This window comes from Burkholderia sp. BDU5, from assembly GCF_001522845.1.
GTDB classification, from domain to species: domain Bacteria; phylum Pseudomonadota; class Gammaproteobacteria; order Burkholderiales; family Burkholderiaceae; genus Burkholderia; species Burkholderia mayonis.
On the sequence record NZ_LOWC01000033.1, the window covers coordinates 1 to 115343 of the forward strand.

Genomic DNA, 115343 nt, shown 5'->3' on the forward strand with positions numbered 1-115343 from the left:
CCCTGGCCGAAAACGCGCTGCGATGTGTGAGTCTGGGTCGGAAGAACTTCTTGTTCGCCGGCTCCGATAGCGGGGGCCAGAGGGCTGCAGCGATGTACAGCCTGATCGGCACGTGCAAGCTGAACGGGATCAACCCGCGCGCTTACCTCGAATACGTGCTGACCCATATCGCTGACCACCCCATTAACCGCATCGACGAATTACTACCGTGGAACGTGGCAAGTAAGCTGCCAGGCAAGCCTTGCCCGCCTGCCTCCACGGGCTGATTGCCAGCGGGCGAACCCGAACGCCCGATAACCAATCATGCCTCACGTGCGCGCCGTATTGCGAACGGCCTTCGCGAGGTGCTTACAATAAAGTCGTCAACTCAGCAGCCTAACCCCTTGCGCGACGGGCATCCCGAGTTGACGACTTTAATTCGCTCTACGCCAGCGCAGCGGCATGCGGGCACGGGTCATCGAGTATCGCCTGGAAGGCGTGCCTGACGCCGAGCCGCAGTATCGCCTGATCACTAATCTGCTGGACCCGGCGTTGGCACCTGCCGCAGAACTCGCGGCGCTGTACCACCGGCGCTGGAAAATAGAAGAGATGTTCGATGAGATCAAGACGCATCTGTGTGATGGGAAGAAGGTGCTGCGCAGTAAGACACCTGATCTGGTACGTCAGGAGTTCTATGCGTTAATGCTCACGCACGCGGCGACCCGCCGCTTGATGTACGAGGCTGCTCAGGACAGCGAGCAGCGACCTGAAGACCTGTCCTTTGTCCATGCCGTGCGTGTGCTGAACCGACGCCTGCCCGAGGCGGCGGCAATTCCCCCCTGAGCAGTGGCAAAGCTGGAAACAGCGTCTGCTGCGCGAACTCGCCAGCGGGCGTGCGGTGCAAAGCCGCGGCAAACGTAATCCCCGCGGCGTGAAACGAAAGATGTCGAATTTCCGGATCCGGCGACGATGGGAGCCGCTGAATCAACGAATAGTACCGAAAGTGATCATCAAGTGAACAGTATTGGCCCTAGGCGGGTTCCTCTGCCGGCCCATGCCCGCCATTGTGCGAGGAGACCGTCCGCCGTCGCGCGGCCCATAATCTCCCGGAACCAGACGGTAAAGTCATGAGGCCGGTGCTCCATTAGATCCAGGACTTCATCGCACAGGGACCATCGCCAGTCGGCAACCTCATCGGGATTCGCGACAGGTTCGCCCTCGAACGTACCGACGTAGATGTGGTCGTACTCGTGTTCGATCAGGCCGTTGGGCAACTGCGCCCGGTACGTCAGCGCCGATACCTTGCACAACTCGCAATCGAACCCCATCTCCTCGCGCAAACGCCGAGCCACCGCTGCACCGAGTTCTTCTCCCTGCCGTGGATGCCCGCAACAGCTGTTGCTCCACAAACCCGCCGAGTGGTATTTTCCGAGTGCGCGCCGCTGAAGCAACAGACGCTCTTGATGGTCGAATATAAATATCGAAAAAGCCCGATGCAATGCGCCACTTTGGTGAATCCGTGCCTTGGTGTCGAAACCCAAGGGAGTATCGTTTCGATCCACCAGAATGAGCATCTCGTCCATTACGACCTTATCATTAAATGTTTAAAACAATTACCAATCGACGCCATAAATCGACGCGAATATTAATCTTCCAACTTAATTTATTTTGGCAAATAAAATCCGTCGACCATATGGCGGACGATATCAATAATCTGGCCGCACGCATCCATCCCGATTCTCTCAGGCGTTGGAATGTGGCATCTACATGTTGCCCTAGCGGAAAGGCATACGTTCGAAACCAATGCGGGTCATGTCATTTCTCCACCACGCAAAATGGCCGCGAATCGCGGCTTGTTTGTCATTATGGCCTTGCACGGCAAGGCGACATCGGTGCGAAGCGAGTAAATCCGAAGCGGAAAGAATGAGAGAGCTTGGCGATCAGTAGTTCCGCAACGAACCATAACGGGATTCCAACATCAGCGCTGATTGCTTCGTTCTGGTGACTCAGTCACGCCAATTGTCGTTGTTCAAGTAAATTGCGTGATTTGAATCAATCTAGGACTTGCGAATCGACGTGTCAAGAATGATTTATCAATGCGCGCATTGAGGGCTGCTTCGGCACGCTGGTACAGATCAAAATCCGTGGCAGTCGGGGTCGCATCCCGCAGGTGAACCCCAGGTAAACAACGCGCACCAGGCGACTGATCTGACACCGTTGTCTCCGAGGTCACCACGCATGGTAGCCATCGGCGAGATGGCTCTCAATCGACAGCGCGCGGATCTGCTCAGTCGGTATCGGCAACCACATTTCTCTCGTCATGCCCGATCGTCCGGCTTGTCGCAACGAACGCTTCCGGCTTTCCAGCTTGCGCTTGGCCCGCGCTCATAGGTTTTCTTCAGATTCAGGCCGGTACACGGCCAGATGCACATTTTTTGCAATAATCTATGAAATTATTTCTTATAACATCTTCGATTTCCCACCTTGCCATCCCTCCTTGCCGCGACAAACCTTTCATGAAGCGCGCGTCACGCGTGTGCAGCAAGGTGAACGCTGCATGCTGCTTGACCACGAACTGGCGACGATTGCGCGCATTCTGGTGATCCACGATGAACAGCCTCCCGCCATTCCCTGGCATCGCTACCAAACGGCTGCGGCATTGCATCGTTGCGGGCCAGCGTTCACCGATCGCGGCCGTAGCGGGCAGGTGACCGCATCAACGGAAAGGGAACTTTTAGCAGTTTGGTGAAGATAGACCGATAACCAATATTATCTGTCCATCATCGAAATGCATCTAAACTGGTGATCATGAAAACGCGTGAGACCTCCTCTCCCGACACGGGCAAACCCAGCTTCCCTGATGAGGCCGAGCTAGCCGCACTGCGCGCCTGGTACGCCGGCCTGGACGCGCGCGCGGCCGTTGCCCGCTATCTGGGCGATCGGCGAGCCGCCGGAGGATCGTCGCGCGGCATCCTCAGTTGCATTCGCAGGCAACTCGTCGCGTTCGCGCGAACACGTCATCGCGAAGACCTGGCAGCCGCGTTTGTCGACCGCCCCTCCAAGACGTCGGCTGACGCCGTCGCGCGGGCCATCGACGCACTTCGGCACCTTCCCGTGCCGGAGCCGCACATTTCGGACGAGATCGGCACATGGTTGGCGCCACGTATCGTGGCGGCCCTGCAGGCGCACGGTATCCGGACGCTGGCAGATCTGACCGTGCGGATTCCGCGACGCCGCCGCTGGTGGTCGACGATCGATGGTCTCGGGGTCGCCGGCGCGCGACAGGTCGAAGCGTTCTTCGCTGCACATCCGGCCCTGACCGAACGGGCGCGCGCCTTGATCGTCGCGGCACCGTCCAGCACCGTCGTGCCGTGGGAGCAGATTTATGTGCCGCACGAGGTCGACGGCTCGCGCGGGCTGTTCCGGGCCCCGCAGGCGGCCTGTCTGCTAAGCGCGTCGAACGACTATGAAGCGATTCAGTCCTGGCTGTCCCTGCACGAATCGGCGGCAACCCAGCGCGCCTATCGGAAAGAGGCCGAGCGGCTGATCCTGTGGGCCATTGTCGAACGCGGTCGGGCGTTGTCGTCGCTGACGACCGACGATGCGATCGCGTACCGCGCGTTCTTGCGGCGACCGGCACCGCGCGAGCGTTGGGTCGGGCCGTCGCGGCCGCGACAGAGCATCGAATGGCGGCCATTCAGCGGCCCGCTGTCGGCACGGTCGGCGGCGTACGCACTCACGGTCCTGTCGGCGATGTTCCGCTGGCTGATTGAGCAGCGCTACGTGCTGGCGAACCCCTTTGCGGGCGTCAAGGTGCGCGGTGCCGCCGTGCGCGCGGGGATGGACGTTGCCCGTGGCTTCACCGAAGGCGAGTGGCTGTTGATCCGTGCGCTGGCCGACGGGCTGGAATGGTCGTATGGCTGGAGCGCGCCAGCCGCCCAACGCCTGCGCTTCCTGCTCGACTTCGGTTACGCGACCGGCCTGCGTGCCAGCGAGTTCGTCGGCGCGACGCTCGGCGACATCCGGCGCGACGAACAGGGCGATCACTGGCTACACGTGATTGGCAAAGGCGGCAAACCCGGCAAGGTGGCGCTGCCTGCGCTGGCGCGAACCGCATTGGATCAGTCTCTCGTACAGCGGGGACTGCCGGTCACCCCGACTCGCTGGGCCCGGGACACACCACTGGTCGCGAACCTCGAGGAGGATGGTGCCGGCATCAAGAGCACGCGGCTCTGGCGCGTGTTGCGACGCTTTTTCTTGTTGGCGGCCGACGCGATTCACGACGAACGGCCGGCGACAGCCGAAAAGCTTCGGCGCGCGAGTCCGCACTGGGTGCGCCACACGCACGCCACGCACGCGCTGGCCCGTGGTGCCGAACTGATCATGGTGCGCGACAATCTCCGTCACGCGTCGATCTCGACGACGTCGACCTACCTGCATAGCGACGAAGTTCGGCGCGCCCGGCAGTTCGACCAAGCGTTCGAGGCGCGGAAAAACTGACGCTACGGCCGAACACGCTTATGCGAGATCAGCGCTGATAAACGACATCTTAATAACCACGAGGCTTATGATAGAAAATTACGCGTACCTTGTTCGCGGGTTGCGCGCCCCGTCGAGGCCACAATGAAGTCTCCATCACACGTGAGCAAATCATCGTGGCGAAACGTGTCGCCATGGAAATGTATTTCTGGACCGCGTGCGCCCTCGATGACGATAACGGCTTCGATCGATTGATGAAGATGGCCCACATCGACGAGCTCGACAACAATCAATGGGGCGGCGTATTTCTTTGCGAGCACATCACCGCCTTGGGTTTCGGGATCGACAAGATCAAGAGTATGGTTTTCCGCAATGCGGCCCGCCTGCTATGCAACCTGTGCGCCACCCTGGATATCGCGACGACGCTGCTCGTAGGAACGCCATCAACCGAGGTGCCGAACGGCATCTATACTGCTGAGCGGTATCACGGCGTGCATTTCACTTTCGATGTGCTCGAGCCTCCCGCAGCTCCGGACTGACTACGTCCGGAAACGACGGCGTCAAGGAACATGTCGCCCTCCACTCAACTGATCCGATTGGCTCACGATGGGATACTCGCCCCGGACATTTCTGATCGCCGCGGACGACTCGATCTGCCGGCTTAGCAAGCGCTACTGGCAAATGCTTGGGCAGCCGGACAGTCACCGCCTGCCGGCCTTTGCCGGGCAGCGGGTGCGCATCGCAAACCTGCTCGTCCAGCTTGTGAACCGTGTCCCGACGCGGGTCGTGTATCGCGACTTCATGATCGTCACCTTTGATGCCGACGGCCCGCTCGACATCGAACAAATCATGGAACGCATGGCCGCGCACGGTGATGTCACTTTGTCCGGCGGCAGCCGGAACGGCCGCGACACGAAGATCGTCGATGCGACGGCGCGCTTCAAGGTACAAGGCGGTCAATGGACACCGTCGCCGGTGCTGGCAACGGCTCTGGAAGAGGCAGCACTTGGGCTACGACCGTGCCCTCGGATCTGAAGGGCCGCGTGGCCTAGTTGCCCGGCGGAATGTTGAAATTTCCCTTTTAAATCATCGAATCAAGGTGATTTTGGCGAAAATTTCACGAATCCCGGCCAACCCTCAAGCGGTCGGCGGCCAGCCTGCCCCGTTCATCCCGTCGCCGTACCTGTGATGGCTTCAGGCGCGACGCGGCAGCACCGCCGGCGGTCCCGTCTCGCGCATCCGTTAAAATCACGGCATGCGCGATCTTCCATCGCCGCCTGATCAATCATCCACCTCGACGAAACATCAAGCGAACGGCCGCGTGGCATCCGTCCCTTCATCCGGATCAAACACGCCGTGGCCGCGCAACGCACGCGTCTTCACTCGAACCAGCGAAGGCGCGCAACAGAATCCAGCGGGAGAATGACCGTGTTTACTTGTAGAAACCAAAGCTGCGGCACGCAGTGGGAGCAGTCGGACGTCGCCATCAAGGACGAAGGCCAAGGACTGCTGTTCCGCTGCCCGCTGTGCGGCGCGCGCAACTACGTCGAGCGGTTCGACGCCGACGACGGCACGATCGTCTACGAGCAACTCGAAGGCCGTCCGTTCATCCAACCCGACGCTACGACATGACGAACAAACCGACCGCCACGCCTTTCAGCGCGCTTTCGCTCGCGCCCGCCACGCTCGCCAATCTCACGCAGCTCGGCTATGTCGACATGACGCCGATCCAGGCGGCAAGCCTGCCGATTGCGCTCGCGGGGCACGACCTGATCGCGCAGGCGAAGACCGGGAGCGGCAAAACAGCGGCATTCTCGCTCCCGTTGCTCGCCCGGCTCGACGCACGCCGCTTCGACGTGCAAGCGATGGTCCTCTGTCCGACGCGTGAACTCGCCGATCAGGTCACGCAGGAAATCCGCCGCCTCGCGCGCGCAGAGGAGAACGTCAAGGTGCTGACGCTATGCGGCGGCACGCCGATGCGGCCGCAGACGGCGAGCCTCGAACATGGCGCGCATATCGTCGTCGGCACGCCGGGGCGCATCATGGACCACCTGGAGCGCGGCAGCCTCGCGCTCGGCGCATTGAATACGCTTGTGCTCGACGAAGCGGACCGGATGCTCGACATGGGCTTCTTCGACGATATCGCGACAGTGGCGCGTCAGTGTCCGAAAGAGCGTCAAACGCTGCTGTTCTCGGCGACGTACCCGGACGGCATCGCCAAGCTGAGCCAGCAATTTCTGCGCAATCCGAAGGAAGTGAAGCTCGAAGCGCGTCACGACGACAGCAAGATTCGCCAGCGCTTCTACGAAGTGACCGAAGACGAGCGGCTGCACGCAGTCGGCATGCTGCTGAATCACTATCGTCCCGTGAGCACGCTTGCATTCTGCAACACGAAACAACAATGCCGCGATCTGCTCGACGTGCTGCGCGCGCAGGGTTTTCATGCGCTCGCGCTGCACGGCGAGCTCGACCAGCGCGAACGCGACCAGGTGCTGATCCAGTTTGCGAACCGCAGTTGCTCGGTGCTCGTCGCGACCGACGTGGCCGCGCGCGGTCTCGACATCGCGCAACTCGAAGCGGTGATCAACGTCGACGTGACACCCGATCCCGAAGTGCACGTGCATCGCATCGGCCGTACGGGCCGCGCGGATCAGGACGGCTGGGCACTGAGTCTCGCGAGCATGAACGAGATGGGGCGCGTTGGCAGCATCGAGCAGGCGCAAAAGCGCGATGTCGAATGGCATCCGCTTGCCGAGCTCGAAGCCGAGAGCGATGCCCCGCTGTTGCCGCCGATGGAAACGCTGCAGATTCTCGGCGGACGCAAGGAGAAGATTCGTCCCGGCGATGTGCTTGGCGCGCTGACGGGCGAAGCGGGCTTTAGCGGCGCGCAGATCGGCAAGATCAACGTGACCGAGTTTTCGACGTACGTGGCGGTCGAGCGCAGCGTCGCGCGCGATGCGCTGCGCAAGCTCGGCGCGGGCAAGGTAAAGGGCAAGAAGGTGAAGGTTCGGCTGATGGATGAATGACGCGCGGCGCGCCGGCCGACTCGATGCATTCCGCCAGCGCCCAATGAGCAAAGGTTCATTGGGCGCCGGTCATGAAAGGCGCCGGCGCGCGCGTCAGGCGGCCTACTCTGCCAAGTTTCCCACCGCGAAATCCGCCAAACGCAGGCTGCTGCCTGCCGTTGTGTATCCAATGGAAGCCATCGCCGCATTCAAATACTGAGCCGATCATGTCGGCTCATCAGCGTTCGATCATGAACTGAACGCGGAGCGCGCCACCCTGCCTCGCCGACGACAAGCACAACAAACCGCACGGCGTCCCTCCGCCGCCACGCCTTTCGCTTTGGCTTTCATCCCCGAGCCACCGGTATGTCGAAGGATTCTTTTCAATAGATCGACCGATTGTTTCCTCTTGCCTGGATTTTGAAATTTCGCGCCATGGTCAACACAATCGAATCAAAAACCAAAACTTCCGGCATCTTTATTCACGCTATTCGGATGCCAGCCTATTTATCTATTTCTGCAATTATTAACCATTCAATCCACAAAACAACACTCCAACATAGAAATCAAAAGATAATTTTCACCAATCTTCAAATTACAGAAACTACCAATTCTCACTGTTTTTAAAAATCCTCTGCCCCTTTTATTGACATCTCCGGATATCTATCTAGACTCCTCGTGAGGCATAACAATTCGGTCATAATCCCGGCCTCGATCAAAAACCCGCAGCGATACAACTCATTCATAACAGGAGTTTTCGTCATGAGGGAAATTCTCGCGACAATTCGCAAAAAAAAGGCAGCACTCCTCGATCATCCGGTCTTTCCGCAACTCGAAGCAGTCACCCTTCCCCAAATCAAGCAAATGATGCGCGTATGGTCGCCGTTGCTGATTCATTTGGCGATGACGTTTCGCGACATCAATCGAATGTATTACCACTACGAAAAGCCGGAAAACGACTTGCAAAACGCGATCAATGATCATGTCGACGTCGACACCGAGCACTGGCACATGATGGTTTCGGATATCAAGACGCTCGGTGTAAACGGTAGAGCCGTCGATTGCGAAAGCGCAATCAGTGTGATCTGGGACGATCTCGGCGCGCCCGTGCGGAAGTACATGTATTCGCTCGTGTCTCGCGCGCGGCGGTGCGGCGACTGCCCGCTGCTGAAAATGGCATCGATGGAAGCCGGCGAAGCGACGTCGAAGGTTTTCTTCACGACATCGCGCAAGCTCGCGGCGGCCTACGAGGCGGACACGGGCAATACGCTTCGCTATCTGGGTGCGGAGCACATCGACAGCGAGCTCGATCATTCGATCAACGAATCGATCTTCCATGATCAGAGGCTGTCCGCCGACAAGCATGCGGATGCGCTGGCGATCGTCGACGATCACTTCCGCAGTTTCCTTGCCTTCCTCGATTACAAGTACGAGGTCAACAAACTCGCGCTCGCCAATTGACAAGAACCCGGGCACCGCCCGGGCATGACTCTCGCGAGACCGAAGTCCGGCTCAATCATTAAGCGATCGGAATCGAATTGCCGCGCCGGACGGCAGGATCCGCTCGTGAACATGACGTTCCCCAATACAAGGAGAAGCAAGCATGCGTCTTCCGAATCGCACTAAAGTCCTTGTCATCGGCGGCGGTCCGGCCGGTGCGACCGCTGCGGCATTTCTCGCTCGAGAAGGCATCGATGTCACGCTGGTCGACAAGGAAATATTCCCCCGCTATCACATCGGCGAATCGCTGCTGCCGTCGTGCCTCGAAATCCTCACGCTGATGGGCGCGCGCGACACGTTCGACCGGCACGGCTTCCAACGCAAACCGGGCGCCTACTTCAACTGGAAAGGCGAGACCTGGAAACTCGATTTCGGCGAGCTCGGCGGCGCCTATCACTACAGCTACCAGGTGCGCCGCGAGGAATTCGATCAATTGCTGCTGCAGCATGCGCGAACGGTCGGCGCAAAGGTGCACGAAGGCGTGAGCGTGCGCGAGATCCGGTTCGACGACGGTCGCCCTTGCGCGGCACTGTGCGTCGCGCAAGGCGCCGACGAGACGACCACCGTCGAGTTCGATCATCTCGTCGACGCGTCGGGACGCAACGGACTGATGTCGACCCGATACCTGGACAATCGCAAATTCCATGAGATCTTCCGAAACGTCGCGGCATGGGGCTACTGGGAAGGCCTCGCATGGCCCGACGACTGCGCGCCGGGGTCGATTCTCGTGAGCTCGATTCCGGACGGCTGGTGGTGGGCGATACCGCTCGCCGATCGTCCGACGAGCGTCGGCGTCGTCATGCACCGCGATGCATTCGTCGAGGCGAAGCGGTCCGGTTCGCTCGAGCAGGTCTACGAGCGCGCGCTCGCGCTGAGCCCGGTGATGACGAAGCTGACGCAGCACGCGCGCCTCGTCACGCCGCTCAAGACCGAGCAAGACTATTCGTACACCTGCGATTCGTTCGCGGGCGACGGCTATTTCCTGTCCGGCGACGCCGCGTGCTTCCTCGACCCGCTGCTGTCCACGGGCGTCCACCTCGCGATGTACAGCGGGATGCTCGCCGCCGCGTCGCTCGCCAGCATCCTGCGTGACGAAGTGTCTGAGCGGGAGGCCGCTGCATACTATCGCGACAGCTATCAGCAGGCGTACCTGCGCTTTCTCGTGTTCGTGCAGACGTTCTACGAAGCGCACGGCAAGCTCGGCTACTACAGCAAGGCCGACGAGCTGAGCCACTACACGATCGAGGCGGGCGACATCCGGCGCGCGTTCCTGAATCTCGTGTCCGGCCTCGAGGACATCGCCGACGTCGAGCAGGCCACGTCGCACCTGATGGGCGAAATGTCCCGCCGCATCGATCAGAATCTCGCGCTTCGCAAGGACAAGGGCGCGCTCGCCGCTGCGATCGGCAGTTCGGAAGTCGAGGACAACGCGCGATTCTTCGACGCGATCGAGGGCCTGCCCTGCCTGTCGCAAAACATGGCGCTCGACGGACTGTACGTGTCGACGAGGCCGCGGCTCGGCCTGCAGCGGGTCGCCGCCGCGGTATAGCCCGCGCGCGCAGCCGCCGCGCTCGCGTCGAGCGGCCGGCATGGCCGGAGCCGGCCGCCCGCGCGGGCCGGCCCGGTGCCGTCGGCGCGCGACGCGCATGCCGGCGGCGCGACCGCGCACGCACCGCCGGCACTCATCGAACGCAAGAAGGCAAGAAGGCAAGGCCGAGGAAGCGACGAAAGATGGCTGACTGGATATTGCAACTGTGCATCGTGATCGTCGTGGCATCCGTGCTCGGCGCGCTCGCACAACGGCTGCGGCAAGGCCGCGTCGTCGGCGAGCTGCTCGCCGGGCTGCTGCTCGGCCCGTCCGCATTCGGCGCGCTCGCCGTGAGCGGATTCGGTATGCGGCTCGGCCAGGATTCGGCCGCGATTCTCACGCGGCTCGGCGAACTCGGGCTCGTGTTCCTGATGTTTCAGACGGGCATGCACATTACCTGGAAGATTCCGCAAAAGCGCTCGGCCGCGCTCGTCGCGACCGTCGTCGCGGGATTCGGAATGGCGTTGCCGTTCGCGACCGGCTGCGCGATCGCGGTCGCGTCGTCCGGCGCGTTCCAGCCGCAGGCGTCGCCTCTCGCCTACGTGCTGTTCTGCGGGATCGCATTATCCGTTTCGGCGCTGCCCGTCATGATGCGCATCGTTTCCGACGCGCGCATCGCAGACCGCCCTTCGGCGACGGTGTCGATACTCGCGGCGACGTTGACCGACGCGTTCAGCTGGCTGATTCTCGCCGCCGTCGGCGCAATCGCGACATCGGGCCTGTCGCCGGTATCGACGGTGCGCGCGGTGTGTCTGCTCATCGTGTTCTTCGTCGTGTCGGTCACGCTCGTGCGCAAGATCGCCCTCTCGCTGCTCGATCGTGCGCGCCGGGCCGGAAGCGATTCCGCGACGTTGATCTGCGCGCTGTGCTACGTGCTGCTGTCGTCGTGGGCCGCGTCGCGGCTCGGCTTTCATAGCGCGTTCGGCGCGCTCGTCGCGGCCGCCAACCTGTCGGGCCGGGACGATCTGCGGCAGTTGTGGAACGCGCGCTTCGCAGGGCTGGCCGATCTCGTCCTGATCCCGCTGTTCTTCGTCAGCATGGGGCTTCAGGCTTCGTTTTCGGCGCTCGACACAGGCGCGACGTGGGGCTGGCTCGTCGTCTTCCTGATCGGCGGCATCGCGGCGAAGTTCGGCGGCTGCTACGCCGGCGCGCGACTGTGCGGCATCGATCGCGCGGAGGCGACGTTGATCGGCGTGCTGATGAACTGCCGCGGGACCGTCGAGCTGATGGTCCTCGCGATCGGTCTGCAGTTGCGGATCATCCCGGCTTCGCTGTACACGGTATTGCTGATCGCGACGCTGACGATGACGTGGCTGAGCGCGATGTCGACCCATCGGCTCGCGAAGCGGCATCGGCCGCAAGCGCCGCGCATGACCGTCGACGATTCGCCTGTGGAATTTCCAGCGCCGCAGGCCCGCGCCGCCCGCCAAGACCCCAACGAGGATACGCATCTGCCGGGATTGCCGGAGGCATCGCGACCATCGCGATGAACGCCCATGGATACCGTCGTTCCGCTTTTTTCCGATTCCACGGCGCGCTGGCTGCCGCTCGCGCTGTCCGAGCAGGTGACCGGCAAGGCGCCGCTCGGCGTCGTCTGCATGGGGCAGCCGCTCGTGCTGTATCGCGACGCATCGGACGCCGTGCGCGCGATGGAGGATCGTTGCGTGCATCGCCGCGCGCCGCTGTCGCTCGGACGCATAACGCCTGACGGCCGGCTGCAGTGCGGCTATCACGGCTGGATCTACGACGGCGCGACGGGCGCATGCGTCGCGATTCCCAATCTGTCGGAGCACGAACGGGTGCCGGCGCACTACGTTGCGCGCGCATACGAGACGCTCGAGCGCGACGGCTTCGTGTGGGGACGTGCGACGCACGGCGTCGACGCGAGTGAGCCGGCCGACGCGACCTCGCCCCCATCGCGTTGCACGCAGCGATTCGCAGGCTCGGCGACGGTAGCCGTCGCGTGCGACGAATACGTCGCCGCGCTGGCCGACGGTCCGCATTTGCTGATGCGCATCGCGGGCCTGCGAATCACGGACTACGTGATCGCGGATCCGGAGCCGCACGACGGCCGGGTCGGCATGGAGCGCGGCGTCACGTGGGCAACGCGCCGGCGTAATCATCGGTTCGGCGCGCGTTATCCGTGGACACTTCGGCTCACGTCGCCGCAGGACGGCGCGCTCGCGTCGGTCGCGCTTGACATGCGCGACGGCGCGCCGATGCTGTGGGCGTCGATCGCCATCGTGCCCGCGGCCCGCGGCACGACGAACGTCTTGTGGCGCGGCGGCGTCGCCGCGGATACGGGCGGGGCCGGCGCGGCATTGTTTCGCCTGTGGGCCCGCCTGCGCCGTTCGCCGTTCGCGATGCTCGAACACATCGACGGCCGCGCACTGTCGAAGCTCGACGTGTCGTGCTCGCGCGCCTGGCCACGCCCGCAAACGGCGTGCGCGAGCTCGGTGGGCGTCGATCGATCACCTTGTGCGAGGAACTGATGATGCCGACCATCGACGACGAAGACACCGGTACGGCAAGCCGCCGGAACGAAGACGATTGGCTGCCCAACCGGATTCGGCTGCGCAATGCGTGGTTTCCGCTCGCTCACACATTCGAGGTCGGCGAGCGCGCATCGCGCTGGCAGATTCATTCGCAGCCTTGCTATCTGTGGCGCGCCGGCAGCCGCGTCCACGCGTCGCGATGGCACCCCGGCCTGCCGGCCCCGACACGCCCCGCTCCCGATTCGCCGATCAATGCCGCCGGACGCTATCCGGTGCTCGAACGGTACGGTTACGTATGGATCTGGTACGGCGATCCCGAAGACGCGAGCGACGCGCTCGTGCCCGACGTGCCGTTCCTGCCGCGCGACGGCGGACTGCCGACGTACATGCAGGGCAACGTCCGTCTCGACTGCTGCTCGCCGCTGCTCGTCGAAAACCTGCTTGATCTGACGCACGCGGACTTCCTGCATGCGAACGTGCTCGGCAACGAGCAATCCGACGAGGACCGGATCGACGTGCAGTTCACGTCCGAGACCGTGACGATGATCCGGCGCTGCACGAACAAATCGGTCGCGCCGATCATGCGCTGGTTCGGCGGCGTGCGCGCGAAGCATCAGGATGTTCACGCCGTGATCCACGTGCACGTGCGCAGCTCGGTCGCGCTCGCGTACGGACGTTACACGCCGGGCACCGACCTGCCGTTGTTCCATCCGTGCCTGCCGGAGTCGCGCGACCGCTGCCGGCTCAGCTTCGCGTTGAACGCGACGTCCGCGCCCTGGCCGCTGCGCGTGCTGATGCCGTTGACGCCATATGTCGTCGCGCCGCAGGACAACCGCATGGTCGGCCCGCAGAGCGGTCGCTATCAGGACGCCGGCGAGCGACGCGATCTGTTTTCACGCTTCGACCGCGCGGGCCTGCGCTATCGGGTCCTGTTGCAGCAACTCGCCAAACGACAGCGCGACGGCGATTTCTCGTACGCCGCCGACGCGCTCCCCGGCCAGGACGCGCGAGGCATTCTCGGCATGCCGTCCTGCTAGCGCGCGCGTCGCGCCCTGACTCCGTCGCCTGCGAAGCCCAGGCCGTCGATGCGGCGCGGGTGAGCGACGAGTGGCGCGGCCGCATAGAAATTCGAACGCTCGGTTGCCGTCCCGAGCGAGGCGAACGTCCCGGTTCGGATATCGATGACGCGCCTGCCGGCCCCACCAACAACGGCCGCTCCGCCGTCGGTCAAGCGGATTCGCCCGCGCGCCACTCACGCAAGCGGCGGATTCGCGGGCGGCGAACGGCCCGCCGGATCCGGCATCGCGCTATCTGCCGGAAAACGTCGCGCTCTACGACAACCTGACCGTGCTCGAAACGCTGCGTTTCGTCGCGCGGCTGAAAGGCGTCGACGCGACCGCCGGTGCGCCGCTCCTCGAACAGGTCGGCATCGTGAAGGAAACAGTGCTGCCGCAGGCGAGGCTGCTGCCGTCGAATACGCGCTATGCGTGGCAGGCGCTCGTCGAGCGCAGCGCGATCGCGCACCTGACGATCCGGCCAGCCGACGTCGACGCGCCGGACACGACGCGCCTTATCTCGATCTCTACTACGGCTACCTGAATGTGAATGCGCCTGCGATCGGCAAGAGCATCCTCAGCGACTACGAGTACGCGCAGCTGATGAGCCGGCTGCAGTCCGGCGAGCACGCGCTTTTCATCGTGCGCGGCACGAAGTTCAGCGCCGCGTATCCATGGAAGTTCGCGTTCCTCGGCCATCGCTCCGACAAGCAAACCGGCGCGAAGACCTTCTCCACGGTCGCGTCGCCGTACGGGCTGCCGGGCGAGGTTCTCGCGGGCGGGCCGTCCGCACGTCGACGAAGACGCGCCCGCGTGGCTGGCGCAAGGCGTGGACGGGCAAGCGCGTCGAAATCGCCGTCTTCGTCCGTCTTCGTCGGGCGGACGCTCGCCGTCGTGCTGTTCTTCGCGACGCGAGCGCTGGGTGCGCCGCGCGAAGCGCGCCGACAAGCGCTGGGTGTCCTGGCCGAAGACCGTGAGCTGGCTGATCGCGATCGGCTTCGCCGGCGGTTACTAGATGGCGCAGCCATCGATCACGCAGGTGCTGACGCTCGTTCATTTGCTTGCGAGCGGCTGAAACTGGGCGCTGTTCCTGTCCGATCCGCTCATCTTCGTCTTCTGGATCGTGATCGCCGCGACGGTGATCGTCTGGGGCCGCGGTCTCTTCTGCGGCTCGATGTGCCCGTTCGGTTTGCTCTCCGAGCTCATCTACAAGATCGCGCATGCGACGGGCCTGCAGAAGTGGCAGCACAAGCTGCCCGCGCCGTGGCACAACCGACTGCGCAAGCTCAAGTCCGTGGTGTTCGCCACGCTGCTCGTCGTGTCGTTCTTTGCGATGCCGTGGGCCGAGAAGCTCGCCAAAATCGAGCCGTTCAAGACGACCTTCGTCGTCGGCGCTCTCAACCGCGCCTGGCCGTTCGTGCCGTTCTGGACCTTCGTCGTCGGCGCATCGATCTTCGTCGAGCGGCCGTTCTGCAAGTATCGGTGCCTGCTCGGCGCGAGCCTCGCGCTGCCCGGGCGCTTGCGGATCTTCAAGCTGCGCGGCAAGCCGGAATGCACGACCTGCCATGCGTGCGCGGTCGGCTGCGGGTCGCAAGCGATCGATCCCGCCGGCCGGATCGATCCGATGAGTGCCTGCTGTGCCTCGATTGCATGGTCATGTACTACGACGAGCAAAGCTGCCCGCCGCTGTCGAAGGAAAGAAAGCACCGCGAGAGGGCCGGCTTGCCGCTCTCTCCCGTCGGCAAGGACGGACGGTACATTCCGATCGAGCAGATTTGACGCGCACGTGACCGCCGATGCTGCGCGCCGCTCCGGCGCGCAGCATGCACGGCGCGATGCCCTTCAACTGTTTCGTTTTCCTTTCAGTTGTTTCGGTTTGTCGTCGGCAATACGCAAGCCGAAAAACCGTGGCAATCTACAGCGCATCCCGGTTGTCCGTTCGCGCAACCGATCTGTAAGGTTTCCCGATGGTCCGTCATCCGAAATTCGCGCGATGTGTCGCGCTCGCCTTCCTATTGCATCTGCTCTGCGCCGTGCTGCCCGCGGCGGCGGCCGTCGACCTCGCGTCCGGCGTGACCGTACCGCCCGCGCCGACGATCTCGCGCGACGAAGCAGTCGCCGAGCTCAAGCGCGTGCAGGCCGCGCTCGACCGGATCAAGCAGCAGGCGTCGACCGCGACGACGGGCAAGCAGTTGAGCGGGCTCGACGAAGCGACGCAAACGCTGACCTCCGACGTGGAGAAGCTGACGGCCGCGCTCGTGCCCGTGCGTGCACAGTTGCAGGCGCAGCTCGACGTGCTCGGGCCGCCGCCCGCGCCGGGCGCCGCGCCCGAAACGGCCGCCGTCGCGCGGCAGCGCGCGGATCTGAATACGCGCAAAACGCAGCTCGACGCCGCGCTGAAGCAGGCCGCCGACGAAAAGGACAGCCTCGCGAACCTGACCCAGCAATATTCGAAGCTGCGTCGCAGCCTGTTGCGCGATCAGCTCGCGCTGCGCTCGGGCAGCATCCTCGGCGCGCAGTTCTGGACGCCGCTCTTCCGCCCGTCGGACGATGATCGTCAGGAGCTCGACGCGTTCAGCGCGCAGATCGCGCAAGTGCTGCACGCGGCGTGGGAGCCGGGCCGGCGGATCGGCACCGCGCTCCTGCTCGCCGCCGCGCTCGCGGTATGGACGATCGGCAGACGACTCATCGAACGCGCGCTCGCGTGGTTCAGCCTGACCAAGCTGCCGGCGACCCGCGTGCGGCGCAGCGCGCTCGCGACGTCGGTCGCGCTGTCGAGCGTCGTGACGACAGGCATCGCGGTGCAGTTCGTCTATCTCGCGCTCACGCGCGACTACGCGCTGTCGAGCGCGCTGCAGGACTTCGCCGACGAACTCGCAAAGCTCGCGCTGACCTGCGCGCTGATCGCGGGGCTCGGCCGCGCGCTGTTGTGCACACGCCATCCGACATGGCGCCTGCCCGCGCTCGCCGACGAAGTCGCGCTCGCAATGCGGCCGTTTCCGGTGATTCTCGCAGCGCTCCTGCTCGTTGCGGGTGCGCTCGAGCAGTTGAACAGGACGGCCGACACGAGCCTGCAGGTCACGCTGTTCGGCCGCGGGATCGTGTCGCTCGTCGTCGCCGTGACGATCGGCGCGTCGCTGCTGCGCGCGAACCGCGTGCGCACCGCGCTCGCCGCGGCGGGCGAGCCCCCCGAGGCGCGCTCGACGCTCGCCGGGCTGATCCACGCGGGCGTCACGCTGACCGTCGTCGCGGCGTTCGTCGCGCTGCTGGTCGGCTACATCTCGGTCGCACGTTTTCTGACCTACGAGCTCGTCTGGTTCGAGATCGTGCTCGGCAGCCTGTATCTGCTGACCCGCCTCACGCGCGATCTGTGCGCGAGCGCGTTCTCCGCGAGCCTGTCGAGCGGCAAGCTGATCAAGCATCTGTTCGGGCTGAACGACAGCCATCTCGACCAGGCGAAGACCGTGCTGTCCGGCATCGGCACAAGCGTGCTGCTCCTCGTCGCCGTCGTCGCGCTGTTGACGGGCGGCTTCGGCACGACGCCCAACGACCTGCTCGTGAGCGTGATCTCGATGTTCGGCGGCGACAGGCTGCAGCGCCTGAACATCGTGCCCGACCGGATACTGAACGCGGCGCTCGCGCTCGGGATCGGCATCTATCTGCTACGCTCGATACGCCGCTGGCTCGACAACGAGCTGCTGCCCTCGACCGGCATGGACCCGGGCATGCGCGCGTCGCTCATCACGCTGTTCAGCAATCTCGGCTACGTCGCGATCGTGCTGCTCACGCTGTCGCTCCTCGGCGTCAAATGGGACAACCTCGCGTGGATCGTGAGCGCGCTGTCCGTCGGCATCGGCTTCGGCCTGCAGGAGATCGTGAAGAACTTCGTGTCCGGGCTGATCCTCCTGACCGAGCGGCCCGTGAAGGTCGGCGACATGATCAGCATCTCGGGCGTCGAAGGCGACATCCGCCGGATCAACGTGCGCGCGACCGAGATCCAGCTCTCCGACCGCTCGACGGTGATCGTGCCGAACTCGCAGTTGATCTCGCAGAACCTGCGCAATGTGACGATGGGCAACAGCACGCAAGGCGTCGCAACGCTGATGCTCACGTTCCCGCTCAACACCGATCCCGAGCAAGTGCGCGACCTGCTGCTCGGCGCGTACCGCGAGCATGCGTCGATCCTCGACAAGCCCGCGCCGTCCGTCACGTTCAGCCAGCTGACGCCGGACGGAATCACGCTCAGCGTGACGGGCTACGTCGGCAGTCCGCGGATCGCCGGAACGACGAAGAGCGATCTGCTGTTCGAGATCCTGAAGCGGCTGCGCGCGGCGGGCATTCCTCTGTCGAATCCGCAGACGCTGATGGTGCAGAACCTGCCGCCGCCGAACGAGTGATGCGGGTGCGCCCGATCGCGTCGCGTCATGCGGCGTCATGCGTTGTGTATGGCGCGGCGCGATCGGGCGGCGACATGGCTGATCGTTGTCGTGAAAACACGGCTGGCGGGAACTGTACGAACGGCACGTCCCGAAATCGTTCGTCCACGGATCGGCTCGACGAACGGCCGCATGGCCTCCCGCGACGCGCCCGGCAGCGGGCATGCGCGGCTGCCGTCATATACGGTTGCAATCCATTACACGCCGACGCTCGCCGGCTTTCTATTATTCGGGATACGAACCGACTTCAAAGGACTGCATGGCGATGAAAAAACTGATCTTACTGCCGTTCTTGGCGAGCGCGATGCTTGCGGGATGTGCTGTCTATCCGTCAGAGCCTGCCGTCGGTGTCGGTGTCGGCGTCGATGTCGGCATCGGCTGGCACGGGGACCGCTATTGGGACGGCCACCGCTACTGGGACCGCGGCGAATGGGAGCATGCGCATCCGCAGCAACAATACGATCGGCGCGACGATGACCGGCGCGATAATCGCGGCGGCTACCGAGGCGACGATCGGCGCGACGGCGACCGCCGCGGCGACGACAATCGCCCATACTGAGGACACCGCCTGATCCGCTGCGTCCGGCCGCATGCGTCGATCCGCGGCCGGCTCGTTTACTTCGTCGCGCGATGCTCGGGCTTGGAAAGCCCGGCGCCCCGCGCGATTGTCAAAGATCATTCGACGCAGGCAAACGGAAAGGTACGCGCGCCGCAGTCGCGCTATGCGGGGTCCCCTTGATTTCGATGTCGTTTACCGGGTTAGGCCGGCCTAGCTCCGACAACGGTCAGCGGTCTGCCCCTTAAATAATATTCCATCCAATCAAGCACTTCCTGACTGGTCTTTTGGCGTCGCGCGAAGACCTTCCCCATACGAGTCTAACGTTAGAAAACCGTATTTGTACAGTTCATAGACTCATGATCCACGATAACTAACATTATCGCGGTAAAGCGGCTCCCGAGGGGCCATCGGGAACCGCAGTCCGCACGGCAATCCCGGGCAAGGAGGTCTTCACGCTAGGCAAAAAGACCAGTCAGGAAGTGCTTGATTTGACGGGATATTATTTAAGGGGCAGACGGATAGGCCTTGTCGGGCCTAGGCCGGTCTACCCCGGTAAACGACATCAAAATCAAGGTGACCCCGTGTAGTGGTCATCCGGACACTGATTTAGGCGAGAATGCGCGTCATAAAGAGGTGTCTGATGACCGACTAGCGGCAGCAACTCCGAAAACTACAGGGCTCGAATGTAGTTCGCCGTTGAGCATTGTCCACCGCCTGTCATCGGCGAGGCTCGGCGAGAAGATATATGCTTCAAGATGGAAAGACTAATCAGGAAGTGGCTGATTCGATTGATAATTATTTTAGGGTCCGACCGATAAGCCTTGTCACGCCTAGATCGGTCTACCGGGCAAAACGCACCGAGATCAAGGGGAGGCTTGCCGCGTAAGCCATCTGGCCGCCGTTTGTCCGGTGCCGGGTGCATCGATCACTGTGATGAAACGGATAACGATGACGACGCGCGAGCCGGCGCGGCGGCACGCCGCGCATCATGCAATGGGCAGACGCACCGTAGCCGCGAGCCCGCCGCTGTCGCGCAGCGACAGATCGAGCCGGCCGCCGTGCTGACGGGCGATGCGTTCGGCGATCGCGAGCCCAAGGCCCGTGCCGCCCGATGGACGATCGGGCCGCTCGACGCGCCGAAACGGTTGCGTGAGAAGCGGCAGCGCGTCTTCCGGCACGCCGGGCCCGGCATCCTCGACGCGGATCACGACCCGCCCATCCTCCACCGAGGTGCGCACCGACAGCCCGACCCGCCCGTGTATCGCCGCGTTGTGCATCAGGTTCATCAGCAGGCGCTGCATGCCGACCGGACGAAACCGCATCGCCGGCAGCGGCGCGAGCCGCATGCCGAACCGATATCCGAGGCCGGTGTAGTCCGCGACGAGTTGCTCGATCAGCGCATTCAGGTCGCCCGGCAACACCGCTTCGCCGTCCCCGCTGCGCGCGAAATCGATGAACTGCTCGACGATCGCGTCGATCTCCGCGACGAAGCGCTCGGCACTCTCTCGCGGCGAATCGAATGCCTCCGGCGCGGCGATCGCCATCCGCAGCTTCGTGAGCGGCGTGCGGATGTCGTGCGAGATACCCGCCAGCATCTCGGCGCGAGTCGTCTCCATGACGGCGAGCGACGCGACCATCCGGTTGAATGCATCGGCGACCATCGCCAGCTCGGCGGGCCCCGTGACGGGCACGGCGTCGGGCCACTCACCGCGTTCGATCGTCGCCGCAGCACGCGACAGGCGTCGCAGCGGCACCGTCGTATCGCGCTGGATCATCCAAGCGCCGAATACCGGAAATGTCGCGAACACCAGCAACAGGCACGCGACACTCCACGGCAGCGCATTTCCGATATACGTCGTGACGGGCAGCGCGACCCAGTAGTTGTCGCGGTCGATCGCGAGCCTGACCCAGAATCGGTGCTGCGGGCCGCCCTCCCACAGCACCAACGTACCCGGCGTGAGCCGCGCGGCGAGCTGTGTCACGAAGCGGCGGATCTGGTAACCGCGCGGCACGGCGGTCAGGTCCCGCTCGGGCGGGCTCTGCAGGCCACCGTTCATCGCGATGACTTCGCGTCGCCGCTCCGGCTCCGGCCGCGTGGCCAGCAGCCGTTCGACGGTTTTCGTCTGCGAAGCGACCACCGACGCGATCTCGTCGACCCTCGGCCGCTGGATCAGCACGAAATAGATCACGACCGTCGTCACTTGACTCGCGACGACGATGCAGACCAGCAACAACAGATTGCGCCCGAGCAGCGTGCGCGGCCGCGGCACTTTCATGATTCCAGCTCCGCGACGAGCATGTAGCCGGTACCCCATACCGTCCGGATATGGCGCGGCGCCGACGCGTCGGCTTCGATGATCTGTCGCAGGCGCAGTACCTGCACGTCGACGCTGCGCGTGTTCGCATCGTAGTTTGGCCCGCGCGCCCGCTCGATCAGGTTCGCACGGCTCACGGGCCGGTTCGGTGTTTGCGCGAGCGCGCACAGGAGACGCATCTCGGCCGACCCGACCTCGACCGCGGCGCCGTTGGGGCCGCCCAGTTCCTGGCGTCCGGTGTCGAGTTGATAACCGCCGAAACGCAGTATCGCCCCCCCGCTTTCCTGCAGCACGCCATCGCGCAGATCGCGCTGACGCAGCGTGACTTGCTGACGACGCAGCATCGCGCGAACGCGGGCCAGCAACTCGCGCGGCAGGAACGGTTTCGCCAGATAGTCGTCCGCGCCCAGTTCGAGCCCGACGACACGATCGACCGGATCGCCGCGCGCCGTCAGCATGAGGATCGGGATCGTCTGTCCCCGCGCGCGCAGCCGTCGGCAGACGGCCAGCCCGTCCTCGCCGGGCATCATGATGTCGAGAATCAGCAGATCGTATGGCTGACGCTCGAGAAAGACGTCGAGCTGGGTGCTGTTCCTCGCCGACCGAACATCGAAGCCGTGCGACGCCAGAAAGCGCTGCAGTATGTTTCGGATCTCCGCTTCGTCGTCCAGGACGATGATGCGGCCCGACGGGATGTCATTCGGGCAAGAGGTGGCGTTCGGCATCACGATCGGGCGATTTCCTGTGCTGAAAAGATGAACGGGCGCCGTCACGCCCGATCAACGCTGGTTGCGCGCGGCGAACTGCTTGAGATCGGCGAGCGTGATGTAGCCCTTGTGCGCCGTGTCGATCTGGTCGAAATGCTGTGCGACGCGAGGCATTCCGGCCTGCGCTTCCGAGCGTGTCAGCTTGCCGTCGTGATTGACGTCAGCCGCTGCGAATCGCGCCTCAAGCTTCTGCTGCATTGCGTCATCCTGCTGCGCCATCGCGTTCGACACGAGGACGAAAGACGCGCCGAGAGCGGCTACGAGCATCAGACTAAAACGGTTCATTCTGTTCTCCTTGGTAAAGATGACAAAAAAAGTCGCTTTTCGCCAGTGGCGAATTGCAGAACGCTAAAGTAAGCAAAGATTTCGGTCTGTTACAACTCGATGTCAAGTCATGTCACGGTACGCCGCGACGAACTTATCAGAAGCGGTAAGCGACACCCATCGAGCCGAACACGCTTGCCCGCCGCTCGACGATCGGGCTGTCGGCCGCGTCGCCCACGAGCGTGCCCGCGCCCACGCCCACGCGTGCCGACCAGTGCGCGTCGAGCCTGTGCTCGAGCGTCACTCGCAGATCCGTGCGCTCGAATCCCGACGACGGCGCATAAGTCGGCAGATGGGCGGTACTGGCCGCCGCCTGCGCATCGTCGATTCCGAATTCGGTTTGCGCGGCCGAGCGGTTGGCCCAGACCGTGCTAAGTGACGCGGTCACACGATCACGCGGCCCGTCGAAGATCCGATATGCGAGCACTAACGTTACGTGATTGCCGTAACCTGAATGGGCCGACTGCAGGAAGCGCACGTTGGCGCTCGCCGGGCCCGCTTTCCAGCGAACGAATGCGCCGTAGAGAAAGCTGTCTGCGATGTTGCCGGTGCCGTTCAGGATCGCCGCGTCGTCCTCCTTGCGACCAAGCCCCAGGCCGATGAGCGGACCGATCGAGAGGTTCGGCGTGACCGACCACGCGGCGCCGGCCTCGAGACCGCTCGCGAAGACATGCCAGTCTGACGCGGAATGGCCGGCCAACGCCACCACCGGCAGTGGCAGCACGTGATAGCTGCTTGCGCCCGCGTAGCGCGGCACCGCTGCCAGGTCCAGGCCGACGCTGCCTGTCGCGGAAGACTGGGCGAATGCGTGAGTATTGCCGACGAAGGCCTGAAGCGCGAGCGCGGCCGCGACGGCGCCGCAACGCGCGGCGACGTGCGCCGGCCCGTCGAATCGAGTCGTACGAGTCAACATCGAATGGTGTTCCTTGCAAGGGGTCAGGATGGCTTGCCAGCGGTGTCGCGCATGCCCGGGCTCGGACGCGCACCGTATTCGGCGGTAGTAAAGAATGCGGCGCGACGCTGCCGTGACGGTCCGGGAACGTCAGCCTGCCGCGCCGATCGGATCGGCCGATCCGATGCTCAGGACCAGTGTCCCGTGACCCAGACGCCACCGACCCAATGTTCGGGCACCCAGACGCGCGGACGGACGACGACAGCAGGCGCCGGGGGCGGCACAACTGCAACCGCGGCGGGCGCCGCGACCACGGCGGGCGCGACGACGGCGACAGGGGGCGGTGGCGCGACGACGGCGACGCGCGGGGCGCCCGCGACCACCACACCACCCGTCGCCACTGTCCCGCCGCGCGGTCCCGTCACGCTGCTCGTCGTCGTCACGACGCCGGGGGCGACTCGCGTCGTCGTGTCCGTCCAGCTGACGGAATGGCCGTCGGAGCCGGTGACACTCGCCGAATGCGTACACCCGCCGCCAGCGCAACTCGTGCTGGCCGTACGCGTATAGGTGCCGTTCGGCCCCGTGACCGTATCGGTCGACGAATAGTGACCGGGCGACGACCGCGTGACGCTGCCGGCCGTGTCGATCGTCTGCCCGTGTGGCGTGGTCACGCTGCCGTCGTGCGTGCAAGTGCCGCCGCTGCAGGTCGTTGTCCCGCTGTGCTCATAGCGGCCGCCGCGTGGACCGACGGTTGTTCCCGTGTTGGCGAACTGCCCCGGCCCCGTACGCGTGACCGTGCCGTGATTCGTCGTCAGGCCGCCGCGCGGGCCGACGGACGCGCCACCGTGCGTGCAGCTGCCGCCGCCGCAGGATGCGCCCCGGACCGACGCCTCGCGACCGTATCCGAATGCCCCGGCGAGGGCCGGCTCGATGCCGAGCGCGATCAGCAGCGACGCGCAAGCGGCCAGATGGATCTTCTTCATGTGGACTCTCCCGAGACGGATTGGGTGATTCGATGCCTCGCAATGTAGAGAATCCGGTCCGAAAAAACTGTTAGCAATTCATGTCAGACGATGTCGTGAATCCGTTGAAACGAGATGACATGGTTTCCCAACAGATTTTCATCGGCATTGCTTCTAATGTGGCGATGTCGTCCTGGCCGCGGCCAGCCGATCCCTTTCTGATCAAGGAACTGCCATGAAACTGCATGCATCGTTTGCCGCCGCAAGTGGTGTCGCGCTCGCGCTGATTGCCCCCTCCTCATTCGCCGGCGTTGCCGTCGGCATCACCGTGCCGGTCGCTGTGCCGGTCGTCGCGGCGGCGCCTGCGGTGCCCGTCTACGCCGTGCCGGCCGTGATCGCGCCACCGCCCGTCGTCGTCCCGCCGCCGGCTGTCGTGGTGACGCCCGCGTACGTCGCGCCCGTGCGGCCGGTGGTCGCGGGTCCCGTCGTCACGGTCCATACAGGATATTGGGTGCACGGCCCGGTCGTCGTACGCTAGAGATTTGCGTGCGGCGTTCCTCCCGGCTCCCCTCAGCGCAGTACCGTATGCCGCGCTGCCGGACGTTGCCGCGCTCGCGCAACGAGACGGCTGCACAATATTCCTCGACGCGTTCGGCGATCCGTCGGCGCAACTGCACGATCCGAGGTTGACGAAAGCGTTGCCATCGAACTCGTGTGCTATTCGCATTGAGTGGTAGCGAACCCCAATCGACGCCGCCCCGCCAGTTCGATTTTTTCCGACTGCGGGGCTTTTCTTGGGTTGTTGCGCGGGCTGTCCATGACCGTGACGAAACCTCGGCGCCGCCCCCGCAGAGGACAGATTTCAGACCGGCAGTTCGACACCAGCCGTCTCGGCTTGCCCAAGCCGGTCCCACGGCGGAATCGGCATGAAATAGTCGGTCAGTTCTTCGACAACTGCCCGCACCTTCGGCGAAGGTTCGCGCGCGACCGGCCACAGCACGTGAATGGGCATGCAGCCGCCGGCGAAATCGGGTAGCGCGATGTCGAGCCTGCCCGCGCGCAGATCGTCGGCAACGAGCCACGTCGGCAAGTACGCGAGCCCGGTGCCCGACAACACCGCGTCGCGCAGCGCATCGCCCTGGCCGATCGTATGCTTCGCCCGGATGTCCGCCGTCACCGCCCCGTTCCGTACGTCAGAAAATACCCAAGGTATCGCCCGTCCGTCGCGCGCGAACACGATGCAATCGTGACCGGTCAATTCGTCGATCGTCTCGGGACGCCCTCGCACCGCGAGATACGCGGGCGACGCACACAACACCGACCGCTGAATCCCGAGCGGGCGACGAGCCGTGTTCGCGCTGTCGTGAAGCTCGCCGAGCCGCACGACCACATCGATGCCTTCGTCGATCAGATCGACGAACCGATCCGTGAACGACACGTCGAGTTGCAGCAACGGATGCCGTTCGGCCAAATCGATCAGGACCGGCAACACCCAACGCCTGCCGAACGAAGTCGACAAGCTCACGCGCAGCGGCCCCGCAACCTCGTGACGCCGCTGCGCGAGCACGGCTTCGACGTGGACGAGCTGATCGAGAATGCGCAGGCAGCTTTCGTGATACAGGCGGCCTTCCGTCGTGAGCGTCAGCGCGCGCGTCGTGCGGTCCAGCAGCCGCACGCCGAGCCGCTGCTCCAGTCGCGCGACGTTCTTGCCGACGGCGGACTTGGACAGGCCCACTCGACAGGCGGCTGCGGTGAAGCTGCCTGCCCCGACCGCGTGCACGAACGCCACCATCGCTTGAAGATGAGTCACTTTGATTCGGTTCATGAAATTGGCGACGAAATGGCGCAGATATGAGGAGCAGATATCGCCACTGCCGAGCGCCGCGCGCTCGTAAAATGAATGACAGGAATTCGCGATGGCGCGGGTTCGTTCTCGGACGGGGCGACAGATGGCGCAGACGATGAAGATCTGGGAACTCGACGCATTCGGCATTGACCGCCTCGCACTGGCGCAACGACCCGTGCCGAAACCCGGCGCCGGGGAATTGCTCGTGCGCGTGGCGGCCGTGTCATTGAATTATCGAGACAAGCTCGTGATCGAAGGTCGGTTGATGTCGACGCAGCCTGCGATGCCCTTCACGCCCGTCTCCGACATGTGCGGCGAAGTCGTCGAGACGGGCGCCAACGTCGAGCGCTTCAAATCGGGCGACCGCGTGATGGGCAATTTCTGGACGCCATGGATCGGCGCCACGCTGCCTCCCGAGATGCGTACGTCGGAACGTTCGCTCGGCGGGCCGTTGCCCGGCATGCTCGCCGAATACGTCGTGCTGCCCGAATCGGCGGCCGTCATCGCACCCGCGTCTCTGTCCGACGCCGAGGCATCGACATTGCCCGTCGCCGGCGTGACCGCTTGGGTTGCGCTCGTCGAACGCGGACAGCTCGCGCCGGGACAGGCCGTCGTCGTACAGGGCACCGGCGGCGTCGCACTCTTCGGCCTGCAGATCGCGCGCGCACTCGACGCGAAGGTCGTCGTGCTGTCCCGTCACGATGACAAGCTCGCGCGTGCGCGGACGCTCGACGCATGGGCGGGCATCAACACGACGCGCACGCCGAAATGGGAGGATGCCGTCCTCGCGCTCACCGCTGGCCGAGGTGCGAACGTCATCGTCGAGCTCATCGGCGGCGACAATGTGATGCATTCGGTCGGCGCGGTCGCGGATCATGGTCATATCGTCCAGGTCGGCTTTCTGGGGAGCCCGAAGGTGCACATCGATGCGATTGCGCTGATGCTGACGCGCGCGTCGATCCACGGTGTCTCGGTAGGCAGCCGGCAGTCGTTCGAAGCGTTCGTCCGCGCAATCGATCGGCACGCGATCAAACCGGTCGTCGACTCGATCTATCCGTTCTCCGACGTGCGCGCCGCATTCGAGCACCTCGATCGCGGGCCATTCGGCAAGATTGTCGTCTCCGTTCGCGGCTGACGTCGGCGGCCGCCTGAGCGTCGCGTGCGCCGTCAGGTCAACGTCGAGAACATGTCCTTGCGGTACGGAACGATCCGATCGTACTCGCCCGCCCGCACTTTCGCGGGCCACGCCGGGTCGGCCAGCAAGGCGCGGCCGAGCGCGATGCAATCCGCCCTGCCCGCCTCGACTCGCGCCACCGCGCGATCGAGATTCTCGACGCCGACCGACAGGCCTTCCGCGCCGCGCACCTGCGCCGCCGAGAATGCGTTGTCGATCCCGATGCTGCCGACCATGATCACCGGCTTGCCGGACAGCTTCCGGACGAGCGACGCGAGATCGGTGTCGCTTTCGGACGGAAACGCGGGCTCCCAGAAGCGGCGCGTGCTGACGTCGAAGATGTCGACACCTGCGGCGACGAGCGCATCGAGCATCGTCTCGAGCTCGCCCGACGATTCGACGATGCGCGCGGTGTAGTCCTGCACCTTCCATTGCGAGAATCTGAAGACGATCGGCACGCTCGCGCCGACTGCCTTTCGCACCGCCGCAGCCACTTCGGTCGACAGTCGCAGGCGGTTCTCGAGCAAGCCGCCGTATGCGTCGGCGCGCCTATTCATGCTCGCCCACAGGAATTGGTCGAACAGATAGCCGTGCGCGCCATGCAGTTCGATCGCGTCGAAGCCGGTCTCGACCGCATCGTAGGCGGCGCGCGCGAACGACGCCGCGATGTCGCGCGCGTCGGCGTCCGTCATTTTCTCGACCATGATCACGCCGTCTTCGACGATGCGCTCGGGTCCGATGCTCGGCCATTCCGGATGAGGCGGCGTGCCGCGCCGACGCACGTTGCCGAGGTGCCAGAGCTGCGCCGCGATCGCGCTTCCGGCATCGTGCACGCCTTCCACGACGCGCTTCCAGCCGTCGAGCGCTGACTGGCCGAAGCAATGCGGCACGTCGGCGAATCCGCCCGCGACCGGGTGATCGACGTACGTTCCTTCGGTGATGATGAAGCCGACGCCGCCTTCGGCGCGCTTCGCGTAATAGCGTGCGACTTCGCGGTCGGGAATGCCGTTCGGCGATTGCCGCCGGGTCATCGGCGCCATGACGATGCGGTTGGGCGCGCGCAGACTGCCCAGCGAAACCGGTTCAAAAATGATGTCGAAATTCGAGACGTTTGTCGTCGACATGGAGTCCTCGTCGGCTGACTATGTTGGGCGCACGCGACGCACGACGAACCGGCGCATCGCGTACGGCGGATGGATCGCATGGGCAATCGCGCGACCGGTGAGCCGGATCACGCGGCTTCGTCGTGCTGGAGGCTTTCGCGCGGATCGCGCCTGGCCGACAGTTTTTCCGAAACCAGGAACGCGAGCTCGAGCGCCTGCGATCCGTTCAGGCGCGGATCGCAATGCGTGTGATAGCGTTCGCACAACTGATCGTCTCGAATCTGCTGCCCGCCGCCCGTGCATTCCGTCACGTCGGTTCCCGTCATTTCGAGATGCAGGCCGCCCGCATGCGTGCGTTCCGCCTCGTGGACATCGAAGAAGCGCTCGACCTCGAGCAAAATGCTCTCGAAGCGGCGCGTCTTGTATCCGGATGCCGACTTGATCGTGTTGCCATGCATCGGATCGATCGACCAGATCACTTCGCGCCCTTCGCTCTTCGTCATTCGCACGAGGCGCGGCAGCAACTCGGGGAGCTTTTCCGCGCCCATTCTCGCGATCAGCGTGAGGCGGCCCGGTTCGTTGTCCGGATTGAGCACGTCGATCAGCCGCAACAGATCGTCGGGCTTGATCGTCGGGCCGCATTTGAGCCCGATCGGATTCGAGACGCCGCGCAGGAACTCGATGTGCGCGTCGTCGGCGCCGCGCGTGCGCTCGCCGATCCACAGCATGTGCGCGGAGCAGTCGTACCATTCCGCCGTCAGCGCATCCTGCCGAGTCAACGCCTCTTCGTAATGCAGGAGCAGTGCGTCGTGGCTCGTGTAGAGATCGGTTTCGCGCAGCGAGCGCACCGACTCCGGCGATACGCGGCACGCGTTCATGAACACGAGCGCCTGTTCGATGCGGCACGCGATCTGCCGATAACGCTGCCCCTGCGGCGCGGACGCGACGAAGCCGGCATTCCATTCCTGCACTTGACGCATGTCGGCGAATCCGCCGTGGCTCAACGCGCGCAGCAGGTTGAGCGTTGCCGCTGCCTGGGAATAGGCCTTGAGCACGCGCTCGGGGTCCGGTCGCCTCGCGGCCGCCGTGAATTCGATGCCATTGATGATGTCGCCGCGATAGCTCGGCAGCGTGACGTCGCCGACGGTTTCGTCGGGCGAACTGCGCGGCTTCGCGAACTGCCCTGCGATGCGGCCTACCTTGACGACGGGAAGCCCGGTGCTGAACGCAAGCACCGTCGACATCTGCAGGAACACGCGGAGCAAATCGCGCACCGCATTCGGATGAAACTCGGCGAACGACTCTGCGCAATCTCCCCCTTGCAGAAGGAAGGCCTTGCCGCGCGCGACGTCCGCGAGCTGCGCCTTGAGATCGCGAATTTCTGATGCGAGCACGAGCGGCGGCAACCGCCTCAGTTGCTCCTCCGACGCCGCGAGCTTCGCCGAGTCGGGATAGCTCGGCACCTGGTGGATCGGCCGATCGCGCCAGGAGGATGGGGACCAGTCAGCATGCGTCATGGCGGCCCTCTTGCGTTCCGGCCGGCTCGACATGCGAACCGCGGTCGCCGCTCGACGTGCCGGAGAAGGATCGGCGGCCCGCTTCGGCGTGCAACTCCGCCTCGGGAGATGTCCGGTTCGCGGGAAGCGTTGCGCCAATCAACACATCGAAATCGTAGTGATCCACAGTCAGGCTCCGACAAAGCAGATGATCTCCCGCAGCACATGCCCGCAGGTCCTTGCCTCACTCCAGCCTACTTAACTTATTGCGACCGCCGTCTTTCTCCGCCGGCGCGGCCGCATTATGTCGGCGCGCCGACGCCGTCATGCGCGTTGGAACGCTTGGCTGACGACTCGCGCGCCGCATTCGCCGCGCGGGACAGCCGCAATCATCGCGTCGCCGTTTCCGGAAAAATCTGATTGACCACCTGGTATGCGAGCGCCGTCCAGTATTCGCTTGCATCGTCCGCGACGAGTTTTGTTTCTTCTTCGGCAAGCCGCACCACGCCGGGATCGAGCAGGAAATCCTCGAGATCGTTGATCGACGTGAACGCGAGGATCGACACGCCGTCGATCGTGTGCCCGACCGAATGGAAGAACGGCTGCCCTTCCTGCGTCGGACCGATGTTGTGCAACTGAACGTAGCGCTTGACATAGCGGCTCGTCGCCGGCTGGGCGAGCACTTGCTTCGCGTACTGGTTCAACCACGCGTCGTGGAAATCGGCGCGAGACAGCGATGCCTTGCGACGCGCGACCTTGACGAGCAAAAACGACTCGCGCTGCGTTTCGCTCGGCACGATGATGTGCTGTCGAGCGAGCACCGGGCACAGCTCGCGGAAAATCGCCTGATCCTCGGGCAAGACCTTTGCCGCGATTTCCGGCTGACTGAATACCGCCTGCAACCCTTCGACGTTCTCGAAGCCGAGGTATGCGATGCCGTCCCACTGCGGACGGCGGTATTCGGGAATATGGCCGATTACGGTATCGAACAGCTTGCCGTTACGGTCGACGGGCGGCTCGTAAGGCAGCGGCGCGCTGCTCGATGGGCCGGCTGGCAACCGGTGAATCTGGTCGTAGCGCAGCAGATGCTGGATGCCGTTCGCTTCGGGCGGCTGAGCATAGACGAAGCGCGGCCCGTGCACCTTCCGCCAATACTCAGTCCATTTTTCGAACGCAAGGTTCGGGTTGCGCTCGAAGGCGCTCGTTTCGACGGCGGGATCCTTGATCAGCTCGCCCGTGGAGTTCAGCAGCAGGTTCGGATCTCTGCGGCGCTCGTCGAGCGGCGCGTTGTCCGCGCGGGACAGCAGCGAGCAGATGACCGTCAAAGGTTCATCGTACGAACGGTAGATTTTCAGGTAAGGCGAACGAAACTGACTTTCGGCGGAAATACTGGACACGACGGACTCCTGCTCTCCGGAATGGTTGATCGCGCTGCAAACGCTCACCCCGACGCCGTTTGCCGCATGGCCCGCGGCAAACGGCGAGAACGCGCGGGCGATGTCTCGCAACAACTTTGCATTGCTTATCGTCTAATCAACGTGCTGAGCGAAACGAGTCGGCCGCGAACGCAGTGCGCCCATGCATCACAACCGACTGCGCCGACCGAACGGCGCGCCGCATACGGCCTCTCGCTCACACCCTCGGGTTCTGGATGCGACGGAAGGATCGGCGAACCGGGCTCGAGCCGACGGCACGGGCCCGAACGACAGGGCCGGCCACTTCGCTCTGCTCGGCGGAATCGATCCGCGTGTACAATAGTCGCACGAGATTAGATCGCATGCAATCTAATTTGGTTGGTTGTCGATGCACCGAAGCGCAAGCGGTTCCGCGCGTCGGCGTGAGCCGCTCAAGCCGGTGACGCGGGGCGTGGGCGATATCGTTCCTCGTCTTCCGAATCGTCGTCCAGATCGACGCGGCTCGCCGGATGGACGACCGCTCGCGCGGCCCCGGACAGCACGGTCGTTCCATCCGGCAGCCACGCCCTGCCGCTGAAACGGACGACGTCGCCACGAAGCCCGGCATGCGGTTCGACCGCCTCCACTCTCCACGCAAGCAGGCACGTACTGCCGGGCTCGGGCGTGCGCCGGCAGTCGACTGTGAACGACAGCAGCGAACTCGCGTCGTGCTCCGCCGCGAACATGAAGAACAGCTTGGAGAACGCGGACGCGAGCGCCGCCTGATTGGAGAGGCGATGCGTCGGCACGTCGTCTTTCGGCGGCTGAACCGCGCTGTGCACGTCGTGTCGCGCGACCGGGCGCAGCGCGACCCAATCGCTGCGCGTTTCTCCAATCGAGTATCGGAACCGTGCCATTTCTTCTCCCGGAAATGAGGGGGCATCAGCCGGCGTCGCGACGCAAAATCTGCCCCATCATCCAACTTTTGCATCGCGGTGATATTAGTCGTTCGAGATGTATATTGAGGAATATAGCGGAAATCGACGAGCAATTTCGCGCTCGATGAGGTATCCGGATGGGACGCTTTTCCGTCGAACGGTTCGGCGTAGTCGGCATGGGGCTCGTGAGTGACTCGATTGCGCGCGTGGCCGGGAAACGCCACCCCGGCGTCGAGTCGATCGGGTTCGATGCGATCGACGACGTCCGGCGTTGCGCTCGAAACCGCGTCCGCCGGACGACGCGCCGGCGTTGCTCGAACAGCGGGAGCGCTTCCGGCACAGGCTCGCGGATTGGCGCGATCTGATCGCCGCGTCCCGGAAAACATGCAGGACCGGCTTGCGGGGGCGACTCAATCGGCGTGTGCGTTCGCATCGGCGAAGCATCGCCCTGGCGAAGCCGAAAACGCGTCAACTCGGTAGTTACCAGTACCGGGCCCACGCGAATGGCAATGGCACATATGCTATATTGAAAAAATTGTTCTACAAGCCGTGCGTCTGTCGCAAAGCCCGAGGGCGGCAGCATTCGTGGACGTTGCCCGGCAAGCGCGACGCACTGCGCACCCCGCTATTCGCGGCGGCCCGCATGCGCCGAATACCGTTTATTTTTAAGTTGGTCACGTTGAATGTCTTCCAGTTTGCTCTCTCTTGCCGAAGATACGTTCTGCCTGCGCCTCCAGCGAGCAGCGCGCATGTGGCGCAAGGTCGCCGACGTCGAACTTAGCAAGCTGAATCTCTCCGAAGCAACCTCCACGCCGCTGTGGCTCATCTACAAGCTCGGGGAAGGCTTGCGCCAGCGTACGCTGGCCGAGCATCTCGGCATCGAAGGCCACTCGCTCGTCCGCTTGCTCGATCAGCTCGAGGAAGCCGGACTCGTCGTGCGCCGAGACGACACGTCGGACCGCCGCGCGAAGACGCTGTATCTGACCGAAGCCGGCCGTCGGGTCGGTGAGCAGGTCGATACGATGGTCAAGCACATCAAGGGCAAGCTGTTGCACGGCGTCGCGGCCGATCAGCTCGCGCTCGTCGATTCGGTGTTGAACACCATCGCGACTTCCGCCGAAGAGTAAGGGGTGCGGCGCTGGCCGCCGGCCTCCGCCTCGTCAGAATCGCCCCGCTTCGCTCTCGCCGCTCTTCTCCCGCCTCTCCTGCGGCGCCGACGTCGGCGCCCGTATCCGTTCATCGATTTCCGTCCAGCCGTCCGCCGCCTCGCCAGTGCGACCTTGGCATCGCGTTTTCGCGCTTCCTCGCGCGAGCCGGTCGAGCCGGTTGAGCGCCGGCCGCCGCATGGATCGCACTTTTAGGCGAACAAATTATGGTGTATTGCGATTAAATCGCTCATGATTTATTCTCGCTAGCGGATTGTTCCTGTGTCCAATCCGGTTCCCATTTACCCGAGCATCGCCGTTGACTCGTTGCTGCACCGGGCGAAGTACGGCGATTGCGCCATCGAACCATGTTCAGGGCGATTCGATGAGTGATTTTTCCGGTGTAGAAGAACGTTCCCGCGAACGGCAAGCGCAAGCGGCAGAGCCCCCCGCTCACGTCCGGCGGATTCGGGAACTGCTGGACCCGGGCTCGTTTCGCGAGCTCGACGCCCTCGCCGAGCACGATTGCACCTGGTTCGGCGCGGATCGCCGAAAGCAGCGAGGCGACGGCATCGCGACGGGTCATGGCACGATCGGCCAGCGCCCCGTCCTCGTCTATGCGCACGACGGCGGCTTTCTCGGCGGCAGCTCGAGCCGCGTCCACGCGCTGAAGATCGGCAAGGTGCTGGATCTCGCGCTGCGCATCGGCGTGCCGGTCGTCGCGCTCAATCATTCGTCGGGCCTGCGCATCCATGAAGGCGTCGACGCCGACTCCCAATTCAGCCACGTGTTCTACAAGACGGTGCGCGCATCGGGCGTCGTGCCGCAGGTGTCGCTGATTCTCGGCGACTGCGTCGGCGGCGCGGCCTATACGCCCGCGCTCACCGACTTCATCGTGATGGTCGATCAGGAGTCCGCGCTGTTTCTGACGGGCCCCGCGGTGATTCGGCGCGCGACCGGCGAGGAAGTCACGAGGGAGGAAATCGGCGGCGGACATCTGCACGCGGCCGAAACCGGCCTCGCGCACTTTCTCGTCGAATCCGGCGACGAGGCGCTCGCGCTCGCGCGCGAACTGCTTTCGTATCTGCCGCAGAACAACGCGTCGCCCGTTCCGCCGACGCACGGGCCCACAACGCTGCCTCGCACGCTCGACGGCATCGCCGACATCGTTCCCGTGAGCAAGACCGAGCCGTTCGACGTGCGGGAGCTGATCGAGCTGCTGGCCGACGACCGGGCGTTCCTCGAAGTGCACCGGCTCTACGCGCGCAACATCGTGGTGGGCTTCGCGCGCATCGGCGGCCAAAGCGTCGGCATCGTCGCGAACCAGTCGGCGTGGCTTGCCGGCTGCCTCGACATCGACGCATCGGAAAAGGCCGCGCGATTCGTTCGCACCTGCGATGCGTTCGGCATTCCGATCCTCACGCTCGTCGACGTGCCGGGCTACCTGCCCGGCAAGCAGCAGGAGCGCTCGAACGTGATCGGCGCGGGCGCGAAGCTGATGCACGCGTACTGCGAAGCGGTCGTGCCGAAGGTCGCGGTGGTCTTGCGCAAGGCGTACGGCGGTGCTTATCCGACACTCGCGAACCGGTCCGCGACGGACATGATCTATGCGTTTCCGTCTGCGGAGATATCGGTGATGGGGCCCGAGGCCGCGGTCGACGTGATCTTCCGCAAGGCGCTCGCGAACGCGCCGGATGCGGTCGAGCATCGCGGCAGGTTGATCGAGGAATATCGCGACGCGCATGCGAGCGCGCGCTATTCGGCGAGCCGCACCTATATCGAGGGACTCGTCGAGCCTGCCGAGCTGCGCAACACGGTGACGTCGACCTTCGCGCTGCTTCGCGACAAGATTCCGGGCGCGCCGAGCCGCCGCCATTCGAACATTCAACTATAAAGAGAGCGCAAATGGGCATTCCGAGGGATTCGCAAAACGACTACGCCGCCGCGCAGATCGAAGCCCGCTTGCGCTGGGTCGAGAATTTGACGGGCGGGCGCTACCCGCATCTCGGCGGCGAGCCTGTCTCGCCCGAAGCCGTCAAAGGCACGTGCGAGAACTTCACCGGCTTCGTCGGCATCCCGCTCGGACTCGCGGGGCCGCTCAAGATCACCGGCGCGCATGCGAGCGGCGAATTCGTCGTGCCGCTCGCGACGACGGAAGGCGCGCTCGTCGCATCCTTTTCCCGCGGCATGAGTCTCATCTCCGACAGCGGCGGTTGCACGACGACGCTGCTCGACAACGCGCTTCCGGACAGCGAGCGGCCCGCATACCGCTTCCTCGGCGATGCGCTCACAAAAGTCTCGGCGATCGTGCTGCGCTCGGCGAACCACGCGAGCGCGTTCGACGCGTGGCTGCGCGCCCATGTCGCGCGGATCGTCGAGGCCGCGAACGCGACGAGCCGGCATGCGCGTCTGCTCGAAGTCACGCCGCTGCTGCAAGGCGATCTGGTCGGCCTCGCGTTCACATACGAAACAGGCAACGCGATGGGCCTGAACATGGCGACGAAGGCGAACGAGGCGGCCTGCCGATACATCGCCGAGCAATGTCCGCAGTTCGTCGAGGGCTACCTGAACACGCTCGGCGGCGACAAGCGCTTCGTCGGCGATCAGGCGAAGGGCCGCTACGTGTCGGCGAGCGCGCGCATTCCGGCCGAACTGGTCGAAGCGCGATTGCGCACGACGCCTGCGCGCATGCGCCGCTTCCTGCAGGCGTGCAACACGCTGCTCGCGCAGCGCGGCGCAACCGCGCCGAACATCCACGTCGCCAACGCGTTGACCGCGCTGTTCATCGCATGCGGCCAGGATCCGGCGTTCGTCACCGTGTCGTTCAAGAACGCGTGCACGACGTTCGACGTGCTCGACAACGGCGACCTGCTGGCGGCCGTCACGTTGCCGAACGTGATCGTCGGCGTCGTCGGCGGCGGCACGCGCCTGCCCGCGCAGCAGGAATGCCTGCGCATGCTCGGCTGCGAGGACGACGCGCGCAAGCTCGCGGAAATCGCGGCGGCCGTCGCGCTCGCCGGCGAGGTGTCGGTCGCGGGCGCCGTGAGCGCAGGCGAATTCACGCGTGCGCACACGGTGCTCGGCCGAGGTCTCGAGCAAGCGGCGCGCGCGCCGTCGGAGCGCACGACATGAGCATCAAGCGCGTGCTGCTGTGCTGCCGCGGCGAAATCGCGCTGCGCTTCGTCCGTACCTGCCGGCTGCTCGATATCGAGACCGTCGCGATCTACACCGACGACGATCGCAACGCCGGCTTCGTGCTCGCAGCCGATTCGTCGTTTCACATCGACGCATGGAATCCGGCGACGCTGATCGACACGGTCGTTTCGATCGCGCAGGCGGTGCGCGCGGACGCGGTCGCGCCCGGCTACGGGCCGCTTGCCGAAAACGCGGAATTCGCGGCCGCGTGCGCGGCGAAGCGGCTCGTCTTCGTCGGACCGCACGCGGAGGCAATCCGCCGCACCGGCGACAAGATCGAGGCGCGCGTCGCCGCGCAGCGGGCGGCGGTGCCTGTCGTGCCGGGCGCGATCGTGTCGAGCGACGCGCAAGCGGTCCCCGCCGCGCACGAGATCGGCTTTCCGATCCTCATCAAGGCGGCGCTCGGCGGCGGCGGTCGCGGGATCCGCGTCGTCGAGCGCGCCGAGCAGGTCGAGTCGGCGCTCGCCGAGGTTCGCCGCGAGGCCGAGCTCGCGTTCGGCAGCGACGCAATTTACCTGGAGCGCTTCCTCGGCGAGCGGATTCGCCATATCGAAGTGCAGGTGCTCGGCGATCGCCACGGCAATCTGCTGCATCTCGGCACGCGCGAATGCAGCGTGCAGCGACGGCGGCAGAAGATCGTCGAGGAGGCGCCCGCCCCCTCGCTGTCGGACGCGTTGCGCGAGCGGCTGCACGAATCCGCGCTCGCCGTCGCACGCGAGGTCGGCTATGACAGCGCGGGCACCGTCGAATTTCTCGTCGAGGGCGACGAGCGCTTCTACTTCATCGAGATGAACGCGCGGATCCAGGTCGAGCATCCGGTCAGCGAGGCCGTCACCGGCGTCGACATCGTCGAGCAGATGCTGCGCGCCGCGGCGGGCGAGCCGCTCGGGTTGTCTCAGGGCGACGTGCGCTTTCGCGGTTGCGCGATCGAGTTCCGCGTGTGCGCGGAGGACGCGCATGCGGACTTCCTGCCGACGGGCGGCGTAGTCTCGCACTACCGCGTGCCCGAAGGGCCGGGCGTTCGCATCGACTCGGGCGTCCACGCCGGCGCACGGCAGTCGACGCGCTTCGACAGCCTGTGCCTGAAGCTGATTGTCGACGGCGCGACGCGCGAGATCGCGCTGCGCCGCGCACAGGACGCGTTGAGCGAACTCGCGATCGCGGGCTTCAGCACGAACCTGCCGTTCCATCGCTGGCTGATCGATCATCCGCCTTTCCGGCTCGGGCGCTACGACCTCTCGGTGACGCGCGATTTCCCGTTCGCGCACGGCATGCCGGACGGCACGGTGCGCGTGCTGCACGCGCTCGCCGCGCTCGCCGCGCACGTCGGCACGCCGACGCTTGCGCCGAGAACGAGCGAGCCGACTAACCGTGCGTCGGTTCCTTCCGCATGGGTGATCCGGAACGACCGACGCTCGTGGCTGCCGTGACGGCGCCCGTTCGACGAGTCCTGTCAACCACGACGAGGAGCGCTCGCATGAGCATCCCCCTGCTTCGCACAACTTATACGGGCGCGTTGAGCGACGCGCCGGAAGACGAACCGCCCGTGCGGATCGACGTCCAGACCCTCGAGCCCGACGTCTATCGCGCGACGTTCGGCGACGGCTGCGCGCTGCTGCTTCGCTTGATATCCCGCGAATCGCTGCCGGACGGCGTCGTCAGGCTCGTCGCCGAAGCGGACGGCGCGCATCACGATGTGCTGCTGACGCCCGCCGCGCGAGGCGGCATGACGCTCGACTACGCCGGCATTCATCGAACCATCGGCACGCGCGGCGCACCGCGCGGCTCGAACGGAACGCGCCGCGAGCGCGGACGCGCCGCGCACGCGGCGATTACTGCGCCGATGCCCGCGCGCGTTGCCGAAATCCTGGTCGCCGAATCGGACGTCGTCGACGAAGGCGCGCCGGTCGTCCGCATCGAGGCGATGAAGATGCTGATGACGCTGGCTGCGCCGCGTCGCTGCCGAATCGAGACCGTGCACGTCGCGGCGGCGGAGAACGTCGAGGCCGGCGCGTTGCTCGTCAGCGTGGCGGACGCCGATCCCGCCTGACCGCGCTCGCCGAGCGGCCGAACCGCGCGCCATGCCGGCGCGACCGTTTCAATCGATTTCCTGACCTTCCACCATAGCGGAGTTGCCGTGAGTCTCGAATCCAACATCACGCGGTACTGCGACACCCTCACGTATTCGAAGATCGATCCCGCTGCGATCGAAATCGCGAAGCATTCGCTGATCGACATTCTCGGCGTATCGATCGCCGGATCGCGCGACGCCGAGGTCGAGCTGCTCGCCGGCGTCATCGAGCACTGGGGCGGCCTGCCCGAAGCGCGCGCGATCGGCCGCGCGCGCCGCCTGCCCGCGCCGTCCGCCGCGCTCCTGAACGGCGCGGCCGCGCGCGCGCTCGATTTCGACGACGTCGCCGATCCGCTCGGCACGCATCCGAGTGTCGCGATTCTTCCGCCGCTGCTCGCCGTCGCCGATCTGAAGGCCGACGAAATCGATCACCAGGCATTCATCGCCGCCTACGTCGCCGGGCTCGATCTGTCGATCCGGCTGTCGCGCGCGCGCCGCGAGACGCTGCTCGAGAGCGGCCGCTACGATCTGTGCAAGGTGATCGCGGCCACTGCGGCGGCGGGCATCCTGTACGGGCTGAAGGGCGATCGGCTGCGCGATGCGCTCGGGATCGCGTACACGTCGGCGCTCGGCGAGACGCAATGCATGATCGACGGCGCGCCGACCGTGTTCTACCAGCAAGGGCTCGTCGCGGCCAACGCGGTGCGCGCGGTCGTGCTCGCGTCGCACGGCTTCACGGGCGCGCGAGACTTCCTGACGGGCCGCTGGGGCTATTATTCGGCGTTCGAGCCGGGCTCGGCCGTCGAGACGGTCGACGCCGATCTCGGCAAGACGTTCGCGAACGTCGACGGCATCGCGTTCAAGCCGTTCCCGACTTGCCGCCCGAACACGTCGGCCGCCGCGCTCGCGCTCGCGCTGACGAACGGCGAGCGCTTCGACGCAACGCAGATCGAGCGCGTCGACATCCAGACCAATCAGCAGATCTACGATCTCGTCAGCGCGCCGGTGGCGCGCAAGCAGGCGCCGACGAGCGTCGTCGAGGCGCGCTTCAGCATCGCGTACAACGTCGCGACGGTCCTCGCGACCGGCGATCTGTTCATCGGCGACTTCACCGACGACGCGATCCGCCGCCCTAACGTGATCGCCGTGAGCCGCAAGATTCATCCGACCACCGATCCCGATTGCGAGCGCCGTGAGCTCGGCACGCACGGGAAGATCAAGATCGCGATCCAGCTCGTCGACGGGCGCATGCTGTCCGGCGAAGTTTCGTACGCGAAAGGCAACCCGAAGAACCCGATGACGCTCAACGAACTCGCCGCGAAATTCGACAAGTGCGTCGCCTATTCGCGTCTTCCGCATGCGCAAGCGAATCGCGCCGGCATCGTCGATTGGGTCGTCGATGCATCGAATCGGAATCCGAAGTACGCGCAACTCGCGTCGCTGCTGCACGCGCCAGCCGCTGCCTGACGCCGGCCGAAACCGCCCGGCGGGCGGGGCGGTTTCGCCGCCGCGTGCGAGCGAGCGCGAGACACGAAACCGACGCGCGAGGCCATGGCTCCCGCGCATCGGCCCCGCGCGCCCTTCAACTCATTCGACCGTCTCGGCGCCGCTCTCGTCGTGCGCCCGCACGGCGACGGATGCCGCCGCCGGCTTCGCGTGTCCGCTGAGGATCCGCTCGACGAGCTCGGTTTGCCGTTCGCGCGCCTTCACGATCGCGCCCGCCTTCACGTAGCCGTAGCCGCGAATCGCATCGGGCGTCTTCGCCCATGCGACGATGTCGGCGAGCGTGTCGCGCGTGAGCCGCGGCAGCAGGCGATCGAGCGTCTCTTCGTATTCGCGGACGAGACGGCGCTCGTCGCGACGCTCGGCCGTCCAGCCGAACAGATCGAGCGGCGTGTGCCGAAGCACGCGCCCCGCCGCGAGCACGCGGAACGCCGGGACCATCCAGCGCGAGAAGGCGCGCTTGCGCGGCGGCTGGCCGCCCTGTTTCGAGCGCGCGTCGAGCGTCGGCGGCGCGAGGTGGAAGGTCAGCTTCGCACGGCCGGCGAAATGCGCGCGCAGGCCGTCGAGAAACGCCTTCGACGTATGCAGACGTGCGACCTCGTACTCGTCCTTGCAGGCCATCAGCTTGAACAGCATGCGCGCGACCGCGTCGACGAGCGTGACGTCGCCGAGCGGCGCCGCAGCCGTGCGCACGCGCTCGACCATTCGCCGGTAGCGGGCCGCATAACGCGCGTCCTGGTATTGCGTGAGAAACGCCGTGCGGGACGCGATCAATTCGTCGATGGTTTCCTTCTTGCGCCGCACGAAGCCGACGGGACGCCACGCGCCCGGCGGCGTCGCGCCGGCCGTGCCGAGATGGTGCGCGACGAATGCCGGATTCGCCGCCCACAGCCGTCCCCACGAGAACGCGAGATATTTGGCGTCGGCCTGGCCGCCCTGCAGGCCCAGCGCGTGGCGCAGCGACGCGAGCGACACGGGCACCGCGCCGCGCTGCCATGCGTAGCCGAACAGCAGCATGTTGGCCTGCATCGGATCGAGCAGTTCGGCCGCCAGCGCCTTCGCATCGATCGCGTCGTAGCGCTCGGCGCCGACGACCTTCTCGATCAGCGACTGGATCGCGTCCGTCTCGATGCGCGCGTCGGCATCGCGCAACATCGCGCCCGTCTGTGTCTGCGCGGTATTCGCAATGACGAACGTCTTGCCGCGTTCGAGCGACGCCAGCGCGTCGTCCTCGGTGGCGACGAGCAGATCGGCGGCGAGCAGCGCGTCGGCGCCGCCGCGGTCGATCCGATACTGATGCAGCACCTCCGCCTCGCGCGCGATCCGGATGTGACTGAGCACCGCGCCGCCCTTCTGCGCGAAGCCCGTGAAGTCGAGCACGCTGACCGAGCGTCGGTCCAGATGGGCGGCGAGTCCGATCGCGTTCGCGACGGTGACGACGCCCGTTCCCCCGACGCCCACCAGCATGATCTCGAACGGCTCGTCGAGCGAGCGCGGCTTCGGTTGCGCGAGCGCGTCGGCGCGTGCGATCACGTCGGCGGGATCGGCTTTCGCGGGCCGGCGCTCGCGCGGCGTGCCCGTGACCGTCACGAAACTCGGACAAAAGCCCTTCACGCACGACAGATCGGTGTTGCACGAGTGCGCGTCGATCGTGCGCTTCAGTCCGAACGGCGTGTCGACCGGCACGACGGACAGGCAATTGGACTTCACCTGGCAATCGCCGCACCCTTCGCACACGGCCTCGTTGATCACGACCCGGGTCTGCACCGCAGGCGGCGGCTGCCGTTTCTTCCTGCGCCGCGCTTCGGTCGCGCAGGCTTGATCGAAGATGAGCACGCTCACGCCGCGCGTGTCGCGCAACTGGCGCTGCACGTCGTCGAGCGTGTCGCGATGATGGACTTCGACACCCTTCGGCACGCTGTCGTGCGCCCGGTAGCGGCCGGGATCGTCGGCCACGACGACGACGCGCCGCGCGCCCTCGCTCAGCACGAGCTCGGCCGCCTTGCGGACGGTGAGCTGGCCGTCGACCGGCTGGCCGCCCGTCATCGCGACCGCGTCGTTGTAGAGCAGCTTGTACGTGAGGGTCGCGCCCGCGGCGATCGCCTGCCGAATCGCGAGATAACCCGAATGGAAGAAGGTGCCGTCGCCGATGTTCTGGAAAATGTGCGGCGTATCGACGAAAGGCGCCTGTCCGAGCCAGTCGACGCCCTCGCCGCCCATCTGCACGCTGCCGCTCGTCGCGCGCTCGGGCATCCGCGCCGCCATCGCATGACAGCCGATGCCGAGACGCGCCTCGCTGCCCGCCGGCACGCGCGTCGACGTATTGTGCGGGCAGCCCGAGCACAGATACGGGGTGCGCCGGATCCATGCCTGCGCGCGGACTGCGGGCGCCGCGCCCCACGCGTGCGGGATGCGCAGCGGCACGTCGAACGCTTTCAGCTGTCGCGCAAGCAGCGGCGCAACGCGCGACGGGCGCAGCTCCTCCAGTTCCGAGACAAGCGGGGCGCCCTTCTCGTCGACTTTCCCGACGATCGTCGCGCGGCGGTCGTGCCGCGCGTTGTAGAGACAGTGCTTGAGCTGCTCCTCGACGACAGGCTGCTTTTCCTCGATGACGAACACCTTGCCCGCGCGATGCGCCCATGTTTCCAGCAACGGCGACAGCGGATAGACGACGTTGATCTTCAGCAGCGCGACGCCTGCCCGCTCGAGCTGGTCGAGCGACACGCCTCCTTGCCGCAGCGCCTCGCGCACGTCGCGATAGGCCTTGCCGACCGCGGCGATCACGAGCACGGGCCGCGCGGGCGTCGTGACGGCCTCGTCGAGCGGATTGGCGCGCATGAACGCGCGCGCCGCCTTGAGCTTGTATGGATGGCGCCGCTCGATCTGCATGCCCGGCAGATCGGGCCACCGCCAATGCAGTCCGTCCGGGCCGGGATCGACGGGCGGCTGCGTGAAATGCGGCGGCTCGAACGTCGGCACCGACGCCGACGCCTCGACCGTCTCGGTGATCGCCTTGAAGCCGACCCACAGGCCCGATGCGCGCGACAGCGCCCAGCCCCACAGTCCGCAGCGCTCGTAGTCGGCGAGTCCCGACGGGTGGATCACGGGCAGGCCCCACGCGATCAGCGTGCGATCCGACTGGTGCGACATCGACGACGACACGCAGCCGTGGTCGTCGCCCGTCACGACGAGCACGCCGCCGTGCGGTGACGAACCGTACGCATTGCCGTGCTTGATCGCGTCGCCCGAGCGATCGACGCCCGGCCCCTTGCCGTACCACATGCCGAATACGCCGTCGTAGCGCCTCGTCGCATCGGTTTCGACGCGCTGCGTGCCGATCAGCGCCGTCGCGGCCAGATCTTCGTTGATCGCCGGCTGGAACCGGATATGCGCGTCCTCGAGTCGCGCTTTCGCGCGCCAGAGCTCGTGGTCGACGCCGCCGAGCGGCGACCCGCGGTATCCGCTCACGAAGCCCGCAGTGTTCAGACCCGCCGCGCGGTCGGCGGCGGCCTGCGCGAGCAGCAGACGCACCAGCGTCTGCTGGCCGCTCACGAAAATGCGTCCGGGCGGATCCTCGAGTCCTTGGCGATAAATGGAGTCGCGCCGGTATTCAGTAGTCTTGAACATGGTTTCGTGCCCTCGATCGCGGAAAGCCCACATTGAAGATGGGCGGCAGCGTCGTCTCGCGCGCTCGCCCGGAAATTCGGCCTCGTGAAGCAGCGGTCGAGGCCGGGCGACGGATCAGTCGATGCCGGCGCGCGCGATCGCGATGGCGTCGCGCAACACGTCGGAGTCCGCGATGTGATGCATCAGCACGAGCACGAGCTGAGCATGGAACAGATGGCCCTGAGCGTCGTCGAGATCGCGGCACGCATCGGCCAGCATCGCAAAATAGGCATCCGGATCGGCGAGCTCCGGAACGCGCGCCCCCGTCACGGGCGTTGCAAAGCTGTCGCTCACGTTGCCGCTCATGATTGCGTCTCCTCGAACGAAAGGGGAATCGGCGTGCCGACGGCGCGATCGAGGATCGTCCACAGCGCTCTCGAATCGACGCGCTCGAACGAGCCGAGCACGTGCTGATCCGGCCGCAGCAGCACCGCGTTGCCCGGCGCGAGGCCGTAGCGCCGCGCGACGAAGCCTTCGTGATCCCACAGCGTCGAGCATCCCGGCGCATCGTGCTCGTGCGCGGGCCGTGCCGGCGACGCAACGACGATGGCGAGCAGCGCGGCGCGCGGCGCGGCGGCGAGCGCGGAGATCGCCGCGTCGTCGGGATCGCCGTAGACGAGCAGCGTGTACCCCGGCCCGCCCAGGTGCGCGAGCAGCCAGTCGGGCTCGCCGGCGCGCTTGACGGGCGCGTCGACGGCGGGCGAGCCGGGCTTCAGCACGCCGGGGTGCGCGACGGCGCCGGCGAATTGCCCGACGCCCGTCAGCACGGCCGGACGCGACAGCCGCCCGGAATTGACGAGCGCGCGGCCAAACGGCGTCGTGCGCGCGAGCGCGAGCGCCGCGCGCCGCAACACGTCGGCGGCCGGGCTCTCCGGCGAGATGAAGCGCGCGCTGCGCGTCGAGTTGAGGATATTCTCGTCGGCGGCGAATGCGCGCTCATCGCCATACGAATCGATCAGCGATGCCGGCGCGCCGTGGCGAACGATCGCGGCGAGCCGCCAGCCGAGATTGTCGATGTCCTGCAGGCCGCCGTTGCCGCCCCGTCCGCCGAACGGACTGACTTCGTGCGCGCTGTCGCCCGCGAACACGATGCGCGAATGGACGAAGCGCGCGAGGCGCCGGCAGCGAAACGTATAGACGCTCACCCAGTCGATCCGGAACGCCACTTCGTCGCCGAACATCGCGCGCAACCGTCGCTCGACGCGTTCGGGCTCCCGTTCGAGCGCCGGGTCGGCGTCGGCGCCCAGTTGGAAGTCGACGCGCCACAAGTTGTCGGGCTGCTTGTGCAGCAGCACCGACCGTTTCGGATGGAACGGCGGATCGAACCAGAAGCGGCGCTCGGCGCGAAGCGCCGCGCCCTTCATCTCGATGTCGACGATCAGGAAGCGATCGGGAAACATCTCCCCGACGAACGGCAGATCGAGTACCTTTCGCACGGTCGAGCGCGCGCCGTCGCACGCGATCAGCCAGTCGCAATCGAGCCGGTACTCGCCGTCCGGCGTTTCGACCGAGACCGTCGCGCCGTCGTCGCGACCGATCACGTCGGTGACGCGGCTGCGGCTGCGCAGATCCACGAGGCCGCTCTCGGCGCATGCTTGCGCGAGCCATGCTTCGATATAGGACTGCTGGACGTTGATGAACGGGGGCCACTCGAATCCCGGCTCCGGCTGGAAGTCGAAGCTGAACACTTCCCGGGATTGGTGATACAGGCGGCCGACCTTCCAGTTGACGCCTTGTTGGCGCAGCCGGGGGCCGAGCTTCATCCGCGCGAGGATTTCGAGACTGCGTTGTGCGAAGACGATCGCGCGCGAGCCGTCGATCGGCGCGTCGCGCGCCTCGAGCACCACGCTCGCCACGCCGCGCTGGGCGAGATCGCAAGCGAGCGCGAGGCCGATGAGTCCGGCGCCCGCGATCACGACCGGAACGCGCGCGGGCGCGTCGAGGTCGAGTTCGGCGGGCCGGGTATAGGAAAAACGAGATGGGGTATGCATCCGCAGGCACTCCCGAAATGCCGTTTTAGCAAAGAAACGACTGGATGAGTTGTTTCGATTTCAACGCGATGCTGCGCAATATTAGATCGCATACGGTCAATTCGCAACATCAATTAATTTGCCGAATGCCGGCGATTTTTTCGCCCAATTTCCCGCAATTTGGATGCCAAATCCCGAAATAAGACAAATTCGAGTCGATTCGCTTTATCGATATGTTCTTGTCGATTGAATGCGACAGCACAAAAAAATATCGCATATGATTTATTTGCATGAGATCATATTCGGCCGCCTAATTGGCGAAAGGGCCGTATCGCAATTCGGCTGGCCGAGCCGGAATCAGCGCTGCGACATTCGCCGGCAGGCGTCGGTGCGCGGCGACATCCGCGCGCCGTTCGCCCATGGGCGTTGTCCATTCATTCTTCGATGCAAGGAGCACATCTTGACGACACCTGCCGCGTTATCGATGGGTCATGAAGCGCTATCGCGACGTCTTGTCCTGCTGCTGGCAATCGGGACCGGGATCGGCGTCGCGAACGTGTACTACATCCAGCCGATACTCAGCCTCGTCCAGCGCGACTTCGACGTTCCGCCGCAGCTCATCGGCTGGGCGCCGACGCTCACGCAAATCGGCTACGCGCTCGGCATTCTGCTGCTCGCCCCGCTCGGCGACATGCTGAGCCGCCGCTCGCTGATCGTCTGCAAGGGGCTGCTGCTCGTTCTCGCGCTCGTTGCCGCGGCGCTGTCGCCGAACTATGCGGCGCTCATCCTGACGAGCGCGGCGATCGGACTCTTCAGCAGCGTCGGCCAGGATTTCATTCCGGTGGCGGCGCAGCTCGCGCCCGATGCGCATCGCGGCCGCATCGTCGGCACCGTGACGACGGGCCTGCTGACGGGCGTATTGCTGTCCCGAACGCTCGGCGGCCTCGTCGCGCAGCAATTCGGCTGGCGCGCGATTTACGCGGTCGCGGCGGCGCTCGAAAGCCTCGTCGTGCTGGCGGTCTGGCGCTTCCTGCCGCCGCTGCCCGTGAGCGCGGGCGGCCGGTATTCGCAACTGATGGCGAGCCTCGTCAAGCTCTGGCGGCAGCATGCGGCGCTGCGACGGGCGGTGTATACGCAAGGACTCCTCGCGATGTCGCTCGGCGCATTCTGGTCGACGCTCGCGCTCGTGCTTGCCGCGTCGCCCTACCATCAGGGCTCGGGCGTCGCCGGCGCGTACGGCGTCGCGGGCGCCGCGGGCGCGCTCGCCGCGCCGCTGTTCGGACGGTTCGCCGACCGCGCGGGGCCGCTGCCAGCGATCCGCCTCGGCTGCCTGCTCGTCATCGGATCGTTTGTCGGCATGTGGATTTTCTCGGGCTCGCTGATTGCGCTCGCGATCGGCGCCGTTCTGTTCGATCTCGGCGTGATGGCCGCGCTCGTGTCGCATCAGACGATCGTCAACACGATCGATCCCATCGCGCGCAGCCGCCTGAACGGCATCCTCATCACGGGCGCGATGTTCGGCGTCGCCGTCGGCGCGGAAGCCGGCAATGTCGCGCTGATCTATGCGGGCTGGCCCGGCATCTGCGCCGTCGGCGCGATCGTCGGCGGCCTGGCGCTCCTGCTGCGACTCGGCAATCGATGACCGCAACGGCGGCGCGATTCGCACCGAGCTGCGCCGCTGTTGCTCGCCGTTGCGCCGTAATCTCGCCGCAATATGGCCGTAATCACGCCGAGATCGCGCCGGCCGGCGCTCGGACGCGACGCAATCGCGCGGGTGCGTCGCGTCCCGCCGGCTTTCGCGTCCGTCGATCGCGGGCGGTCGTGTGCGGCATGCCATGGTCGCTCGTTTCTTTGTCCACCGCATCACAACCGGAACAGGTACTTCATCGTGAATCGAACCTCACTTCGCGCCGGCCGACTGATCGGCGCGCTTGCGCTCGCCGCGCTCTCCTGTGCCAGCGTCGCCCAGACCTCGAACGGTCTGGCGAGGACGAACCCATTGAAAGCGGCCGACGCGATCGAGATCCAGTACCTCATCGCGCAGTACGCGGCAACGCTCGACGCCGATACCGCCGGAGAACCGGCGCAAAGCCGCGTGGATCGATTTACGCGCCTGTTTACGTCGGACGGCGTATGGACCCAGCACGTGTGGAACGCGGGCAAGCCTGCGGACGACGGTCCGGGCTGCTTCGTGCGCGGCCAGGCCCAGCTCGCGCGATTCGCACAGGTTCTGTTCGGCAACGTGACGAACCGGCCCGCCGCGACGACTCGACACAATCTCGTGACGCCGCTCATCGACGTATCGGGGGATCGCGCGGAGGCAGCCGTCAATTGGATGCAGACGCGCGACGCGACGCTTTCCGAGGGGCGCGTCGAACTGCTCGCGACGGGCCGCTATTACCTGACGCTTCGCCGGCAGTCGTCGGGCTGGGCGATCGAAAAGCTCGATCTGATGAGCGATCATCCGCTGTACGGCACGCCGCTCGGGCCGCCGTGCACGCCGACCGGGCCGCGATAGGGGCGACTCGCGGCGCGGCCGGGCGCGCACGTCGGCGATGGTCGCGCCGCGCGACCATTCGAGCGCGCCGAGACGGCGACAACCGCTCAACTGACGAGTCCGATGTCGGCTGCCGCGATCAACCGCTCGATGTCGAGCAGAATCAGCATCCGGTCGCCGTCTTCGCCCGCGATCGAACCGAGGTCGGTGATGAACCCGGTGTCGATCGACGCGCCGAACTCGGGCGGCGGCCGCCGGTCGGCCGCCGCGAGCTGGAGCACGTCGCTCACTGCATCGACGACGACGCCCACCGTGCGCGCCGCGACGTTCAGCACGATGACCACCGTCGACGTGTTGTACTCGGCCGAATCGAGCGCGAACTTCAGCCGCAGGTCGACGATCGGCACGATCACGCCGCGCAGGTTGATCACGCCCTTGATGAACGCCGGCGCGTTCGCGATGCGCGTCGGCTCTTCGTACGAACGGATCTCCTGCACGCGCAGGATGTCGATTCCGTATTCTTCGGCGCCGAGCCGGAACGTGACGAATTCCTGCGCATCGCGCGCCGCGTCGTGTCCGCCCATGCGCGCCGCGTGCGGCGCTTCCATCGTTGCATTCATTGCCTTCTCCTCCAAGCGCGCGAGGCGCGTGTCGCCATCAGAATGTTTGCCAGTCTTCGGTCGCGGCCGCGACCGCCATGGCCGGCGCCGGCTTGCCGAACGTCGGCGCGGCGTGCATCAGATCCTTGATTTCCTTCGCCGCGCTCGACGAGCGCGGCGCGAGGCTGCGGACTTCGCTCGTGAAGCGGTCGTTCGCGTCGCCGAGCGCATGCAGCGCGAGGACTGACACGAGCAGCGCCAGCCCGCACAGTCATTGTCTGAAAATTCATTGTTTCACCTCGATTGATCCGACATCGGAACTCGCGTCGCGCCGCGCGACGCATTGTCGTCTTCTAACGGCCGCGATGAGGAATGCTTGAGATGCCGTTCGGGACGAAAATCGTTTGCATCAGGGTTTACGGCTCGGAAAAATCGCTTCGACAACCGAAGCGTCAGCCAATCGTTAACAAATCGTTAACCAATCGGTGAAAATCTGTCACATAACGGATCGCGGGCGACGATCAAACGGAGATCGATCGATTCGCACAACCGACCGAGGCGAAGAGGGCGATTGCACAGGAGCCGGGTCGCCGGGGAGTCGGCGAACGCGTCGTGACGGCATCGTTCGAGGCCAAAGTGCTCGATCGATGCGCCGCCGCGGATGACGCCGCGGGTGTCGGCGGAAGAGCGGTGCGGGCCGGTCTACCCGGACGGGAAATGCAATCCGGCGGCCAGCCGGGTGCGATCCATCGTTGAAAGCGCACCACGCTCGGGTGATATGCCGGGTTGTCGAAGCCGGATTTTCGTTTCAAATGTACCGGCAGGTACCGGCGGCTCCGACCAATCGCCAGCTTCACGCGTTTCGATGACGGTACCGTGTCAGGCACGGGAGCACTACTCTCGCGGCGCATCGCCCTGCCTTGCTGTCTGCTGTCGTTGTGGCCGTCGCTGCGTCCCGCCGCACGCTCGTGCCGACACGTTCGCTGTACGACGGAATTTCTCCACCGATCGGCAACCGCCGCGCCCGCATCCGGCGCGCCGCCGACGCTCAATGCGTCGGATTGCGCAGCGTCTCCCTCACCCGCTTCGCGACGAGAACAGCCAGATAATCACGTATCCGCGCGCCTTCGCTGTATTCGGCGAGCGTTTCTTCGTATAGCCGGGATACCGCTTCGGCGGGCATGTGGGTTTCGGACGCGATCGCCTGGACGATCTCGTCGACGCGGTTCTGGACCATGCTTGCTCTCCACCGGGTGGGAAACGGACAAAACGGCTTGCACGCGGACACCTATTGAATGACACCCAAAGCGCCGACGCAAATTGAATCCCTCTATGAGCGCTTTGTTCACGCGATCCCATCTCTATTCGGACAAATCCGGATACGAACCGAGCGGATTGGCGCGTCGCCGAACCGGCGCTGCGATGCCATGGAGGGTCGGATGCCGGTTGTCGGCGGTTCGGGGCGCGGCACGTTACACTCTCATCGCATTCGCGACGTTGCGTCCGGACGTCGCTCGAATGAACCGCGGCCACGCGCAACATCGCCCGCGTGCGGTTCGCCTCCCTTACTCGACTTTCGCAGTCCGACAGGAGTTCATCCATGGCGGTTCGCGACATCCACGACATCGAGCAGATCGAGCGCGTGCCGCTTCACGCGCGCGCGCTGCCCGCCAACACGCTGCAGATCTTCGACGAGCGCGCGGCCAAGACGCCCGACGCGCCCGCCCTCACCTTCTTTCTCGATGCCGACCGGCACGATCGGTCGCACACGTGGACCTTCGCCGAGTTGCGCGCCGACATCGTCAGGACCGCGAACGTACTCGCGAGTCTCGGCGTCGGCGCGGGCGACGTCGCCGCGTTCGTGCTGCCGAACCTGCCCGAGACGCATTTCGCGATCTGGGGCGGCGAAGCGGCCGGCATCGCGATGGCGATCAATCCGCTCCTCGACGGCGCGCAGATCGCTGAGCTCGTCGACGCGGCGCGCGCGAAGGTGCTGCTCTGCGTCGCGCCGACGCCCGGCGTCGACATCTGGCCGAAGCTCGCGCCGCATCTGGACGCGATGCCGACCGTCGAAGCCGTCGTATGGGTCGACCTGCGGCCTTACGTATCGCTGACGAAGCGCGCGGCGCTCGCGTGGATCGAGCGCCGCGAGAAGGCGCGCCCCGGCACGCGGATCCGGATCGTCAATCTGCATGCCGAAATGCGCCGGCAGCCGGGCGACCGGCTGATCAAGCCGCGCACGATCGCGCCCGACGAGCCGTCGTCGTACTTCTGCACGGGCGGCACGACGGGGCGCCCGAAGATCGCGGTGCGCACGCACGGCTGCGAGGTGTTCGACGTGTGGTCGGCAAGCGAGACGCAGGTGCGCGACGGCGACGACGCGCGAACGGTCTTCTGCGGGCTGCCGCTCTTTCACGTGAACGGCCAGCTCGTGACGGGCCTGATGGCGTGGCTGCGCGGCCATCACGTCGTGCTCGGCACGCCGCAAGGCTATCGCGGCAAGAACGTGATCGCGCGGTTCTGGGAGATCGTCGAGGCGTATCGAATCAACGCGTTCTCCGGCGTGCCGACGCTGTACGCGGCGCTCTTGCAGCAGCCGGTCGGCCGGCACGACATCGGCTCGCTCGAATACGCGGCGTGCGGCGCGGCGCCGATGCCCGTCGAGCTCGCGCGCAGCTTCGAGCGGATGACCGGCGTGAAGATCGTCGAAGGCTACGGGCTCACCGAGAGCGCGTGCGTCGCGTCGCTGAATCCGCTCGACGGCGAGCGGCGCATCGGCTCGATCGGCCTGCGCCTGCCGTATCAGCGGATGCGCGCGGTGATCGTCGACGACACGGGCCGCTACGTGCGCGATGCGCTCGCCGACGAGGTCGGACTGATCGCGCTGTCCGGGCCGAACGTGTTTCGCGGCTATCTCGATCCGGCCCACGAGCGCGGACTGTGGATCGACGTCGCGGGCGAACGCTGGCTGAACACGGGCGACCTCGGCCGCCGCGACGCGGACGGCTATTTCTGGCTCGTCGGCCGCAAGAAGGAGCTGATCATTCGCGGCGGGCACAACATCGATCCGCGCGTCATCGAGGACGCGCTCGCCGCGCACCCGGCCGTCGCGCTCGCGGCGGCGATCGGCCGGCCGGACGCGCACGCGGGCGAACTGCCCGTCGCGTATGTGCAACTGAAGACGGGCGCGAGCGCCGACGCCGACGCGCTGCTCGCGTTCGCCGCGGGCGCGATCTTCGAGCGCGCGGCGGTGCCGAAGCACGTGCGGATCCTCGATGCCGTGCCGACGACGGCCGTCGGCAAGATCTTCAAGCCGGAATTGCAGCGGCTCGAGATCGCGGACGTCGTCGCCGCATGCGCGCGCGACGCGCAGGCCGCGCTCGAGCGGATCGACGTCGTGCAGGACGCGCGGCGCGGGCTCGTCGCGAAGGTCGCCGTGCGCGGACCGCGCGATGCGCTCGCCGAGCAACTCGCCCGCTATGCGTTTCCAGTCGATTGGGTCGGCGAGCGGGCCGGCGGCGACGTGCTCGCCGCAGCCGCCTTCGACGCGGCCGGCGAGCGCGGGCGCACGTCGTGACCGCCGCCCTTTTCCGCCGCCCGTCCCATCGCCCATCCGTCAATCCGTCATGCCGGCCGAATCTTGAAGCGTTCCGATAATTTCCGCGTGACGGCGGCCGTCGTCGCGAGCGCGCTCTTCATGCAGAACCTCGACAGCACGGTCGTCGCGACCGCGCTCGTCGTGCTCGCATCGGCGCCGATGTTCGCGGCGCTGCCGGCCGATGCCGGCGAAGGGCTCGCGGGGCGGGCGCGGCGATCGCGGGAATGACGGCGGCGGGTCGCACGAACCACGGCGCGAACGCGGCAAGCCGCGGCGTCGGGCACCGGCGAATCGACGAATCGGCGAATCGGCGAATCGCTGGCGCATGCGTGCGCGGCGGCGCTTTGTCCGGCGTTCCCTGCGGATCGGATGACGGCGCTGTCTGGACGGCGCTGTCTGATGCGATGGGTATGGACGATGGTCGATCGGCGGCCGTTAATCGGCGGGCGCACTGACATCGGCTCGAATCCGAGCGGCCCGAGCGGCGATGGGCCGACGAGCGGGCCGCACGACTTCGTCGAATAGCGGTGTCCGTGCGGTCATTGAATCGGATGCCGAACGATCGACGATCGTCCGCCATTTTGGCGAATCGGCCCGCCGGATGTCGGTCAGGTAGCTCTCGTGATGCTTGCCCGACCGGTGCGTGCGACCACCGTTCCATGCGCGCGGCCACAGCCGCCGCTCAACTCGCCGCGCGCGTCGCAGCGAGGAACAGCACCGGCGGCCGCCGGCAGTCCGCTTCGAGATCCGGCCGCACCGCGAGCGCGTCGGGAATCGGCGCGGGCTCGCCGAGGTGCGTGAGCGTGAAGCCCGCCTTCAGCAGCGTGTTCACATAGGTCTCGACCGTCCGGTGGTACTTGACGACGCCGTCGACGAACCAGCGCGTATCGCGCCGCCCCTCCTGCCGGTAGCGATCGACGGGCCAGTGCTGCTTGTGGCCGTCTTCGTCGCGCACCCAGCCCGCCGGATACGCGGTGCAGATCGGATGCTCGACCGAGAACACGAAGCGGCCGTTCGAGCGCAGCGAGTCGTAGATTCGCGCGACCACGCCCGCGTAATCCTCGACGTAGTGCAGCGCGAGCGACGACACGACGAGATCGAACGCGCGCGTCGCCGCGTGATAGGTCTCGATCGACCGCTGCAGATAGGTGATCGCGCCGTCTTCGGTGCGGGCGCGCGCCTCGTCGAGCATCCGCGACGACACGTCGACGGCCGTCACCGACACGGCGCCGTGCGCACGCGCGTAGCGGGCGAAATCGCCGAAGCCGCAGCCGAGGTCGAGCACGTGCAGGCCCGCGAGATCGGGCAAGAGGCGCTTGAGTGCGGGGAATTCGAGTGCGCCGTTCAGGCCGGTGTCGCCTTGCCGAAGCGTACGGTAGCCTTCGAAGAACGATGCGTCGTCGTAGACGTTCTGCGACGCGGACGGTGGCGCCGTGTTGGGATCGCTGCTCACGATGGACGCTCCTTGACGTAGACGGCAATCGGCGGAAAAGCGGCTCAAAGCGACGAATGACGGTGCAGTGCAATATCCGTTCGGAATGCTGCCTCGTCCGTTGCATTGTATCGCCGCGGTACGGAAATGCGCAGTCCAAAACGATCGTTTACGCTGCGCCTGAATGCTCGCTGAATGCGCGCTCGTTTGCCAAAGCGCGCCTGCTCAAGTACCTTGAACCCCTGCCGCTTGTGATCGGCCCCCGCTTCGCCCCCGGCCGAATCCCGTCGGCCGGGCGCACGGACGCCATCGCATCCGTTCCTCCGCTGTCCGACAGGAGTGCCAGCCTCGATGAAGATTCCCCGTTTCAGCCGCACCCTGCGCGCGGCCGCCGCCGCGGTGGCCGTCTCGCTTGTTTCCGCCGCGCCCGGCGCGCACGCCGCCGACGCGGTGACCGTCGCGTCGAAGATCGACACCGAAGGCAACCTGCTCGGCAACGTGATCGCGCAGGTGCTGAAGGCGCACGGCATCGCCGTCGTCGACAAGATCGGGCTCGGCGCGACGCCGATCGTCCGACGGGCGCTGACGACGGGCGAAATCGACATCTATCCGGAATATACCGGCAACGCCGCATTCTTCTTCAACAAGGCCGACGATCCCGCGTGGAAGAACGCCGCGCAAGGCTACGCGCTCGCGAAGCAGCTCGACTACTCGGCGAACCGGATCATCTGGCTCGCGCCCGCGCCCGCGAACAATACGTGGGGCGTCGCGGTGCTGAGCTCGGTCGCGCAATCGCAGCACCTGAAGACGTTCAGCGACTTCGGCAAGTGGGTCGGCGCGGGCGGCAAGGTGAAGCTCGCCGCATCGGCCGAGTTCGTCAACAGCGCGTCCGCACTGCCGTCGTTCGAGAAGGCGTACGGCTTCAAGCTGAAGCCGGAGCAGATGCTCGTGCTGTCGGGCGGCGACACCGCCGCGACGATCAAGGCCGCCGCGCAGCAGACGGACGGCGTGAACGCCGCGATGGTCTACGGCACCGACGGCGGCATCGCGGCGACGGGGCTTACGGTCCTCGACGACGACAAGCACGTGCAGCCCGTCTACGCGCCGACGCCGATCGTCCGCGAGGCGGTGCTGAAAGCGCATCCGCAGATCGCCGATTACCTGAAACCCGTGTTCGCGAGCCTCGATCTGAAGACGCTGCAGACGCTCAACGCGCGAATCCAGATCAACGGCGAGCCGGCCGCGAGCGTCGCGGCGAGCTATCTGAAAGCGAAGGGCTTCGTCAAATGACGGCGCGCACGGCGGGCGGGGCTCGCGCGCCCGTCCCCGCGCCGCGCCCGGACGCAGCGCCGGCGTGGATCGCGCGCGTCGACAAGGTCGGCGTGCTGATCGCCGCGCTCGTCGCGTACGCGGCATTTTTCGAGCCATTCGTCACGCTGCGCGCGAACCGGATCGCGGGCGGATCGGGGCTTGCGCTCGACGCGGTGTTTCCCGCGCTGCACGCGCATGCGCTCGCCGCGCTGTGGGCGGCTGGCGCGCTGTTCGCGCTCGTCCGCAGCCGCGCCGCTTTGCGCGCTGCGGTCGGCGCCGCGCTCGTCGTCGCGCTGTGCATCGCCGTCGGCGCCGCGCCCGCGCACCTCGTCACGCCCGACACGCCGCTCGCGCGCGTGTCGCCCGCGTCCGGCGCGTGGCTGCTGCTGTTCGCGTTCGCGGTGCTGATCGCCGATGCGCTCGCCCGCGTCGCGCTCGCGCCTGGCGCTCGTCTCGCCGCGCTCGCCGCCGCGGTCGCGGCGCTCGCGGCATTCGTTCACGGCGGCTTCTGGGACGGCTTGTCGGTGATGCAGGAATATGCGGTGCGCGCCGACACGTTCCGCAACGAGGCGATCCGCCATCTTGCGCTCGTCACCGCCTCGGTCGCCGCGGCGGCCGCGGCCGGCGTGCCGCTCGGCATCGGCTGCACGCGCTCGGCCGCGCTGCGCGGCGCGGTGATGCCGCTCCTGAACGTCGTGCAGACGATCCCGAGCATCGCGCTGTACGGCCTGCTGATGGCGCCCCTCGCGATCCTCGCCGCGCGCGTGCCGCTCGCCGCCGCGATCGGCGTGAGCGGGATCGGCGTCGCGCCCGCGCTGATTGCCCTCTTCCTGTATGCGCTGCTGCCGATCGTGTCGAGCGTCGTCGTCGGCTTCGCGCAGGTGCCGGCCGCCGTCATCGAGGCCGCGCAGGCGATGGGGATGACGGGCCGCGAGCGGCTCGTCGCGGTCGAGTTGCCGCTCGCGCTGCCTGTCGTGCTGTCCGGCGTGCGCATCGTGCTCGTGCAGAACATCGGCCTCGCCGCGGTCGCCGCGCTGATCGGCGGCGGCGGTTTCGGCACGTTCATCTTTCAGGGAATCGGGCAGTCGGCGACCGACCTGGTGCTGCTCGGCGCGCTGCCGACGATCGCGTTCGCGCTCGTCACCGCTGTGCTGTTCGAGGCCGCGACCGAGATCGCGAAAGGAGCGCGCCGATGATCGAGATCGAACGCGTGAGCCGGCATTTCGGCGATCTCGTCCCACCGGGACTTCCTCCCGTCGTCGCGGTCGACGACGTGTCGCTCACGGTCGAGCGCGGCACGGTGACGGCGCTCGTCGGCGCATCGGGCAGCGGCAAGTCGACGCTGTTGCGGATGATCAACCGGCTGATCGCGCCGACGAGCGGGACGATTCGCGTCGACGGCGTCGACACCGCGAGCGTGCCCGCCGAGACGCTGCGGCGCGGGATCGGCTACGTGATCCAGGGGCACGGCCTCTTTCCGCACTGGACGGTCGCGCGCAACATCGCGACGGTGCCGCGCCTCCTCGGCTGGCGCGCGGCGCGCATCGACGCGCGGGTGCGCGAGTTGCTCGAGCTGTTCGAGCTCGATTACGCGACGTACGCGCGCAAGCTGCCGCATCAACTGTCGGGCGGCCAGCAGCAGCGCGTCGGCGTCGCGCGCGCACTCGCGGCCGAGCCGGCGATCCTGCTGATGGACGAGCCGTTCGGCGCGCTCGATCCGATCATCCGCGGCAAGGCGCAGGACGATCTCGTCGCGCTGCAGCGTCGGCTCAGGATCACGATCGTGATCGTCACGCACGATATCGACGAGGCGCTGCGGCTCGGCGATCAGATCGCGGTGATGGACGCGGGGCGCATCCTGCAGGCGGGCTCGCCCGCCGAGATTCTCGGACGGCCGCAGCCGGGCGTCGTCGAGCGGCTCGTCGCGGGCCTCGACAGGCCGCTGCGGCTGCTGTCGCTCATGCGCGTCGACGCGCTCGCCGAGCCGGGCGTCGCGCCGGGCGAGCCGATCTCGGGCGCGCTCACGCTGCGCGACGCGATCTCCGAGCTGCTGTGGCGCGGCGTCCCCGCGCTGCCCGTGTCGAGCGCCGACGGCGCCGTGACGACCCGCATCACGCTCGCCGCGATCGTCGCGCAAGCGAAGCAGCCGGCATGACGCGCGCGATGAACGCTGCGAGCACGAAGGCGACGATCGGCGCCGCGAGCCGTCGGGCGGGTGTCGCGCTTGCCCGCGCCGCCGCGCTGGCGGCGCTCGCCGTGCTGGTCGCGCGGCCCGGCTGGCTCGAGCCCCTCTTCGCGCCATTCGCCGACAACGGCGCGCCCGCGATCTACCCGCGCGCGAGCCTCTTCGATCTGACGCTCGCGCATCTCGCGATCGTCGCGACGGCGAGTGCGGCGGGCGCGGCGTTTGCGCTCGCCGCCGGGATCTTCGTCACGCGGCGCGCGGGCGCGGAATTCCTGCCCGTCGCGCGCAGCGTCGTGCACATCGGGCAGACTTTCCCGCCCGTCGCAGTGCTCGCGCTCGCGGTGCCGGCGGTCGGCTTCGGCGTGAAGCCCGTGCTGATCGCGCTGATCCTGTACGGGCTGCTGCCCATCTTCGAGAGCACGATCGCGGGGCTGCAGGACGTGCCCGCCGATGCCGTCGACGCCGCGCGCGGGATGGGAATGAGCGCGCCGCAGCGGCTCGTATGGATCGAGTTGCCGCTCGCGTTTCCGGTGATCCTGAACGGCATCCGGCTCGCGGTCGTCATCAATCTCGGCACCGCGACAATCGGTTCGACCGTCGCGGCGAAGGGGCTCGGCGACGTGATCATCGCCGGATTGCAGACGTCGAACACCGCGTTCGTGCTGCAAGGCGGTCTCATCGTCGCGCTGCTCGCGGTGCTGGTCTACGACGCGCTCGGCGTGATCGGGCGATGGATCGCGCCCGCGGGGGCGGGGGCGATGCGGCGCGAAGGCGGCGAGTAGCTAGCGGGCGCGACGCGCGACAGCGCGGGCTCCCGTCGCGGTGAGCGAGGCGGCTTGCCCGCCGACTGATTCGCCGCACCGCCCGGCGAAGCGCGAGCGATCGCGGATGCGCGCATTCGCATCGCTCAGCGCGCCGATACGCGTGTGAGCGCGCGCCCTTCACCTGCATCGATTGCCATTGCACATTCCGATCGCGCGGCGTCGCGTCATGCTCGCACCGGGACAGGCCGTGCCGCTTCGCGAATCGGCGCACCGGCGCTCGCTCGCGCGCGATGCGCGACACACCAGCAACCGACAGCGGCATCGACCGGCGCGCTCGTCGCATGACGGCACGCGTACATACGCGCAGGCGTCGTCGCGAATTCACTTCCATCCCGTTGCCACGCATGTTTCGCACACGGCACACGGCACACGATCCGAGCACGACGCCGACGCGTCTGTCGCCCGTGCTTCCGAATCACGATAAATCACGGTTTCAGCAAGATGGAATTGCGTCGAACAACGGTAATCGTGACAAGCGCATGTCCGATGAACGTCGATTCGCGCCGCCGATAAAAACGGCTCAGCCGCAAGCACGAACGACAGCAACGTGCATGCCACCCTCAGCGCTGTCCGCACACCGTCCGGCCGCCTTCCCGCGTTTTTTGATCCATGACATAAAGAGTCGTTTAAATTGTTTTCAATTGATGAGCCATCGGGAAGAATTGAATCGACGAAAGCAAATTCAAATCCCAGATTTGACGAATTTGGGATGGGTTCGATCAGCTCGTTTCGCACGCCAGAACCGGGATTTATCGCTCGATTCCACTGCCTGCGGAAATTCGACCGCCAAAAGCGATCGAGAGCGGATTCGAACGAAATTGGCAGGAAGCGTGATGAGAATCTGTATCGAAAACATTCAACCGGGGGTCACACGAGAAGAGCTTCAGGCTTTTCTATTCAAATACACCGGAAAGAAATTCACCGCGATTCAATTCATCGGGCAATCGGGCCCGAGACCGAGCGCGCTGATCGACATCGAAGGCGCCAACTGGGGCGCACTCGCGGAAATCCGCCGCCGCCTGCACGGCATGTACTGGAAGCGACGCCGGATCGGTATCTGGATCTTTTCGTTCTGGGAGCGCAGCGACGCAGCCGAGGCGCGGCGTCAACGCGAAGCCCGGACGCAACCACCACGAGGCGGACCCATGACGACATTCCGCCGATAACGCCCGAATCGGGCAACCACCTTCGGATTTCAAACGACGCGCGTTCCGCCTGACCGCGCGTGCAAGCGGCAGACCGCCGCGCTCATCCGCCCCGGCGGACGCGCGATGGCTGCGTGCACGCCGCGATTTTGCACGAATGCGACTGTGAGGAAACATCATGGCTGAAGTGACTCAAGAAGTCGCGGCTAAAACCGCCACGAACAAGCTGCGACTCGGCGCGCTGACCGCGCTCGTCGTCGGGTCGATGATCGGCGGCGGCATCTTCTCGCTGCCGCAGAACATGGCCGCCACCGCCGAAGCCGGCGCGATCCTGATCGGCTGGGCGATCACCGCGGTCGGCATGCTGACGCTCGCGTTCGTGTTCCAGACGCTCGCGAACCGCAAGCCGCAGCTCGACGGCGGCGTCTACGCCTATGCGCAGGCGGGCTTCGGCGACTACATGGGCTTCTCGTCCGCGTGGGGCTACTGGATCAGCGCGTGGATCGGCAACGTCGGCTACTTCGTGCTGCTCTTCTCGACGCTCGGCTACTTCTTCCCGATATTCGGAGAAGGCAACACGCCCGCCGCGATCGCGGGCGCATCGGTGCTGCTGTGGGCGGTGCACTTCCTCGTGCTGCGCGGCATCCGGCAAGCGGCGTTCATCAATCTCGTCACGACCGTCGCGAAGATCGTCCCGCTCGCGGTGTTCATCCTGATCTGCTTCTTCGCGTTCAAGCTCGACGTGTTCAGTGCCGACATCTGGGGCCGCGCGAATCCGTCGCTCGGCTCGGTGATGAACCAGGTCCGCAACATGATGCTCGTGACGGTCTGGGTCTTCATCGGCATCGAAGGCGCGAGCATCTTCTCGGCGCGCGCGGAAAAGCGCAGCGACGTCGGCCGCGCGACCGTGATCGGCTTCGTCGGCGTGCTGCTCGTGCTCGTGCTCGTCAACGTGCTGTCGCTCGGCATCATGACGCAGCCGCAGCTCGCGAAGCTGCAGAACCCGTCGATGGCGGCCGTGCTCGAGCACGTCGTCGGCCACTGGGGCGCCGTCCTCATCAGCGTCGGCCTCGTCGTGTCGCTCGCCGGCGCGCTGCTGTCGTGGGTGCTGCTTTGCGCGGAGATCATGTTCTCGGCCGCGAAGGACCATACGATGCCCGCGTTCCTGCGCAAGGAGAACGCGAATCACGTGCCCGCGAACGCGCTCTGGCTCACGAATGCGCTCGTCCAGGTGTTCCTGCTCATCACGCTGTTCTCGCAAAGCACCTATCTGTCGCTGATCTATCTCGCGACGTCGATGATCCTGATCCCGTACTTCTGGTCGGCCGCCTATGCGCTCCTCATCGCCGTGCGCGGCGAGACCTACGAGAACGACGCGCGCGCCCGCCGCAAGGACGGCTTCGTCGCCGCGATCGCCGTGCTCTACGCGGTGTGGCTGCTGTACGCGGGCGGCATCAAGTATCTGCTGCTGTCCGCATTGCTCTATGCGCCGGGCGCGCTCTTCTTCGCGAAGGCGAAGCGCGAGCTCGGCAAGCCGGTTTTCACGGCCGCCGAAAAGCTGATCTTCGCGGCGGCGGCCGCCGCCGCGGTCGTCGCGGCCTACGCGCTCCATAGCGGGCTCATCACCCTTTGATCGAAGAGGTAACCAACATGACCAACGCCATCCCTCAAGTCGGAGTCCACTCCGAAGTCGGCAAGCTGCGAAAGGTGCTCGTCTGCTCGCCGGGGCTCGCGCATCAGCGTCTCACGCCGAGCAATTGCGACGCGCTGCTGTTCGACGACGTGATGTGGGTGAACCAGGCGAAGCGCGACCACTTCGACTTCGTGTCGAAGATGCGCGAGCGCGGCGTCGAAGTGTTCGAGATGCACAACCTGCTGACCGAGACCGTCAAGAATCCCGTCGCGCTCAAGTGGATCCTCGACCGGAAGGTCACGCCCGACAACGTCGGCGTCGGCCTCGTCGACGAAGTGCGCGCGTGGCTCGAAAGCCTCGAGCCGCGCACGCTCGCCGAATTCCTGATCGGCGGCGTCGCCGCGAGCGAGATCGCGGGCGGCGAGCGCTCGAAAGTGCTCACGCTTTTTCGCGACTATCTCGGTCAGTCGTCATTCGTGCTGCCGCCGCTGCCGAACATGATGTTCACCCGCGACACGTCGTGCTGGATTTACGGCGGCGTCACGCTGAATCCGATGCATTGGCCCGCGCGCCGGCAGGAGACGCTCCTCGTCACGGCGATCTACAAGTTCCATCCGCAGTTCGCCGACGCGAAATTCGACATCTGGTACGGCGATCCCGACCGGGATCACGGGATGGCGACGCTCGAAGGCGGCGACGTGATGCCGATCGGCCGCGGCGTCGTGCTCGTCGGGATGGGCGAGCGCACGTCGCGCCAGGCGATCGGCCAGCTCGCGCAGTCGCTGTTCGCGAAGGGCGCGGCCGAGCGCGTGATCGTCGCCGGCCTGCCGAACGCGCGCGCGTCGATGCACCTCGACACCGTGTTCAGCTTCTGCGACCGCGATCTCGTGACGATCTTCCCCGAAGTCGTGAACCGGATCGTCCCGTTCTCGCTGCGCCCGGGCGGCGACGCGCGCTACGGCATCGACATCGAACGCGAAGACAAGCCGTTCGTCGACGTCGTCGCGCAGGCGCTCGGGCTCAAGTCGCTGCGCGTCGTCGAGACGGGCGGCAACGATTTCGCGGCCGAGCGCGAGCAATGGGACGACGGCAACAACATGGTCTGCATCGAGCCGGGCGTCGTGGTCGGCTACGACCGCAACACGTACACGAACACGCTGCTGCGCAAGGCGGGTGTCGAGGTGATCACGATCGGCTCGAGCGAGCTCGGGCGCGGCCGCGGCGGCGGCCACTGCATGACCTGCCCGGTCCTGCGCGATCCCGTCGACTACTGAGGCCCCGATCGGCGCGGCGCCGCCACCCCGACAACCTACGGAGAAACCAGATGAGCTTCAACCTGCACAACCGCAATCTGCTGAGCCTGATGCACCACAACGCGCGCGAGCTGCGCTATCTGCTCGACCTCGCGCGCGACCTGAAGCGCGCGAAGTACAGCGGCACCGAGCAGCCGCGCCTGCTGCGCAAGAACATCGCGCTCATCTTCGAAAAGACGTCGACCCGCACGCGCTGCGCGTTCGAAGTCGCTGCGTACGACCAGGGCGCGAACGTCACGTACATCGATCCGACGTCATCGCAGATCGGCCACAAGGAAAGCATGAAGGACACGGCGCGCGTGCTCGGCCGGATGTACGACGCGATCGAGTACCGCGGCTTCAGCCAGGAGATCGTCGAGGCGCTCGCGCACCATGCGGGCGTGCCCGTCTTCAACGGGCTCACCGACGAGTACCACCCGACGCAGATGCTCGCCGACGTGATGACGATGCGCGAGCACAGCGACAAGCCGCTGCACGACATCCGCTACGCGTATCTCGGCGACGCGCGCAACAACATGGGCAATTCGCTGCTGCTGATCGGCGCGAAGCTCGGGATGGACGTGCGGATCGGCGCGCCGAAGTCGCTCTGGCCCGCCGCGGACTTCATCGCGCAGTGCGAAGCGTTCGCGGCCGAAAGCGGCGCGCGGATCATGCTGACCGAAGATCCGTGCGAGGCGGTCAAGGGCGTCGACTTCATCCATACCGATGTATGGGTGTCGATGGGCGAGCCCGTCGACGCGTGGGACGAGCGGATCAAGGCGCTGCTGCCGTACCAGGTGAACCGCAAGCTGATCGAATCGACGGGCAACCCGCGCACGCGCTTCATGCACTGCCTGCCGGCGTTCCATAACTGCGAGACGAAGGTCGGCCAAGCGATCGCCGAACGCTATCCGAATTTGAAGGACGGCATCGAAGTCACCGACGAAGTGTTCGAATCGCCCCGCTGCATCGCGTTCGAGCAGGCGGAAAACCGCATGCATACGATCAAGGCGGTCCTCGTGTCGACGCTCGGCGGCATCTGACGATTCGGCGCGCAACAGGACGGCGCCCGAGGCCGCGCCGTCCGCACTTTCAAGGAGAAACACGATGCGTATCGTCATCGCATTGGGCGGCAACGCGCTCTTGCAGCGCAATCAGCCGATGACCGAGGCCCAGCAGCGGCAAAACGTGAAGATCGCGGTCGCGCAGATCGCGCAGATCGCGCCCGGCAACGAGCTCGTGATCGCGCACGGCAACGGGCCGCAGGTCGGGCTCCTCGCGCTGCAGGGCGCGGCCTACCCCGAAGTCGCGCCCTATCCGCTCGACGTGCTCGGCGCGCAGACGGAAGGGATGATCGGCTATCTGATCGAGCAGGAGATGGGCAATCTGCTGCCGCCCGACGCGCCGTTCGCGACGCTCCTGACGCAAGTCGAGGTCGATCCGGCCGATCCGGCGTTCGAGCATCCGACGAAGCCGATCGGCCCCGTCTATTCGCGCGACGAAGCCGAGCGGCTCGCGCGGGAAAAAGGCTGGCGCATCGCGCCCGACGGCGACAGGTTCCGCCGCGTCGTGCCGAGCCCGCGGCCGCGGCGCATCTTCGAGATCCGTCCGATCAAGTGGCTGCTCGAGAAAGGCACGATCGTGATCTGCGCGGGCGGCGGCGGCATCCCGACGCGCTACGAAGCGAGCGGCAAGCTCGCGGGCGTCGAAGCGGTGATCGACAAGGATCTGTGCGCGTCGTTGCTCGCGCGCGAGCTGCATGCGGACCTGCTCGTGATCGCGACCGACGTCGACGGCGCGTACGTCGACTGGGGCAAGCCGACGCAGTCGGCGATCGCGGCCGCGCATCCGGACGCGCTCGAACGGCTCGGCTTCGCCGCCGGCTCGATGGGGCCGAAGGTGCAGGCGGCGATGGAATTCGCGAGACAGACGGGGCGCGACGCGGTGATCGGCTCGCTGGCGGACATCGTCGCGATCGCCGAAGGCCGGGCCGGCACGCGCGTCAGCACGAAGGTGGACGGCATCCGCTACCGGAAGCCGCAGTAACGGAAGCCGGCGCAAGCGCCGGCGGGCGAGCCGCTCGCCCGCCGAAGCGATTGCCTTCATGGCGTGCAGAAAGCCGCGCGCCATCGGCGGCGGGCGGGGCCCGCGCCGCCCGCCGCCGGCCCCGCCCGCCGGGCGCTCACGCCTGACCGTCGTCGTTCTGGCGGCGCGTCCACGCGTGCGTCTGCTCGTCGCGCACGAACTGCTCGAACGCGGCGGGCAGCAGGTTCCGGAACAGCCCGTCGTCGCTTTCGGTTACTTCGACCATCTTCTCGATCATCTCCTCCGGATCGAACTGCTCGAACGGGAACGTGAGCTTCGCGGGCGTCGCCAAGTCGTGCGACGGATCGAGCCAGCGGCGCGGCGTCTCCATCATCCGATCGTTGAAGCCCGTGCTGTACGGCCCGGGATTGACGACCGCGATCCGGATTCCGTGCGCTGCGAGCTCCGCGTGCATCGCCTCGGCGACCGCTTCGACTGCGTGCTTCGACGCGCAATACGCGCCCGTGTAAGCGCCCGTGATGAGCCCGGCGATCGACGACACGAACACGATCTTGCCGCGCCCGCGCGCGATCATCCCGCGCGCGACCTGCTGCGTCAGCTCGAGCGGCCCGAACACGTTGGTCTCGAACAACTCGCGGACGATGTCGACGGGCAGATCGACGAGTGCGCCCGCCTCGCCCACGCCGGCGTTGTTCAGCAGCACGTCGACGTCCCAATGCGCGGCCTGGGCGCGGTCGCGCGCCGACGTGACGTCGAGCTTCGCGGCGTCGAGCTCGACGCCGCGCCGCGCGGCCTCGGCGTTCAGCTCGGTGATCTGCGGGACGATCTGCACGCCCGCGATCACGTGATGGCCCTTCGCGGCAAGCCGCAGCGCGACTTCGCGGCCGAATCCCGAGCCTGCGCCCGTCACCAGAATGCGTTTCTGTGTCATGTCCTTGCTCCTTGTCCTACGTTCAGAAGGGTTGCGAAAGCGTCGATGCACGCCCGGGCGATGGCTTCGTCGTCGTCGACCGTGCCGCCCGACACGCCGACCGCGCCCACGCAGCGTCCGTGCGCGTCGACGAGCGGCAGGCCGCCGCCGAACGTGACGAGCCCGCCGTTGCTGTGCTCGATCGTCCGGATCGGCCCGTCGCCCGCCGACAGCGCGCCGAGCGACGCGCTCGGCGCCCGGAAGCGCGCGGACGTGCCCGCCTTGCGCGTCGCGAGGTCGATCGCGCCGATGAACGCGTCGTCCATCCGCGCGAACGCGACGAGATGCGCGCCCGCGTCGACGACGGCGATCGCGACCGCGACGCCCGCGGCGTGCAGACGCGTGGCGTTCGCGACGCCTGCGTCGACGATGCGCTGCGCGCGTTCAAGCGTGAGTTCGATGGACATCGGCGGCTCCTTTCGGTTCGACTGCGAGCCAGTGTAGAGATTGACGGTATCTGAGAGAATCGGTATTCCGCTCACAAACGTTTCAAGTTTTTCTAATGACTCTGCGACACGATCCACTCGGCGGCCTGCATGTGTTCATCAGCGTCGTCACGCACGGCAACTTCACGCGCGCGGCGGCGGCGCTCGGCTTGACGCCCGCCGCCGTGAGCCTCGCGATCGGGCAGCTCGAAAGCGAGCTGAAAGTCAAACTGTTCAGCCGCAGCACGCGCGGCGTAAGCCTGACGGAAGCCGGCCAGCGCTATCACGACGCGACGGCGCTGCCGTACCGGCAGGTCGTCGACGCGCGCGACGCGCTGAACGACGCGCACGACGAGCCTGAAGGCCTGCTGCGAATCAGCGCGCTGCATCTCGCGAAATCGGTCGTCACGGCCGACGTGCTCGCCGAATTCTTCCGCCGCTACCCGAAAGTGGGCGTCGAGATTCGCTACGAGGATCATCTCGTCGACATCGTCAAGGAGCGGCTCGACGCCGGGATACGCCTCGCCGACCGGCTGCAGCCCGGGATGGTCGGCGTGAAGATCGCGCCCGCGCTCGCGTGCGCGCTCGTCGCGACGCCCGGCTATCTCGCGCAGCACGGCACGCCGGCGAAGGTCGCCGACCTCGCGCGGCACATGTGCGTCCGTTTCCGCTTCCCGAAGAGCGGCCGTCTGCACAAGTGGCCGCTGCGCGACGGCCGCCGCGACGTCGATCTCGACGTCGCGGGCCGCTTCGTCAGCACCGACACGGGCGCGGTGATCGACGCCGCGCGCGCGGGCGCGGGCATCGCGTTTGTGTTCATGCGCGAACGGATCGAGGACGACCTGCGCCGCGGCACGCTGCGCGAAGTGCTGCCGGGCGCGTGCCGGACGCTGCCGCCGATGTGGCTCTACTACGCGAACCGCAAGCACGTGCCGCCGAAGCTGCGCGCATTCATCTCGGTGCTGCGCGAGCACGCGGCGGCTGAAGGACGGCGCTGACGCCGCCGCGCGCGGCGGCCGCCGGCGACGTCTCGAACGAAATCGCGCGATTTCGCGCCGCCGCCGGCAACAATGCGCGGGATCGGCTACATTGTGCGGACCGCGCCGCCCGCCCGCGCCTGCGGGCGAGCGCGTCGCGCTTTCTTCTCGCTTCAACGACCGAGCCTATCCATGTCCGATCTCTCCGAGTTCCCGATCACGAAGAAATGGCCCGCGCAGCATCCGGACCGCATCCAGCTCTATTCGCTGCCGACGCCGAACGGCGTCAAGGTGTCGATCCTGCTGGAGGAAACAGGGCTGCCGTACGAGCCGCACGTCGTGCGCTTCGACACGAACGACCAGATGTCGCCCGAGTTCCTGTCGCTGAACCCGAACAACAAGATTCCGGCGATCATCGATCCGCACGGCCCGGGCGGCCGGCCGCTCGCGCTGTTCGAATCGGGCGCGATCCTGCTCTATCTCGCCGACAAGACCGGTCAGTTCATTCCGGCCGATCCCGCGCGCCGCTACGAGACGATCCAGTGGCTGATGTTCCAGATGGGCGGCATCGGGCCGATGTTCGGCCAGCTCGGCTTCTTCCACAAGTTCGCGGGCCGCGAGTACGAGGACAAGCGTCCGCGCGACCGCTACGTCGGCGAGGCGAAGCGCCTGCTCGCGGTGCTCGACGGCCGCCTCGCGGACCGTCAGTGGATCATGGGCGACGCCTATACGATCGCCGACATCGCGACCTTCCCGTGGGTGCGCAACCTGATCGGTTTCTATGAGGCGCGCGAGCTCGTCGAGTTCGACCGCTATCCGAACGTCGCGCGCGCGCTCGACGCGTTTCTCGCGCGGCCCGCGGTCGCGCGCGGGTTGAACATTCCCGCGCGGTCGTAGCCGCGTCTCGTATTGCATCCGTCCCTCACTTCCGTGAACTACTCTGGCGACATGCGTCGATGCGAACTTGTCGCGTCAGACGGCACGTTCTCGCGTCGTCGGATCGCGAGCCAGCTGACGCTTGCGAGGCGCGATCCCGGAATCCACTGCGAAGCGCGTTTTCCTCCACGCGCCGCATTTCGCGAGCAAACCTTCGCACATCGGCGTATCGCCCATGCGCACCGCCCCCTGGTCCGATCCGGAACTCGTCCGGTGCGTGACGGTCCCTATCGAACTTCATGCCCCTCTCGAACCGAACCGGCCAAGGAAATGCCCATGATGTCGACTCGACTCCGTCATCTCGTCGCGGCTGCGCTCGTGCTGTCCGCCGGCGCATTCGCGGCCCCGGCCGGCGCGGCGTCCGACGTCGCGTGCCGGCCGGACGAGACGATGCCGAAGCGGCAGTTCCGCGGCACGTGGATCGCGTCGGTGATCAACATCGACTGGCCGTCCCGCCCGGGCCTCGCCGTCGCCGATCAGCAGGCTGAGCTGCGCGCGTGGCTCGACGACGCGGTCCGTATGAACCGCAACGCGGTGATCCTGCAGATCCGTCCGACCGCGGACGCATTCTGGCCGTCGCCGTTCGAGCCGTGGTCGAAGTATCTGACGGGCACGCAAGGCGGCGACCCCGGCTACGATCCACTCGCGTTCGCCGTGGCCGAAGCGCATCGGCGCAATCTCGAGCTGCATGCGTGGTTCAATCCGTATCGCATCGCGATGGACGACCGCATCGACGCGCTCGTTCCCACGCACCCGGCCCGCCAGCATCCGGACTGGGTCGTCCGCTACGGCGGCAAGCTGTACTACAACCCGGGCGTCCCGGCCGTGCGCGCGTTCGTCGTCGACGCGATCATGGACGCGGTCGGCCGCTACGATGTCGACGGCGTTCATCTCGACGACTACTTCTATCCGTATCCGGTCAAAGGCGCGGCGTTCGACGATGCGTCGGCCTACGCGCAATACGGCGCGGGCTTCGCGACGCTCGCCGACTGGCGGCGCGACAACGTCGACCGCCTCGTCGAAGCGCTCGCGCGGCGCATCAAGGCCGCGAAGCCGTGGGTGAAATTCGGCATCTCGCCGTTCGCGGTCTGGCGCAATGCGGCGACCGATCCGCAGGGCTCGCAGACCTCGGCAGCCGTGCAGACCTACGACGACCTGTATGCGGACACACGCCGATGGCTGCGCGAGCGCTGGATCGATTACGTCGTCCCGCAAGTGTACTGGGCGCAAGGCTTCGCGCTCGCCGATTACGACAAGGTCGTGTCGTGGTGGGCGAACGAGGCGCGCGGCAGCGACGTGCACCTGTACATCGGGCAGGCGGCGTACAAGGTCGGCACGTCGAATCAATCGCCGGGCTGGTCGGATCCCGCCGAATTGAGCAACCACCTGGCGTTCAATCGCACCGTCCCCGAGGTGAAGGGCGACATCTACTTTTCCGCGAAGGACGTGCGCGCGGACCGTCTCGGCGCGACGACGCTCGTCAATCGCACGTGGTATTCGCGTCCCGCGCTCGTGCCGGCGATGCGCGCGATCGGCGCGTCTTCGCCGCCGCCCGCGAAGGATCTCCGCGCGGAGCGGACGCCCGACGGCGTGCGGCTCCGTTGGAAGCCGCGCTCGAACGGCTCGACGTCGTACGCGATCTATCGCCACGAGCCGGGACGGCACGACATGTGCGCCGACCACGACGCGCGCCATTTGCTCGCGACGGTTCGGGGAACCGATTATGTCGACATCACCGCGCGCGCCGATCGCGAATACCGTTATGCGGTCACCGCGCTCGATCGTCTGTCGAACGAAAGCGAGCCGATCGACATCGTCACGCCGGCTGCGGCGACGCACTGACGCGACCGTTCGGACGCATCGACGACGAAGCGCCGCTCAGGCGGGCGCGAGCGGCGCGGAGCATCGGCGTCGGACATGAAGTGCGGAGGCGGGCGGCGGCATGGATCGACGGAAGGCGCCGCGCATCGCCCCGCTCCGCCGACGCTCCGTCCAACGCTCCTCGAATGTCGGACACCGACATCGACGCGCCCGCCCGCGCATGCACGCCGCTGGAGAAACCTCCAATCCCTTCGCCGTTCGCACGCGTCCGCGACGCACCCGCATCGACGCATACGCCGGCACGCATCGACCGAAGCGATCTTCATCCTTTCGCGTAGAGCGTCGATTCGCCGAAGCCCTCCACGTCGAGCACGCGCCCGATCAGGATCAGCGCGGTGCGCTCGATCGACGTGCCGGCGACCTTGTCGACGATATCGGAGAGCGTGCCCGTCACGCGCGCCTCGTCGGGCCAGCTCGCGCGGTAGATCACCGCGATCGGGCAATCGGCGCCGTAATGCGGCAGCACATCGGCGACGATCCGCGCGAGATGCCGCACGCCGAGATGGATCGCGAGCGTCGCGCGGTGCGCGGCGAGGCTCGTCAGCGTCTCGCCTTCGGGCATCGTCGTCTTGCCCGCGTAGCGCGTGAGGATCACGGTCTGCGCGACGCCCGGCAGCGTCAGCTCGACGCCGAGCGCCGCCGCGCACGCGGCCGCCGCGGTCACGCCGGGCACGATCTCGTAAGGAATCCCGAGCGCGACGAGCCGGCGGATCTGCTCGCCGATCGCGCCGTACAGCGACGGGTCGCCGGAATGCACGCGCGCGACGTCCTGCCCTTTCGCGTGCGCGTGCGCGAGCAGCGCGACGATCGCGTCGAGATCGAGCTCCGCCGTGTTCACGACCTGTTCGGCGCGATGGCCGTCGAGCACCGCGGCCGGCACGAGCGAGCCCGCGTACAGGATCACCGGGCAGCTGCGCACGAGGCGCTGGCCCTTCACCGTGATCAGCTCGGGGTCGCCCGGACCCGCGCCGATGAAGTACACCGTCATTCAATGCTCCGTCATTCGATGATGCGTTTCGAGGATGCGATGGGCGCGCCGTGCGTCGTGCGCGGCGGCGAGCGCATCGGATTTCGCGCGCAACGCCATGCGTATTCGCCGGACGCGGCGGCATCGGTGCGCGCGCGGCGGATCGGTCCGCGCGCGCGGCCGTTCGCGTCCGGTCGTCGTCCCGGCGTCGCGCGCCGATGCGGCCGCGCCGAACACGCGGTTCGGCGCGACGCGTGAAGCATGCGGCGCGGCGGCGAGCGGCGCCCGGTTGCCGCTCCGGCATGCCGCGCCGATGCGCGCGCGTCGCACACGCGGTTCATCACGACGCGCGAAACGCGCGCAGCGCGTCGGCGAGCGCGGCCGTGTCGCCGAATGCCTGATCCGCATCGGGCAGCGCCGGCCGCTCGACCATCACGACCGGAACGCGACGCTCGCGCGCGACGTCGAGCTTCGCTTCCGTCGCCGCGCCGCCGCTGTTCTTGCTGACGACGACGTCGATTCCGGCTGTCGCGAAAAGCGCGCGCTCGCCGTCGGCCGTAAACGGCCCGCGTGCGGCGAGCACGTGCGCGCGTGCGTTGCCCGGATGCGCGTCGAGGCACCGCACGATCCAGTGCTGATGCGGCGGGATGTCGTCGAGATGCGCGAGCGGCTCGCGCCCGAGCGTGAAAAGCGGCCGCGCGAACGGCGCGATCGCGGCGGCGACGCCGTTCCAATCGGCGACGCCGCGCCAGTCGTCGCCCGGCTGCGGCCGCCATGGCGTGCGGCGCAGCGCCCAGTAGCGCACGCCGGCCGCGCGGCACGCGGCGGCCGCGTTCGCGCTGATCCGCGCGGCGAACGGATGCGTCGCGTCGACGACGAGCGCGATCGCGTGCTCGCGCAGATAGCGTGCGAGCCCGTCGGCGCCGCCGAAGCCGCCGACGCGCACGCCGCATGCGAGATCGTCCGGCACCTTGCCGAGTCCTGCAAGGCTGTATACGTCGCTCGGCGCGAGCGTGTGCGCGACGCGCAGCGCGTCGCCCGTGCCGCCAAGCAGCAGCACGCGGCGCGCGTTCATGGCGCGACGCCGACGATGCGGCCCCCGCGGTCGATCGCGAGCGCCTCGACCTCGACCTCGTTCGGCACGATGTCGCGCGCCACGCGACGCACGTGCGCGCAGACAACGTCGCCGAGCGGCACGCGGTGCGCGAGCGCCAGCGCCAGCGCTTGCTGGCTCGTGTTCGCCGCGCGGATCTCGTACTGCAGCACGGCGCTCGCGCCGGCTTCGCCCGCCCACTCGGCGAGCAGCGGCAAGTCGATGTTCGAATGGCGGCTGTGCAGATCGAGGTGGCCCGCCGCGAGCTTGCTCAGCTTGCCGAAGCCGCCGCACAGCGTGAGCCGCTCGACGGGCGCGCGGCGCAGGTACTTGAGCACCGCGCCCGCGAAGTCGCCCATTTCGATCAGCGCGATGTCGGGGAGGCCATAGCGCGCGCGCACCGCGTCCTCGCTCGCGTTGCCGGTGCACGCGGCGATGTGCTGCACACCGTTCGCGCGCGCGACGTCGATCCCCTGATGAATCGACGCGATGTACGCGGAGCACGAGAACGGCCGCACGATGCCCGTCGTGCCGAGGATCGACAATCCGCCGACGATCCCGAGACGCGGATTCATCGTCTTCAGTGCGAGCGCTTCGCCGCCCTCGACGCCGATCTCTACGTCGAAGCCGCCCGCGTAGCCATGCTCGGCCGCGAGCGCGACGAGGTGCTCAGTCATCATCCGGCGCGGCACCGGGTTGATCGCCGGCTCGCCGACCGGGATCGTGAGCCCAGCCCGCGTGACCGTGCCGACGCCCGGCCCCGCGCAAAAACGCACGCCCGGTTCATGAACGAGCCGCACGCGCGCGAACACGAGCGCGCCGTGCGTGACGTCGGGATCGTCGCCCGCGTCCTTGATCGTGCCCGCCTCGGCGCCATCGCCGTCGGTCGCGCGGCAGAACTCGAGCCGCATCGCGACGTGCTGTCCCTTCGGCAGCACGATCTCGACCATGTCGCTCGCCTGCCCGCTCAGCAGCAGGCGCGCGGCCGCGAGCGACGTCGCGGTCGCGCAGCTGCCCGTCGTGTAGCCGAAGCGCAGCGGCGCCGGCTGCTCAGGCGTTTCGTCGCGCATCATCCGCACTCCGGCTGCCTATCGTCCGGCTCGTCCGGCTCGCGCGGCTTGCGCGCGTCGTACAGCGTGACGGGCAGCGCCTGCCGCCACGCGTCGAAACCGCCGAGCGGCTGCGCGTGCGCGACCGACACGCGCGTGAGCGTGCCGCCATGCCGCTCGCGCCACGCAACGAGCGCGGCTTCGCCTTGCAGCGTGACCGCGTGCGCGACGAAGCGGCCGCCCGGCTTCAGGCCCGCCCAGCATGCGTCGAGCATGCCGTCGCGGCTCACGCCGCCGCCGACGAACACCGCGTCGGGCGCGGGCAGGCCCGCGAGCGCGTCGGGCGCGCGGCCCGCGACGAGCTCGAGCGCGGGCACGCCGAGCGCGTCGCGGTTGTGCTCGATGAAGCGCTGCCGGTCCGGATGCGCTTCGATCGCGATCGTCTTGCAGCTCGGATGCGCGCGCATCCATTCGATGCCGATCGACCCGGAGCCCGCGCCGACGTCCCACAGCAATTCGCCCGGCGCGGGCGCGAGCCGGGCGAGCGCGAGCGCGCGCAGATCGCGTTTCGTCAACTGCCCGTCGTGGCGGTACGCGTCGTCGGGCAAGCCGGGCGTGAGCGCGAGACGCGGCGCATCGACGCACGCGCGGCATTCGATCGCGACGAGATTGAGCGCCGCCGTGCGCGCGTCGCCCCACGCGTGCGCGCGCGCGTCGATGCGCCGCTCGAGCGGGCCGCCGAGATGCTCGAACACGCTGAGCGCGCTCGGCCCGAAGCCGCGTGCGACGAGCGCGCCCGCGATCGCGGCAGGCGTCGCGCCGTCGGCGCTCAGCACGAGCAGACGCCGGCCCGGATACAGATGCCGGTGGAGCGACGCGAGCGGCCGGCCGACGAGCGACACCGCGTCGACGTCCTGCAGCGCCCAGCCGACGCGCGCGGCCGCGAGCGACAGCGACGACGGCGCGGGCAGCACGCGCCATTCGTGCGGCGCGAGCGTGCGTGCGAGCGTCGCGCCGATGCCGAACAGCATCGGGTCGCCGCTCGCGAGCACGCACGCGCGCGCGGGACGGCGCGCGAGAAGCGGCGCGAGATCGAACGGCTTCGGCCACGGTGCGCGCTCGGCCCCGTGCCGCGCCGGCAGCATCGCGAGGTGACGCTCGCCGCCCATCACCACCGCCGCCTCGGCGAGCGCGCGCCGCGCGCGCTTGCCGAGGCCCGCGTATCCGTCGTCGCCGATGCCCACCACCGTCAACCACGCGGTCATCCGTCGTACTCCATCGTGTTCCCGTCGATCCTGAAAGCGTCGCCTGCGCGCCGCGCATCCTGCGCTCTGGCGTGGCGAAAAAAGGCATAATACAGCGTCCGTCGACCGGCGCCCCACGGGGCCCAAGAGGGAACGCAGGGCGCGCCGCGCCGCTGCGGCTGCCCCCGCAACTGTGAGTAGCGAGTCCGCATCCGATCCACGCCACTGGCCACGCCGCCCACTCGCGGCCGCCGGGAAGGCCCGCTGCGGATGACGACCTGCCAGCCAGGAGACCTGCCGGGACGTTTCGTTCGTGCCAGCCAACATCGGGCGGGGTGTACCGATGCCGTAGCTCGCCGCTCGCGCGCATTCGCGCGGAACGGCCGGCTCGGGCCGTCGCGCGACGCCTGATCCGGAGCGCCGTTGAATCCTTCCGCCGCCGTTTTTTCATCCGACGCCGCCCGCGCCGCGAGCGCGTGCCCGGGGCTCGTGCGCATCGTCGCCGCGCGCGACGGCGGCCTGTGCCGGATCAAGCTGCCGGGCGGCGCGCTCGCCGCCGCGCAGGCGCGCGCGGTCGCGGCCGTCGCGCGTGCGTTCGGCTCGGGCGTGATCGAAGCGACCAATCGCGCGAACCTGCAATTGCGCGGCGTGACGGCCGGCAGCGAGGCGCACGTCAGCCGCGCCCTGATCGATGCGGGGCTCGGACCGCTGACGGAAGGCTTGCCGGCGGCGTCGCTCGACGCATGCGTCGCCGCGCGCGACGACGTGCGCAACCTGATGCTGAGCCCGACGGCCGGCCGCGATCCGCACGCGCTCGTCGACGGCGCCGCGCTCGCGGCCCGCCTCCTCGACATGCTGCAGACGGAGCCATGCTGCGCCGCGCTGTCGCCGAAATTCTCCGTGCTGCTCGACGGCGGCGAGCGGCTCGCCGCGCTCGATCATCCGCACGACATCTGGCTGTCCGCGCTGCGCGACGCGCGAGGCGACACGTGGCTCGCGATCGGCCTGGCCGGCTGCCCGCCCGTCGAGGGCGAGCCGGCCGCGCCGCATGCCGGCGCGCTCGCCGCCGTCGCGCCGGCGCAGGCGGTCGAATGCGTGCGCGCGCTCGTGACGAGTTTCGTCGAGCGCGCGCCGGCCGGCGCGACGCGCATGCGCGATCTGCTCGCGACATGCACGCCCGATGCATTCCTTTCGCATGCCGAAGCACGGCTGCCGTTCGCACTGCGGCGCGGCGCGGATCTCGCCGGCTGGCGGCGCGCGCGCGGCGATACGGCGCTGCGTTTCGGCATCCGGCCCGAGCGGGACCCGGCGCGCTGCGTCGTCGGCGCGCAGCCGCCGCTCGGCCGGCTCGACGCCGCGACGCTCGAAGCGCTCGCCGCGCTCGCCGATACGCACGGCGACGGCACGCTGCGGATCACGCCTTGGCAAGGCGTGATGCTGCCGGGCGTCGCGCGCGATGCCGCGCGCGATGTCCTCGCGCGCGTCGCCGCGCTCGGCTTCGTGTGCGATGCGTCGGCGCCGCTCGCGCACGTCGTCGCATGCGCGGGCTCGACGGGCTGCGCGCGTTCGCCCGCCGACACGAAAGCCGACGCGCGCGCGCTCGCCGCGCAACTTGCCGCACCCATCGACGTGCACTTGAGCGGCTGCGCGCGCTCGTGCGCATTGCCGCACGCGGCCGCGCACACGCTCGTCGCGACCGCGGCGGGCCGCTACGACCTTTATCGGCGCGACGGCGCGACGGGCTTCGGCCACGCCGTCGCGCGCCAACTGACGATCGACCAGGCCGCCGCCGCGCTCTCGCGCGACACGCGGCCCATTCAGGATGACATTGATGCTTGACTACCTTCGCGACGGCGACGCGATCTACCGCGAATCGTTCGCGACGATCCGTGCGGAAGCCGATCTGACGAACGTGCCGCCCGACCTCGAAAAACTCGCTGTGCGCGTGATCCATGCGTGCGGGATGGTCGACATCGTTCGCGACCTGCGGTTTTCCGAGGGCGCGGGCGCGGCGGGCCGCGCGGCGCTGAAAGCCGGCGCGCCGATCCTCTGTGACGCACGGATGGTCGCCGAAGGCGTCACGCGCGCGCGGCTGCCCGCCGCGAACCCCGTGCTCTGCACGCTCGGCGAGCCCGGCGTGCCGCAGCTCGCGCGCGAGATCGGCAATACGCGCTCGGCGGCGGCGCTCGAGCTGTGGCGTCCGCACCTCGCGGGCAGCGTCGTCGCGATCGGCAACGCGCCGACCGCGCTCTTCCATCTGCTCGACATGATCGACGCGGGCGCGCCCCGCCCCGCGCTGATCCTCGGCTTTCCGGTCGGCTTCGTCGGCGCGGCCGAATCGAAGGCGCTCCTCGCGGCCGACAGCCGCGGCGTGCCGTTCGTCGCGATCGCCGGCCGCCGCGGCGGCAGCGCGATGGCCGCCGCCGCCGTCAACGCGCTCGCTTCGGAGGCCGAATGACGCGCAAGACCGGCCGCCTCTACGGGCTCGGCGTCGGGCCGGGCGACCCCGAGCTCCTGACGCTGAAGGCGCTGCGCGTGCTGCAGGCGGCGCCCGTCGTCGCGTATTTCGTCGCGAAGGGCAAGAAAGGCAACGCGTTCAGCATCGTCGAAGCGCATCTGAGCGACGCGCAGACGCACATGCCGCTCGTCTACCCGGTGACGACCGAAGCGCTGCCGCCGCCGCTCTGCTACGAAGCCGTGATCGCGGACTTCTACGACACGGCCGCCGAACACGTCGCCGCACATCTCGACGCGGGCCGCGACGTCGCGGTGATCTGCGAAGGCGATCCGTTCTTCTACGGCTCGTACATGTACCTGCACGACCGGCTCGCGCCGCGCTACGACGCGCAAGTCGTGCCGGGCGTGTGCTCGATGCTGGGCGGCGCGGCGGTGCTCGGCGTGCCGCTCGTCTACCGGAATCAGAGCCTCTCGGTGCTGTCCGGCGTGCTGCCCGAGGACGAGCTGCGCGCGCGTCTCGCGAAGGCCGATGCGGCCGTCGTGATGAAGCTCGGCCGCAACTTCGACAAGGTGCGCCGCGTGCTCGACGAGCTCGGGCTCGCGCACCGCGCGCACTACATCGAGCGCGCGACGATGCAGGCGCAGCGAATCGTGCCGCTCGCGGAAGTCGATCCGATGGCGTCGCCGTATTTTTCGTTGCTCGTCGTGCCGGGGGAAAAATGGCAAGGATGACGACCGCGCCCTCGATCGTGATACTCGGACCCGGCGCGCTCGCAACCGCGCGCCGGATCCAGGCGCGCTACGACGGCGCGCACGTGCATGCGCTCGCGGGTCGCGCCGATGCGGATGTTTCGTTCACCGAACTCGGCCCGCATCTGCGCGAGCTGTACGCGCGCGGCGCGCCGATCGTCGCGCTCTTCGCGGCCGGCATCGTGATCCGTTGCGTCGCGCCGTGCCTCGCCGACAAGGGCGCGGAGCCGCCGGTGCTCGCGGTCGCCGAGGACGGCAGCGCGGTCGTGCCGCTGTTGGGCGGGCTCGCGGGCGCGAACGTGCTCGCGCGCGAAATCGCCGATGCGCTCGGCGTCACGGCCGCGATCACGACGAGCGGCGAGCTGCGCTTCGGCGCATGCGTGCTGAATCCGCCCGAGGGCTACGCGCTCGCCGATCTCGACGCGGGCAAGCGCTTCGTGTCCGATCTGCTTGCGGGCGAAAGCACGCGGATCGAAGGCAATGCACGGTGGCTCGACGACGTCGCGCTGCCGCGCGACGCGCACGCGGCGCGCGCGATCCGCGTCACGCCTTACGCGTCGCGCGGCGATGCGCACGCATTGCTGATTCATCCGCGAAGCGTCATCGTTGCGTTCGGCGATGAAGAGCGCGTCGACGATCGCGCGCGGAATGCTTCGGATCACGATGCAATCGCGAACCGGAACTCGAGCGAAGAGGCGAACGCAGGCGGAAACGGCGCCACGCCGAACCTGCCGCCGCTCGCCGCGCGCATCGCCGCCCGGCTCGCCGCGCACGATCTCGCGCCGCTCGCGCTCGCGGCCGTCGTCGCGCCGGCGCGTCGCATCGCCGATCACGCGCTGACCGAAGCGGCGCGCGCGCTGCGCGTGCCGCTGCGTTTCGTCGATACCGACGCACATGACGCGTCCGGCGTGCTCGACGCCGCGATCCCCGCCACGCTCGCGCGGCGCGTCGGCACGAAGCACGCGGAGGCGACGCCGCACGATCTCGCGATCGCCGTTTCCGATTCGCCCGTCGATCCCGTCACGCTCGGCGCGACGCGCGGCCGCCTGACGGTGCTCGGCCTCGGTCCCGGCCGCGCCGACCTGATGACGCCTGCCGCGCGCGCGGCGCTCGCCGACGCGACCGACATTGTCGGCTACGCGACCTACGTGAACATGGCGGGCCAGTTCCGCGCGGACCAAGCGCTGCACGTCTCCGACAATCGCGAAGAATTGCAGCGCGCGCGTCACGCGTTCGAGCTCGCGGCGCAAGGCCGGCGCGTCGCGGTCGTGTCGTCGGGCGATCCTGGCGTGTTCGCGATGGCGGCGGCCGTGCTCGAAGCGCTCGACGGCTCCGACGACGCGCGCTGGGCGGCCGTCGAGCTCGACGTCGTGCCCGGCGTGTCGGCCGCGCTCGCGACGGCCGCCGAAGCGGGCGCGCCGCTCGGCCACGACTTCTGCATGATCTCGCTGTCCGACAACCTGAAGCCGTGGGCGATCATCGAAAAGCGCATCGATCACGCAGCGGCCGCCGATCTCGCGCTCGCGTTCTACAACCCGGTGTCGCGCGCGCGGCCCGTGCAGTTCGATCGCGCGCTCGACGTCGTGCGCCGGCACCGCACGCCGGACACGATCGTCGTGCTCGGCCGCGACATCGGCCGCCCCGGCGCTGCGCTCGTCACGACGACGCTCGGCGCGCTGTTCGCGCAGCAGGTCGACATGCGCACGATGGTGATCGTCGGCTCGTCGACGACACGCCGCGTCGTTCGCGACGGCGCGCGCGAATGGGTATACACACCGCGCTGGTATCGCTGATCTCGAAGTGAAGCGAAACGAAGCGAAACGAAGCGATGCGCGACGTGCAATGCGCCGCGCATCGCGTTTCGCTTCGCGCACGTCGGACCGTGCGTGAACTGCACGCGTCTCGCGCTGCGGCCGCATCCTTGCGATCAATGCGCGCGATCGTTTCGGATCGCAAATCGAATCACGCATCGAACCTAGAATCCGAATAATAAAAAGAACGACTCACGATTCCATAATGCGAGCGATTCCTCCATGATGTGCATGCCGAAACGTCGACCGCCCATCGAGCGCGGCGACGCAACGGTGATATGCAGGCCAGCATATCCACCCATCAACATGGAGAGAACAATGAACTTCAGCATGTTGTCCCGCTTCGTCCCGCGCGCGATCGCGGCGGGCTGTCTGTTGGCGGCGGCGGGCGCGTCGCAGGCGGCTGGCGCCTACGCGCCGTACGTCGACGTGACGCTCTATCCGACGCCGCTCGTCGACCAGATCGGCGTGCAGCAAGGCATTCAGCAATTCATGCTCGCGTTCGTCGTGTCGGGCGGCAACCAGTGCGCGCCGTCGTGGGGCGGCGTGCAGCCGATCGGCAACGGCGCGACGGGCGATCTGCTCAACACGATCGCGACGTCGGTGACGAACTATCGCGCGAAAGGCGGCGACGTCGCGGTGTCGTTCGGCGGCGCGGCCGGGCTGCCGCTGATGCAGGCGTGCTCGAGCGTGGCCGCGCTGAAGGGCGCGTATCAAACCGTGATCGACACGTACAGCCTCACGCATGTCGACTTCGACATCGAAGGCGCGTCGCAGCAGGATTCGGCGGCCGTCACGCGCAACTTCCAGGCGGTCGCGCAACTGCAGGCCGACTACGCGGCGAAGGGCAAGCCGCTGCACGTGACGCTGACGCTGCCGGCCATGCCGACGGGTCTGGTTCAGGACGGCCTGAACGTGCTGAACGCGGCGCTCGCGAACAACGTGACGCTCGACGCGGTGAACATCATGACGATGGATTACGGCCCCGCCGGCATCGACATGGGCGCGGCCGCGATCAGCGCCGCGCAGGGACTCTATTCGCAGCTCGACACCGCGTACAAGTCGGTCGGCAAGCCGCAGACCGACGCGCAGCTCAAGCAGCTCGTCGGCGTCACGCCGATGATCGGCGTGAACGACGTGCAAGGCGAAACGTTCACGCTCGCGAACGCGCAGAGCGTGCAGACAACGGCTGCGAACAACAACTACGGCTTCGTCGGCATCTGGTCGATCACGCGCGACAAGGCGTGCGACGGCGGCTCGCAGTACGCGTCGCCGATCTGCTCGGGCGTCGCGCAGCAGCCATACGCGTTTTCGTCGATCTTCAAGCAGCTGGGCGGCCATTGGGGCTCGGGCGTGACGCAGGACCCGAACTACGGCGGCGGCTCGGACGGCGGCGGCAAGCCGCAGCCGGGCGCGCCGTGGTCGGCGACGCAGGTCTACACGGCGGGCGCGACGGTCACGTACCAGGGCACGACCTATCAGGCCCAATGGTGGACGCAAGGCGACATTCCGGGCCAGTCGTCGGTGTGGAAGCCGGTCGGCGGCAATGCGCCGGCGTGGTCGTCGACGACTGCGTATCCGGCCGGCGCGTGCGTGATGTACCAGGGCGCGAAGTACTGCGCGAAATGGTGGACGCAGGGCGACACGCCGAGCGCGGGCGGACCGTGGGCGAAGGCCTGACGGCGGCGGCCGGGCCGCGCAGCGACGCGCGGTAGCCGGCCGTCGCGCGGGATCGGCGCTCGTGCGGGCCAGTCCCGCCTGCCTGGCGATGCGCGTCGCCGGGCAGGATTTCGACGCGGATTCGCGTGACCGATGTGCGATGTGACGCGTAAGACGTTCGATGCGCGCGCGGACCGCATCGCATGGCGAGAATTCACCGGCATCCCCCAAGCCCCGTTCCTTGTCGGCTGAGCGATGCCCTCTCATGCCAAGGCTTTCGCACACGATCGCCAACATGACAGCGCATGAAAAAACGCGCGCATGCGGCTCAGCGCGGAAATCGCACGGTTGTCCGCCGTCGCGGAGGAGATGCTCGCCGAAAAACACGGATCATCCCAACCCCGTTCCTGCCGCGGCACCGGCTTTACTCAACCCACTGGAGTCTATCTTGTCCGAGCTTTCCGCCACGATTGCCGCGATGCGCCCGTTCATTGCCGCCCGGGACTTCGAACTGAGCAAACGCTTTTATCTCGACCTCGGGTTCACGTTGTCGAACGACAGCCAGGATGCCGCCGTCCTGACCTTCGGATCGCACAGCATCCTGTTGCAGAACTATTACGAAGTCAACTGGGCGGAAAATACCATGCTGCAGATCGTCGTCACCGATCTCGACATCTGGTGGCAACACATCGTGTCGCTGAAACTCGACGATACCTACGCGGTAAAAGCGCCGATCGCGCCGAAGGTGCAGCCCTGGGGGCTTCGGGTCGCGTACGTATACGATCCGTCCGGCGTCCTGTGGCATTTCGCCGAGTCCAAATCCGCCTGATCGTCGGGCCAACGGAAATGCCGCATGCCGGCGGCCGCCGCCGAGCGCGGCCGCGATCTGCGCGGGACGCGGCGCCGAATAATAGCCGCCGCCGCGCACTTCGCACAGATGGCCGCGATTGACGAGCGTGCGCGCTAGCGCGAGGCAGCTCGACATCGCGGCGCGTCGAGCCGCTGCGCGAGTTTGGTCAGCGACAGCGGGCGCCTCGCGGCGGCGAACACCTCGAACAGATCGAGCGTGCGGGAAACGAGCTTGACGTCCATATCAGGCAGAAAAAATGGTCGGCCGCGCGCGTCGGCGCACCGCATCGGCGCGCGGCGGCGGCATTCGATGTCAATACGGCTTCGGCAGGCCGCCGAGCACTTTCTCCGCGATGAAGCGCAGGATCATCTGCGGACTGACGGGCGCGCCCCGCGGAATCACGCATTCGCGCAGATGGCACTCGACGCGGTACCCCTTCGCTTGACACATGCCGCCGAGGGTCGCCATCGCGGCCTGACGCGCGCTCGAGCTCGAACGTCTCGCGCAGGAGTGCGGCGCGTCGAATGTCATCGACGCGCTCGGCTGTGCGAGCTCCGGCGGCTTGCTCGCGATCTTGCTGTTGCGCCGGACGTTTGGCGATTCGCCCGAGCCCGGCCTCGCAAACGCCGGCCGCCGACGCGATGCGTCGCGCGGCGACACGCGTCGCCGCGCCAAACGTCGGCGACAGTTGCATGACGTCGACGGCCGTGTCATGCCGCTTGCTGCCGCACATGCTTCGCAGCGGAAAAGGAGCGTTTACGCCGCGTGCAACGCCGCGATCCGCGCGTGCAGCCATTGGCGCAACGCGTCGATCTCTTCGATGCACACCGAATGCGGCATCGGATACGCGTGCCAGTCGACGCTCGCGCCCTTCTCGCGCGCAAAGTCGCGCGCGGCCTCGCCGAGCGCAATCGGCAGGATGTCGTCGTCGGTGCCGTGCGCGGCGAAGATCGGCGTCGCGCGATTTGCATCGGCGAGCCGCTCGTCGATGAAGCGCGGCGACGGAACGTAGCCGGACAGCACGATCAGGCCCGCGAGCGCGTCCCGATGCGTGAGCCCCGCCGTGTAGGTCATCGCGCCGCCCTGCGAGAAGCCCGCGACGAAGATTCGTGACGTCGGAATGCCGCGCCGGTTCTGTTCGTCGATCAGGCGGCGCACGGTCGCGCACGATGCGGCGATCCCCGCTTCGTCGACCTGCCGGTTCACACCCTCGAACGACAGGATGTCGTACCATGCGCGCATCACGCAGCCGTTGTTCGCGGTGACCGCGATCTCGGGCGCGTTCGGGAACACGAAGCGCACGGCCGGGTCGTTCGCGATCCGCAGCTCGGGGACGAGCGGCACGAAGTCGTTCGCGTCGGCGCCGAGGCCGTGCATCAGGATCACCGCGAACGCGGGGTTGGGGCCGGTTTCGATTTCGATCGTCGGCTGGTCGTCGAGCATGCTGAGGCTCCGCGAGATGAAATGGATGGGAAAAAGCGCGTCGATGATCGCATATCGCTGCGGCAATCGACTGCCGTGCGCGGTATGGACGGCCGGCGCCGCGATCGCCCGAGCGTCACGCGACCCCGCACGCGAGCTCGTCGGGCGTGACGAGCGTCGCGCCCCACGCGTGCGGGAGCCGCTCGCAGCGACCGAGCCTCACGGCCGCGTCGTCGAAGTCGACGACGACGATCCGGTCGGCGAGCGCCGGCCGCGCGGGCGCTTCGGCCGTGCGCCCGTCCGACAGCAGCCATACCCAGCGCTGCTGCTGCGGGCGCCGGCGCGCCGCGCGCGCGAGCAGCCGCGCCGCGGCGTCGATTCCATGCGCGAGCGGCGTGCCGCCGCCTCCGCCGACGGGCGCGAGCCAGCGCTCGTTCCACCAGCGCGGCACGGCCGGACCGAAGCGCACGTCGGCCGAGCCGCCGCCGAAGCAGACGAGCGCCGCATCGGCGCGCTCGCGCGCGATGCGATCGAAGCGCGCGACGACAAGCCCCTTCGCGCGTGCGAGCCGCCCGGCCGTCAGCATCGACGCCGAGCAGTCGAGCACGAAGCAATGCAGCGCGCCGGGCGCACCGGTCTGCGGCCGGTAGCGCAGATGATCGGCGCGCAGTGCGCCGCCGCGCTTCGCCGCGAGCGTCGCTCGCCAAGCGACGCGCGTGCCGGGTCGGCCCCGAGCGTCGCTCGCGTCGTCCGCGCGCATGCCTCGTTCGAGCCATCGAAGTCCGCTGTCCGGCGCGTTCGCGGCGGCAGCGGCGGCATCCGTCCGATGGCTCAGCGTTTTTTTAGCGGCAGCGGAATCACGCGTTTGACGGGCGTCATGCCAGCAGGCTCGGGCGGCAGATAGCCCCAGTCGCTGTCGTCAGTCTGCGGGGGGCGGCCGCTTTCGTGCGCCGCGTCGCGATTGCCGGCTGCGTGCCGCGCCGTGCCGGATGCCGCGGGCGATCGCTCGCGCGGCGAACCGGCCCCGCTTGCGCGCCGCATGTCGTCGGCGTGAGCGTCAGCCGCGGCGTCGAGCCGCGCCGAATCGATCGCGCCGTCGTTTTCGCCGGCGTGCGCGGACTCGCGCCGCCCGGCCTGCGCGCCCGCCTCGGCATCGGGCCGCGTGCGCCGATGGCGCAGCGCGTCGGCGGCGACGCGCTCGACGTGCGCCGCATCGACGATCGTCGCCCCTTCGAGCGCCGCCAGCGCCCGCGCCGCGCGCAGCATCACGAGGTCGCCGCGCAAGCCGTCGACTTGCGCGCCGATGCAAAGCGCGGAGACGCGCGCGTGTGCGGCGTCGTCGAACGCGAGCGCCGGCAGCGCGGCGCGCGCCGTGCGAATTTGCGCGACGAGCGCCGCCTGCGCGTCGCGATACTGCGCGCGGAACGCATGCGGGTCGAGATCGAACGCGAGCCGCGCCTTGACGATCCGTTGCCGCGTCGCCGCGTCGTAGCAGTTCGCGAGCTCGACCATCAATCCGAAGCGGTCGAGCAGTTGCGGCCGCAGCTCGCCCTCCTCCGGATTCATCGTGCCGACGAGCGCGAAGCGCGCCGCGTGGCTGTGCGAGATGCCGTCGCGCTCGACGGTGTTGACGCCGCTTGCGGCCGCGTCGAGCAGCGCGTCGACGAGCGCGTCCGGCAGCAGGTTGATCTCGTCGACGTACAGCACGCCGAGATGCGCGCGCGCGATGAGGCCGGGCGAGAAGCGCACGGCGTTGTCGGCGAGCGCGCTCGCGAGATCGAGCGAGCCCGTCACCTGCTCGTCGGTCGCCGACAGCGGCAGCGTGACGAAGCGCCCTTCGGGCAGCAGTTCGGCGAGCGCGCGCGCGGCAGTCGACTTCGCGGTGCCGCGCGGGCCGCTGACGAGCACGCCGCCCAGGCCCGGATCGACGGCAACGAGCAGCAGCGCGCGTTGCAGTGCGTCCTGGCCGATCAGCGCGGCAAATGGATACGCGGCCGGCAGCGCGCGGGCGTCGGATGCGGCGCCGCTCGGCGTGTGCGCTTCGTTCGTTTTGTTCACGTGGCTTCCGATGGAGATGAAAGTGGCATCGCTTGCGTCATGCGCGGCGTTCGGTTATCGCCCGGTCGCTCATCGCCGCGCCCCTTCGAGACGCTGTTCGCTCGCGAGCAGATAGCCTTCGATCGCGTCGCGGTGCGCGCCCGGCTCCTGCCACAAGCCGCGCTGCATCGCCTCGACGAGCCGCTCGCAGATCCCGTGCAGCGCGTGCGGATTGTGCCGCTCGAGGAACGCGCGGGTGTCGGAGTCGTGCAGGTACGCGTCGGCGACGAGCGCATATTGGTGATCGGCGATCACGCGCGCGGTCGCGTCGTAGCCGTACAGATAGTCGACGGTCGCCGCGATCTCCGCCGCGCCCTTGTAGCCGTGCCGCTTCACGCCGTCGATCCATTTCGGATTGACGACCCGCGAGCGGATCACGCGCGCGATCTCCTCGCGCAGCGTGTTCATCCGTGGCGCGGCCGGGTTGCTGTGGTCGCCGTGATAAAGACTCGGCTGCCGGCCCGACGCATGGCGGACCGCGGCCGCCATGCCGCCGTGGAACTGGTAGTAGTCGTTCGAATCGAGGATGTCGTGCTCGCGGTTGTCCTGGTTCTGCACGACGGCGTTGATCGTCGCGAGGCGCGCGCCGAACGCGTCGTGCGCGGCTTCGCCCGCGCTGTTCTGCGCGTACGCGTAGCCGCCCCAGGTCCGGTACGCATCCGCGAGGTCGGCGTCGGTCTGCCAGTGGCGGCCGTCGATCAGCGCCTGCAGCCCCGCGCCGTAGCCGCCCGGCCGTGCGCCGAACACGCGCCAGCCCGCGCGCCGGCGCGCTTCGCCGGCGGGCACGCCGCGCGCGACGAGTGCGTCCGTCTCGCGCCGCACGCGCGCGCGGACGGGATTCAGGTGCTCGGGCTCGTCGAGCTCGGCGACCGCCTGCACTGCCGCGTCGAACAGATGCATCACGTTCGCGAACGCGTCGCGGAAGAAGCCCGACACGCGCAGCGTCACGTCGATCCGCGGCCGGTCGAAGATCTCGATCGGCAGGATCTCGAAATCGGTCACGCGGTGGCTGCCGGACGCCCATTTCGGCCGCACGCCGAGGAGCGCGAGCGCTTGCGCGACGTCGTCGCCGCCCGTGCGCATCGTCGCCGTCCCCCAGACCGACAGGCCGACCGCGCGCGGGTAGTCGCCGTGCTCCTGCAGATGGCGCTCGATCAACTGCTGCGCCGATTTGAGGCCGATCGTCCACGCGGCCTGCGTCGGCACCGCGCGCGTGTCGACCGAATAGAAGTTGCGGCCCGTCGGCAGCACATCCGGCCGGCCGCGCGACGGCGAGCCGCTCGGCCCCGGCGGCACGAAGCGGCCTTCGAGGCCGCGCCGCAATTGGCGCAGCTCTTCGTCGCCGCACGCGTCGAGGCGCGGCAGCACGTCGCGCGCGATGCGCTCGAGCACCGCGTGTGCGTGCGGCCAGTGCGCGGCGACGGATGCAGGATCGACGCAGTCCGATGCGTTCGGCCGCGACGCATCCTTTGGCGTCTCCGCTTCGCGTGCCGTGTCGCGTGGGACACCCGCGGCACACGCGAGGCTTCCGGTGAAACCGTCATGTGCCGCGTGTGCGGACGGCCACGGCTCGGCGCGCGATTCGACGCTTGTCGGCGCTTCGCCGTCCGCCGCCGTCGGGCGCTCCGCCGCGTGATCGGGCAATGCGCCGTCGCCGCCTTCCCCGCACACCTGCTCGATCAATCGGCCCGCGAGCAGCTCGAGCCGCTCGCGCGTGTCGCCCGCATGCCGCCACGGCGCGTCGCTGACCGCGCAGAGCGCGTCGGGCCGCGGCCCCGTCCACGGCGCGGCCCAGTCGGACGCGAGCGGATCGAAATCGTCGCCGAGCGCGAGATCGCGCGCGAGCGCGCCGATCAGCCCCGCGTGCCCGCCGCGTCCGTCGCCCGCCGGAAAGCGCGCGAGCGCGACGAGCGTGTCGCGCCGCTGCCGGCCGCGCGGCGAGCTGCCGAACGTGTGCAGCCCGTCGCGGATCTGCGCCTCCTTCAGCTCGCAGAGCCACGCGTCGACGCGCGTGAGCAGCGCATCCTCGGCGTCGCGGCCGTCGGGCCGCGCGATGCTCAGCTCCTCGTGCAGCCGGTGCTCGACGATCGTCGCGAGGATCGTCTCGCGCAGCACCTTCGCGCGCCGCGCGTCGACCATCAGCGCGTCGTAGTATTCGTCGACCTGCCGCTCGAGGTCCTGCAGCGGCCCGTAGTTTTCGGCGCGCGTGAGGGGCGGCATCAGGTGGTCGACGATCACCGCCTGTGCGCGCCGCTTCGCCTGGCAGCCCTCGCCCGGATCGTTGACGATGAACGGGTACAGGTGCGGCATCGGCCCGAGGATCAGGTCCGGCCAGCACGCGTCCGACAGCGCGACGCTCTTGCCCGGCAGCCATTCGAGATTGCCGTGCTTGCCGACGTGGACGATCGCGTCGATGCCGAATGCGTCGCGCAGCCAGAAGTAGAACGCGAGATACGCGTGCGGCGGCACGAGATCGGCGTCGTGATAGTTCGCGTAGTCGTCGTCGCCGCGCGAGCGCGACGGCTGCACGCCGACGAACACGTGGCCCGCACGCCAGCCGGCGATCGTAAAGCGCCGCTGCCGCAGCGTCGGGTCCGCTTTGGGCGGCCCCCAGCGCTCGTTCAGCGCGCTGCGCACCGCGTCCGGCAATTGCGCGAAGCGGCGTAGATAATCGTCGAGCGGATAGCTCTGGAACGCCGGACGCAGCGCGCGCGTCGACGGATCGTTCGTCACGCCTTCGCTGATCCTCGCGAGCAGCGCGTCGCCGTCTTCGGGCAGCTCGGCCACGCGATAGCCCGCGTCGCGCAGCATCGCGAGCACCGCGAGCGCCGACGCCGGCGTATCGAGCCCGACGCCGTTGCCGATCCGCCCTTCGCTCGCCGGATAGTTCGCGAGCACGAGCGCGACGCGCTTCTCGGCATTGTCGAGCGTGCGCAGCCGGCACCAGCGGCGGCTCAGCTCGGCGACGAACGCGATCCGCTCGTCGTCCGGCTGGTAGCGGACGACGTCGACCTCGGTGTGCGGGCAGCGGTACGCGAGCCCCTTGAAGCTCACCGCGCGCGTGACGATCCGGCCGTCGACTTCCGGCAGCGCGACGTGCATCGCGATGTCGCGCGCGTTGAGGCCGTGCGGATCGGCGAGCCAGGCGTCGCGGTTGCCGCCCGACAGAATCACCTGCAGCACCGGCGCGTCGCCCGCGAGCACCTCCGGCTCGCAAGCGCCCGGCGCGCCCGCGGCGAACGCGGTCGTGTTCAGCACGAGGGCGACATTCGCATCGGCGCACAGCGTGTCGACGACCGCGCGGCTCATCGCGTCCTTGAGCGACGTCACCGCGATCGGCAGCGCATTGAGCCCGACGCGCGCGAGCGCGTCGGCGAGCGCGTCGAACACCGCGGTGTTCGCGGCCTGCCAGTGCGCCTTGTAGAACAGGATCGCGACGACGCTCGCGTTCTCGCGCCAGCGCGCGCGCCAGTCGTCGAGACTCGGGCTCGCGTGCGCCGGATGATAGAGCGCGGCGGCGGGCAGCGGACGCGGCGGCTCGGGCTCGTCGCCGACGCCGAGCGCGTGATGCGCGATGCTGCGCAGCAGCCTCTCGGCGTTCGCGGGCCCGCCCTCGCGCAGATAGCGCCACCAAAGCCGGCACAGCCCGGGCGCGACGGTGCTCTTCGCGATCAGGTTCGGATCTTCCTGCAAGTCGCCCGAGAACATCGCGAGCCTTTGGCCCGCGCGATCCGCGAGCGCGATCGCCTGCTCGATCCCGTACGGCCAGTACGCCTCGCCGCCGAGATGGTCGATCACGACGACGCGCGCGTGGCGCAGCACGTCGTCGACGTAGAAATCGACCGACGCCGGCTGCCGCAGGAACGTCACGTTCGCGAGCCGCACGCTCGGAAAGCCGTCGCCCAACGTCGGCACGACGCTCGCGAGCAGCGACAGCGTCGTGTCGGCCGAGCTCAGGATGACGATGTCGGCCGGACGCTGGTCGATGCGGACGACGCCCGCCGTATCGTCGACGAAGCCGCCCGGCGTCGTGCGCAACAGATGCATCGCTCTATGCCGCCTTTCGCAACGTCACGCGGCCTGCGCGCGGGCCGCGAGCGCCGCGTCGAACGCGCGCTGCAGCACGGCCGCGTCGAGGGCCTCGCCGATCAGCACGAAGCGGCTCACGTCCGCCTCGCCGTCGCGCCAGCGGCGGTCGAAATAGCTGTCGAAGCGCCGCCCGACGCCTTGGACGACGAGCCGCATCGGCGCGTCCGGCAGTGCGGCGAAGCCCTTCACGCGATAGATCGCGTGCGCCTCGACGAGCGCCGCGAGCGCGTCGAGCGCGGCCTCGCGCGAGCCCACGCGCGCCTCGACGACGACCGAATCGAACTCGTCGTGGTGATGATCGGAATCGTCGGCCGAGCCGTGATGATCGTGGCGCAGGTGGATCGTCTCCTCGGATGCGGCGTTCAGGCCGAGCAGCGCCGCGAGATCGAGCTCGCCGCGCCGCGCGCGCACGATCTTCACCTGCTGCGGAATCTCTTCGCGGATCGCCGTCTCGACGCGCGCGAGCGCGCCGTCGTCGAGCAGATCGGTCTTGTTGACGATCACGAGGTCGGCGGACGCAAGCTGATCGGCGAACAGCTCGTGCAGCGGCGATTCGTGATCGAGGTTCGGGTCGGCGCGGCGCTGCGCGTCGACGGCGACCGGATTCTCGGCGAACTGGCCGAGCGCCGTGGCCGGCCCGTCGACGACGGTCAGCACCGCATCGACCGTGAAGCTGTTCTTGATCGACGGCCAGTTGAACGCCTGCACGAGCGGCTTCGGCAGCGCGAGGCCGGACGTCTCGATCAGCACGTGGTCGATGTCCGCGCGGCGCTCGACGAGCTTTTCCATCACCGGATAGAACGCTTCCTGCACGGTGCAGCACAGGCACCCGTTCGCCAGCTCGTAGAGCTGGCCGTCGGCTTCGCGGCCCGCGTCGTCGCAGCCGATCCCGCAGCCCTTGAGGATCTCGCCGTCGATGCCGAGCTCGCCGAACTCGTTGACGATCACGACGATCCGGCGGCCGCCCGCGTTCTGGATGATGTGGCGCAAGAGCGTCGTCTTGCCGCTGCCGAGGAAGCCTGTGACGATCGTCACGGGGATTTTGCGCATTTGCATGGGTATTCCGTTGGTCGGTGTCGGGTCAATGGGGAAGCGGTCGCGGATGCGCGCGGCTCACGCGGAGATCGTCACGTCGATGTCGTCGTAGCGCTTGATCCGGTAGATGAGCGCCGACACGGCCCAGCTCGCGACGAACAGGCCGATCACGAAATAGCCGAGGATGCCGAAATGCTCGGCCGCCATCGCGGCGAAGTCCCACAGGCCGCCCTTGAGCGCGAGCTTGTCGCCGATCAGCGCGAGCGCCTCGATTCCGCCGATCACGACGGCGACGAGCACCGACACGAACGTGATCGTCATGTTGTAGTAGATCTTGCGGATCGGCCGCACGAACGCCCAGCGGTACGCGCCCATCATCATGATGCCGTCCGTCGTGTCGACGAGCGTCATCCCCGCGGTGAAGAGGATCGGCAGCGCCATCACGGACCAGAACGACAGGCCGCCGTGCGCCTGCGTGGCCGAGATGCCGAACAGCGCGATCTCGGTCGCGGTGTCGAAGCCCAGGCCGAACAGAAAGCCGATCGGATACAGATGCCAGCTGCGCGACACGATCGCGAACAGCGGCCGGAAGATCCGCGCGAAGAAACCGCGCTGGTTGAGCAGGATGTCGAGATCCTGCTCGACGAGCGGCTCGCCGCGCCGCACCGCGCGGAACGTCCGGTATACGGAGATCAGGATCAGCAGGTTCGCGAACGCGAGCACGAGCAGGAAGAACGCCGACACGCTCGTGCCGATCACGCCGCCCCACGCCTTCATCCCTTCGAAGCGCGCGGCGAGCGTCGCCGCCGTCAGCGCGACCGCGACCGTCATCAGGATCACGACCGTCGAATGGCCGAGCGAGAAGAAGAGCCCCGCGCCGAGCGGATTCTTGCGCTCGTGCATCAGCTTGCGCGTGACGTTGTCGATCGCGGCGATGTGGTCGGCGTCGACCGCGTGGCGCAGCCCGAACGTGTACGCGAGCAGCGCGGTGCCGAGCAGCACCGGCTGGCCGTGGAACGCGGCGAACGCCCAGATCCATGCGCCGACGTTGAATGCGATCAGCAGCGCGTAGATGCCGACGATCTTCCCGCGCAGCTCGGCGGGACTGTCGTTGAAGAGGCGGAGAAACGATTTGAGCATGGCGCTCCCTTTGCGAACGGTCGACAAACAAGAAGAATGCCAACACGCGCGACATCGCGCGCGATGCGCATGCTGCCCGCCCGGCCCGTCGTTCACCCATGCACACGGCGCGCCGGCGCGCGCTCACGGCATGCGCGCGACGCGGGCCGAAGCACGCGGCATCGGACGGGGACGAGCCACACAGCGGCGGCAAGCGACGCGATGAAGCCGTGGACGACACGCCGCATCCCCGCGGCGCTGAACCCCGGGACCGCTCGCTGTCGCGCGGCGCATGCGCTCGATCGGCGAACAGACCCTGCGTCTCGGCCGGTATCCGGGCTGACGAAAACGCCGCTTCACCTTCCCGGACACAATGCGTCCAGTGGTTGGCCGCGCATGCCGGCGGGCATGCGGAGAAGCCGGCGCCGCATCGCTCGCGCGATGCATTCGCTTACCGTTGCGGGGGCAGCGCAGGTTGGCGGACCGCGACGCGGCGACGCTCCCTGCTTCCCGTTTAACTGCGTGCGACAGAACCCGCACGCGAGCACCAAAACGCGAGCGAGTGTAGGCGCGCGGGCGCAGCGCGTCAAGGCGGACAAAAGGCGGCGCGGGCGCGGCGCGCCCTCCGCATGCCGCCCTCGCGCGGTCGGCGCTGTGCTATCGTATGCGCGCGTTCGGTGCCCGAGCGCGCGATCGCGCGCTCAGTCAAACGGGAAACAGGAAGCGGCCAGCCCGCGCAGCCTGTGCTGTCCTCGCAACGGTACGCCGCCTGCGACGCGCACGCCGCGTTCGCGCATTCCGCCATTGCGCCACTGTCCTCGCCACGGACGGGAAGGCGGCGGGATGGCAAGCGGTCAGCCCGGATACCGGCCGACGCAGGGGGCGAGCCGCGCTCGCCGAACGCCCGGTCCCGCGAGGGACGGAACCGGGCGCGCAACGCATGGCGCACCGGCTGGCAAGCCGGGCGTCGACTGCCGAGACCACATGATTCCATCCGACTCACGCCGCCGAAACCCGCGCGCCCGCCCCTCTCGCGCGGCCGCCCGATGATGCGCGTCGCGCTCGGCATCGGCTGCCGCGCGGGACGGCCCGCCGATGCGATCGAGGCCGCGATCCGCGCCGCGCTCGCGCATCTGCCGCATGCGTCGCTCGCCGACGTCGGCGTCGTCGCGACGCTCGACGCGAAAGCGCACGAGCCAGGCCTCGTCGAATGCTGCGCGCGCCACGGCTGGCCGCTCGCCGCGTTCTCGCGCGACGAGATCGCCGCGCAGATCGCGCGCGCAACGCCGTTTGCGGCCGGCACGCCGCCTTCGGCCGCCGCGCGCGGGCGGTTCGGCGTCGACGGCGTCTGCGAGCCGTGCGCGCTCCTCGCCGCGCCGAACGGCGCGCTCGTCGTGCGCAAGCTCGCGCTCGACGGCGTGACGGCGGCGCTCGCCGGTCCGCTGTGACGCGCGCCGCGCCCCGTCTTCCGATCCACGAACCACACGACTCACAGGACGCCAGTCGATGAAAACCGATTCCGAATCGCATCAACGCATGGCCGAGCGCCGCCGCGCGGGCCACGAGAAGAAACAGGCGGCCGCGACCGTCGAGAAAGGCTTGCTGATCGTCAACACCGGCAACGGCAAGGGCAAGAGCACGGCCGCGTTCGGGATGGCCGTGCGGATGCTCGGCCACGGGATGCGGGTCGGCGTCGTGCAGTTCATCAAGGGCGCGCTGCACACGTCCGAGCGCGATTTCCTCGGCGCGAACGCGCAATGCGACTTCGTCACGATGGGCGACGGCTACACGTGGAACACGCAGAACCGCGACGCCGACGTCGCGACCGCCCGCAAGGGCTGGGACGAGGCGCGCCGGATGATCGAGAGCGGCGACTACCGGATGGTGATCCTCGACGAGCTGAACACGGTGCTCAAATACGAATATCTGCCGCTCGACGAGGTGCTCGCGACGATCGCCGCGCGCGCGCCGATGCTGCACGTCGTCGTGACGGGCCGGCACGCGCCCGACGCGCTCGTCGACGCGGCCGACCTCGTCACCGAGATGCGGATCGTCAAGCATCCGTACAAGGAGCAAGGGGTGAAGGCGCAGCGCGGCGTGGAGTTCTGACGCGATGCCCGCCTGCCCCGCGCTCTTCGTGAGCGCCGCCGCGTCCGGCCAGGGCAAGACGTCGGTGACGGCGGCGCTCGCGCGCCATCACCGGCGGCTCGGCCGCCGCGTGCGCGTGTTCAAGACCGGCCCGGATTTCCTGGACCCGATGCTGCTCGCGCGCGCGAGCGGCGCGAGCGTCTATTCGCTCGATCTCGGGATGGTCGGCGAACGCGGCTGCCGCGCGCTCCTCGCGCGCGCCGCGGCCGAAGCGGACGTGATCCTGATCGAAGGCGTGATGGGGCTCTTCGACGGCACGCCGTCGAGCGCCGATCTCGCGCAGGCGTTTCGCGTGCCGGTCGCCGCGGTGATCTCCGCGCAGTCGATGGCGCAGACCTTCGCCGCGCTCGCGTTCGGGCTCGCGCATTTTCGGCCCGGCGTGCCGTTTCACGGCGTGCTCGCGAACCGCGTCGGCTCCGATCGTCACGCGCAGTTGCTGCGCGGCGCGCTGCCCGAATCGATCCGCTGGCTCGGCCATCTGCCGCGCGACGCGCGGATCGCGCTGCCGGAGCGGCATCTCGGACTCCATCAGCCGGACGACGTCGCCGATCTCGATGCGCGCGTCGACCGCGCGGCTGACGCGATCGCGCGCACCGCGCTCGCCGAGCTGCCGCCCGTCGTCGAGTTCGCGCTCGTTGACGCCGACGGCCACGGGATGGTTGCGACACCGGGCCCCACGGGCGGCCGCCATGACACGCCGGCGGCGGCAAGCATTGCCGAGGACGACGGCGTGATCACAACGACGAGCGTAGTCGAAGACGACGACGTGACCGCAACGACGAGCGTGGTCGAAGACGACGACGTGACCGCGACGACGAGCGTGGTCGAAGACGACGACGTGACCGCAGCGACGAACGCCGTCGATGGCGACCACGAAACGATTGCCTCCGCGGCTCCCGCCAGCGACCGCAGTCGCGCATCGGTCGCATCGGCGGCTGCGCCGCGCCTCGCCGGCAAGCGGATCGCGATCGCGCGCGACGCGGCGTTCTCGTTCATCTATCCGGCGAATCTCGATCAACTGGAAGCGCTCGGCGCCGAGCTCGCGTTCTTCTCGCCGCTCGCCGACGCGCCGCTGCCCGACGGCTGCGACGCGCTGTACCTGCCGGGCGGCTATCCGGAACTGCATGCGGCGCGGCTCGCGGCGAACGCGACCACCGCGCGCGCGATCGCCGCGCACGTCGCGGCGGACAAGCCAGTGGTCGCCGAATGCGGCGGGATGCTGTATCTGGGCGATTCGCTGACCGACGTCGACGGCGCGAGAACGCCGATGCTCGGCCTCGTGCCCGGCGACGCGACGATGCAGCGCCGCTTCGCCGCGCTCGGGATGCAGACGCTCGCGACGCGCTTCGGCGCGATGACGGGCCACACGTTCCACTATTCGCGGTTCGCGACGCCGCTTGCGCCCGTCGCGGCCGCGACGCGGCCGGACGACGGCGCGGCGGGCGAAGCGGTCTACCGGCACGGGCCGATCGTCGCCACGTATTTGCATGCGTATTGGCCGTCGAATCCGCGCGCGGCGGCCGCGCTTTTCACGGGCGACGCGCCGTAGCCGTCGCGCGACGCGGCTACGCCGCCCGCCATCGGCCCTGCCCCCTCATTCCACGCGCGCGTCGAGCCCCGCCATGATCGCAAGCCCTTCGTGGAGCGCCGGAAAGAGGCTGCGGTTGAAATTGTTCCAGCGCAGCTCGAGGATCGTGTCGCGCTCCCCGATCTCGGTGTTCAGCACGTCATGGATCACCTCGCCGGAATCGACGCCGTTGTCGACGTAATGGAACGACGCGCCCGTCATCCGGACCGGCTCGACGGGCACGGTCGCCCTCGTCGCCCAGTCGACGACCTTCCGCCCGCGCGCGCCGTATAGCGCATCGAGCGTCGCGTATGCGCCGCGCCGCTCGTACGGCGACTCCGCGCGCGTGATGCCCGGATGGATGTTGACGATCCGCCGGCAATACGGCGCGCCCGGCCGTACGAGCTCGTCGAGGATCACGAGCAGCCCGTCGAGCACGACGAGATCGGCTTCGAGTTCGTCGAGCGCTTCGCGCAGGCGGTGCTCGAACACGTGCTTGCCCGCCGTCCGCGCGGGCGAATCGAACGGCTCGCGCCGGTACTCGGACGGAATCGCGAGCAGCAGATCGTTGACGAGCCTGCCCTGCACGCGCAGCTCGGGCGGGTAGAACCAGCGCTTGCCGGGCTGGTACGCGAAGCCGTATTCGGCGAGCTTCTCGCGGTCGAGCGGCGAGCCCGCGTCGTCGTCATAGATCACGCGCTCGAGCGAGTACGCGTCGCCGAGCCCGGTGTCGTTCAGCGCGTCGACAAGCGATTCGAGCACCGACTTCATGTAGCGCGTGCCGCCCTGATAATCGACCTGCTGCCCCGCCTTGTCGGCGGCGGCGTTTCTCAGCGACCAGATGTAGACGAGTTTCTTCTTTGCCATCGCAGTGTTGTCCTCTCGTTCGGGCGGCGCGCCGCCGCGCCGCCCTTTGGGGTGATCAGGCGATGAGCCGCGCTCACCAGTTGTATTTCGCCGATGCGATCACGGTGCGCTCGTTGCCGTACATGCACACCGCATCCGACTGGCAGCCGCTCACGTAGCGGCGGTTGAACAGGTTCGTCGCGTTGATCGCGAAGCGCCAGTTGCGCAGCTCGTAGTGCAGCGCCGCATCGAACAGCGTGTAGCTCGGCACCGTCAGCGAGTTGTCGGCCGCGCCCGCCGCCGCGCTCATGTAGCGCACGCCCGTGCCGACCCCGAAGCCCGTCAGCGGCCCCGTGCGCCACGTCCAGTCGGCCCACAGCGACGCGATCTGGCGCGGACGCGGCACGTCGACGGGCCACCTGTTCAGCGTGTTGTCGTTCGCCTTCACGTTCTTCACGTCCTGGTAGACGTAAGCGGCGATCACCGACAGCTCGCGCGACAGATTGCCGACCGCGCTCAGCTCGATCCCGCGCGAGCGCACCTCGCCCACCTGCACGGACGTGGTGCTCGTCGGGTCGTTCGGGTCGCTCATCGCGACGTTGGTCTGGTTGATCTGGTACACCGCCGCATTCAGCATCAGGTTCTTGCCGGGCGGCTGCCAGCGCAGGCCCGCCTCGATCTGACGCCCCTTGGTCGGCGTCGCGAGCCCGCCGCCCGTGAGCTTCAGGCCGATCTGCGGATTGAACGACGTCGAATAGCTGATGTACGGCGCCAACCCGTAGTCGCCGAGATAAGTGAGGCCGACGCGCCCGCTGAACGCGTGATCGTTCTGCTTGAAGCTCGCCGCGTTCGCGATGTCGTCCTGCGTCGTGTTCGTCCAGTCGTGCCGGCCGCCCAGCGTCAGCACCCAACGCTGCCATTTGATCTGATCCTGCACGTACACGCCGAACGCGTTCAGCGTCGTCTTCGTGTCGGTGCGCGGATACGCGGTCGGCCCGCTGAAGATGTCAGTCGTGATCGGCGCGTAGACCGGGCGGTACAGGTTCAGGCTGGGCGCCTTCGCGAGCCACTCGCTGTCCGTCGTCGTCTGGCGGTTGTAGTCGAAGCCGAACAGCAGCGTGTGCGCGAGCGGGCCCGTCGTGAATTTCGCCTGCGCCTGGTTGTCGACGTCGAAACGGCTGTAGTTGAACTGGAACAGGCCCGCGTAGCGGGTCATCGTCGCCATCGACGGATCGGCGTCGTCGAGGCCGCCGCCGTAGACGGACGCGTCGTCGAGCGACAGGTGCATCCAGCGCACGTTCTGCCGGAACGTCCACACCGGGTTCAGCTTGTGCTCGAACTGATAGCCGAGCGACCATTGCTTCTTCCGGTAGTGGTCGAAGTTCGCGTCCGCGGTGTACAGGTCGTTCGAGATCGTGCCGTTCGGATTCGGCAGCACCGTCCCCTGCGCGGGCAGGAAGTTGGTCGACGTGCCGCTCCAGTCCTGCAGGTACGTCGCGGACAGCGTGAGCGACGTGTCCGCGCTCGGCTGCCACTTGACCGACGGCGCGAACGACACGCGCTGATCGGCGAGCGGCCCCGACTGCGAGTTGCCGTCGCGGCCGACGCCGACGATCCGGTACGACAGCGTGCCGTCCTTGTCGATCTTGTCGCCGATATCGAACATCAGCTGCTTGCGCGCGTAGTTGCCGACCTGCACGCCGACCTCGCGAATCCGCTCGCCGTTCGCGAGCTTGCTCTGCACGTCGACGATCGCGCCCGGATCGCCCTGCCCGTACAGCACCGACGTCGGCCCGCGCAGCACGGTGATGCTGTCGATCATGTACGGATCGACGCGCCAGCTCGACAGGTTCAGCGTGTTCGGCACCTGCAGCCCGTCGACGAACACCGTCGGCGTGAAGCCGCGCAGCGCCGCGTACCAGTCCGACCGGTTGTCCGACCCGTAGCTCGAGAAGCCCGGAATGTAGCGGAATGCCTGATTGATGTCGGTCGCGCCCGTCGCCTCGATCTGCTGCGCGGTCACGACGTTGATCGTCTGCGGAATCTCGACGATCGGCGTATCCGTCTTCGTGCCGGTCGTGCTGCGCCGCGCGACGAGACCGACAGTCGCGTCGCGCTCCGCATCCGCCGACACCGAGATCGCGGGCAACGTGCCGCCCGACGCGGTGTCCTGCTTCACCTGACTGCCCGGCGGCTTCCCGTCCCCCGCCGGCTGCACCGCCTGTGCCTGCGCATGATTCGCCGCCGCCGCGTAAAACGCCACGCCCGCCGCGGCCGCGATCGCACGCATGCGCGTGCTGGTTGCCCACTCCATCTTCCGTTGCTCCAAGTTGCCAAGCGGCCGAAAGGCCGCACCTCATCAAAGAGCGAAGGCCAGCCGGCCGCCGCTCACCCCGTTGTCGTGTCGTGGCCGTGCGCGGCCTTCGGGCCGGACGGCTTCTTCGTGTTCCGCCGCATGCCCGCGCTTCCCGAGCGATGCGGCGATTTCGTCGGCGCGTCGCGCGAGCACCGACAGCAGCGTGTCGGACAGCCCGTGGCTGTCCTCGCAGCAACCTTGCAGATAGATCCGCGGCTTGAAGTGCGCGGGCGTCGCGAGCCGGTAGTCGCGCGCGACGTCGCCCGCCGCGAGCGCGTCGCCGAGATGCGGCGCGAGCCCGTCGAGCAGCGCGAGATGCGTGTCGCGGCGGTAGCCCGTCGCGAGCACGAGCGCGTCGAAGCGCTCGGTGTGCGCATCGCCCGTCAAGCGGTCGCGCAGCGCGAGCTCGACCTGTCCGTTCGCCGTGCGCACGGCCGACTCGATCGCGGTGTTCGCAAGCAGCCGATGGCCGGGCGTGCCGCCTGTTGCGCCCGATACGCGCTGCAGATAGAGCATTTCGTAGATCTGCTCGATGAGCGGGCGGTCGACGACCGCGTAGTTCGTGTCGCGAAAGCGCTCGATCAGCGTGCGCCGGCCGCTCGCTGGCTGCGCGTAGACGACGTCGGTGAACGCCGGATTGAAGATCTCGTTGACGAACGGGCTGTCGTCCGCGGGCTTCAGCGCGCCCGAGCGGATCACGAGACTCGCGTCGACGTGCGGGAAGCGGCGCGCGAGATCGACGAACACCTCGGCCGCGCTCTGCCCCGCGCCGATTACCGCGACGCGTTTTTTCGCACCGGCGTCGGGCGCGCCGGATGCAGGCGTGCCGACGATCCGGTCGATCGACGTCAGATAGTTCGACGAGTGGACGACGAGGTCCGGCCCGAGCGAGGCGAACGCATCGGGCACGCTCGGCGCGCCGCCGACGCCGACCGACAGCGCGCGGGCGACGCGCTGCCGCTCGCGGCCTTCGCCGTCTTTCGACAACACGCGCAACGCGTCGATCTCGCCGCTTCCGCCCGTCGCCGCGACGGGCTCGATCGCCGTTACCGTCTCGCCGTAGTGGACGCGCTCGTCGAACGCGTCCGCGACCCAGCTCAGGTAATCATGGAACTCGACGCGCGTCGGATAGAAGTTCTTCAGGTTGACGAATTCGCTCAAGCGCCCGTGCTCGTACAGGTAATTGACGAACGTGAAGCGGCTCTTCGGATCGCGCAGCGTGACGAGATCCTTCAGGAAGGAGATCTGCATCCGGCAGTCGTCGAGCAGCATTCCGCGGTGCCAGCCGAATGCCGGCTGGCGCTCGACGTAGCAATGCGCGAACGCGGCCGCGTCTCCCGCTTCCGCGAGACGCACGGCGAGCGCGAGGTTCGACGGTCCGAAACCGATGCCGATTAGGTCGAATACGGTATCTCTCTGCATGTCTCTGATTCCCTTAACGGTGTGACCGGCGCGCTGAAGGCGCCGGCCGGAGAAAAACGTGACGCGGATCGCGTGCATCGTCGACGCGGCCGATCCGGTCCTTGTGGGGCCGACGCGCAAGGCCGCGCTCAATCGGCATCGCGCGCCTCCGTGGCCGGCTGGCCGGCCGCGTGCGCCGGGCGCACGACGAGCGCGCCGAGCGCCGCGAAGCTCGGCGCGGCGAACACGTCGGCGAGCGCGAGCGCGAAGCCGGCCGCCCGCGCCGCGTCGACGAAGCGCACGACGTCGAACGACGTCGCGCCTGCTTCGAACAGGTCGTCGTCCGACGCGGGCGCGGCGCGATCGAAGCACGCACGCCACACGCCGGCGAGCGCGTGCGCGCAGCGGCCGGCCGCGTTTGCGTGCGCGTTTGCGGTGCGCGAAGGCGGCGGCGACATCGTGGCGAGCGCATCGTGGGCATCGTGGGCATCGAGCGGAAAGCGCGCGGCGGACGCGCCGAGCGCGCGCGCCGGCGCATCGACGAAGCCGCGCACGACGTCGAGATAGTCGGCCGCGAGCGCGGCGACGAACGCGCCGTCGACGCGTTCCGTCGCATACGAGAACGCGCCCGTCACGCGGCCGTCCGGATGCTCGACGATATCGAGCTCCAGTTCGAACACGACGCGATGCCGGACGTCGTTGAATTCGTCGACGGCGAGCCCCGCCCAGTCCCGCGCGGCGGCGCCCGCCGGCCGCAGGTAGTTGAACATCACCTGGAACAGCGGATTGCCGTTGACCACGCGCGGCGCGCGCAGCGCGGCGACGACGTCGGAAAACGGCGCGTCCGCGTGCGCGTAGGCGGCGAGCGCCGCGTCGCGCACGGCGGCGACGAGCGTCGCCGGCGTATCGGCGCTCGCGAGCCGCGTACGCACGACCACCGCGTTGATGAAGAGCCCGAGCGAGCGCTCGGCGGCGTTGCCCGTCAGCTCGCGCGTCGACGCGAGCACGCCGACCGGCTGGTCGGTCGCGCCCGTCGCGCGGTAGAACGCCGCGTTGAGCGCCGCGTGCAGCAGCATCGGCAGCGTCGCGTGCGCGTCGAGCGCCATCGCGCGCGCTCGGCGCACGAGCGCATCGTCGAGCTCGAACGCGAGACGGCCCGCGTCCCAGCGCGGCGCGACGGCGCGGCCCGCGCGCGGCGGCGGCAGCGCGTGCGACGGCGCGCCCGCGAGCGTTTCGCGCCAGAACGACAGGCGCGCGTGCGGCGCGGCGGCCGGCAGCACGAGCGCGTCGGCCGCCGGCGCTTGGGGTGCTTCGGTTGCTTCTAACGGCTCGGCCACGTGGCCGCCCGCCAGCCGCGCGACGTAGGCCTCGCGGACCGCGTCGAGCCACAGATCGATCGACTGGCCGTCCGACACGATGTGATGAACGACGAGCGACAGCACGTGATCGGTCGCGCCGAGCCGGATCACGCGCACGCGCCACAGCGGCGCGTCGGCGGCGAGATCGAACGGCGAGAGCGCGTCGGCGTCGGCCAGGGCCGCGGCGGCGGCGAGCCGCGCGGGCTCGTCGGCCAGCTCCGGCTTCGCGCCGAGATCGACGATCGGCAATCCGGCGTCCCGCGCCGGCGCGATCCGCTGGCCCGGCGCGCCGTCCGCCCGCGCGATGATCCGCGTGCGCAGCGCCGGATGACGGGCCGCCGCGTGCGCGAACGCGGCGGCGAGCGCGTCGACGTCGAGCGCGCCCCGAAGCCGCAGCGCGACCGGAATGTTGTACGCGGCGCTGTCCGGCTGGGCGCGCCACAGGAACCACAGGCCGCGCTGCGCGGCGGACAGCGGCAGCACGCCGTCGGCGTCCGGTGCGTACGATGTCGCAGGCGCGTCGCCCGCGCCGTGCGCCGCTTCCGCGCGCGCGGCGGCGGCGACGCGCTGCGCGTAAGGCGCGAGAATCGGCGCTTCGAACAGCGCGCGCACCGGCACGTCGCGCGCGAGCCGCTCGGCGACGCGAGTCGCGACGCGCACCGCGGCGAGCGAATGGCCGCCCAGCTCGAAGAAATGATCGGCGCGGCCGACTCGCTCGACGCCGAGCACGTCGCGCCAGATGTCCGCGAGCACCGTTTCGACGTCGTCCACGGGCGCTTCGTACGCACGCGCGACGTGCGCGGGCTCGGGGAGCGCCGCGCGGTCGACCTTGCTGTTCGCGTTGCGCGGCAGCGCGTCGAGCACGACGATGTGCGCGGGCACCATGTAGTCGGGCAGCGTGCGGCGCAGGTGCGCGTCGAGCCCGGCCGCGTCGGCGCGCCGTGCGCGCTCGCGCGCGTCGCCCGTCAGCTCGACGTACGCGACGAGCCGCGCCTCGCCGCCCTTGCCGAACACGACCGCGACCGCCTCGCGCACGTCGTCGTGCGCGGCGAGCTGCGCCTCGATCTCGCCCAGCTCGATCCGCAGCCCGCGCAGCTTCACCTGATGGTCGATGCGGCCGATGAAGTCGAACACGCCGTCCGCGCGGCGGCGCACGAGATCGCCCGTGCGATAGAGCCGCGCGCCCGGCGCGCCGTACGGATCAGGCACGAAGCGCTCGGCCGTGAGCGCCGCGCGGCCCAGATAGCCGCGCGCGACGCCGATCCCCTCGCCGCCCAGGTACAGCTCGCCGATCACGCCGACGGGCAGCGGGTTGAGGCGCGCGTCGAGCACGTGCGCGGTGCGCGCGCCGACGAGCGTGCCGATCGGCAGATACGCGGCATCCGCGAGCCTCGCCGGATCGTCGCCCAGCTCGAACATCCACAGCATCGGCGTGATCACGGTCTCGGTCGGCCCGTAGCCGTTGACGACGCGTGCGTTCGGAAACGCGCGGCGCATCAGCGCGAACGCTTCGCGCGACGTCGCCTCGCCGCCGACCGTGATCGAGCGCAGCGTCGGCGGCGCGCCGTGCTCGAGCGCCCATTCGGCGAGCTGCGTCGCGCAGCCGGGCGGCACGTAGGTCATCGTCACGCCTTCGCGCGCGATCAGCGCGCAGGTCCGCGCGGGCGGCCACAGCGTGTCGGCCGTCACCGCGACCGCCGCGCCCGACAGGTATTGCGAGAACCAGCCTTCGTGCGCGCCGTCGAAATTGACCGACTGGAACAGCATGAACACGTCGCGCTCGGTCGCGCCGTAGCGCGCGGCAATCGCGTCGCAATGGCGCGCGAACGCGCCGTGATCGACGACGACGCCCTTCGGCTTGCCGGTCGAGCCCGACGTGTAGATCACGTACGCGGCCTGATGCGGCGATACGTCCGGCAGCGCGACGCCGTCGATCTCGGCGTCGGGGATCTCGTCGTCGACGAGCCACGCGTGCGCGGCGCCCGTCAGCGGCAGCGCGTCGACGCTGCCTCGCTCGGTGATCACGTGTGCGATCTGCGCGTCGTCGAGCATCTGCGCGAGGCGCTCGCGCGGATGGCCCGGATCGAGCGGCACGAACGCGCCGCCCGACTTGAGCGCGGCGATCAGGCCGACGAGCAGGTCGACGGACCGCGACAGCGCGACGCCGACGCGCATTTCCGCGCGCACGCCCGCCGCGACGAGCCGTTTCGCGAGCCGCGTCGCGCGCTGCTCGACCTCGCCGCGTGTGAGCGCCCGCTCGACGTCGGCGACGCCGCGCGCATCGGGACGGCGGCGCGCGTGCCAGGTGATCCGGTCGTGGACCGAGACGAACGGCTCGTCGAATGGCTTGCCGGAAGATTTGCCCGAAGATTTGCCCGAAGACTCGCCGGAAAGTTCGCCGACAGGCGATCGCCCCGAGAACGCCTCGCCGCGCTCGCGATCCGCGAAGTCGTGCGTCTCGCCGTTCCACGCGGCGAGCTCGCGACGCTCCGAATCGGGCAGCCATTGCAGGTCGCCTATCGCCGTGCCGGGCGCATCGACCGCGTGCGCGAGCAGCTCGACAAAGCGTGCGGCAAGCCGCTCGATCGCATCGGCGTCGAAGATGTCGGTCGCATAGACGAAGCGCGCGTCGAGCCCGCCGTCGTCGCGCTCGTCGAAGCTCAGCGCCAGGTCGAATTTCGCGTACGGCATGCCCGACGGCAGCTCGGTCGCGCGCACATCGGCGAACGACGGCAGCGCGCGGTGCGCGCCATACGCGGCCATCACCTGAAAGAGCGGATGGTGGCTCGCGCTGCGCGTGACGCCGAGCGCGTCGATCACCTGGTCGAACGGCACGTCCTGATGCGATTGCGCGTCGACGAGGCTGTGCTGTGTCGCGTCGACGAGCGTTTCGAACGCGCGCGTCGCGCCCGTTTGCGCCGCGAGCGTCAGCGTGTTCACGAAAAAGCCGATCAGCCCGACGGTCTCGCCGCGCTCGCGATTCGCCGACGGCACGCCGATCCGGATCTCCGGCTCGCCCGACGCGCGCGCGAGCAGCGTCGCGAGCGCGGCGAGCAGCACCGCGAAAGGCGTCGCGCGGCGCGTCTGCGCGAGCGCGCGCGTGCGCCGCGCGAGCGCGGCCGGCACGTCGAACGTGTGGCGCGCGCCGCCCGGGCTGCGCTGCGCGGGCCGCGTCGCCGCGCCGGGCAGCAGCAGCACGTCGCGGCTCGCGTCGAGCGTCGCGCGCCAGTAAGCGAGCTGACGCTCGCACTCGCCCGCGTCGAGCCAGCGGCGCTGCCAGAGCGCGTAGTCGGCGTACTGGATCGGCAGCGGCGCGAGCGACACCGCGTCGCCCGTCGCGAACGACCGATAGAACGACGACAGCTCCGCGAGCATCACGTCGGCCGACCAGCCGTCCGACACGATGTGATGCGTCGTGAGCACGAGCCAGTGAACCGACGCGTCGAGCCGGATCAGATGCGCGCGCAGCAGCGGGCCGTGCGCGAGATCGAACGGCTCGGCCTCGTCGCGTGCGGCGACGTCCGCCGCGCGCGCGTCGCGCGCCTCGGCGGGCACGCCGGCGAAATCCGTGAAGCGCCACGGGCAGCGCGTCGGCGCGTGCACCGTCTGCAGCACGCCGTCGGCGCCTTCGGCGAACGTCGTGCGCAGCGCTTCGTGGCGCGCAATCAGCGCGTCGCACGCCAGCCGCAGCGCGTTTGCGTCGAGCGCGCCGTCGAGGCGCAGCCGCTCGGTGATGTGGTAGGCGGCCGATTCGCCGAGCAAGCGCGCGTGCAGCCAGAGACGCGTCTGCGCGAACGACGCCGGCACGCTCGCCGCGCGGTTCTCGCGCGGGGGGATCGGCAGCATCCGGAAATCGATCCCCGCGTCGCCGAGCTTGGCGAGGAACTGCTTGCGCTGCGTGTCGGGCAGCCGCGCGAAACGCGCGGCGAGCGACAGCAGATCGGGAGTGGCGGTCATGCGGGCTCCTTACTGGGCTTCGAGCTCGCCGAGCAGCGCGTCGATCGCGCTCGCGGCGTCGTGGTCGCGGCCGGCGTCGTGTGCGCGGTCGATCGCCGCCGCGCAGCGCGCGAGCGTGCGCTCGTCGAAAATCGTGCGCAGCGGCAGCGTCAGCGCCCACTGCAGGTTCGCCTGCGCGTTCGCTTGCGCGGCGAGCAGCGAATGGCCGCCGAGCATGAAGAAATCGTCGTCGCGGCCGATTTCCGGCAGCTTCAGCACGCGCTGCCAGATCGCCGCGAGCGCGCGCTCGGTGTCGGTGCGCGGCGTGTCGATGACCCGCTCGTCGAACACGGGCGCGGGCAGTGCGCGGCGATCGCACTTGCCGTTCGGCGTGACGGGCAGCGCGTCGAGCGCGACGAGCTGCGCGGGCACCATGTATGCGGGCAGTTGCGCGCGCAGCCGTTCGATCTGCGCGGCGCCGTCGAACTCGGCGGCCGCCGCGCAGGCGACGTAGCCGACGAGCCGCTCGTCGCGCACGATCACGACGGCGTCATGGACGCCTTCGGCCGCGCGCAGCAGCGCCTCGATCTCGCCCAGCTCGATCCGCTGGCCGCGCAGCTTCACCTGCGTGTCGATCCGGCCGAGATAGTCGAGCGCACCGTCCGCGCGCCGTCGCGCGAGGTCGCCCGTCCGGTAGAGCCGCGCGCCCGCCGCGAACGGGTCGGGCACGAAGCGCTCGGCCGTCAGCGCCGCGCGGCCGACGTAGCCGCGCGCGAGCCCCGCGCCGCCCAGGTACAGCTCGCCCGTCGCGCCGGCCGGCACCGGATGCAGCGCCGCGTCGAGCACGTGCAGTTGCACGTTCGCGATCGGATGGCCGATCGGCACGGCGGCGCCGGCCGCGTCGCCGGCCGTGCAGGTCCAGTGCGACACGTCGATCGCCGCTTCGGTCGGCCCGTACAGGTTGTGGAGCGTCGCGTTCGGCAGCAGCGCGGCGACGCGCGCAACGAGCTCGGGCGCGAGCGCCTCGCCGCTCGCGACGATCGTTTTCACGCTCGCGCAGCGCGCGGCGGCGCCGAAATCGTCCAGATACGCGACGAACGCGGCAAGCATCGACGGCACGAAATGCAGCGTCGTCACGCGATGCGCTTCGATCGCGGCGACGAGCCGCGCCGGATCGCGATGGTCGCCGGGCGCCGCGATCGCGAGCTTCGCGCCGACGGAAAGCGGCCACACGAACTCCCACACGGACACGTCGAAGCCGAACGGCGTCTTGTGCAGCACGACATCGTCGGGCGTCAGGCGATACGCGTGCTGCATCCACGCGATCCGGTTCGCGAGCGCGCCGTGCGTGTTGCCCGCGCCCTTCGGCTTGCCGGTCGAGCCCGACGTGTAGATCAGGTACGCGAGCTGGTCGGGTGCCACGGCAGCGGCGGCAGCGGTGTCGGCCGTCGCGGCGGGGAGCGCCGCCGGCGCGCGCTCGATCAACTCGTCGACAGTGACGACGACCGCGTCGGCGCCCGCGAGCGCCGCGTCGACGTGCGCACGCAGATGCGCTTGCGTGATCACGACGGGCGGCTTCGCGTCGCCGAGCAGATACGCGATCCGCTCGGCCGGATAGTCCGGATCGACGGGCAGATACGCAGCGCCCGCCTTCATCGCGCCGACGAGCGCGACGACCATGTCGAACGAGCGCTCGACGCACAGCGCGACGACCGAGTCGGGCCGCACGCCGGACGCGGCGAGCGCCGCCGCGACGCGGCCGGCCTTGTCGTCGAGCTCGGCGTAGCGCATCCGCTCGATCGCGCCGTTGCCGCTTGGGTCGGCGAATTCGAGCGCGATCGCGTCGGGCCGCGCGCGCGCGGCCGCCTCGAATTGCGCGAAAAGCGGCGCGCGCTGCGCGTCGGGCCAGCTCGCACCGGTCGCGTTGCAGCGTGCGATCAACGCGAGATCGTCTGTACCGGCGCACGAGATCGCGCCGAGCGGCGCATCCGGATTCGCGCTCAGACCGTCGATGCACGCGGCGAACGCGCGGTGCAGCGCTTCGACGCGCGCCTGTCCGATCCGCGCGGGATCGTAGCCGTAGTCGATCGACAGCGTCTCGCCCGCTTCGATCACGAGCGTCACCGCGAAATCGGTCGCCTCGATGTTGCGCAGGTCGCGCTTTTGCAGCGCGCGCGGATCGCGCCCCTGCCACGCTTCGTCAACCGGATAGTTTTCGAACACGACGAGCGTGTCGAAGAGCGCGCCGCCCGCGCCCGCCCATTGCTGGATCTCGTAGAGCGGCGTGTGCGCGTGCTCGAGCGCCGCCGCGTTGTCGCGTTGCAGGCTCGCGAGCCAGTCGCGCGCGGCGAGGCGGGGCTCGGGTGCGGTGATCACCGGCAGCGTGTTGATGAAGAGGCCGAGCACCGTGTCGACGTCGGGCAGCGCGTCCGGGCGCCCGGCGACCGTCGCGCCGAACGCGACAGCCGCATGGTGCGTCGTGCGCTGCAGCGCGAGCGCCCATGCGCCCTGCACGATCGTGTTGACGGTCACCTTGAGCCGGCGCGCGACGTCGGCAATGCGCGCGGTGTCGGCGGCGGACAGCGCGGCGCGCCAGTTCGCGCGGCCGGCCGTCTCGTGCGCGGCTGCGCCGTTGCCGGACGCGTCGTTCGCGCCGCGCTCGCGTTCGGCGACGTGCGTCGGCTCGTCGAGCCGCGCGAGCCGATCGAGCCAGAACGCGCGGTCGGCGTCGGCGTCGCGCCGCGTGAGCCATGCGATGAAATCGCGATAGCGCGTGCGCGCCGGTGCGGCGAACGGATTCGCGCGCGGCGGCTCGATGTAGTCGCGCAGCACGTCCGCGAAGAGGCGCGCAGTGCTCCAGCCGTCGAGCAGCAAGTGATGGCGGGTCCAGACGAGACGCCATGCGGTCTCGCCCGTCCGGATCAGCGTCACGCGCATCAGCGGCGGCGTCGCGAGATCGAAGCCGCGCGCGCGGTCGTCGGCGAGCCACGCATCGAGCGCCGCTTCGAGGTGCGCAGCGTCCGGATGCGCGCCGCGCCAGTCGATGGTCTCGACCGGCATCCGCGCATGACGATGGACGACCTGCATCGGCGCCGCTTCGTGCGCGGCGAAGCCGGTGCGCAGGATGTCGTGGCGCGGGACGGCTGCATCGAACGCGGCGCGCAGCCGCTCGACGTCCGGATCGACGAGCGTCGCGACGAGCTGGTTCACGTACGTCGCCCGCTCCGGCGCGAACAGCGAATGGAACAGGATGCCCTGCTGCATCGGCGACAGCGGATAGATGTCGTCGATCGCGCGCGCATCGAACGGCAACCGATCGAGCGCCGCCTGCGTGAGTCCGGCTGCGCGCGCGAGCGGATAGTCGCCCGGCGTGGCGCCCGCGCCGCGCTCGGCGATGCGCGTCGCGCATGCCGCCGCGAGCGCGCGCAGCGCGGCGTCGAATTGCGCGGCGAGCGCGTCGATCGTCGCGCGGTCGAACTGCGTCGCGCCGTACACCCAGTGCACTTTCAGCGCGCGGCCGTCGTTCGCGTCGACGTACGCGTGGATCGCGAGCGCGTTGCCGATCGGACCCGCCGGGTCGCGCTCGCGGCCCGCGCCGCCGAAGCGCGGCACGAGCGCGGCGTCGCGCGGCGCGTCGAACTGGCCGAGGTAGTTGAAGGTCACGCGCGGACGCGTGACCGCGGCGAGCGCGGCGCGCGTCGCGTCGTCGCCGTAATGGCGCAGCACGCCGAAGCCGAGCCCCTTGTTCGGCACCGCGCGCAGCGCGTCCTTCACGCCGGCGAGCGTCGCGGCGGGCGTCGCCTCGACCGCGAACGCGACCGGATAGTGGCTCGTCAGCCAGCCGAGCGTGCGGCTCGCGTCGATGTCGTCGAACAGCGCCTCGCGGCCGTGCCCTTCGAGCTCGATCCGGCACGACGCCGCGCCCGCATGACGGCCGAGCGCGGCGACGAGCGCCGCGATCAGCAGTTCGACCGCGTGGGTCCGGTACGCGGCGTTCGCGTCGGTCAGCACGTCGCGCGTGAGCGCCGCATCGAGCGTCTGGATCACGACGTCGGCGTCGGCGTTGGTCGCCGGGGCGTCCGGATGGTCGAGCCGCAGGTCGTCGTGCGGCGCGGCGAGCGTCGCCCAGTACGGCAGCTCGGCGGCGAACGGCCCGGCCGGATCGCGGGCCGCGCGTGCGAGCCGGGCCGCCCATTCGGGCGCGCTCGCGCCCGTCGGCCCGAGCCGCACCGCGCGGCGCTCGCACGCGGCGCGGTACGCGGAATCGAGATCGTCGAGCAGCACGCGCCACGACACGCCGTCGACGATCACGTGATGGATCGCCAGATACAGCTTCGTCGCGCCCGCCGCTGTCCCATTCGGCAGCGCCGCCGCGAACGCGCACGCGAGCGGGCCGCGCGTCACGTCGAGCGTGCTTTGCAGCGCGTCGAACTGTGCGAGCGCGTCCGCTGCGTCGCGCGCGGCGGCGGCCGCGAGCGGCAGCGCGTCGAATGCGCGCGGCGCGTCGGCGAGCCGCCACGCGCCGTTCGCGCCCGTCGGCGCGAAGCGCTGGCGGAACACCGGATGATGCGTCAGCCACGCGTCGAACGCGCGCGCGAACGCGTCGAAGTCGAACACGCCGGCGACGTCGAGCTCGATCGACTGGTTCCAGTGGCCGCGGCGCGGGATGTCGAGGTCGAAGAACCGAAGCTGCGCGGGCGTGAGCCACGTTTCGTCCGATCGCGCGGCGGACGACGGCTGCGCGGCGGCGGCGCTCGCGTTGGCCGCCGCGCCGTCCTTCGGCGCGACGGCTTCGATCGCAACCGCGACGCGCGCGAGTTCGGCGATCGTCGGGCCATCGAACAATTGCTTCGGCGTGAACTTGACGCCGCGCTTGCGCGAGCGCGCGATCACCTGCAGCACGAGGATCGAATCGCCGCCGAGCTCGAAGAAGTTGTCGTGGCGGCCGGCGCGCGGCGCTTTCAGCACGTCGCGCCAGACGGTCGCGAGCGTCTCTTCGATCGGGCCTTGCGGCGCGTCCTCGCCGGCGGCCGGCGCGTTTGCGGGCGTCGCCGCGAGCGCGCGCAGCGCCGCGCGGTCGAGCTTGCCGTTCGCGGTCACGGGCAGCCCGTCGAGCACGACGAGCGCGGCGGGCACCATGTAATCGGGCAGGCGCGCGGCGAGCGCGTCGCGCAGCGCATCGCCCGAAAGACGCGCGCCGGCTTCGGGCGTCGCGAACGCGACGAGGCGCAGCCGGGCGTCCTGCTCGACCGCGAGCGTCTCGGCTTGCGCGACGCCGGACAGCGCGCGCAGCGCGGCGCTCACCTCGCCCGGCTCGACACGATAGCCGCGGATCTTCACCTGATCGTCGAGACGCCCGAGGAAGTCCAACCGGCCGTCCGCGCGCAGCCGCACGCGGTCGCCCGTCCGGTAGACGCGCGCGCCCGCTTCGTGCGGATGCGGGACGAAGCGCTCGGCGGTCGCGCCCGCGCGGCCCAGATAGCCGCGCGCGACGCCGGGGCCGCCGAGATACAGCTCGCCGATCGCGCCGACGGGCACGCTCGCGCCTTGCGCGTCGAGCACGCACGCGTGCGCGTTCGGCAGCGGCCGGCCGAGCGGCACGCCGCCTGCGCCGGCCGCCGCCGCGCGCAGGTTTGCCTGAGCGGGCGCGGACGTGTCGCAGACGAGCGCGCCGACGGTCGCTTCGGTCGGCCCGTAGTGATTGATCACGCGGCAGCCGGGCTTGAGCGCGGCGATCCGCTCGACGAGCGCCCACGGCAGCGCCTCGCCGCCCGTCACCAGCGCGTGCGCGGGCAGCACGTCGGCCGCGCGCTGCGCGTCGAGCAGCGCGTGCAGGTGGCTCGGCACGATCTTCAGCACGCCGACGTCGCGCGTCGCCATCTCGTGCGCGAAGCCGTCCGGATCGAAGGCCGCGTGCGCGGGCAACAGATGCAGCGTGCGGCCCGAGCACAGCGCGCCGAACAGCGTCGTATGCCCGAGGTCGGCCGCGACCGTCGACACCATCGCCATCGATGCGTCCGGCGCGAACGCGAGCTCGCCGAGCATCCCGGAGACGTAGTCGGCGAGCGCCCGATGCGAGACGACGACGCCCTTCGGCGCCCCCGTCGAGCCGGACGTGAAGATCAGATACGCGGCCTGTTCGGGCAACGGCGGCACGCGCGGCGCAGCGGCGTTCGCGAGCGACGCGTCGTGCGCGCACGCATCGACGTCCTGCACGGCGACGCCGTCGAAATCGCCGAGCGCGCCGAGATCGCCCGCCACGAGCATCCGGCGCGCGCCGCACGCGGCGAGCGCGGTCGCGATCCGCTCGCGCGGCGACGCCGGATCGAGCGGCACCGCGACCGCGCCCGACTTCAGCACGCCGACGAACGCGAGCGCGAAGCGCACCGAGCGCTCGATGCAGATCGCGACGGGCGTCTCCGCGCGCACGCCGCCACGGCGCAGCGCGAGCGCGACGCGGTTCGACGCGTCGTCGAGCTCGGCGAACGTGAGCTGCGCGTCCGCGTCCGCGAGCGCGATCCGGTGCGGATGCTCGGCCGCTTCGCGCGCGAACAGCGCGAGGACGTCAGACTCGGTCGCGAGCGGCCGGCCGGCGAGCAGCGCGCGCGGCGCGCCGCCCTCCGCGACCGCCAGCTCGGCGATCGCGCGATGCGGATGGCGCACCGCGTCTTCGACGAGCGCCGCGAAGCTGTCGAGCCACGCTTGCGCGGTCGCTTCGTCGAGCCCGTCGAGCACATATGCGGCGACGAATTCGATGCCGCGCGGGTCGTCGGTGAAATCGAGCGCGAAATCGAAGCGCGCGGCCGGATCGAGCCCCGGCGCCATCCGCACCGACGCGCCCGGCAGCGACGCGGACAATTCGAGATCGAACTGCTGGGCGAACTTGACGCGCAGCCACTCGTCGCCGCGGCGCACGGGCGGCTTCACCGCGTCGACCACCTTGTCGAACGGCACGTCCTGATGCGCGAACGCGCCGAACGCGGCGTCGCGCACCGAGGCGACGAGCGATTCGAACGACTGCGCGGGCGACACGTGCGCGCGCAGCGCGAGCGTGTTGAGGAACAGGCCGACGAGCGGCGCGGTCTCCGGACGCGCGCGCTGCGCGATCGGCGCGGCGACGGCGAGGTCGCGCTCGCCCGTCAGGCGAAACAGCCACGCGTCGAACGCGGCGAGCAGCACGGTGAACGGCGACGCGTGCAGCCGGCGCGCGGCATCGCGCACCGCCCGAGACACGGCGGACGAAAGACGCCGCGCGAGCCGGCCGCCGCGATAGTCGCGCTCGGTCGCGCGCGGCCGGTCGAGCGGCAGCGCGAGCGGCGCGGGCGCGTCGGCGAGCGCGGCGCGCCAGTAGGCGAGCTGGCGCGCGGTTTCGCTCGCATCGAGCGCGTCGCGCTGCCATTGCGCGTAATCGGCGTACTGGATCGGCAGCGCCGGCAGCACGGGCTCGCGGCCTTCGGCGAACGCCGCGTACGCGGTCGTCAGCTCGTCGAACGCGCAGCGCGAGCTCCAGCCGTCGCTGACCGCGTGGTGCGTCGTCAACAGGAAGCGCTGCGCGCCGTCGGCGAGCGTCACGAGCAGCGCGCGCACGAGCGGGCCGTCGGACAGATCGAACGGCGCGCCCGCGTGGCGCTCGGTCAATTCGGCCAGGCGCGCGGCGCGCGACGAATCGAACTCGCCGCGCAGATCGACGGCCGCGATCCGCACCGGCAGTGTCGCATGGATCCGCTGCACGACGATTCCGTCGTCGTTCTCGACGAGCGTCGTGCGCCACGCCTCGTGACGCGCGATCAGCGCATCGAGCGCGCGCTGCAGCGTGTCGAGGTCGAGCCCGCCGTCGACGTCCCAATGGAACGACACGTGATAGGCAGCGCCCGCATCCTGCGTGCGCGCGAGCACCCAGAAGCGCTGCTGCGCGAACGACGCGGGACGCTCGACGGCGCCGGCCGCGTTGTCCGCATCGGCGCGCGCCGTCGGCGCGGCGGCCACGACCGGCCGATCCGCTTCCGGCTGCGCGCCGTCGATCCGCGCGGCGAGCTCGGCAAGCGGCGCGTCGTCGAAAATCGCATCGAGCCGCAGATCGACGCGCCATTCGAGCCGGATCGCGGCCTGCAACTGCATGGCCGCGAGCGAATCGCCGCCGCGCACGAAGAAGCGGTCGACGCGGCCGATCGGCGCCCGATCGTTCAGCAGGCGCTGCCACAGCGCGGCGACGCGGCGCTCCGTGTCGGTGCGCGGCGCGTCGAAATCGGCGGCGGCCTCGACGGGCTGCGCCGCGACCGCGTTGCGCAGCGCGGCGCGGTCGAGCTTGCCGTTCAGCGTGTAAGGCAGCTTGTCGAAACGCACGAACCGATGCGGCAGCCATGCGGCCGGCAGATGCGCGGCGACGTGGGCGCGCAGCGCATCGTCATCCGGCTGTCGTTCGAACGCAGGATGGCCGGCGAGCGTCTCGGTTCGCAGCGCGGCGAGCGCGACGCACGCGATCAACTGCGTGCGCCCGCCCGCCGTCTCGGCGAGCACGCCCGCGTCGCGCACGCCGGGATGCGTGAGCAGGCACGCGGCGATCTCGCCCGGCTCGACGCGCACGCCGCGCACCTGGACCTGATCGTCGATCCGGCCCAGATAGTCGAACGAGCCGTCGGCGCGCTCGCGCGCGAGGTCCCCCGTCCGGTAGATCCGCGCGCCGGGCTCGCCCGTCGGGTCCGGCGCGAAGCGCTCGGCGGTCAGCGCCGGGCGGCCGTGATAGCCGCGCGCGAGACACGCGCCGCCGAGCAGCAGTTCGCCTGCGTCACCGTGCGCGATCGATCCGTCCGCCCGCTCGACGCGCGCGGCGCGCCAGCCGATCGGCCAGCCGATCGGCAGCGACGCGTAGCCGTTGCCGTCGTCGAGCGCGGGCGTCGTGCCCGGATCGACCGGCCAGAGCATCGGCGAGATCACGGTCTCGGTCGGCCCGTAGCCGTTGACGAGGCGGATCGAAGGAAACACGCGGCGGATCTCGTCGAACGCGTCCTGCGACATCGCCTCGCCGCCGAACAGCAGCACGCGCAGCGACGGCGGCACGCCTTCGCGCGCGCACACCGCCGCGAACTCGCGCAGGTACGCGGGCGGCAGCGTCGTGTTCGTCACGCGCTCGCGCGCGATCAGCGCGTGCGCGGCGTCGGGCGGGAACGGCGGCGGATCGCTGACGACGACGCTGCCGCCGACCGCGAGCGGCACGAGCCACGCCTCGATCGCGACGTCGAAATTCACCGACGCGAAATGCAGCACGCGATCGTCGGGCCCGATCGGCAGCGATTCCGCGAGCGCGTCGCCGTGCGCGGCGAGCGGACCGTGCTCGACGACGACCGCCTTCGGCGTGCCCGTCGAGCCGGACGTATAGATCATGTAGGCGGCCGCGCGCGGATGCACCGCGTCGCCCGCCTCGTCGCCGTGCACGCGCGGCGCGGCCGGGTCCGGCTGCGCGACGCTCGCGACGTCGAGGCACTGCGCGAAGCGCGCGCGCATCGCGGCGTCGGCCGACGCGTCGACGATCCCGTGCGCGAGCCCCGCGTCCTGCGCGACCCAGTCGAGCCGCGCGGCCGGATGGCGCGGATCGAGCGCGACGAACACGCCGCCCGCCTTCATCACCGCGAGGAGCGCGACGAACAGGTCGCACGAGCGTGCGACGCACACGCCGACCCGCACTTCCGCCGTCACGCCCACTGCGCGCAGTTGCGCGGCGAGGCGCGCCGCGCGGTCGTCGAGTTCGCCGCGCGACAGGCGCACGGTGTCGGGCGTGAACGACGCAAGCGCGGGCGCGTCGGGATCACGCCGCGCGAGCGCGTGGATTCGTTGATGCAGCGCAATCGGAAAGCTCGTCATAGGGCGTGAAGTCCGTTGGATCCGGCCGCTTGGGCCGATTCGTTCATGTCGCCGGCCGCGAAAGGAAAGGGCCGCTTCAACAGTGAGACGAATCACGCGTGAAATTTTTTACCGCGCTGTTTACCCGGCGCGGCGGCGGGCGTGTGGCCGGCGCGCGCCGTGACGGCTGGGCAGGCGCGCCCGGACGCCATCGACGCCTGCCAAAGCGAACGCCGCGGGTAAAGATTCCGCCCGCCCGTTCGTCTAGCAGGCAGAGGGCGCGCACGCGCCTCGCCGTCCGCTTCGCCGCGTCGAAGCGCCGTCCCGATCTTCATTCGACTCGTAACCTGCCGATGACCGCTGCCACCGGGCGCCTCGACGCCCCGCCCCCGACCGATTCCGGACCCACCGCGAAGTACGCGCGGCGCCTGATCCTCGCGCTCCTGAAGCGCTCACGCGGCGCGTTCGCGATCGCGCTCGCCGCATGCGTGCTGAACGGGGCGTCGAGCGTGCTGCTCGTCGCGACGTTGAGCCGGGCGCTGTCGCAGCCTGGGGCGGCCGACGCCACGCTCGCGTGGCGCTTCGGGCTGTGCGCGGTGATCGCGCTCGTGACCCGGATCGTCACCGGCGTGCTGTTCGCCCGC

Annotated in this window: 86 protein-coding genes, 4 pseudogenes and 3 riboswitches (1 of these 93 running past the window's edge); of the genes and pseudogenes, 51 read left to right on the forward strand and 39 right to left on the reverse strand. The window is 68.4% G+C overall.

Translation table 11 applies throughout. The annotated features are described in order from the left end of the window. Positions 1-266 (forward strand): transposase domain-containing protein (locus WS69_RS06685; protein WP_156437969.1); only part of this gene is annotated, 266 nt, incomplete at its 5' end. 175 nt (positions 267-441) lie between these two features. Then, positions 442-822 carry a transposase gene (locus WS69_RS06690; RefSeq protein WP_059470017.1) on the forward strand — a complete coding sequence of 127 codons (381 nt, stop codon included), beginning with the start codon at positions 442-444 and terminating at the stop codon, positions 820-822. Between the two features lie 167 nt (positions 823-989). On the opposite strand, the gene idi is transcribed toward WS69_RS06690, so the two are convergent. Continuing rightward, positions 990-1562 carry an isopentenyl-diphosphate Delta-isomerase gene (gene idi / locus WS69_RS06695; RefSeq protein ID WP_059470018.1) on the reverse strand — a complete coding sequence of 191 codons (573 nt, stop codon included), beginning with the start codon at positions 1560-1562 and terminating at the stop codon, positions 990-992. A 737-nt stretch (positions 1563-2299) separates the two neighbouring features. Between idi and WS69_RS33035 the strand changes: the two genes are divergently transcribed. The 15 genes and pseudogenes from WS69_RS33035 to WS69_RS06765 all read left to right on the forward strand — a co-directional run bounded on the left by WS69_RS33035 (position 2300) and on the right by WS69_RS06765 (position 19096). Continuing rightward, positions 2300-2728: a hypothetical protein gene (locus tag WS69_RS33035; RefSeq protein ID WP_156437971.1), complete on the forward strand. Its 429-nt coding sequence runs from the start codon at positions 2300-2302 to the stop codon at positions 2726-2728. A gap of 59 nt (positions 2729-2787) precedes the next feature. After that, positions 2788-4479, forward strand: coding sequence for a phage integrase family protein (locus WS69_RS06700; protein ID WP_059470153.1), 1692 nt, complete (start codon positions 2788-2790; stop codon positions 4477-4479). 155 nt (positions 4480-4634) lie between these two features. After that, positions 4635-4997, forward strand: coding sequence for a hypothetical protein (locus WS69_RS06705; protein WP_156437974.1), 363 nt, complete (start codon positions 4635-4637; stop codon positions 4995-4997). A 67-nt stretch (positions 4998-5064) separates the two neighbouring features. Then, positions 5065-5493 carry a hypothetical protein gene (locus tag WS69_RS34550; protein WP_059470020.1) on the forward strand — a complete coding sequence of 143 codons (429 nt, stop codon included), beginning with the start codon at positions 5065-5067 and terminating at the stop codon, positions 5491-5493. Positions 5494-5886: 393 nt separating this feature from the next. After that, entirely contained in the window at positions 5887-6090 is a 204-nt protein-coding gene (locus tag WS69_RS06715; RefSeq protein ID WP_059470154.1) for a hypothetical protein, read from the forward strand. Next, positions 6087-7484: an ATP-dependent RNA helicase DbpA gene (dbpA, locus tag WS69_RS06720; protein WP_059470021.1), complete on the forward strand. Its 1398-nt coding sequence runs from the start codon at positions 6087-6089 to the stop codon at positions 7482-7484. Before WS69_RS06715 ends, dbpA begins: the two co-directional genes overlap by 4 nt. Positions 7485-8225: 741 nt before the next feature. Further along, positions 8226-8924: a hypothetical protein gene (locus tag WS69_RS06725; protein ID WP_059470022.1), complete on the forward strand. Its 699-nt coding sequence runs from the start codon at positions 8226-8228 to the stop codon at positions 8922-8924. 142 nt (positions 8925-9066) lie between these two features. Next, positions 9067-10512 (forward strand): NAD(P)/FAD-dependent oxidoreductase, encoded by a 1446-nt coding sequence (locus WS69_RS06730; protein ID WP_059470023.1) that lies wholly within the window; start codon positions 9067-9069, stop codon positions 10510-10512. A gap of 182 nt (positions 10513-10694) precedes the next feature. Next, the gene (locus tag WS69_RS06735) at positions 10695-12041 is read left to right on the forward strand and encodes a cation:proton antiporter (RefSeq protein WP_059470024.1); all 1347 of its coding nucleotides are present in this window, start codon (positions 10695-10697) and stop codon (positions 12039-12041) included. Between the two features lie 6 nt (positions 12042-12047). Beyond that, positions 12048-13043 (forward strand): Rieske 2Fe-2S domain-containing protein, encoded by a 996-nt coding sequence (locus WS69_RS06740; RefSeq protein WP_059470025.1) that lies wholly within the window; start codon positions 12048-12050, stop codon positions 13041-13043. A gap of 2 nt (positions 13044-13045) precedes the next feature. Beyond that, positions 13046-14083 carry an aromatic ring-hydroxylating dioxygenase subunit alpha gene (locus WS69_RS06745; protein WP_059470155.1) on the forward strand — a complete coding sequence of 346 codons (1038 nt, stop codon included), beginning with the start codon at positions 13046-13048 and terminating at the stop codon, positions 14081-14083. Positions 14084-14354: 271 nt separating this feature from the next. Beyond that, positions 14355-14477: pseudogene (locus WS69_RS34030) on the forward strand (ABC transporter ATP-binding protein); the annotation flags it as partial. Then, positions 14457-15880 (forward strand): annotated as a pseudogene (locus WS69_RS06755) (4Fe-4S binding protein); the annotation flags it as partial. The pseudogenes WS69_RS34030 and WS69_RS06755, both read left to right, overlap by 21 nt. Positions 15881-16068: 188 nt before the next feature. Then, positions 16069-18498 carry a DUF3772 domain-containing protein gene (locus WS69_RS06760; RefSeq protein ID WP_059470027.1) on the forward strand — a complete coding sequence of 810 codons (2430 nt, stop codon included), beginning with the start codon at positions 16069-16071 and terminating at the stop codon, positions 18496-18498. Between the two features lie 304 nt (positions 18499-18802). Then, positions 18803-19096: a hypothetical protein gene (locus tag WS69_RS06765; protein ID WP_059470156.1), complete on the forward strand. Its 294-nt coding sequence runs from the start codon at positions 18803-18805 to the stop codon at positions 19094-19096. A gap of 986 nt (positions 19097-20082) precedes the next feature. Here the strand turns inward: WS69_RS06765 and WS69_RS06770 are convergent. The 5 genes from WS69_RS06770 to WS69_RS06790 all read right to left on the reverse strand — a co-directional run bounded on the left by WS69_RS06770 (position 20083) and on the right by WS69_RS06790 (position 24377). Further along, positions 20083-21372, reverse strand: a complete 1290-nt coding sequence (locus WS69_RS06770; RefSeq protein ID WP_059470028.1) for an ATP-binding protein — start codon at positions 21370-21372, stop codon at positions 20083-20085. Beyond that, positions 21369-22136 carry a response regulator gene (locus WS69_RS06775; protein ID WP_059470029.1) on the reverse strand — a complete coding sequence of 256 codons (768 nt, stop codon included), beginning with the start codon at positions 22134-22136 and terminating at the stop codon, positions 21369-21371. The genes WS69_RS06770 and WS69_RS06775 overlap by 4 nt, the downstream gene beginning before the upstream one ends. 54 nt (positions 22137-22190) lie before the next feature. Further along, positions 22191-22463 (reverse strand): EF-hand domain-containing protein, encoded by a 273-nt coding sequence (locus WS69_RS06780; protein ID WP_059470030.1) that lies wholly within the window; start codon positions 22461-22463, stop codon positions 22191-22193. 136 nt (positions 22464-22599) lie between these two features. Next, positions 22600-23415, reverse strand: a complete 816-nt coding sequence (locus tag WS69_RS06785; protein ID WP_059470031.1) for a MipA/OmpV family protein — start codon at positions 23413-23415, stop codon at positions 22600-22602. A 167-nt stretch (positions 23416-23582) separates the two neighbouring features. Then, the gene (locus WS69_RS06790; protein WP_059470032.1) at positions 23583-24377 is read right to left on the reverse strand and encodes a hypothetical protein; all 795 of its coding nucleotides are present in this window, start codon (positions 24375-24377) and stop codon (positions 23583-23585) included. A 214-nt stretch (positions 24378-24591) separates the two neighbouring features. Between WS69_RS06790 and WS69_RS06795 the strand changes: the two genes are divergently transcribed. Further along, positions 24592-24894, forward strand: a complete 303-nt coding sequence (locus WS69_RS06795; RefSeq protein WP_059470033.1) for a hypothetical protein — start codon at positions 24592-24594, stop codon at positions 24892-24894. Between the two features lie 324 nt (positions 24895-25218). On the opposite strand, the gene WS69_RS06800 is transcribed toward WS69_RS06795, so the two are convergent. Next, the gene (locus WS69_RS06800) at positions 25219-26166 is read right to left on the reverse strand and encodes a LysR family transcriptional regulator (protein WP_231747085.1); all 948 of its coding nucleotides are present in this window, start codon (positions 26164-26166) and stop codon (positions 25219-25221) included. Between the two features lie 151 nt (positions 26167-26317). Between WS69_RS06800 and WS69_RS06805 the strand changes: the two genes are divergently transcribed. Next, a complete protein-coding gene (locus tag WS69_RS06805) occupies positions 26318-27337 on the forward strand; it encodes a zinc-dependent alcohol dehydrogenase family protein (RefSeq protein ID WP_226382828.1) in 1020 nt (339 codons plus the stop codon). A 32-nt stretch (positions 27338-27369) separates the two neighbouring features. On the opposite strand, the gene WS69_RS06810 is transcribed toward WS69_RS06805, so the two are convergent. The 5 genes from WS69_RS06810 to WS69_RS06825 form a co-directional block, all read right to left on the reverse strand. Further along, positions 27370-28500 (reverse strand): oxidoreductase, encoded by a 1131-nt coding sequence (locus WS69_RS06810; RefSeq protein WP_059470035.1) that lies wholly within the window; start codon positions 28498-28500, stop codon positions 27370-27372. A 107-nt stretch (positions 28501-28607) separates the two neighbouring features. Next, positions 28608-29996: a class II 3-deoxy-7-phosphoheptulonate synthase gene (locus tag WS69_RS06815; RefSeq protein WP_059470036.1), complete on the reverse strand. Its 1389-nt coding sequence runs from the start codon at positions 29994-29996 to the stop codon at positions 28608-28610. Next, the gene (locus WS69_RS33040) at positions 29983-30162 is read right to left on the reverse strand and encodes a hypothetical protein (protein ID WP_156437976.1); all 180 of its coding nucleotides are present in this window, start codon (positions 30160-30162) and stop codon (positions 29983-29985) included. Before WS69_RS33040 ends, WS69_RS06815 begins: the two co-directional genes overlap by 14 nt. A 202-nt stretch (positions 30163-30364) precedes the next feature. Continuing rightward, positions 30365-31372: an EthD domain-containing protein gene (locus WS69_RS06820; RefSeq protein WP_226382827.1), complete on the reverse strand. Its 1008-nt coding sequence runs from the start codon at positions 31370-31372 to the stop codon at positions 30365-30367. 449 nt (positions 31373-31821) lie between these two features. Beyond that, positions 31822-32286: a hypothetical protein gene (locus WS69_RS06825; RefSeq protein WP_059470037.1), complete on the reverse strand. Its 465-nt coding sequence runs from the start codon at positions 32284-32286 to the stop codon at positions 31822-31824. Positions 32287-32990: 704 nt separating this feature from the next. Between WS69_RS06825 and WS69_RS06835 the strand changes: the two genes are divergently transcribed. The 6 genes from WS69_RS06835 to WS69_RS06865 all read left to right on the forward strand — a co-directional run bounded on the left by WS69_RS06835 (position 32991) and on the right by WS69_RS06865 (position 40185). Then, the gene (locus WS69_RS06835) at positions 32991-33434 is read left to right on the forward strand and encodes a MarR family transcriptional regulator (RefSeq protein ID WP_226382826.1); all 444 of its coding nucleotides are present in this window, start codon (positions 32991-32993) and stop codon (positions 33432-33434) included. A 403-nt stretch (positions 33435-33837) separates the two neighbouring features. Beyond that, positions 33838-35346 (forward strand): acyl-CoA carboxylase subunit beta, encoded by a 1509-nt coding sequence (locus tag WS69_RS06845; protein ID WP_059470041.1) that lies wholly within the window; start codon positions 33838-33840, stop codon positions 35344-35346. Positions 35347-35357: 11 nt separating this feature from the next. Beyond that, a complete protein-coding gene (locus WS69_RS06850) occupies positions 35358-36584 on the forward strand; it encodes a hydroxymethylglutaryl-CoA reductase (RefSeq protein ID WP_059470042.1) in 1227 nt (408 codons plus the stop codon). Further along, entirely contained in the window at positions 36581-38077 is a 1497-nt protein-coding gene (locus tag WS69_RS06855) for an acetyl-CoA carboxylase biotin carboxylase subunit (RefSeq protein ID WP_059470043.1), read from the forward strand. Before WS69_RS06850 ends, WS69_RS06855 begins: the two co-directional genes overlap by 4 nt. Positions 38078-38124: 47 nt before the next feature. Then, complete coding sequence (locus WS69_RS35255; protein ID WP_269434735.1) at positions 38125-38697, forward strand: acetyl-CoA carboxylase biotin carboxyl carrier protein subunit; 573 nt, start codon at positions 38125-38127, stop codon at positions 38695-38697. Positions 38698-38784: 87 nt separating this feature from the next. After that, complete coding sequence (locus WS69_RS06865; RefSeq protein ID WP_059470045.1) at positions 38785-40185, forward strand: MmgE/PrpD family protein; 1401 nt, start codon at positions 38785-38787, stop codon at positions 40183-40185. A 120-nt stretch (positions 40186-40305) separates the two neighbouring features. On the opposite strand, the gene WS69_RS06870 is transcribed toward WS69_RS06865, so the two are convergent. From WS69_RS06870 to WS69_RS06880, 3 genes are all read right to left on the reverse strand, one after another. Continuing rightward, positions 40306-43848 carry an indolepyruvate ferredoxin oxidoreductase family protein gene (locus WS69_RS06870; protein ID WP_059470046.1) on the reverse strand — a complete coding sequence of 1181 codons (3543 nt, stop codon included), beginning with the start codon at positions 43846-43848 and terminating at the stop codon, positions 40306-40308. A gap of 114 nt (positions 43849-43962) precedes the next feature. Next, positions 43963-44193 (reverse strand): DUF2783 domain-containing protein, encoded by a 231-nt coding sequence (locus WS69_RS06875; RefSeq protein ID WP_059470047.1) that lies wholly within the window; start codon positions 44191-44193, stop codon positions 43963-43965. Then, complete coding sequence (locus WS69_RS06880; RefSeq protein ID WP_082716008.1) at positions 44190-45878, reverse strand: FAD-dependent monooxygenase; 1689 nt, start codon at positions 45876-45878, stop codon at positions 44190-44192. Before WS69_RS06880 ends, WS69_RS06875 begins: the two co-directional genes overlap by 4 nt. 439 nt (positions 45879-46317) lie before the next feature. Here WS69_RS06880 and WS69_RS06885 point away from each other — a divergent pair, with 439 nt between their 5' ends. Both WS69_RS06885 and WS69_RS06890 read left to right on the forward strand, forming a co-directional pair. After that, positions 46318-47499 (forward strand): MFS transporter, encoded by a 1182-nt coding sequence (locus WS69_RS06885; RefSeq protein ID WP_226382825.1) that lies wholly within the window; start codon positions 46318-46320, stop codon positions 47497-47499. 246 nt (positions 47500-47745) lie between these two features. After that, positions 47746-48375 carry a nuclear transport factor 2 family protein gene (locus tag WS69_RS06890; protein ID WP_059470048.1) on the forward strand — a complete coding sequence of 210 codons (630 nt, stop codon included), beginning with the start codon at positions 47746-47748 and terminating at the stop codon, positions 48373-48375. 86 nt (positions 48376-48461) lie between these two features. On the opposite strand, the gene WS69_RS06895 is transcribed toward WS69_RS06890, so the two are convergent. From WS69_RS06895 to WS69_RS06905, 3 genes are all read right to left on the reverse strand, one after another. After that, complete coding sequence (locus tag WS69_RS06895; RefSeq protein WP_059470161.1) at positions 48462-48974, reverse strand: chemotaxis protein CheW; 513 nt, start codon at positions 48972-48974, stop codon at positions 48462-48464. 37 nt (positions 48975-49011) lie between these two features. Continuing rightward, on the reverse strand, positions 49012-49203 hold the full coding sequence (locus tag WS69_RS06900) for a hypothetical protein (RefSeq protein ID WP_059470049.1): 192 nt from the start codon (positions 49201-49203) through the stop codon (positions 49012-49014). A gap of 798 nt (positions 49204-50001) precedes the next feature. Continuing rightward, positions 50002-50190, reverse strand: coding sequence for a DUF3562 domain-containing protein (locus WS69_RS06905; protein ID WP_059470050.1), 189 nt, complete (start codon positions 50188-50190; stop codon positions 50002-50004). Positions 50191-50553: 363 nt separating this feature from the next. Between WS69_RS06905 and WS69_RS06910 the strand changes: the two genes are divergently transcribed. Both WS69_RS06910 and WS69_RS33045 read left to right on the forward strand, forming a co-directional pair. After that, positions 50554-52530: an acyl-CoA synthetase gene (locus tag WS69_RS06910; protein ID WP_059470051.1), complete on the forward strand. Its 1977-nt coding sequence runs from the start codon at positions 50554-50556 to the stop codon at positions 52528-52530. 63 nt (positions 52531-52593) lie between these two features. Next, a complete protein-coding gene (locus WS69_RS33045) occupies positions 52594-52779 on the forward strand; it encodes a hypothetical protein (protein WP_059470052.1) in 186 nt (61 codons plus the stop codon). A 454-nt stretch (positions 52780-53233) separates the two neighbouring features. On the opposite strand, the gene WS69_RS06920 is transcribed toward WS69_RS33045, so the two are convergent. Then, on the reverse strand, positions 53234-54004 hold the full coding sequence (locus WS69_RS06920; protein ID WP_059470053.1) for a class I SAM-dependent methyltransferase: 771 nt from the start codon (positions 54002-54004) through the stop codon (positions 53234-53236). Positions 54005-54334: 330 nt separating this feature from the next. Here WS69_RS06920 and osmF point away from each other — a divergent pair, with 330 nt between their 5' ends. From osmF to arcC, 9 genes are all read left to right on the forward strand, one after another. After that, entirely contained in the window at positions 54335-55273 is a 939-nt protein-coding gene (osmF, locus tag WS69_RS06925; RefSeq protein ID WP_059470054.1) for a glycine betaine ABC transporter substrate-binding protein OsmF, read from the forward strand. After that, positions 55270-56490: an ABC transporter permease gene (locus WS69_RS06930; RefSeq protein ID WP_059470055.1), complete on the forward strand. Its 1221-nt coding sequence runs from the start codon at positions 55270-55272 to the stop codon at positions 56488-56490. Before osmF ends, WS69_RS06930 begins: the two co-directional genes overlap by 4 nt. Then, complete coding sequence (locus WS69_RS06935) at positions 56487-57449, forward strand: ABC transporter ATP-binding protein (RefSeq protein WP_059470056.1); 963 nt, start codon at positions 56487-56489, stop codon at positions 57447-57449. The genes WS69_RS06930 and WS69_RS06935 overlap by 4 nt, the downstream gene beginning before the upstream one ends. Continuing rightward, the gene (locus tag WS69_RS06940) at positions 57446-58261 is read left to right on the forward strand and encodes an ABC transporter permease (protein WP_059470057.1); all 816 of its coding nucleotides are present in this window, start codon (positions 57446-57448) and stop codon (positions 58259-58261) included. The genes WS69_RS06935 and WS69_RS06940 overlap by 4 nt, the downstream gene beginning before the upstream one ends. An 875-nt stretch (positions 58262-59136) precedes the next feature. Next, positions 59137-59469, forward strand: coding sequence for a hypothetical protein (locus WS69_RS06950; RefSeq protein WP_059470059.1), 333 nt, complete (start codon positions 59137-59139; stop codon positions 59467-59469). 157 nt (positions 59470-59626) lie between these two features. Continuing rightward, positions 59627-61081 carry an arginine-ornithine antiporter gene (gene arcD / locus WS69_RS06955; protein WP_059470060.1) on the forward strand — a complete coding sequence of 485 codons (1455 nt, stop codon included), beginning with the start codon at positions 59627-59629 and terminating at the stop codon, positions 61079-61081. 17 nt (positions 61082-61098) lie between these two features. Further along, complete coding sequence (gene arcA, locus WS69_RS06960) at positions 61099-62355, forward strand: arginine deiminase (protein ID WP_059470061.1); 1257 nt, start codon at positions 61099-61101, stop codon at positions 62353-62355. 50 nt (positions 62356-62405) lie between these two features. Further along, the gene (locus tag WS69_RS06965) at positions 62406-63416 is read left to right on the forward strand and encodes an ornithine carbamoyltransferase (RefSeq protein WP_059470062.1); all 1011 of its coding nucleotides are present in this window, start codon (positions 62406-62408) and stop codon (positions 63414-63416) included. A gap of 64 nt (positions 63417-63480) precedes the next feature. After that, complete coding sequence (gene arcC, locus WS69_RS06970) at positions 63481-64419, forward strand: carbamate kinase (RefSeq protein WP_059470063.1); 939 nt, start codon at positions 63481-63483, stop codon at positions 64417-64419. Positions 64420-64555: 136 nt separating this feature from the next. On the opposite strand, the gene WS69_RS06975 is transcribed toward arcC, so the two are convergent. Further along, positions 64556-65350, reverse strand: coding sequence for an SDR family oxidoreductase (locus WS69_RS06975; protein WP_059470064.1), 795 nt, complete (start codon positions 65348-65350; stop codon positions 64556-64558). Next, positions 65347-65796 (reverse strand): GlcG/HbpS family heme-binding protein, encoded by a 450-nt coding sequence (locus WS69_RS06980; protein WP_059470065.1) that lies wholly within the window; start codon positions 65794-65796, stop codon positions 65347-65349. The genes WS69_RS06975 and WS69_RS06980 overlap by 4 nt, the downstream gene beginning before the upstream one ends. Before the next feature lie 95 nt (positions 65797-65891). Between WS69_RS06980 and WS69_RS06985 the strand changes: the two genes are divergently transcribed. The 3 genes from WS69_RS06985 (at position 65892) to WS69_RS06995 (ending at position 69569) form a co-directional block, all read left to right on the forward strand. Continuing rightward, entirely contained in the window at positions 65892-66812 is a 921-nt protein-coding gene (locus WS69_RS06985; RefSeq protein WP_059470066.1) for a LysR family transcriptional regulator, read from the forward strand. Between the two features lie 171 nt (positions 66813-66983). After that, positions 66984-67688 (forward strand): glutathione S-transferase N-terminal domain-containing protein, encoded by a 705-nt coding sequence (locus WS69_RS06990; RefSeq protein WP_059470067.1) that lies wholly within the window; start codon positions 66984-66986, stop codon positions 67686-67688. A gap of 315 nt (positions 67689-68003) precedes the next feature. Next, positions 68004-69569 (forward strand): glycoside hydrolase family 10 protein, encoded by a 1566-nt coding sequence (locus tag WS69_RS06995; RefSeq protein ID WP_059470162.1) that lies wholly within the window; start codon positions 68004-68006, stop codon positions 69567-69569. A gap of 301 nt (positions 69570-69870) precedes the next feature. On the opposite strand, the gene cobM is transcribed toward WS69_RS06995, so the two are convergent. The 4 genes from cobM to WS69_RS07025 all read right to left on the reverse strand — a co-directional run bounded on the left by cobM (position 69871) and on the right by WS69_RS07025 (position 73982). Next, a complete protein-coding gene (gene cobM / locus WS69_RS07005; protein WP_059470069.1) occupies positions 69871-70596 on the reverse strand; it encodes a precorrin-4 C(11)-methyltransferase in 726 nt (241 codons plus the stop codon). A 319-nt stretch (positions 70597-70915) separates the two neighbouring features. Further along, the gene (locus WS69_RS07015; protein ID WP_059470071.1) at positions 70916-71650 is read right to left on the reverse strand and encodes a cobalt-precorrin-6A reductase; all 735 of its coding nucleotides are present in this window, start codon (positions 71648-71650) and stop codon (positions 70916-70918) included. Then, positions 71647-72741 (reverse strand): cobalt-precorrin-5B (C(1))-methyltransferase, encoded by a 1095-nt coding sequence (locus WS69_RS07020; protein WP_059470072.1) that lies wholly within the window; start codon positions 72739-72741, stop codon positions 71647-71649. Before WS69_RS07020 ends, WS69_RS07015 begins: the two co-directional genes overlap by 4 nt. Next, positions 72738-73982, reverse strand: coding sequence for a bifunctional cobalt-precorrin-7 (C(5))-methyltransferase/cobalt-precorrin-6B (C(15))-methyltransferase (locus WS69_RS07025; RefSeq protein ID WP_059470073.1), 1245 nt, complete (start codon positions 73980-73982; stop codon positions 72738-72740). Before WS69_RS07025 ends, WS69_RS07020 begins: the two co-directional genes overlap by 4 nt. A gap of 87 nt (positions 73983-74069) precedes the next feature. Beyond that, a riboswitch (cobalamin riboswitch) is annotated at positions 74070-74277 on the forward strand. 107 nt (positions 74278-74384) lie between these two features. Between WS69_RS07025 and cobG the strand changes: the two genes are divergently transcribed. From cobG to cobJ, 4 genes are read left to right on the forward strand one after another with little or no spacing between them, the layout of a single operon-like run. Beyond that, positions 74385-75800, forward strand: coding sequence for a precorrin-3B synthase (gene cobG, locus WS69_RS07030; protein ID WP_059470074.1), 1416 nt, complete (start codon positions 74385-74387; stop codon positions 75798-75800). Then, positions 75793-76419, forward strand: coding sequence for a precorrin-8X methylmutase (locus WS69_RS07035; protein WP_059470075.1), 627 nt, complete (start codon positions 75793-75795; stop codon positions 76417-76419). Before cobG ends, WS69_RS07035 begins: the two co-directional genes overlap by 8 nt. Beyond that, positions 76416-77150, forward strand: coding sequence for a precorrin-2 C(20)-methyltransferase (locus WS69_RS07040; RefSeq protein WP_059470076.1), 735 nt, complete (start codon positions 76416-76418; stop codon positions 77148-77150). The genes WS69_RS07035 and WS69_RS07040 overlap by 4 nt, the downstream gene beginning before the upstream one ends. Beyond that, positions 77147-78961: a precorrin-3B C(17)-methyltransferase gene (gene cobJ, locus WS69_RS07045; protein ID WP_059470077.1), complete on the forward strand. Its 1815-nt coding sequence runs from the start codon at positions 77147-77149 to the stop codon at positions 78959-78961. The genes WS69_RS07040 and cobJ overlap by 4 nt, the downstream gene beginning before the upstream one ends. A 182-nt stretch (positions 78962-79143) precedes the next feature. Here cobJ and WS69_RS34035 read toward each other — a convergent pair whose 3' ends face one another. After that, positions 79144-79311 carry a hypothetical protein gene (locus WS69_RS34035; RefSeq protein ID WP_197419220.1) on the reverse strand — a complete coding sequence of 56 codons (168 nt, stop codon included), beginning with the start codon at positions 79309-79311 and terminating at the stop codon, positions 79144-79146. Between WS69_RS34035 and WS69_RS07050 the strand changes: the two genes are divergently transcribed. Continuing rightward, positions 79298-80659: a T2SS-translocated chitinase gene (locus WS69_RS07050; protein WP_059470078.1), complete on the forward strand. Its 1362-nt coding sequence runs from the start codon at positions 79298-79300 to the stop codon at positions 80657-80659. The genes WS69_RS34035 and WS69_RS07050 overlap by 14 nt on opposite strands. Before the next feature lie 427 nt (positions 80660-81086). After that, positions 81087-81467: a VOC family protein gene (locus WS69_RS34560; protein ID WP_059470079.1), complete on the forward strand. Its 381-nt coding sequence runs from the start codon at positions 81087-81089 to the stop codon at positions 81465-81467. A gap of 42 nt (positions 81468-81509) precedes the next feature. Here the strand turns inward: WS69_RS34560 and WS69_RS34565 are convergent. From WS69_RS34565 to WS69_RS07090, 8 genes and pseudogenes are all read right to left on the reverse strand, one after another. After that, positions 81510-81730: pseudogene (locus WS69_RS34565) on the reverse strand (helix-turn-helix domain-containing protein); the annotation flags it as partial. Between the two features lie 70 nt (positions 81731-81800). Then, a pseudogene (locus WS69_RS33055) lies at positions 81801-81971 on the reverse strand (acyl-CoA dehydrogenase family protein); the annotation flags it as partial. Positions 81972-82244: 273 nt separating this feature from the next. Then, entirely contained in the window at positions 82245-82931 is a 687-nt protein-coding gene (locus WS69_RS07065; protein WP_059470163.1) for an alpha/beta hydrolase, read from the reverse strand. Between the two features lie 115 nt (positions 82932-83046). Further along, positions 83047-83670 (reverse strand): vWA domain-containing protein, encoded by a 624-nt coding sequence (locus tag WS69_RS07070; protein WP_059470081.1) that lies wholly within the window; start codon positions 83668-83670, stop codon positions 83047-83049. 71 nt (positions 83671-83741) lie between these two features. Continuing rightward, positions 83742-84968: an ATP-binding protein gene (locus WS69_RS07075; RefSeq protein ID WP_059470082.1), complete on the reverse strand. Its 1227-nt coding sequence runs from the start codon at positions 84966-84968 to the stop codon at positions 83742-83744. 69 nt (positions 84969-85037) lie between these two features. After that, positions 85038-89054, reverse strand: a complete 4017-nt coding sequence (cobN, locus tag WS69_RS07080; protein WP_059470083.1) for a cobaltochelatase subunit CobN — start codon at positions 89052-89054, stop codon at positions 85038-85040. 24 nt (positions 89055-89078) lie between these two features. Next, entirely contained in the window at positions 89079-90152 is a 1074-nt protein-coding gene (gene cobW / locus WS69_RS07085; protein ID WP_059470084.1) for a cobalamin biosynthesis protein CobW, read from the reverse strand. Between the two features lie 57 nt (positions 90153-90209). Then, on the reverse strand, positions 90210-91271 hold the full coding sequence (locus WS69_RS07090) for a HoxN/HupN/NixA family nickel/cobalt transporter (RefSeq protein ID WP_059470085.1): 1062 nt from the start codon (positions 91269-91271) through the stop codon (positions 90210-90212). Between the two features lie 287 nt (positions 91272-91558). Next, a riboswitch (cobalamin riboswitch) is annotated at positions 91559-91817 on the reverse strand. 90 nt (positions 91818-91907) lie between these two features. Next, positions 91908-92139, forward strand: a riboswitch (cobalamin riboswitch). A gap of 157 nt (positions 92140-92296) precedes the next feature. Between WS69_RS07090 and WS69_RS07095 the strand changes: the two genes are divergently transcribed. From WS69_RS07095 to WS69_RS07105, 3 genes are read left to right on the forward strand one after another with little or no spacing between them, the layout of a single operon-like run. Further along, positions 92297-92698, forward strand: coding sequence for a cobalamin biosynthesis protein (locus WS69_RS07095; protein WP_059470086.1), 402 nt, complete (start codon positions 92297-92299; stop codon positions 92696-92698). A gap of 58 nt (positions 92699-92756) precedes the next feature. Continuing rightward, positions 92757-93359 (forward strand): cob(I)yrinic acid a,c-diamide adenosyltransferase, encoded by a 603-nt coding sequence (gene cobO / locus WS69_RS07100; protein ID WP_059470087.1) that lies wholly within the window; start codon positions 92757-92759, stop codon positions 93357-93359. 4 nt (positions 93360-93363) lie between these two features. After that, the gene (locus WS69_RS07105) at positions 93364-94947 is read left to right on the forward strand and encodes a cobyrinate a,c-diamide synthase (protein ID WP_059470088.1); all 1584 of its coding nucleotides are present in this window, start codon (positions 93364-93366) and stop codon (positions 94945-94947) included. Between the two features lie 45 nt (positions 94948-94992). Here the strand turns inward: WS69_RS07105 and WS69_RS07110 are convergent, their stop codons facing one another. The 5 genes from WS69_RS07110 to WS69_RS07130 all read right to left on the reverse strand — a co-directional run bounded on the left by WS69_RS07110 (position 94993) and on the right by WS69_RS07130 (position 114720). Continuing rightward, complete coding sequence (locus WS69_RS07110; RefSeq protein ID WP_059470089.1) at positions 94993-95832, reverse strand: formyltransferase family protein; 840 nt, start codon at positions 95830-95832, stop codon at positions 94993-94995. A 73-nt stretch (positions 95833-95905) separates the two neighbouring features. Beyond that, the gene (locus tag WS69_RS07115) at positions 95906-98125 is read right to left on the reverse strand and encodes a TonB-dependent siderophore receptor (protein ID WP_059470090.1); all 2220 of its coding nucleotides are present in this window, start codon (positions 98123-98125) and stop codon (positions 95906-95908) included. A 45-nt stretch (positions 98126-98170) separates the two neighbouring features. After that, the gene (locus WS69_RS07120) at positions 98171-99589 is read right to left on the reverse strand and encodes a lysine N(6)-hydroxylase/L-ornithine N(5)-oxygenase family protein (RefSeq protein ID WP_059470091.1); all 1419 of its coding nucleotides are present in this window, start codon (positions 99587-99589) and stop codon (positions 98171-98173) included. 128 nt (positions 99590-99717) lie between these two features. Then, a complete protein-coding gene (locus WS69_RS07125) occupies positions 99718-104883 on the reverse strand; it encodes a non-ribosomal peptide synthetase (protein ID WP_059470092.1) in 5166 nt (1721 codons plus the stop codon). Positions 104884-104892: 9 nt separating this feature from the next. After that, positions 104893-114720, reverse strand: coding sequence for a non-ribosomal peptide synthetase (locus WS69_RS07130; RefSeq protein WP_059470093.1), 9828 nt, complete (start codon positions 114718-114720; stop codon positions 104893-104895). Between the two features lie 332 nt (positions 114721-115052). Here WS69_RS07130 and WS69_RS07135 point away from each other — a divergent pair, with 332 nt between their 5' ends. Next, a protein-coding gene (locus tag WS69_RS07135; protein ID WP_059470094.1) for a cyclic peptide export ABC transporter crosses the window boundary here: on the forward strand, positions 115053-115343 show its beginning. Its footprint extends 1455 nt past the window's final position; 291 of the gene's 1746 nt are visible here — the first part of the coding sequence; the start codon lies at positions 115053-115055; its stop codon lies off the right edge, out of view.

What these genes read in the sequence shown, in the direction of transcription:
- WS69_RS06690 (WP_059470017.1), top strand. Translation starts at nt 442, where the DNA reads ATGCGGGCACGGGTCATCGAGTATCGCCTGGAAGGCGTGCCTGACGCC.
- idi (WP_059470018.1), bottom strand. Translation starts at nt 1,562, where the DNA reads ATGGACGAGATGCTCATTCTGGTGGATCGAAACGATACTCCCTTGGGT.
- WS69_RS33035 (WP_156437971.1), top strand. Translation starts at nt 2,300, where the DNA reads ATGCCCGATCGTCCGGCTTGTCGCAACGAACGCTTCCGGCTTTCCAGC.
- WS69_RS06700 (WP_059470153.1), top strand. Translation starts at nt 2,788, where the DNA reads ATGAAAACGCGTGAGACCTCCTCTCCCGACACGGGCAAACCCAGCTTC.
- WS69_RS34550 (WP_059470020.1), top strand. Translation starts at nt 5,065, where the DNA reads ATGGGATACTCGCCCCGGACATTTCTGATCGCCGCGGACGACTCGATC.
- dbpA (WP_059470021.1), top strand. Translation starts at nt 6,087, where the DNA reads ATGACGAACAAACCGACCGCCACGCCTTTCAGCGCGCTTTCGCTCGCG.
- WS69_RS06725 (WP_059470022.1), top strand. Translation starts at nt 8,226, where the DNA reads ATGAGGGAAATTCTCGCGACAATTCGCAAAAAAAAGGCAGCACTCCTC.
- WS69_RS06730 (WP_059470023.1), top strand. Translation starts at nt 9,067, where the DNA reads ATGCGTCTTCCGAATCGCACTAAAGTCCTTGTCATCGGCGGCGGTCCG.
- WS69_RS06735 (WP_059470024.1), top strand. Translation starts at nt 10,695, where the DNA reads ATGGCTGACTGGATATTGCAACTGTGCATCGTGATCGTCGTGGCATCC.
- WS69_RS06740 (WP_059470025.1), top strand. Translation starts at nt 12,048, where the DNA reads ATGGATACCGTCGTTCCGCTTTTTTCCGATTCCACGGCGCGCTGGCTG.
- WS69_RS06745 (WP_059470155.1), top strand. Translation starts at nt 13,046, where the DNA reads ATGCCGACCATCGACGACGAAGACACCGGTACGGCAAGCCGCCGGAAC.
- WS69_RS06760 (WP_059470027.1), top strand. Translation starts at nt 16,069, where the DNA reads ATGGTCCGTCATCCGAAATTCGCGCGATGTGTCGCGCTCGCCTTCCTA.
- WS69_RS06765 (WP_059470156.1), top strand. Translation starts at nt 18,803, where the DNA reads ATGAAAAAACTGATCTTACTGCCGTTCTTGGCGAGCGCGATGCTTGCG.
- WS69_RS06770 (WP_059470028.1), bottom strand. Translation starts at nt 21,372, where the DNA reads ATGAAAGTGCCGCGGCCGCGCACGCTGCTCGGGCGCAATCTGTTGTTG.
- WS69_RS06775 (WP_059470029.1), bottom strand. Translation starts at nt 22,136, where the DNA reads ATGCCGAACGCCACCTCTTGCCCGAATGACATCCCGTCGGGCCGCATC.
- WS69_RS06780 (WP_059470030.1), bottom strand. Translation starts at nt 22,463, where the DNA reads ATGAACCGTTTTAGTCTGATGCTCGTAGCCGCTCTCGGCGCGTCTTTC.
- WS69_RS06785 (WP_059470031.1), bottom strand. Translation starts at nt 23,415, where the DNA reads ATGTTGACTCGTACGACTCGATTCGACGGGCCGGCGCACGTCGCCGCG.
- WS69_RS06790 (WP_059470032.1), bottom strand. Translation starts at nt 24,377, where the DNA reads ATGAAGAAGATCCATCTGGCCGCTTGCGCGTCGCTGCTGATCGCGCTC.
- WS69_RS06795 (WP_059470033.1), top strand. Translation starts at nt 24,592, where the DNA reads ATGAAACTGCATGCATCGTTTGCCGCCGCAAGTGGTGTCGCGCTCGCG.
- WS69_RS06805 (WP_226382828.1), top strand. Translation starts at nt 26,318, where the DNA reads ATGAAGATCTGGGAACTCGACGCATTCGGCATTGACCGCCTCGCACTG.
- WS69_RS06810 (WP_059470035.1), bottom strand. Translation starts at nt 28,500, where the DNA reads ATGTCGACGACAAACGTCTCGAATTTCGACATCATTTTTGAACCGGTT.
- WS69_RS06815 (WP_059470036.1), bottom strand. Translation starts at nt 29,996, where the DNA reads ATGACGCATGCTGACTGGTCCCCATCCTCCTGGCGCGATCGGCCGATC.
- WS69_RS06825 (WP_059470037.1), bottom strand. Translation starts at nt 32,286, where the DNA reads ATGGCACGGTTCCGATACTCGATTGGAGAAACGCGCAGCGATTGGGTC.
- WS69_RS06835 (WP_226382826.1), top strand. Translation starts at nt 32,991, where the DNA reads ATGTCTTCCAGTTTGCTCTCTCTTGCCGAAGATACGTTCTGCCTGCGC.
- WS69_RS06845 (WP_059470041.1), top strand. Translation starts at nt 33,838, where the DNA reads ATGAGTGATTTTTCCGGTGTAGAAGAACGTTCCCGCGAACGGCAAGCG.
- WS69_RS06850 (WP_059470042.1), top strand. Translation starts at nt 35,358, where the DNA reads ATGGGCATTCCGAGGGATTCGCAAAACGACTACGCCGCCGCGCAGATC.
- WS69_RS06855 (WP_059470043.1), top strand. Translation starts at nt 36,581, where the DNA reads ATGAGCATCAAGCGCGTGCTGCTGTGCTGCCGCGGCGAAATCGCGCTG.
- WS69_RS35255 (WP_269434735.1), top strand. Translation starts at nt 38,125, where the DNA reads ATGAGCATCCCCCTGCTTCGCACAACTTATACGGGCGCGTTGAGCGAC.
- WS69_RS06870 (WP_059470046.1), bottom strand. Translation starts at nt 43,848, where the DNA reads ATGTTCAAGACTACTGAATACCGGCGCGACTCCATTTATCGCCAAGGA.
- WS69_RS06875 (WP_059470047.1), bottom strand. Translation starts at nt 44,193, where the DNA reads ATGAGCGGCAACGTGAGCGACAGCTTTGCAACGCCCGTGACGGGGGCG.
- WS69_RS06880 (WP_082716008.1), bottom strand. Translation starts at nt 45,878, where the DNA reads ATGCATACCCCATCTCGTTTTTCCTATACCCGGCCCGCCGAACTCGAC.
- WS69_RS06895 (WP_059470161.1), bottom strand. Translation starts at nt 48,974, where the DNA reads ATGAATGCAACGATGGAAGCGCCGCACGCGGCGCGCATGGGCGGACAC.
- WS69_RS06905 (WP_059470050.1), bottom strand. Translation starts at nt 50,190, where the DNA reads ATGGTCCAGAACCGCGTCGACGAGATCGTCCAGGCGATCGCGTCCGAA.
- WS69_RS06910 (WP_059470051.1), top strand. Translation starts at nt 50,554, where the DNA reads ATGGCGGTTCGCGACATCCACGACATCGAGCAGATCGAGCGCGTGCCG.
- osmF (WP_059470054.1), top strand. Translation starts at nt 54,335, where the DNA reads ATGAAGATTCCCCGTTTCAGCCGCACCCTGCGCGCGGCCGCCGCCGCG.
- WS69_RS06930 (WP_059470055.1), top strand. Translation starts at nt 55,270, where the DNA reads ATGACGGCGCGCACGGCGGGCGGGGCTCGCGCGCCCGTCCCCGCGCCG.
- WS69_RS06935 (WP_059470056.1), top strand. Translation starts at nt 56,487, where the DNA reads ATGATCGAGATCGAACGCGTGAGCCGGCATTTCGGCGATCTCGTCCCA.
- WS69_RS06940 (WP_059470057.1), top strand. Translation starts at nt 57,446, where the DNA reads ATGACGCGCGCGATGAACGCTGCGAGCACGAAGGCGACGATCGGCGCC.
- WS69_RS06950 (WP_059470059.1), top strand. Translation starts at nt 59,137, where the DNA reads ATGAGAATCTGTATCGAAAACATTCAACCGGGGGTCACACGAGAAGAG.
- arcD (WP_059470060.1), top strand. Translation starts at nt 59,627, where the DNA reads ATGGCTGAAGTGACTCAAGAAGTCGCGGCTAAAACCGCCACGAACAAG.
- arcA (WP_059470061.1), top strand. Translation starts at nt 61,099, where the DNA reads ATGACCAACGCCATCCCTCAAGTCGGAGTCCACTCCGAAGTCGGCAAG.
- WS69_RS06965 (WP_059470062.1), top strand. Translation starts at nt 62,406, where the DNA reads ATGAGCTTCAACCTGCACAACCGCAATCTGCTGAGCCTGATGCACCAC.
- arcC (WP_059470063.1), top strand. Translation starts at nt 63,481, where the DNA reads ATGCGTATCGTCATCGCATTGGGCGGCAACGCGCTCTTGCAGCGCAAT.
- WS69_RS06975 (WP_059470064.1), bottom strand. Translation starts at nt 65,350, where the DNA reads ATGACACAGAAACGCATTCTGGTGACGGGCGCAGGCTCGGGATTCGGC.
- WS69_RS06980 (WP_059470065.1), bottom strand. Translation starts at nt 65,796, where the DNA reads ATGTCCATCGAACTCACGCTTGAACGCGCGCAGCGCATCGTCGACGCA.
- WS69_RS06985 (WP_059470066.1), top strand. Translation starts at nt 65,892, where the DNA reads ATGACTCTGCGACACGATCCACTCGGCGGCCTGCATGTGTTCATCAGC.
- WS69_RS06990 (WP_059470067.1), top strand. Translation starts at nt 66,984, where the DNA reads ATGTCCGATCTCTCCGAGTTCCCGATCACGAAGAAATGGCCCGCGCAG.
- WS69_RS06995 (WP_059470162.1), top strand. Translation starts at nt 68,004, where the DNA reads ATGATGTCGACTCGACTCCGTCATCTCGTCGCGGCTGCGCTCGTGCTG.
- cobM (WP_059470069.1), bottom strand. Translation starts at nt 70,596, where the DNA reads ATGACGGTGTACTTCATCGGCGCGGGTCCGGGCGACCCCGAGCTGATC.
- WS69_RS07015 (WP_059470071.1), bottom strand. Translation starts at nt 71,650, where the DNA reads ATGAACGCGCGCCGCGTGCTGCTGCTTGGCGGCACGGGCGACGCGCTG.
- WS69_RS07020 (WP_059470072.1), bottom strand. Translation starts at nt 72,741, where the DNA reads ATGATGCGCGACGAAACGCCTGAGCAGCCGGCGCCGCTGCGCTTCGGC.
- WS69_RS07025 (WP_059470073.1), bottom strand. Translation starts at nt 73,982, where the DNA reads ATGACCGCGTGGTTGACGGTGGTGGGCATCGGCGACGACGGATACGCG.
- WS69_RS07035 (WP_059470075.1), top strand. Translation starts at nt 75,793, where the DNA reads ATGCTTGACTACCTTCGCGACGGCGACGCGATCTACCGCGAATCGTTC.
- WS69_RS07040 (WP_059470076.1), top strand. Translation starts at nt 76,416, where the DNA reads ATGACGCGCAAGACCGGCCGCCTCTACGGGCTCGGCGTCGGGCCGGGC.
- cobJ (WP_059470077.1), top strand. Translation starts at nt 77,147, where the DNA reads ATGACGACCGCGCCCTCGATCGTGATACTCGGACCCGGCGCGCTCGCA.
- WS69_RS07050 (WP_059470078.1), top strand. Translation starts at nt 79,298, where the DNA reads ATGAACTTCAGCATGTTGTCCCGCTTCGTCCCGCGCGCGATCGCGGCG.
- WS69_RS34035 (WP_197419220.1), bottom strand. Translation starts at nt 79,311, where the DNA reads ATGCTGAAGTTCATTGTTCTCTCCATGTTGATGGGTGGATATGCTGGC.
- WS69_RS07065 (WP_059470163.1), bottom strand. Translation starts at nt 82,931, where the DNA reads ATGCTCGACGACCAGCCGACGATCGAAATCGAAACCGGCCCCAACCCC.
- WS69_RS07070 (WP_059470081.1), bottom strand. Translation starts at nt 83,670, where the DNA reads ATGCGCGCGGACGACGCGAGCGACGCTCGGGGCCGACCCGGCACGCGC.
- cobN (WP_059470083.1), bottom strand. Translation starts at nt 89,054, where the DNA reads ATGCATCTGTTGCGCACGACGCCGGGCGGCTTCGTCGACGATACGGCG.
- cobW (WP_059470084.1), bottom strand. Translation starts at nt 90,152, where the DNA reads ATGCAAATGCGCAAAATCCCCGTGACGATCGTCACAGGCTTCCTCGGC.
- WS69_RS07090 (WP_059470085.1), bottom strand. Translation starts at nt 91,271, where the DNA reads ATGCTCAAATCGTTTCTCCGCCTCTTCAACGACAGTCCCGCCGAGCTG.
- WS69_RS07095 (WP_059470086.1), top strand. Translation starts at nt 92,297, where the DNA reads ATGATGCGCGTCGCGCTCGGCATCGGCTGCCGCGCGGGACGGCCCGCC.
- cobO (WP_059470087.1), top strand. Translation starts at nt 92,757, where the DNA reads ATGAAAACCGATTCCGAATCGCATCAACGCATGGCCGAGCGCCGCCGC.
- WS69_RS07105 (WP_059470088.1), top strand. Translation starts at nt 93,364, where the DNA reads ATGCCCGCCTGCCCCGCGCTCTTCGTGAGCGCCGCCGCGTCCGGCCAG.
- WS69_RS07110 (WP_059470089.1), bottom strand. Translation starts at nt 95,832, where the DNA reads ATGGCAAAGAAGAAACTCGTCTACATCTGGTCGCTGAGAAACGCCGCC.
- WS69_RS07115 (WP_059470090.1), bottom strand. Translation starts at nt 98,125, where the DNA reads ATGGAGTGGGCAACCAGCACGCGCATGCGTGCGATCGCGGCCGCGGCG.
- WS69_RS07120 (WP_059470091.1), bottom strand. Translation starts at nt 99,589, where the DNA reads ATGCAGAGAGATACCGTATTCGACCTAATCGGCATCGGTTTCGGACCG.
- WS69_RS07125 (WP_059470092.1), bottom strand. Translation starts at nt 104,883, where the DNA reads ATGACCGCCACTCCCGATCTGCTGTCGCTCGCCGCGCGTTTCGCGCGG.
- WS69_RS07130 (WP_059470093.1), bottom strand. Translation starts at nt 114,720, where the DNA reads ATGACGAGCTTTCCGATTGCGCTGCATCAACGAATCCACGCGCTCGCG.